The 115,343-nt window shown below is 71.4% G+C and carries 87 protein-coding genes and 2 pseudogenes (2 of these 89 running past the window's edge); 50 read left to right on the top strand and 39 right to left on the bottom strand.

The genetic code is table 11. The annotated features are described in order from the left end of the window. Window positions 1-889: the 5' portion of an AMP-binding protein gene (locus ACZ4TO_RS07715; protein WP_468023695.1), read on the bottom strand. 848 nt of this gene lie to the left of the window's left edge; the window shows 889 of its 1,737 coding nt (coding positions 1-889); the start codon lies at window positions 887-889; its stop codon lies off the left edge, out of view. A gap of 139 nt (window positions 890-1,028) precedes the next feature. Here ACZ4TO_RS07715 and ACZ4TO_RS07710 point away from each other — a divergent pair, with 139 nt between their 5' ends. Continuing rightward, a complete protein-coding gene (locus ACZ4TO_RS07710) occupies window positions 1,029-2,144 on the top strand; it encodes an acyl-CoA dehydrogenase family protein (RefSeq protein WP_382797182.1) in 1,116 nt (371 codons plus the stop codon). After that, window positions 2,141-2,539: a RidA family protein gene (locus tag ACZ4TO_RS07705; RefSeq protein ID WP_382797180.1), complete on the top strand. Its 399-nt coding sequence runs from the start codon at window positions 2,141-2,143 to the stop codon at window positions 2,537-2,539. Before ACZ4TO_RS07710 ends, ACZ4TO_RS07705 begins: the two co-directional genes overlap by 4 nt. Window positions 2,540-2,579: 40 nt before the next feature. Here the strand turns inward: ACZ4TO_RS07705 and ACZ4TO_RS07700 are convergent, their stop codons facing one another. Continuing rightward, window positions 2,580-2,774, bottom strand: coding sequence for a DUF5999 family protein (locus ACZ4TO_RS07700; RefSeq protein ID WP_382797178.1), 195 nt, complete (start codon window positions 2,772-2,774; stop codon window positions 2,580-2,582). Window positions 2,775-3,025: 251 nt separating this feature from the next. On the opposite strand from ACZ4TO_RS07700, the gene ACZ4TO_RS07695 reads away from it, so the two are divergent. The 6 genes from ACZ4TO_RS07695 (at window position 3,026) to ACZ4TO_RS07670 (ending at window position 11,553) form a co-directional block, all read left to right on the top strand. After that, on the top strand, window positions 3,026-3,451 hold the full coding sequence (locus ACZ4TO_RS07695; protein WP_382797176.1) for a DUF6299 family protein: 426 nt from the start codon (window positions 3,026-3,028) through the stop codon (window positions 3,449-3,451). 166 nt (window positions 3,452-3,617) lie between these two features. Next, window positions 3,618-7,295: a nitrate reductase subunit alpha gene (locus ACZ4TO_RS07690; RefSeq protein WP_468023803.1), complete on the top strand. Its 3,678-nt coding sequence runs from the start codon at window positions 3,618-3,620 to the stop codon at window positions 7,293-7,295. Window position 7,296: 1 nt separating this feature from the next. Further along, the gene (gene narH, locus ACZ4TO_RS07685; RefSeq protein WP_468023694.1) at window positions 7,297-9,000 is read left to right on the top strand and encodes a nitrate reductase subunit beta; all 1,704 of its coding nucleotides are present in this window, start codon (window positions 7,297-7,299) and stop codon (window positions 8,998-9,000) included. Further along, entirely contained in the window at window positions 8,997-9,611 is a 615-nt protein-coding gene (gene narJ, locus ACZ4TO_RS07680; RefSeq protein WP_382797172.1) for a nitrate reductase molybdenum cofactor assembly chaperone, read from the top strand. The genes narH and narJ overlap by 4 nt, the downstream gene beginning before the upstream one ends. Next, a complete protein-coding gene (narI, locus tag ACZ4TO_RS07675) occupies window positions 9,608-10,336 on the top strand; it encodes a respiratory nitrate reductase subunit gamma (RefSeq protein ID WP_468023693.1) in 729 nt (242 codons plus the stop codon). Before narJ ends, narI begins: the two co-directional genes overlap by 4 nt. Then, a complete protein-coding gene (locus ACZ4TO_RS07670; RefSeq protein ID WP_468023692.1) occupies window positions 10,318-11,553 on the top strand; it encodes a nitrate/nitrite transporter in 1,236 nt (411 codons plus the stop codon). Before narI ends, ACZ4TO_RS07670 begins: the two co-directional genes overlap by 19 nt. A 95-nt stretch (window positions 11,554-11,648) precedes the next feature. Here the strand turns inward: ACZ4TO_RS07670 and ACZ4TO_RS07665 are convergent, their stop codons facing one another. Continuing rightward, window positions 11,649-13,178, bottom strand: coding sequence for a helix-turn-helix domain-containing protein (locus tag ACZ4TO_RS07665; protein WP_382788733.1), 1,530 nt, complete (start codon window positions 13,176-13,178; stop codon window positions 11,649-11,651). 228 nt (window positions 13,179-13,406) lie between these two features. Then, the gene (locus ACZ4TO_RS07660; RefSeq protein ID WP_385040829.1) at window positions 13,407-13,601 is read right to left on the bottom strand and encodes a DUF4236 domain-containing protein; all 195 of its coding nucleotides are present in this window, start codon (window positions 13,599-13,601) and stop codon (window positions 13,407-13,409) included. Between the two features lie 456 nt (window positions 13,602-14,057). Here ACZ4TO_RS07660 and acnA point away from each other — a divergent pair, with 456 nt between their 5' ends. The 3 genes and pseudogenes from acnA (at window position 14,058) to ACZ4TO_RS07645 (ending at window position 21,798) form a co-directional block, all read left to right on the top strand. Further along, entirely contained in the window at window positions 14,058-16,772 is a 2,715-nt protein-coding gene (gene acnA, locus ACZ4TO_RS07655) for an aconitate hydratase AcnA (RefSeq protein ID WP_382788731.1), read from the top strand. A 282-nt stretch (window positions 16,773-17,054) separates the two neighbouring features. Then, on the top strand, window positions 17,055-18,161 hold the full coding sequence (locus tag ACZ4TO_RS07650; RefSeq protein WP_385040833.1) for a lytic polysaccharide monooxygenase auxiliary activity family 9 protein: 1,107 nt from the start codon (window positions 17,055-17,057) through the stop codon (window positions 18,159-18,161). A 361-nt stretch (window positions 18,162-18,522) separates the two neighbouring features. Further along, window positions 18,523-21,798 (top strand): annotated as a pseudogene (locus ACZ4TO_RS07645) (GH92 family glycosyl hydrolase). An 82-nt stretch (window positions 21,799-21,880) separates the two neighbouring features. Here the strand turns inward: ACZ4TO_RS07645 and ACZ4TO_RS07640 are convergent. Next, the gene (locus ACZ4TO_RS07640) at window positions 21,881-25,705 is read right to left on the bottom strand and encodes a GH92 family glycosyl hydrolase (RefSeq protein ID WP_468023691.1); all 3,825 of its coding nucleotides are present in this window, start codon (window positions 25,703-25,705) and stop codon (window positions 21,881-21,883) included. Window positions 25,706-26,192: 487 nt separating this feature from the next. Here ACZ4TO_RS07640 and ngcE point away from each other — a divergent pair, with 487 nt between their 5' ends. From ngcE to ACZ4TO_RS07595, 9 genes are all read left to right on the top strand, one after another. Further along, a complete protein-coding gene (gene ngcE, locus ACZ4TO_RS07635) occupies window positions 26,193-27,641 on the top strand; it encodes an N-acetylglucosamine/diacetylchitobiose ABC transporter substrate-binding protein (protein ID WP_382788723.1) in 1,449 nt (482 codons plus the stop codon). A 34-nt stretch (window positions 27,642-27,675) separates the two neighbouring features. Then, on the top strand, window positions 27,676-28,608 hold the full coding sequence (locus tag ACZ4TO_RS07630; RefSeq protein WP_382788721.1) for a carbohydrate ABC transporter permease: 933 nt from the start codon (window positions 27,676-27,678) through the stop codon (window positions 28,606-28,608). A 15-nt stretch (window positions 28,609-28,623) separates the two neighbouring features. Then, window positions 28,624-29,562: a carbohydrate ABC transporter permease gene (locus ACZ4TO_RS07625; RefSeq protein WP_382788719.1), complete on the top strand. Its 939-nt coding sequence runs from the start codon at window positions 28,624-28,626 to the stop codon at window positions 29,560-29,562. Between the two features lie 242 nt (window positions 29,563-29,804). Then, window positions 29,805-31,004, top strand: coding sequence for an ROK family transcriptional regulator (locus tag ACZ4TO_RS07620; protein ID WP_382788717.1), 1,200 nt, complete (start codon window positions 29,805-29,807; stop codon window positions 31,002-31,004). Between the two features lie 132 nt (window positions 31,005-31,136). Then, complete coding sequence (locus ACZ4TO_RS07615; RefSeq protein WP_382788775.1) at window positions 31,137-32,237, top strand: substrate-binding domain-containing protein; 1,101 nt, start codon at window positions 31,137-31,139, stop codon at window positions 32,235-32,237. A 179-nt stretch (window positions 32,238-32,416) separates the two neighbouring features. After that, window positions 32,417-33,205 (top strand): ATP-binding cassette domain-containing protein, encoded by a 789-nt coding sequence (locus ACZ4TO_RS07610; RefSeq protein WP_037621840.1) that lies wholly within the window; start codon window positions 32,417-32,419, stop codon window positions 33,203-33,205. Further along, the gene (locus ACZ4TO_RS07605; protein ID WP_387303706.1) at window positions 33,202-34,491 is read left to right on the top strand and encodes a sugar ABC transporter permease; all 1,290 of its coding nucleotides are present in this window, start codon (window positions 33,202-33,204) and stop codon (window positions 34,489-34,491) included. Before ACZ4TO_RS07610 ends, ACZ4TO_RS07605 begins: the two co-directional genes overlap by 4 nt. 229 nt (window positions 34,492-34,720) lie before the next feature. After that, window positions 34,721-36,652, top strand: a complete 1,932-nt coding sequence (gene dxs / locus ACZ4TO_RS07600) for a 1-deoxy-D-xylulose-5-phosphate synthase (protein WP_468023690.1) — start codon at window positions 34,721-34,723, stop codon at window positions 36,650-36,652. 147 nt (window positions 36,653-36,799) lie between these two features. Continuing rightward, the gene (locus tag ACZ4TO_RS07595) at window positions 36,800-38,323 is read left to right on the top strand and encodes an amino acid permease (protein ID WP_382788711.1); all 1,524 of its coding nucleotides are present in this window, start codon (window positions 36,800-36,802) and stop codon (window positions 38,321-38,323) included. 236 nt (window positions 38,324-38,559) lie between these two features. Here ACZ4TO_RS07595 and ACZ4TO_RS07590 read toward each other — a convergent pair whose 3' ends face one another. Beyond that, complete coding sequence (locus ACZ4TO_RS07590; protein WP_468023689.1) at window positions 38,560-38,958, bottom strand: PIN domain-containing protein; 399 nt, start codon at window positions 38,956-38,958, stop codon at window positions 38,560-38,562. 4 nt (window positions 38,959-38,962) lie between these two features. Further along, window positions 38,963-39,892: a hypothetical protein gene (locus tag ACZ4TO_RS07585; RefSeq protein WP_382788707.1), complete on the bottom strand. Its 930-nt coding sequence runs from the start codon at window positions 39,890-39,892 to the stop codon at window positions 38,963-38,965. Window positions 39,893-39,957: 65 nt separating this feature from the next. Here ACZ4TO_RS07585 and ACZ4TO_RS07580 point away from each other — a divergent pair, with 65 nt between their 5' ends. The 6 genes from ACZ4TO_RS07580 (at window position 39,958) to ACZ4TO_RS07555 (ending at window position 48,483) form a co-directional block, all read left to right on the top strand. Next, a complete protein-coding gene (locus tag ACZ4TO_RS07580) occupies window positions 39,958-41,184 on the top strand; it encodes a CapA family protein (RefSeq protein WP_382788705.1) in 1,227 nt (408 codons plus the stop codon). Between the two features lie 375 nt (window positions 41,185-41,559). Further along, window positions 41,560-43,821: a HAMP domain-containing protein gene (locus tag ACZ4TO_RS07575; RefSeq protein WP_385040855.1), complete on the top strand. Its 2,262-nt coding sequence runs from the start codon at window positions 41,560-41,562 to the stop codon at window positions 43,819-43,821. A 6-nt stretch (window positions 43,822-43,827) separates the two neighbouring features. Beyond that, window positions 43,828-45,813: a poly-gamma-glutamate synthase PgsB gene (gene pgsB / locus ACZ4TO_RS07570; protein WP_468023688.1), complete on the top strand. Its 1,986-nt coding sequence runs from the start codon at window positions 43,828-43,830 to the stop codon at window positions 45,811-45,813. After that, window positions 45,810-46,292, top strand: coding sequence for a poly-gamma-glutamate biosynthesis protein PgsC/CapC (locus ACZ4TO_RS07565; RefSeq protein WP_037621835.1), 483 nt, complete (start codon window positions 45,810-45,812; stop codon window positions 46,290-46,292). The genes pgsB and ACZ4TO_RS07565 overlap by 4 nt, the downstream gene beginning before the upstream one ends. A gap of 37 nt (window positions 46,293-46,329) precedes the next feature. After that, on the top strand, window positions 46,330-47,388 hold the full coding sequence (locus tag ACZ4TO_RS07560; protein ID WP_382788698.1) for an NlpC/P60 family protein: 1,059 nt from the start codon (window positions 46,330-46,332) through the stop codon (window positions 47,386-47,388). A 78-nt stretch (window positions 47,389-47,466) separates the two neighbouring features. Further along, window positions 47,467-48,483, top strand: coding sequence for a hypothetical protein (locus tag ACZ4TO_RS07555; RefSeq protein WP_468023687.1), 1,017 nt, complete (start codon window positions 47,467-47,469; stop codon window positions 48,481-48,483). Between the two features lie 78 nt (window positions 48,484-48,561). On the opposite strand, the gene ACZ4TO_RS07550 is transcribed toward ACZ4TO_RS07555, so the two are convergent. Further along, window positions 48,562-49,671: an LCP family protein gene (locus ACZ4TO_RS07550; protein WP_468023686.1), complete on the bottom strand. Its 1,110-nt coding sequence runs from the start codon at window positions 49,669-49,671 to the stop codon at window positions 48,562-48,564. Between the two features lie 180 nt (window positions 49,672-49,851). On the opposite strand from ACZ4TO_RS07550, the gene galE reads away from it, so the two are divergent. From galE to ACZ4TO_RS07525, 5 genes are all read left to right on the top strand, one after another. Further along, window positions 49,852-50,838, top strand: a complete 987-nt coding sequence (gene galE, locus ACZ4TO_RS07545) for a UDP-glucose 4-epimerase GalE (protein WP_468023685.1) — start codon at window positions 49,852-49,854, stop codon at window positions 50,836-50,838. A 230-nt stretch (window positions 50,839-51,068) separates the two neighbouring features. Beyond that, window positions 51,069-52,187 (top strand): PLL family lectin, encoded by a 1,119-nt coding sequence (locus ACZ4TO_RS07540; protein WP_468023684.1) that lies wholly within the window; start codon window positions 51,069-51,071, stop codon window positions 52,185-52,187. A 40-nt stretch (window positions 52,188-52,227) separates the two neighbouring features. After that, a complete protein-coding gene (locus tag ACZ4TO_RS07535) occupies window positions 52,228-53,808 on the top strand; it encodes a DUF8189 domain-containing protein (protein WP_468023683.1) in 1,581 nt (526 codons plus the stop codon). A gap of 347 nt (window positions 53,809-54,155) precedes the next feature. Then, entirely contained in the window at window positions 54,156-55,376 is a 1,221-nt protein-coding gene (locus ACZ4TO_RS07530; RefSeq protein ID WP_468023682.1) for a CDP-alcohol phosphatidyltransferase family protein, read from the top strand. 23 nt (window positions 55,377-55,399) lie between these two features. Continuing rightward, window positions 55,400-59,881: a bifunctional glycosyltransferase/CDP-glycerol:glycerophosphate glycerophosphotransferase gene (locus ACZ4TO_RS07525; RefSeq protein ID WP_468023681.1), complete on the top strand. Its 4,482-nt coding sequence runs from the start codon at window positions 55,400-55,402 to the stop codon at window positions 59,879-59,881. A 124-nt stretch (window positions 59,882-60,005) separates the two neighbouring features. Here ACZ4TO_RS07525 and ACZ4TO_RS07520 read toward each other — a convergent pair whose 3' ends face one another. The 5 genes from ACZ4TO_RS07520 to ACZ4TO_RS07500 form a co-directional block, all read right to left on the bottom strand. Continuing rightward, window positions 60,006-62,132 (bottom strand): 3-hydroxyacyl-CoA dehydrogenase NAD-binding domain-containing protein, encoded by a 2,127-nt coding sequence (locus ACZ4TO_RS07520; RefSeq protein ID WP_385040884.1) that lies wholly within the window; start codon window positions 62,130-62,132, stop codon window positions 60,006-60,008. Next, window positions 62,129-63,355: a thiolase family protein gene (locus ACZ4TO_RS07515; RefSeq protein WP_382788687.1), complete on the bottom strand. Its 1,227-nt coding sequence runs from the start codon at window positions 63,353-63,355 to the stop codon at window positions 62,129-62,131. The genes ACZ4TO_RS07520 and ACZ4TO_RS07515 overlap by 4 nt, the downstream gene beginning before the upstream one ends. A 365-nt stretch (window positions 63,356-63,720) precedes the next feature. After that, complete coding sequence (locus tag ACZ4TO_RS07510; RefSeq protein WP_382788685.1) at window positions 63,721-64,998, bottom strand: ribonuclease D; 1,278 nt, start codon at window positions 64,996-64,998, stop codon at window positions 63,721-63,723. A 190-nt stretch (window positions 64,999-65,188) separates the two neighbouring features. Next, window positions 65,189-65,851, bottom strand: a complete 663-nt coding sequence (locus tag ACZ4TO_RS07505) for a response regulator transcription factor (RefSeq protein ID WP_019073943.1) — start codon at window positions 65,849-65,851, stop codon at window positions 65,189-65,191. Between the two features lie 305 nt (window positions 65,852-66,156). After that, a complete protein-coding gene (locus ACZ4TO_RS07500; protein WP_382788773.1) occupies window positions 66,157-66,792 on the bottom strand; it encodes a DUF3000 domain-containing protein in 636 nt (211 codons plus the stop codon). Between the two features lie 215 nt (window positions 66,793-67,007). Between ACZ4TO_RS07500 and hemE the strand changes: the two genes are divergently transcribed. Further along, window positions 67,008-68,075, top strand: coding sequence for a uroporphyrinogen decarboxylase (gene hemE, locus ACZ4TO_RS07495; protein ID WP_382788683.1), 1,068 nt, complete (start codon window positions 67,008-67,010; stop codon window positions 68,073-68,075). 66 nt (window positions 68,076-68,141) lie between these two features. On the opposite strand, the gene ACZ4TO_RS07490 is transcribed toward hemE, so the two are convergent. Further along, window positions 68,142-68,960 (bottom strand): rhomboid family intramembrane serine protease, encoded by an 819-nt coding sequence (locus ACZ4TO_RS07490; RefSeq protein ID WP_468023680.1) that lies wholly within the window; start codon window positions 68,958-68,960, stop codon window positions 68,142-68,144. A 210-nt stretch (window positions 68,961-69,170) separates the two neighbouring features. Between ACZ4TO_RS07490 and ACZ4TO_RS07485 the strand changes: the two genes are divergently transcribed. After that, window positions 69,171-69,503 (top strand): hypothetical protein, encoded by a 333-nt coding sequence (locus ACZ4TO_RS07485; protein WP_382788679.1) that lies wholly within the window; start codon window positions 69,171-69,173, stop codon window positions 69,501-69,503. 83 nt (window positions 69,504-69,586) lie between these two features. On the opposite strand, the gene ACZ4TO_RS07480 is transcribed toward ACZ4TO_RS07485, so the two are convergent. After that, the gene (locus tag ACZ4TO_RS07480; protein ID WP_385040892.1) at window positions 69,587-71,005 is read right to left on the bottom strand and encodes an FAD-dependent oxidoreductase; all 1,419 of its coding nucleotides are present in this window, start codon (window positions 71,003-71,005) and stop codon (window positions 69,587-69,589) included. Between the two features lie 27 nt (window positions 71,006-71,032). Then, window positions 71,033-72,112 carry a DUF4349 domain-containing protein gene (locus tag ACZ4TO_RS07475; RefSeq protein ID WP_468023679.1) on the bottom strand — a complete coding sequence of 360 codons (1,080 nt, stop codon included), beginning with the start codon at window positions 72,110-72,112 and terminating at the stop codon, window positions 71,033-71,035. Between the two features lie 283 nt (window positions 72,113-72,395). Here ACZ4TO_RS07475 and hemG point away from each other — a divergent pair, with 283 nt between their 5' ends. Both hemG and hemQ read left to right on the top strand, forming a co-directional pair. Beyond that, window positions 72,396-73,880 (top strand): protoporphyrinogen oxidase, encoded by a 1,485-nt coding sequence (hemG, locus tag ACZ4TO_RS07470; RefSeq protein WP_468023678.1) that lies wholly within the window; start codon window positions 72,396-72,398, stop codon window positions 73,878-73,880. 4 nt (window positions 73,881-73,884) lie between these two features. After that, window positions 73,885-74,616, top strand: a complete 732-nt coding sequence (hemQ, locus tag ACZ4TO_RS07465; protein ID WP_382788673.1) for a hydrogen peroxide-dependent heme synthase — start codon at window positions 73,885-73,887, stop codon at window positions 74,614-74,616. A gap of 105 nt (window positions 74,617-74,721) precedes the next feature. On the opposite strand, the gene ACZ4TO_RS07460 is transcribed toward hemQ, so the two are convergent. The 4 genes from ACZ4TO_RS07460 to ACZ4TO_RS07445 all read right to left on the bottom strand — a co-directional run bounded on the left by ACZ4TO_RS07460 (window position 74,722) and on the right by ACZ4TO_RS07445 (window position 79,860). Beyond that, on the bottom strand, window positions 74,722-76,311 hold the full coding sequence (locus tag ACZ4TO_RS07460) for an alpha/beta hydrolase (RefSeq protein ID WP_468023677.1): 1,590 nt from the start codon (window positions 76,309-76,311) through the stop codon (window positions 74,722-74,724). A 158-nt stretch (window positions 76,312-76,469) separates the two neighbouring features. Continuing rightward, the gene (locus tag ACZ4TO_RS07455) at window positions 76,470-77,261 is read right to left on the bottom strand and encodes a TIGR04222 domain-containing membrane protein (protein WP_382788668.1); all 792 of its coding nucleotides are present in this window, start codon (window positions 77,259-77,261) and stop codon (window positions 76,470-76,472) included. A 197-nt stretch (window positions 77,262-77,458) separates the two neighbouring features. Next, window positions 77,459-78,226 carry a DUF4142 domain-containing protein gene (locus ACZ4TO_RS07450; protein WP_382788666.1) on the bottom strand — a complete coding sequence of 256 codons (768 nt, stop codon included), beginning with the start codon at window positions 78,224-78,226 and terminating at the stop codon, window positions 77,459-77,461. A gap of 254 nt (window positions 78,227-78,480) precedes the next feature. Then, a complete protein-coding gene (locus ACZ4TO_RS07445) occupies window positions 78,481-79,860 on the bottom strand; it encodes an MbnB/TglH/ChrH family RiPP precursor modification enzyme (RefSeq protein WP_468023676.1) in 1,380 nt (459 codons plus the stop codon). 358 nt (window positions 79,861-80,218) lie between these two features. Between ACZ4TO_RS07445 and ACZ4TO_RS07440 the strand changes: the two genes are divergently transcribed. Continuing rightward, a complete protein-coding gene (locus ACZ4TO_RS07440) occupies window positions 80,219-81,037 on the top strand; it encodes an SAM-dependent methyltransferase (protein WP_382788662.1) in 819 nt (272 codons plus the stop codon). Between the two features lie 93 nt (window positions 81,038-81,130). Here the strand turns inward: ACZ4TO_RS07440 and ACZ4TO_RS07435 are convergent, their stop codons facing one another. Together ACZ4TO_RS07435 and ACZ4TO_RS07430 are read right to left on the bottom strand one after the other, a co-directional pair. Further along, window positions 81,131-82,051, bottom strand: coding sequence for a helix-turn-helix domain-containing protein (locus ACZ4TO_RS07435; RefSeq protein WP_382788660.1), 921 nt, complete (start codon window positions 82,049-82,051; stop codon window positions 81,131-81,133). A gap of 178 nt (window positions 82,052-82,229) precedes the next feature. Further along, window positions 82,230-82,460, bottom strand: coding sequence for a DUF397 domain-containing protein (locus ACZ4TO_RS07430; protein WP_355767705.1), 231 nt, complete (start codon window positions 82,458-82,460; stop codon window positions 82,230-82,232). Window positions 82,461-82,752: 292 nt separating this feature from the next. On the opposite strand from ACZ4TO_RS07430, the gene ACZ4TO_RS07425 reads away from it, so the two are divergent. Beyond that, the gene (locus ACZ4TO_RS07425) at window positions 82,753-83,226 is read left to right on the top strand and encodes a hypothetical protein (protein ID WP_382788656.1); all 474 of its coding nucleotides are present in this window, start codon (window positions 82,753-82,755) and stop codon (window positions 83,224-83,226) included. A gap of 54 nt (window positions 83,227-83,280) precedes the next feature. Here ACZ4TO_RS07425 and ACZ4TO_RS07420 read toward each other — a convergent pair whose 3' ends face one another. From ACZ4TO_RS07420 to zapE, 5 genes and pseudogenes are all read right to left on the bottom strand, one after another. Further along, window positions 83,281-84,033 (bottom strand): peptidyl-tRNA hydrolase, encoded by a 753-nt coding sequence (locus ACZ4TO_RS07420; protein WP_468023675.1) that lies wholly within the window; start codon window positions 84,031-84,033, stop codon window positions 83,281-83,283. Between the two features lie 105 nt (window positions 84,034-84,138). After that, window positions 84,139-84,345 carry a hypothetical protein gene (locus tag ACZ4TO_RS07415; protein ID WP_468023674.1) on the bottom strand — a complete coding sequence of 69 codons (207 nt, stop codon included), beginning with the start codon at window positions 84,343-84,345 and terminating at the stop codon, window positions 84,139-84,141. Between the two features lie 26 nt (window positions 84,346-84,371). Then, window positions 84,372-85,595, bottom strand: a pseudogene (gene thrS / locus ACZ4TO_RS07410) (threonine--tRNA ligase); the annotation flags it as partial. A gap of 187 nt (window positions 85,596-85,782) precedes the next feature. Beyond that, on the bottom strand, window positions 85,783-86,850 hold the full coding sequence (locus ACZ4TO_RS07405; protein WP_468023673.1) for a slipin family protein: 1,068 nt from the start codon (window positions 86,848-86,850) through the stop codon (window positions 85,783-85,785). Between the two features lie 125 nt (window positions 86,851-86,975). Further along, on the bottom strand, window positions 86,976-88,127 hold the full coding sequence (zapE, locus tag ACZ4TO_RS07400; RefSeq protein ID WP_385040919.1) for a cell division protein ZapE: 1,152 nt from the start codon (window positions 88,125-88,127) through the stop codon (window positions 86,976-86,978). On the opposite strand from zapE, the gene ACZ4TO_RS07395 reads away from it, so the two are divergent. The 4 genes from ACZ4TO_RS07395 to msrB all read left to right on the top strand — a co-directional run bounded on the left by ACZ4TO_RS07395 (window position 88,126) and on the right by msrB (window position 91,511). Continuing rightward, complete coding sequence (locus ACZ4TO_RS07395; RefSeq protein ID WP_382788647.1) at window positions 88,126-88,938, top strand: pyrimidine reductase family protein; 813 nt, start codon at window positions 88,126-88,128, stop codon at window positions 88,936-88,938. The two genes, zapE and ACZ4TO_RS07395, sit on opposite strands and share 2 nt — an antisense overlap. 113 nt (window positions 88,939-89,051) lie before the next feature. Beyond that, a complete protein-coding gene (locus tag ACZ4TO_RS07390; RefSeq protein WP_382788645.1) occupies window positions 89,052-89,525 on the top strand; it encodes an indole-3-glycerol phosphate synthase in 474 nt (157 codons plus the stop codon). 143 nt (window positions 89,526-89,668) lie between these two features. After that, window positions 89,669-91,057: a UDP-N-acetylmuramate--L-alanine ligase gene (gene murC, locus ACZ4TO_RS07385; RefSeq protein ID WP_468023672.1), complete on the top strand. Its 1,389-nt coding sequence runs from the start codon at window positions 89,669-89,671 to the stop codon at window positions 91,055-91,057. Between the two features lie 46 nt (window positions 91,058-91,103). After that, the gene (gene msrB, locus ACZ4TO_RS07380; RefSeq protein WP_468023671.1) at window positions 91,104-91,511 is read left to right on the top strand and encodes a peptide-methionine (R)-S-oxide reductase MsrB; all 408 of its coding nucleotides are present in this window, start codon (window positions 91,104-91,106) and stop codon (window positions 91,509-91,511) included. Window positions 91,512-91,611: 100 nt separating this feature from the next. Here the strand turns inward: msrB and ACZ4TO_RS07375 are convergent, their stop codons facing one another. Next, window positions 91,612-92,739 carry a lysylphosphatidylglycerol synthase transmembrane domain-containing protein gene (locus ACZ4TO_RS07375; protein WP_468023802.1) on the bottom strand — a complete coding sequence of 376 codons (1,128 nt, stop codon included), beginning with the start codon at window positions 92,737-92,739 and terminating at the stop codon, window positions 91,612-91,614. A gap of 463 nt (window positions 92,740-93,202) precedes the next feature. On the opposite strand from ACZ4TO_RS07375, the gene ACZ4TO_RS07370 reads away from it, so the two are divergent. After that, window positions 93,203-94,600: a YhgE/Pip domain-containing protein gene (locus ACZ4TO_RS07370; protein ID WP_468023670.1), complete on the top strand. Its 1,398-nt coding sequence runs from the start codon at window positions 93,203-93,205 to the stop codon at window positions 94,598-94,600. A 138-nt stretch (window positions 94,601-94,738) separates the two neighbouring features. Here the strand turns inward: ACZ4TO_RS07370 and ACZ4TO_RS07365 are convergent, their stop codons facing one another. Together ACZ4TO_RS07365 and ACZ4TO_RS07360 are read right to left on the bottom strand one after the other, a co-directional pair. Then, the gene (locus ACZ4TO_RS07365; protein ID WP_382788637.1) at window positions 94,739-95,608 is read right to left on the bottom strand and encodes a LysR family transcriptional regulator; all 870 of its coding nucleotides are present in this window, start codon (window positions 95,606-95,608) and stop codon (window positions 94,739-94,741) included. Between the two features lie 99 nt (window positions 95,609-95,707). Then, window positions 95,708-96,676 (bottom strand): AraC-like ligand-binding domain-containing protein, encoded by a 969-nt coding sequence (locus ACZ4TO_RS07360; RefSeq protein WP_468023669.1) that lies wholly within the window; start codon window positions 96,674-96,676, stop codon window positions 95,708-95,710. 209 nt (window positions 96,677-96,885) lie between these two features. On the opposite strand from ACZ4TO_RS07360, the gene ACZ4TO_RS07355 reads away from it, so the two are divergent. Genes ACZ4TO_RS07355 through ACZ4TO_RS07335 form a run of 5 tightly spaced genes read left to right on the top strand, consistent with a single transcriptional unit; the run spans window position 96,886 to window position 101,122 of the window. Beyond that, window positions 96,886-98,427: an ATP-binding protein gene (locus ACZ4TO_RS07355; RefSeq protein WP_468023668.1), complete on the top strand. Its 1,542-nt coding sequence runs from the start codon at window positions 96,886-96,888 to the stop codon at window positions 98,425-98,427. Next, entirely contained in the window at window positions 98,424-98,837 is a 414-nt protein-coding gene (locus ACZ4TO_RS07350) for a roadblock/LC7 domain-containing protein (protein ID WP_385040939.1), read from the top strand. Before ACZ4TO_RS07355 ends, ACZ4TO_RS07350 begins: the two co-directional genes overlap by 4 nt. Beyond that, a complete protein-coding gene (locus tag ACZ4TO_RS07345; protein ID WP_468023667.1) occupies window positions 98,834-99,199 on the top strand; it encodes a DUF742 domain-containing protein in 366 nt (121 codons plus the stop codon). Before ACZ4TO_RS07350 ends, ACZ4TO_RS07345 begins: the two co-directional genes overlap by 4 nt. After that, entirely contained in the window at window positions 99,177-99,779 is a 603-nt protein-coding gene (locus tag ACZ4TO_RS07340; protein WP_382788627.1) for a GTP-binding protein, read from the top strand. The genes ACZ4TO_RS07345 and ACZ4TO_RS07340 overlap by 23 nt, the downstream gene beginning before the upstream one ends. Further along, on the top strand, window positions 99,776-101,122 hold the full coding sequence (locus ACZ4TO_RS07335; RefSeq protein ID WP_468023666.1) for a cytochrome P450: 1,347 nt from the start codon (window positions 99,776-99,778) through the stop codon (window positions 101,120-101,122). The genes ACZ4TO_RS07340 and ACZ4TO_RS07335 overlap by 4 nt, the downstream gene beginning before the upstream one ends. Before the next feature lie 90 nt (window positions 101,123-101,212). Here ACZ4TO_RS07335 and ACZ4TO_RS07330 read toward each other — a convergent pair whose 3' ends face one another. The 8 genes from ACZ4TO_RS07330 to ACZ4TO_RS07295 form a co-directional block, all read right to left on the bottom strand. After that, window positions 101,213-102,004, bottom strand: coding sequence for an MBL fold metallo-hydrolase (locus tag ACZ4TO_RS07330; protein WP_468023665.1), 792 nt, complete (start codon window positions 102,002-102,004; stop codon window positions 101,213-101,215). A 190-nt stretch (window positions 102,005-102,194) separates the two neighbouring features. Then, entirely contained in the window at window positions 102,195-102,998 is an 804-nt protein-coding gene (locus ACZ4TO_RS07325; RefSeq protein ID WP_468023664.1) for an alpha/beta hydrolase, read from the bottom strand. A gap of 29 nt (window positions 102,999-103,027) precedes the next feature. After that, window positions 103,028-103,861: an alpha/beta fold hydrolase gene (locus tag ACZ4TO_RS07320; protein ID WP_382788619.1), complete on the bottom strand. Its 834-nt coding sequence runs from the start codon at window positions 103,859-103,861 to the stop codon at window positions 103,028-103,030. Between the two features lie 312 nt (window positions 103,862-104,173). Further along, window positions 104,174-104,998, bottom strand: coding sequence for an alpha/beta fold hydrolase (locus ACZ4TO_RS07315; protein WP_385040955.1), 825 nt, complete (start codon window positions 104,996-104,998; stop codon window positions 104,174-104,176). A 210-nt stretch (window positions 104,999-105,208) separates the two neighbouring features. Next, window positions 105,209-107,983: a helix-turn-helix transcriptional regulator gene (locus ACZ4TO_RS07310; RefSeq protein ID WP_468023663.1), complete on the bottom strand. Its 2,775-nt coding sequence runs from the start codon at window positions 107,981-107,983 to the stop codon at window positions 105,209-105,211. Window positions 107,984-108,208: 225 nt separating this feature from the next. Continuing rightward, window positions 108,209-109,453 (bottom strand): cytochrome P450 family protein, encoded by a 1,245-nt coding sequence (locus tag ACZ4TO_RS07305; RefSeq protein ID WP_468023662.1) that lies wholly within the window; start codon window positions 109,451-109,453, stop codon window positions 108,209-108,211. 191 nt (window positions 109,454-109,644) lie between these two features. Beyond that, a complete protein-coding gene (locus ACZ4TO_RS07300) occupies window positions 109,645-110,058 on the bottom strand; it encodes a DUF6114 domain-containing protein (RefSeq protein ID WP_382788611.1) in 414 nt (137 codons plus the stop codon). Continuing rightward, the gene (locus ACZ4TO_RS07295) at window positions 110,058-110,729 is read right to left on the bottom strand and encodes a DUF6230 family protein (RefSeq protein WP_385040968.1); all 672 of its coding nucleotides are present in this window, start codon (window positions 110,727-110,729) and stop codon (window positions 110,058-110,060) included. The genes ACZ4TO_RS07300 and ACZ4TO_RS07295 overlap by 1 nt, the downstream gene beginning before the upstream one ends. Before the next feature lie 724 nt (window positions 110,730-111,453). Here ACZ4TO_RS07295 and ACZ4TO_RS07290 point away from each other — a divergent pair. After that, on the top strand, window positions 111,454-112,119 hold the full coding sequence (locus ACZ4TO_RS07290; protein ID WP_355768290.1) for a Tat pathway signal sequence domain protein: 666 nt from the start codon (window positions 111,454-111,456) through the stop codon (window positions 112,117-112,119). Window positions 112,120-112,137: 18 nt separating this feature from the next. On the opposite strand, the gene ACZ4TO_RS07285 is transcribed toward ACZ4TO_RS07290, so the two are convergent. After that, the gene (locus tag ACZ4TO_RS07285) at window positions 112,138-113,097 is read right to left on the bottom strand and encodes a lytic polysaccharide monooxygenase auxiliary activity family 9 protein (protein ID WP_468023661.1); all 960 of its coding nucleotides are present in this window, start codon (window positions 113,095-113,097) and stop codon (window positions 112,138-112,140) included. 394 nt (window positions 113,098-113,491) lie between these two features. Here ACZ4TO_RS07285 and ACZ4TO_RS07280 point away from each other — a divergent pair, with 394 nt between their 5' ends. Both ACZ4TO_RS07280 and cyc2 read left to right on the top strand, forming a co-directional pair. Continuing rightward, the gene (locus ACZ4TO_RS07280) at window positions 113,492-114,727 is read left to right on the top strand and encodes a damage-control phosphatase ARMT1 family protein (RefSeq protein ID WP_468023660.1); all 1,236 of its coding nucleotides are present in this window, start codon (window positions 113,492-113,494) and stop codon (window positions 114,725-114,727) included. A gap of 245 nt (window positions 114,728-114,972) precedes the next feature. Then, window positions 114,973-115,343 carry the 5' end (the start) of a germacradienol/geosmin synthase Cyc2 gene (gene cyc2 / locus ACZ4TO_RS07275; protein ID WP_468023659.1) on the top strand. 1,807 nt of this gene lie beyond the right edge of the window, so 371 of the gene's 2,178 nt are visible here — the first part of the coding sequence; it begins with the start codon at window positions 114,973-114,975; the stop codon falls past the right edge of the window.

The following is a 115,343-nucleotide window of genomic DNA, read 5'->3' as shown; positions in this document are numbered from 1 at the left end:
GCACGGAGACGCGGTGTTCGGCGATCGCGGGCAGCAACTGCCGGGGGCCCGCCTGTTCGAGCAGCAGGGAGCAGGCGCCGGCGCGCAGCGGGAAGACCACGAGACCGCCGAGCCCGAAGGTGAAGCCCAGGGGAGGGCTGCCCGCGAACACGTCGTCCTCGCGCGGCCGCAGCACGTGCTTCGAGAACGTGTCCGCGATCGCCAGCACGTCGCGGTGGAAGTGCATACAGCCCTTGGGCCGCCCGGTGGTGCCCGAGGTGAACGCGATCAGCGCCACGTCGTCGGCGGCCGTGTCCACCGCGTCGAAAGGCTCGTCCGGGGCGCCGGTGATCCGCAGCAGCAGATCGTCGGGCGCGTCACCCCCGTACGTCGTGACCCGCAGCCCGGGGACCTCCGCCTTGACCAGGTCGTCGACCGAGCGGACGTCGCACAGGGCGTGCGTCACCCGTGCGATCGAGCAGATCGTGCCCAGTTCGTGCGGCCGCTGCTGCGCGAGCACCGTGACGGCGACCGCGCCCGCCTTCAGCACCGCCAGCCAGCAGGCCGCGAGCCACGGGGTGGTCGGGCCGCGCAGCAGCACCCGGTTGCCCGGCACGACACCCAGTTCGCCGGTCAGCACATGGGCGATCCGGTCGACCCGGGTGCGGAGCTGTCCGTACGTCCACGGCGCGCCGGACGGCGTACGGAACACCGGGCGTCCGGGGTCGGTGTCCGCGAGGAGTTCGGCGGCGCAGTTGAGCCGGACGGGGTAGCGCAGCTCGGGCAGGTCGAAGCGGAGCTCGGGCCACTGCTCGGGGGGCGGGAGATGGTCGCGCGCGAAGGTGTCGACGTGGGCCGAGCGTGCCGGCCCCGGAATGTCTGCGGGATCCAGGGGATCCACAAGGTCCATGGCGTCTCGCCCCCTTGCCTTGGTGGGCTGCCTCGGTGGGCGTCGTGGTGGGCTCGCACAAGGAGCGTATCGTGTTGGTGACGACAGTCAACGGTTCGCGATAACGTGGGTGGCGTCCGATGGGGAGAGAGGACGGGCAATGACCGCATTCTCGCTCGAACCGGGGCAGACCGCCTGGTGTGCCGAGCTGCGCGCGCACGCCGCGGACCGACTGCGCCCCCTCGCCGACAAGGGCGAGCCGGGCCACGTCAACCGGCCGCTCGTCGCCGAACTCGGCCGGCTCGGACTGCTCTCCCGCCTCTTCACCTCCGGCGCCCTCGACCTCTGCCTCATGCGCGAGTCCCTGGCCCAGGTCTGCACCGAGGCCGAGACGGCACTCGCCCTGCAAGGACTCGGCGCCCATCCCGTCCACGCGTACGGCACCGACGCCCAGCGCGGACACTGGCTGCCCCGGGTCGCTGACGGCACCGCCGTGGCGGCCTTCGCGCTCAGCGAGCCAGGCGCAGGTTCGGACGCCGCCGCCCTCGCGCTCCGGGCGGACGAGGACGGCGCCGGCGGCTGGCGCCTCACCGGCGAGAAGTGCTGGATCTCCAACGCCCCCGAGGCCGACCTCTACACCGTCTTCGCGCGCACCGCGCCCGACGCCGGAGCCCGCGGTGTCACCGCCTTCCTCGTCCCCGCCGACCGCCCCGGCCTCACCGGCACCCCGCTCGACATGCTCTCCCCGCACCCCATCGGCGCCCTCGCCTTCGACGCCGTACCCGTCACGGCGGACGACGTGCTCGGCGAACCCGGCCACGGGTTCCGGGTCGCCATGGGCACCCTCAACCTCTTCCGGCCCAGCGTCGGCGCCTTCGCCGTCGGCATGGCCCAGGCCGCGCTGGACGCGACCCTCGCGCACACGGCACGGCGCGAGGCGTTCGGCGGCCCGCTGAAGGACCTGCAGACCGTGGCCCACCAGGTCGCCGAGATGGCGCTGCGCACCGAGGCGGCCCGGCTGATGGTCTACGCGGCGGCGGCGGCGTACGACGCGGGGGCGCCGGACGTGCCCCGGCGGGCGGCGATGGCGAAACTGCTCGCGACCGAGACCGCGCAGTACGTCGTGGACGCGGCCGTCCAGCTCCACGGAGCCCGCGCCCTGCGCCGGGGCCATCTGCTCGAACACCTCTACCGCGAGGTGCGCGCACCGCGCATCTACGAGGGGGCCAGCGAAGTCCAGCGGACCATCATCGCGAAGGAGTTGTACCGCGTATGACCGTCGAGCGCGTCAATCCGTCCGAGCTCTCCCCGCCGGCCGGGTTCTCGCACGCCGTCGTCGCCACCGGCTCCCGCGTCCTCTTCCTGGCCGGACAGACCGCCCTGGACGTGGACGGGAAGGTGGTGGGGGAGACCCTGCCCGCCCAGTTCGAGCGGGCGCTGGCCAATCTGCTGACCGCGCTGCGGGCGGCCGGCGGCACTCCCGCGGACCTCGCCCGGGTGACCGTCTACGCCACCGACGTCGCCGACTACCGTGCCCACGCCGCCGAACTGGGCGGCATCTGGCGCCGGTTGGCGGGACGCGACTACCCCGCGATGGCCGTCGTCGGCGCCGTGCGCCTGTGGGACGAACAGGCGCTGGTCGAACTCGACGGCTTCGCCGTGCTGGCGTAGGACCGCGGGGCGCGGCGGAGAACGCGGATCACGCCGGGCGTCAGGCCGCGACGGCCAGCCGGTCGGCGAACACCCGGTGCGGAGCGACCACGCTGCCGTCGGGGAGCAGTTCACCGCTGTCGTCGAAGACGATCGCGCCGTTGCACAGGAGGTTCCAGCCCTGCTCGGGATGGGCCGAGACGATGTGCGGGGTGGTGGCTTCCGCGGACGGGCACGAAGACCGGTGAGAACACATGGTGCACCTCCACGTGGGATGCGAAGAGTGTCGGCGGCGCTGTCGTCGCCCTCGCATACACAGACCATGCGCGCGCGGCGAACTGATCGGAACACCCGGCCGTGAAGCGTGACAACACGAGGACAACTCTCGGACGTCCCCATGACGGACGGCGCCAACTCGCCACCAAAGGGGTGATGATCACCGGCCCCGGGGCCTTGGACCGGTACCTGTTGAGCACCCTTGCAGGTCCCCGTTCCAGGAGGTACCCCATGTCGTTCCGCCAGGCCGCAGGCGCCGCCGCCGGTGCCGCGCTGCTCCTGTTCCTCGCCCCGTCCGCCGTCGCCCTGTCCGCCTCGTCCGACGAGGTCACCGTCGACCCGACCGGCACGGTCGCCGCCGACGGCACCATCACCCTCTCCGGCACCTACCGCTGCACCGGCGCCTCCGGGCCCGTCTTCGTGTCGTCCTCCGTGTCCCAGGACGACCCCCGGGTCAAGCAGGGCATCGGCGGCACGACGGCCCTCTGCGACGGCGCCGAGCACACCTGGACCAACTCGGAGAAGCCCGTCCCCAGCACCCTCAAGGCGGGCCCGGCCCACGTCCAGGCCACCCTCATGGAACTGAGCACGACCGGCCTCCCGCTCCCGTCGTTCCACGCGGTGCGGGACCAGGACATCACGGTCGTCAAGGGCTGAACGAGCCCGCGGAGGAGCCGCCGGCACCACGACCGGCGGCCCACCTTGCCTCCCTCGCCCGTTCAGCCCCCCACGCATGCGGACCCCGCCCATGAATGGTCCGCTGGGCTGAAGCCGGCCGAGAGGAGCGTCCGTGTCCGCGACCCAGGGCCGAGGTACCGGTGGGATGGACGGCACGGCCAGTGAGCTGCTGTTGCGTACCGGGCGGTTCTTCCGGCGGGGGGAGACCTCCGCCGATCTGCGCACGCTCTCCAAGGAGGGCGGGCGGGGCGGTGACGTCTTCTACCGGGACCGGTGGAGTCACGACAAGGTCGTGCGCTCCACCCACGGGGTCAACTGCACCGGTTCCTGCCGGTGGAAGGTGTACGTCAAGGACGGCATCATCACCTGGGAGACCCAGGAGACGGACTATCCGAGCGTCGGCCCGGACCGTCCCGAGTACGAGCCGCGCGGCTGTCCGCGCGGGGCCGCGTTCTCCTCGTACACGTACTCGCCGACCCGGGTGCGCTACCCGTACGTCCGCGGTGTGCTCCTGGAGATGTACCGGGAGGCGAAGGAGCGAACCGGCGACCCGGTCACCGCGTGGGCCGACCTCCAGGCCGACCCCGAGCGCCGACGCCGCTACCAGCGGGCCCGCGGCAAGGGCGGCCTCGTGCGGGCTAGCTGGGCCGAGGCCCTGGAGATCGCCGCCGCCGCACACGTCCACACCATCAAGGCCCACGGCCCCGACCGCATCGCCGGCTTCTCGCCCATCCCGGCGATGTCCATGGTCTCGCACGCCGCCGGCGCCCGGTTCCACTCGCTGATCGGCGCTCCCATGCTGTCGTTCTACGACTGGTACGCCGATCTGCCGGTCGCCTCCCCGCAGGTCTTCGGCGACCAGACGGACGTCCCCGAGTCGGGGGACTGGTGGGACGCGGCGTACCTGATGATGTGGGGCAGCAACGTCCCGGTCACCCGTACGCCGGACGCCCACTGGATGGCCGAGGCGCGCTACCGCGGCCAGAAGGTCGTCGTCGTCTCCCCGGACTACGCCGACAACACCAAGTTCGCCGACGAGTGGCTGCACCCCCACCCCGGCACCGACGGAGCACTGGCCCTCGCGATGGGGCACGTCGTGCTCAAGGAGTTCTTCGTCGACCGGCAGGTGCCGTTCTTCACCGACTACGTCCGGCGCTTCACCGACCTGCCGTTCCTCGTCACCCTGCGGGAGCACGACGGCGGCCACGTCCCGGACAAGTTCCTGCGCGCCTCCGACCTCGGGGACACCGCCGAGGGCGCCGAGTGGAAGACGGTCGTCCTCGACGACGCCACCGGCCGGCCGGAGGTCCCCGGCGGGTCGCTGGGCTTTCGCTGGACCGCGTCGGGCGAGGGCCGGTGGAATCTGGAACTCGGGGATCTGGAGCCACGGCTCTCGCTGTACGGGCGGGACGGAGCCGTCCCGACCGAGGTGCTGCTGCCCCGCTTCGACACCGACGGCGGGCCGCACGGCCAGGGCAGCGGTGCGGTCCGCGCCGCCGGCGTCCCCGCCGCGCGCGTCGGCGGCCGGCTCGTGACGACCGTCTACGACCTGCTGCTCGCCCAGTACGGCGTCGCCCGCGAAGGGCTCCCCGGGGCCTGGCCCGAGGGCTACGGCGACCCCGCCGTCCCCTGCACGCCCGCCTGGCAGGAGGTCCACACCTCCGTCCCAGCCGCGGCGGTCGTCCGCACCGCGCGGGAGTTCGCGGACACCGCCGAGCGGTCCCGGGGCCGCTGCATGATCCTCATGGGCGCCGGCACGAACCACTGGTTCCACTCCGAGACGATCTACCGCGCCTTCCTCGCCCTGCTCCAGCTCACCGGCTGCCAGGGCCGCAACGGCGGCGGCTGGGCGCACTACGTCGGCCAGGAGAAGTGCCGACCGGCGACCGGCTGGGCCACCCTGGCCGCCGCGTCCGACTGGTCGCGTCCGCCGCGCCAGGCGATCGGCACCGCCTACTGGTTCCTCAACACCGACCAGTGGCGGTACGACCACTACCGCGCCGACACCCTCGCCTCCCCGCTCGGCACCGGAGCGTTCGCCGGGATGACGGCCGCCGACTGCCTCGCCCAGGCGACCCGTTCGGGGTGGATGCCCTCCTACCCCACCTTCGACCGCAATCCGCTCGACCTGTGCGACGAGGCCGGCGACCAGGACCCGGTCGCGTACGCGGTGGACCAACTCCGCTCAGGCAAGCTGGGATTCGCCGGAGAGGACCCCGACGCGCCCGCCAACTGGCCACGCGTCGTGACTCTCTGGCGGGCCAACCTGCTGGGCTCGTCCGCGAAGGGCGCCGAGTACTTCCAGAAGCACCTGCTCGGCACCACCTCCTCGCTCGGCGCCGAGGAGGCCGCGCCCGAGGAACGCCCCCGCGACGTCCGCTGGCACGAGAAGGCCCCCGAGGGAAAGCTCGACCTGCTGCTGTCCCTGGACTTCCGCATGACGTCCTCCACCCTCATGTCGGACATCGTCCTGCCCGCCGCGACCTGGTACGAGAAGCACGACCTCTCCAGCACCGACATGCACCCCTACGTGCACTCCTTCACCCCGGCCGTCGACCCGCCCTGGCAGGCCCGCACCGACTTCGCCGCCTTCCACGCCCTCGCCCGGTCCTTCTCCGCGATGGCGGCGAAACACCTGGGCGTGCGCCGCGACCTCGTCGCCACCGCTCTCCAGCACGACACCCCGGCCGAGACCGCACAGCCCGGGGGCGTCGCCCTGGACTGGCGGCGCGGCGAGTGCGAGCCCGTACCGGGGAGGACGATGCCCCGACTCACCGTCGTGGAGCGGGACTACGGCGCCGTCGGCGAGAAGATGGCCACCCTCGGCCCGCTGGCCGAGAAGCTCGGCCTGCCGGTCAAGGGCATCACCTTCGACGTGGCGGAGGAAGTGCGGCTGCTCGCCGACCGGCACGGCACACGCAGTTCGGGACCGGCCGCGGGCCGGCCGCTCCTCGACACGGCCGTCAAGGCGGCGAACACGATCCTCGCCCTGTCCGGCACCACCAACGGCCACCTCGCCACCCAGGGGTTCCACACCCTCGAGCGCCGCACCGGGCAGCCGATGGCCCACCTCGCCGCAGAGCACGAGGGCAAGCGGATCACGTACGCCGACACCCAGGCGGCACCCGTGCCGGTCATCACCTCGCCGGAGTGGTCCGGCAGCGAGGCGGGCGGGCGCCGCTACACCGCCTTCACCCTCAACACCGAGCACGCCAAGCCCTGGCACACCCTCACCGGCCGCCAGCACTTCTTCCTCGACCACGACTGGATCCACGAACTCGGCGAGGCCCTGCCGGTCTACCGGCCGCCCCTGGACATGCGCCGGCTCTTCGGCGACCGGATCTCCACCGGCGAGGACGGCCAGGCCGAGGTCACCGTCCGCTACCTCACCCCGCACAGCAAGTGGTCCATCCACTCCGAGTACCAGGACAACCTGCTGATGCTGTCGCTCTCCCGCGGCGGCCAGAACATCTGGATGTCCCCGCAGGACGCCGAGGCGATCGGCGTGCGCGACAACGACTGGATCGAGGCGGTCAACCGCAACGGTGTCGTCGCGGCCCGCGCGGTCGTCAGCCACCGCATGCCGCGCGGCACGGTGTACATGCACCACGCGCAGGACCGCGTCATCGCCACACCCAGGACACAGACGACCGGCAGACGCGGCGGGACCCACAACTCCCTCACCCGGCTGCTGCTCAAACCGAGCCATCTCATCGGCGGATACGCCCAGCTGAGCTGGGCGTTCAACTACCTCGGTCCGACCGGCAACCAGCGCGACGAGATCACGGTCGTCCGGCGCCGCACCGAACCGGTGGAGTACTGACATGCGCGTCATGGCACAGATCGCGATGGTCATGAACCTCGACAAGTGCATCGGCTGTCACACCTGCTCCGTCACCTGCAAACAGGCGTGGACGAACCGCGGCGGCGTCGAGTACGTGTGGTTCAACAACGTCGAGACCCGCCCCGGGCAGGGATATCCGCGCCGCTACGAGGACCAGGAGACCTGGAAGGGCGGCTGGGAGCTCAACAGGCGCGGCCGGCTCAAGCTCAAGGGAGGCGGCCGCTTCTCCAAGCTGGCCCACATCTTCTCCAACCCCGAACTGCCCACCATCGACGACTACTACGAGCCGTGGACGTACGAGTACGCCAACCTCGTCGACGCCCCCCTCGGCGACGACATCCCCGTCGCCCGCCCACGCTCGCTCCTCAGCGGCAAGCCCATGAAGATCGAGTGGAGCGCCAACTGGGACGACAACCTCGGCGGGGTGAGCGAACACGGCGGACTCGACCCGATGGTGGCGAAGGTCCGTGAACAGGCCTCGGAGAAGGTGAGGTTCGCGTTCGAGCAGACCTTCATGTTCTATCTGCCGCGGATCTGCGAACACTGTCTGAACCCGTCCTGCGTCGCCTCGTGCCCCTCCGGCGCGATGTACAAGCGGCAGGAGGACGGCATCGTCCTGGTCGACCAGGACCAGTGCCGGGGCTGGCGCATGTGCGTCACCGGCTGCCCGTACAAGAAGGTCTACTTCAACCACCGCACCGGCAAGGCCGAGAAGTGCACGCTGTGCTACCCACGGCTCGAAGTCGGCCTGCCCACCGTCTGTTCCGAGACCTGCGTGGGACGGCTGCGCTACCTCGGCGTCATGCTCTACGACGCCGACAGGGTACTGGAAGCGGCCTCCACGCCCGAGGACACCGACCTGTACGAGGCCCAACTGGGCGTGTTCCTCGACCCCGAGGACCCCGTCGTACAGCGGGAGGCCGAGCGCGCCGGCATCGCCCAGGACTGGATCGACGCGGCCCGGCGCTCGCCCGTCCACGCCCTCATCAGCAAGCACCGGGTGGCGCTGCCGCTCCACCCGGAGTACCGCACGATGCCGATGGTCTGGTACATCCCGCCGCTCTCCCCGGTCGTCGAGGCCCTCACCGAGACCGGCTTCGACGGCGAGGACACCGGCAACCTCTTCGGCGCCATCGACACCCTGCGCATCCCCCTGGAATACCTCGCCGAGCTGTTCACCGCCGGCGACACCGCACCCGTACGGGCCTCCCTGGAGAAGCTCGCCGCCATGCGCGGCGCGATGCGCCCCGGGCTGCTCGCCGGCGGCCCCTCGGGCCGCGCCCCGGTCGACGAGGACATCGCCCGGTCGGTCGGCATGTCGGGGGAGGAGATGTACGCGATGTACCGGCTGCTGGCTCTCGCCAAGTACGAGGAGCGGTACGTGATCCCCACCGCCGCCGTCGGCGACGCACGGCGTCTGGAGGAGTCCGTCCTGCCCGACGAGTGCAGCCTCGACTACACGGGCGGGCCCGGCATGGGCGGCTCCGGCCCCTACGGCGAAGGGTCCGGCGAGACGCCCCCGATGTCCGTGGAGAACTTCCACGTGCTGCGCGACCGCCAGACCGCCGACGCGCCCGCCGACCCCGCGCGCAGCCGCGTCAACCTCCTCAACTGGGACGGCCGGGGCCACCCCGCCGGACTGTTCCCACCCGCCGGTACGCCCGACGACGAGGAGGAGAGATGACCACCCCGCACGCCGTCGTCCACGCCGCGGTCGCCCGCTGCCTGGTCTACCCCGACGACGCGTTCCACGCCGGGCTGGAGGTCCTGCGCGCGGCCCTCGACGAACGACGCGGCCCGGGACGGGGCGAGTTGCGCGCCTTCCTCGACCACGCGGCCGGCACCGCACCCGACGCGCTCCGGCAGGAGTACGTCCGGACGTTCGACTTCTCCGGCCGCCGCTGCCTGTACCTCACCTGGTGGACGGACGGCGACACCCGCCGCCGGGGCCGGTCCCTGGTGCGCTTCAAGGAGATCTACCGGGAGCACGGATGGGAGTACGCGGACACCCGCGAACTCCCCGACTTCCTCCCGGCCGTCTGCGAGTTCTCCGCCCTCACCGGTACCGACACCCTCCTGCGCGACCACCGCCCGGCGCTGGAACTGCTGCGCCTCGCCCTCGTCGAGGCCGCCTCGCCGTGGGCCGGCGTCCTCCAGGCGCTCGTCGCCACCCTCCCCGGCGCCTCGCCCCGCGACCGCGCGGCCGCCCAGGCGATGGCGCGGAGCGGACCGCCGCGCGAGGACGTGGGGCTCGCGCCGTTCGGCACCCCGCTGCTGGAGGTCGTCACCCGATGAGCCTCGCCGACAGCCTCCTGTGGACGGCCATGCCGTACGTCACGATCGTCCTGCTCGTCGGCGGGATCATCTGGCGCTACCGCTACGACAAGTTCGGCTGGACGACCCGCTCCTCGCAGCTCTACGAATCGAGGCTGCTGCGGATCGCGTCCCCGATGTTCCACTACGGGATCCTCTTCGTGCTCGCCGGCCACCTCGTCGGACTGTTCGTCCCGGACTCCTGGACCAGCGCGCTCGGGGTGAGCGAGACCGCGTACCACTACCTCTCCCTCACCACCGGCACGCTCGCTGGTCTCGTCACCGTCGCCGGCATCGCGCTGCTGATCTACCGCCGCCGCACCAACGGACCGGTCTTCCGTGCCACCACCCGCAACGACAAGTTCATGTACGTCGTCCTGCTCGCCGCCATCCTCATGGGCATGATCGCCAAGCTCACCCACGCGGGAGGCCACGGGTACGACTACCGGACCACCATCGCCCCCTGGCTGCGCAGCGTCTTCACCCTGCGTCCGGACTACGCGCGGATGGACGGCGTGCCGGTGACCTATCAGATCCACATCGTCATCGGGTCCGCGCTCATCGCACTCGTCCCCTACACCCGGCTGATCCATATGTTCAGCGCCCCGGTGCCGTACCTCTTCCGCCCCTACATCGTGTACCGCAGCCGTGAACGCGGCCAGCTCGGCACCCGTCCCGAGCGGCCCGGATGGGAGCGAGTGCCGTGACCGCCCAGACCGCCGCCCGGACGGACCCGACCCCCGCGGTGCCCGGCGCCGCCTACCGCAACCTCGTCGTCGCCACCGTCGGCTTCGCCATCTCCTTCTGGGCCTGGAACCTCATCTCGCCGATCGCCACCCCGCTGGGCGAGAAACTCTCACTGAGCTCCTTCCAGCAGTCGCTGATGGTCGCCGTCCCCGTCCTCGTGGGCTCGCTCGGCCGGGTCCCCGTCGGCGCGCTCACCGACCGCTTCGGCGCGAAGATCATGTTCCCGCTCGTCACCGCGCTGACCATCGTGCCCGTCCTGCTGCTCATCGTCGTGAAGGACTCCTACGCCGGCCTCCTCGTCGTCGGGTTCTTCCTCGGCCTGGGCGGCACGACGTTCGCGATCGGCGTCCCCCTCGTCAACTCCTGGTTCCCGCCGGCCCGGCGTGGCTTCGCCGTCGGGGTGTTCGGCGCGGGCATGGGCGGTGTCGCCCTCTCCGGCTACTTCACCCCCCGCATCTACAAGCACGGCGAGAACCTGCCGTTCGTGGTGCTGGCCGTCGCCCTGGCCGCCATGGCCGTCGTGGAGTATTTCCTCCTCGCCGACCGTCCCGACCGAGTGGTCCCCACCACCTCGCTGGCCACCCGGCTGGGCGACGCCGGGCGGCTGCGGGTCACCTGGGAACTCGCGGCCCTGTACGCGATCGGGTTCGGCGGCATCGTCGCGTTCGGCGTCTACCTGCCGACCTACCTCAAGACCTGGTACGAACTGTCGCCCACCGACGCCGGTACCCGCGCGGCCGGTTTCGCGCTCGTCACCGTGGTCTTCCGCCCGATCGGCGGCTGGCTCTCCGACCGCGTCCACCCGGCCGTCGTCACCTCCTGGGCCCTCGGCGTCGTCGGGATCATGGCGGTGTGCCAGGCGTTCGAACCCCACCTCGTCCCGGGCGGAACGGTCTTCCTCCTCGTGATGGCCGCCGGCCTCGGCACCTCCAGCGGCAGCGTCTTCGCGATGGTCGCGCGGGTCACCCCGCCACCGAAGGTCGGCAGCGTCACCGGCATCGTCGGCGCGACCGGCGGACTCGGCGGCTTCGTCCCGCCCCTGGTCATGGGAGCCGTCTACAGCGCCAAGAACTCGTACGCCATCGGATTCATGCTGCTCTCCGACCTCGCCCTGGCCGGCTGCGTCTACTCCTTCGGCCGCATGCGCGAAGTGGGCCGCGACCGTCAGGCGGCCTGAGCCCGCGAGAGCCCCGCGGACACCACCGCGCCCCGCCGGACCGTGTGCGAACGGGTCCGGCGGGGCGGGGGACTGGTCGTGTCCCCGGCGGCGGGTCAGATGTCGCGGAAGATCTCGATCTGGGCGCCGATCGAGTTCAGGCGCTCGGCGAGGTCCTCGTAACCGCGGTTGATGACGTACACGTTCCGCAGCACCGAGGTGCCGTCGGCCGCCATCATCGCGAGCAGCACGACCACGGCGGGCCGCAGCGCGGGCGGGCACATCATCTCGGCGGCGCGCCAGCGGGTCGGGCCCTCGACGAGCACGCGGTGCGGGTCGAGCAGTTGGAGCCGGCCGCCGAGGCGGTTCAGGTCCGTCAGGTAGATCGCCCGGTTGTCGTAGACCCAGTCGTGGATCAGCGTCTGGCCCTGCGCGGTGGCCGCGATGGCCGCGAAGAACGGGACGTTGTCGATGTTCAGGCCCGGGAACGGCATCGGGTGGATCTTGTCGATGGGCGCCTCCAGCTTGGAGGGCCGCACCGTGAGGTCGATCAGCCGCGTACGGCCGTTGTCCGCGAAGTACTCGGGCGTGCGGTCGTGGTCGAGACCCATCTCCTCCAGGACCGCGAGCTCGATCTCCAGGAACTCGATCGGCACCCGGCGGACCGTCAGCTCCGACTCGGTGACCACGGCGGCGGCGAGCAGGCTCATCGCCTCGACCGGGTCCTCGGAGGGCGAGTAGTCCACGTCGACGTCGATGTTCGGCACGCCGTGCACGGTGAGCGTCGTGGTGCCGATGCCCTCCACGCGTACGCCCAGGGCCTCCAGGAAGAAGCACAGGTCCTGGACCATGTAGTTGGAGGAGGCGTTGCGGATGACCGTGACGCCGTCGTGGCGGGCGGCGGCGAGCAGGGCGTTCTCGGTGACCGTGTCCCCGCGCTCGGTCAGCACGATCGGCCGTCCGGGGGTGACGGACCGGTCGACGCGGGCGTGGTAGAGGCCCTCGGTCGCGGCGATGTCGAGGCCGAACCGGCGCAGCGCGATCATGTGCGGCTCGATGGTGCGGGTGCCGAGGTCGCAGCCGCCCGCGTAGGGCAGCTTGAAGGCCTCCAGGCGGTGCAGCAGCGGGCCGAGGAACATGATGATGGACCGCGTGCGGATGGCGGCCTCGTGGTCGATGGACTCCATGTCCAGCGCGCTGGGCGGCACGATCTCGAGGTCGACGCCGTCGTTGATCCAGCGGGTGCGGACGCCGATCGAGTTGAGGACCTCCAGCAGGCGGTAGACCTCTTCGATCCGGGCCACCCGGCGCAGCACCGTGCGCCCCTTGTTCAGGAGCGTCGCGCACAGCAGGGCGACACAGGCGTTCTTGCTGGTCTTGACGTCGATCGAGCCGGACAGACGACGCCCGCCGACGACGCGCAGATGCATCGGACCCGCATATCCGAGCGAGACGATCTCGCTGTCGAGCGCCTCACCGATACGGGCGATCATCTCAAGGCTGATGTTCTGGTTGCCGCGCTCGATGCGATTGACGGCGCTCTGACTGGTGCCGAGCGCCTCGGCGAGCTGCGACTGTGTCCAGCCCCGGTGTTGCCGGGCGTCACGGATGAGCTTGCCGATACGTACGAGGTAGTCGTCTGCCATGGCGCGACCGTATATCGGATGTGAGATAAACAAAAGTGGAGCGCCGCCTTCCGAGTGATGGGGGTCACCAGGCGGTGTTCGAGGGGCAGTTCGGGTGCCGCGCGCCGGCGTGGCGACGGGGCTCGCGGGGTGCCTGCGGCTCCGCGAGCCCGTGTCGCCGTACGTGAATGCCGTGAAGAAGCGCTTACGTGACGGTTCGTCGGGGTCAGACCGTTTGTCCCTCTTGGGTCACTTTGCCTTGCGCGTGGTCTTGCGCCACCCGAACGGCCCCGGCAGGTCCATCGACGTCGTCCTGCGTCCGGTGCTGCTGTGCGTGCGCTTCGGGCCGTTCTTTCCGCCCGAGGTGATGGACCACGACTTGCGGTTGATGTTGAGCCGCAGTCCGGGAAGGATCTGGAAGCTCTTGCGGAAGGTGAGCGGCATGGGTGCCCCCCTGTGTCGTCGCGCCGGGACTTTCCCGGCGGACACCGGGTACCCCGAAACGGCCCGGGTGTGCCTGTCCGTGCTTTCGGTGTGTCAACTTCCGGCGAGGGTCGGCGCCGTGGCCGTCCGGGCGCGGGACCGGTCCGGAGACGGCTCGTCGGCGGCGGGGGTGCGGATGCGTCCCCGCGGCCGGGTGATGCCGGATGATGCGGGCATTCCGCCCGCGCCGGGGCAAGGGGTGCGGCCCGGACATGCGGGCGTGCGGACATGACCTGCCCGCCCCCATGCACTAGAGTTATCTCGACATCGAGATATCTGCCGAGGCGTACCGCAGCAGCACGCCGCCATCGATCCGACGGTAAGGGTTACCTAACTTAGCCTTACCTTAGCGGATCGGCCATGGCGTCGTGGCGGCAGGATGCGGTGGGAACGCGCACATCAATGAAGGAGACTGTCGTGTCGGCGAACAGCTTCGACGCCCGCAGCACGCTGCAGGTGGGCGACGAGTCGTACGAGATCTTCCGGCTGGACAAGGTGGAAGGCTCGGCTCGCCTTCCGTACAGCCTGAAGGTGCTGCTGGAGAACCTGCTCCGCACGGAGGACGGCGCGAACATCACCGCCGATCACATCCGTGCGCTCGGCGGCTGGGACTCGCAGGCCCAGCCCAGCCAGGAGATCCAGTTCACGCCCGCCCGCGTGATCATGCAGGACTTCACGGGCGTGCCCTGTGTCGTCGACCTCGCCACCATGCGTGAGGCCGTCAAGGAGCTCGGCGGCGACCCGGCCAAGGTCAACCCGCTCTCCCCGGCCGAGCTGGTCATCGACCACTCCGTCATCGCCGACAAGTTCGGCACGAAGGACGCCTTCGGCCAGAACGTCGAGCTGGAGTACGGCCGCAACAAGGAGCGCTACCAGTTCCTGCGCTGGGGCCAGACCGCCTTCGACGACTTCAAGGTCGTCCCCCCGGGTACCGGCATCGTCCACCAGGTCAACATCGAGCACCTGGCCCGTACGGTCATGGTCCGTAACGGCCAGGCGTACCCCGACACCCTGGTCGGCACCGACTCGCACACCACGATGGTCAACGGCCTCGGCGTGCTCGGCTGGGGCGTCGGCGGCATCGAGGCCGAGGCCGCGATGCTCGGCCAGCCGGTCTCCATGCTCATCCCGCGCGTCGTCGGCTTCAAGCTGACCGGCGAGCTCACCCCGGGCACGACCGCCACCGACCTCGTGCTGACCATCACCGAGATGCTGCGCAAGCACGGTGTCGTCGGCAAGTTCGTCGAGTTCTACGGCGAGGGTGTGGCCGCCACGTCGCTGGCCAACCGCGCCACCATCGGCAACATGTCGCCGGAGTTCGGCTCCACCGCCGCGATCTTCCCGATCGACGGCGAGACCATCAAGTACCTCAAGCTCACCGGCCGCTCCGAGCAGCAGCTCGCGCTCGTCGAGACGTACGCCAAGGAGCAGGGCCTCTGGCTCGACCCGGCGGCCGAGCCCGACTTCTCCGAGAAGCTGGAGCTCGACCTCTCCACGGTCGTCCCCTCCATCGCCGGCCCGAAGCGCCCGCAGGACCGCATCGTCCTCGCGAACGCCGCCGAGCAGTTCAAGAGCGACGTGCGCAACTACGTCGCCGACGACGACGAGGCGGGCAAGGAGTCCTTCCCGGCCTCCGACTCCCCGGCGGCCGCCAACGGCGTCCCGTCCAACCCGGTCACGGTCACGGCCCCCGACGGCTCGACCTACGAGATCGACCACGGTGCGGTGACGGTCGCGGCCATCACCTCCTGCACCAACACCTCGAACCCGTACGTCATGGTCGCCGCCGCGCTCGTCGCGAAGAAGGCCGTGGAGAAGGGCCTGACCCGCAAGCCGTGGGTCAAGACCACCCTCGCCCCGGGCTCCAAGGTCGTCACCGACTACTTCGACAAGGCGGGGCTCACCCCCTACCTCGACAAGGTCGGCTTCAACCTGGTCGGCTACGGCTGCACCACCTGCATCGGCAACTCCGGCCCGCTGCCGGACGAGGTCTCCAAGGCCGTCAACGACCACGACCTCGCGGTCACCTCGGTCCTCTCCGGCAACCGGAACTTCGAGGGCCGTATCAACCCCGACGTCAAGATGAACTACCTGGCCTCCCCGCCGCTGGTCGTCGCCTACGCCCTCGCGGGCTCCATGAAGGTGGACATCACCCGCGACGCGCTCGGCACCGACACCGAGGGCAAGCCGGTCTACCTGGCCGACATCTGGCCCTCCGAGGCCGAGGTCAACGACGTCGTGGCGAACGCCATCGGCGAGGACATGTTCAGCAAGTCCTACCAGGACGTCTTCGCGGGCGACGCCCAGTGGCAGGCGCTGCCGATCCCCGAGGGCAACACCTTCGAGTGGGACCCGCAGTCGACCTACGTGCGCAAGCCCCCTTACTTCGAGGGCATGACGATGGAGACCACCCCGGTCTCGGACATCGCCGGCGCGCGCGTCCTCGCCAAGCTGGGCGACTCGGTCACCACCGACCACATCTCCCCGGCCGGTGCGATCAAGGCCGACACCCCCGGAGGCAAGTACCTCACGGAGCACGGTGTCGAGCGCCGTGACTTCAACAGCTACGGCTCGCGCCGCGGCAACCACGAGGTCATGATCCGCGGTACGTTCGCCAACATCCGCCTGCGCAACCAGATCGCGCCGGGCACCGAGGGCGGCTACACCCGCGACTTCACGCAGGACGGCGCCCCCGTCTCCTTCATCTACGACGCCTCGCGCAACTACATCGCGCAGGGCATCCCGCTGGTCATCCTGGCCGGCAAGGAGTACGGCTCCGGCTCGTCCCGCGACTGGGCCGCCAAGGGCACCGCGCTCCTCGGCGTCAAGGCCGTCATCGCCGAGTCGTACGAGCGCATCCACCGCTCGAACCTCATCGGCATGGGCGTCCTGCCGCTCCAGTTCCCGGAGGGCGCCACGGCCGAGTCCCTCGGCCTGACCGGCGAGGAGACCTTCTCCTTCACCGGTGTCGAGGAGCTCAACAACGGCACCACCCCGCGCACGGTGAAGGTCTCCACCGACACCGGCGTCGAGTTCGACGCGGTCGTCCGCATCGACACCCCCGGCGAGGCGGACTACTACCGCAACGGCGGCATCATGCAGTACGTGCTCCGCAACCTGATCCGCAACTGACCACTCAGGTGACGCAGTTGTAGGCAGCTCCGCAGGAGTTCGAGGGCCGCATCCCCGGTTGACGGGGGTGCGGCCCTTCGCCGTCGGCCCCGACGCGCCGCAGGGCGTCGGCGCCCGCCGCCCGCCCCCGCCCCGGTGAAGGCGGCGCGCCGGGCGTTTACAGGGCATCCCGGGTGCGTTACGTTCCGCATGAGGTGGGAGCGCTCCCACAAGCGGACCGGAACCCGCCCGGGATTCGCTCCCGCCTCGCCCCGATCCCGCACACCCCACGAAGGGATTGTCATGCACCTATCAGATCTGAGGCGAGCGGCGGGGGTTGCGCGACCGCCGCTGCCCCGATTACGGCTCCCCGGCCGCCGCCCGTCCCCCTTCCTCGTCCTTCTCGCCCTGCTGGCCGTGCTTCCCGCCCTCGCCCTGATCGTCACGACCGGCACCCGGGCCGAGGCGCACGGCACCCCCATGAAGCCCGGCAGCCGCACCTTCCTGTGCTGGCAGGACGGCCTGACCGACACCGGCGAGATCAAACCGGTGAACCCGGCCTGCAAGGCGGCCCAACAGGTCGGCGGGACCACGCCGTTCTACAACTGGTTCTCGGTCCTGCGCTCGGACGGCGCGGGGCGCACCCGCGGCTTCGTCCCCGACGGCTCGCTGTGCAGCGGCGGCAACGCCAACTTCTCGGGCTTCGACCTGCCCCGCTCCGACTGGCCGTTGACCCATCTCACCGCGGGCGCGACCGTCGACTTCGCGTACAACGCCTGGGCGGCGCACCCCGGTTGGTTCTACGTGTACATCACCAAGGACGGCTTCGATCCGACCAGGGCGCTCACCTGGGACGCGATGGAGGACCAGCCGTTCCTCAGCGTCGACCACCCCCCGCTCAACGGCACCCCGGGCACGGTCGAGGCCAACTACTCCTGGAGCGGCAGGCTGCCGGCGGGCAAGAGCGGCCGCCACCTCATCTACATGGTCTGGCAGCGCTCGGACAGCGCCGAGACCTTCTACTCCTGCTCCGACGTCGTCTTCGACGGCGGCAACGGCGAGGTCACCGGCATCCACGACCCGGGCAACCCGACCGAGCCCCCGCCCGGCACCTGCTCGGCGACGCGGCGCACGACCAACTCCTGGCCGGGCGGCTACCAGTCCGAGGTGACGGTGACCAACACCGGTACGGTCCCGATGCTCGGCTGGATGGTCGACTGGACGCTCCCGGGCGGGCAGTCGGTCGCCAGTCTGTGGAACGGCAACGCGACCTACGGCGGGCAGGACGTGATGGTGCACAACGCCGACTGGAACGGCTCGCTGAGTCCGGGCGGCAGTGCCACGTTCGGGTACGTCGTCACAGGCGCGGGTGCTGATCCGTCGACGGCCCTTCCCTGCCGGGTCGGCTGAACGAGCGACACTCGGGGCGGACCGGGTGGGTGGGTTCGGACCCACCCGGTCCGCGAGCCCGGACGCGGCGGGGGAGGCCCTGCCCGGGATGGTGCGGCTTGTGGCGACCGATGTGCGCGACAACGTTGTCGAACGGTCTGCTCCCGACTCTATCGCCTCAACGGACAACGATGTCAAGAACGTTGACGGACAGCCTCGGCCCATCGGCGCCGATCGAGGGGTGCGGCTCCATCGGAGTGTGCGGCGGGCGCGGCTCCGACGGCGCGGGCGGTCTTCCGTGGTACCCGTGGCGCACGTTACTGTCCCTGCGGCTTGTGCGACCTGTGGTGCGCGACCCGTCCGAAGGAGGAGGGGCCGCGTCATGCGTTTCCGTCCGTCATCGTTAGTGCTGGCCGTCGCCCTGACGGTCGCCGGCGCCACCCCGGCGCTCGCCGCGCCGTCGTCGGCGCCGCCAGAACTCGTCCAGGACCCCACGGCGTACGTCGACCCGTTGATCGGCACCAGGAACGGCGGCAACGTCTTCCCCGGCGCCGTCACGCCCTTCGGCATGCTCTCCTGGAGCCCGGAGAACACCCGCGGGGACGCCACCCGCACGGCCGCGCCCGGCGGCTACCAGTACGACGCCACGCGCGTCCGGGGCTTCAGCCTCACCCACATGTCCGGAACGGGATGCGCGGGCGGCAGCGGCGACATCCCGTTCTTCCCGTACGCGGGCGAGGTCACCTCGTCCCCGGCGACCGACACCAAGGACGCCGTCTACGCGGCGGGGTTCGCGCACTCCGACGAACGGGCCGAACCCGGCCACTACAAGGTGGGGCTCGCCTCCGGGGTGACCGCCGACCTCACGGCGACCGCGCGCACCGGCTCGGGCCAGTTCACCTACCCCGCCGACAAGCCCGCCTCGATGCTGATCCGCACCGCCAACTCCGAGGTCGGGTCGACGGATTCGACCGTGCGGATCGACCCGGCGACCAGGACCGTCTCGGGCTCCGTCACCTCCGGCAACTTCTGCGGCTACCTCGACCCCGAGGGCCGGCGCTCGTACTACACCCTGTACTTCACCGCCCGCTTCGACCGCGCCTTCAAGACCACCGGCACCTGGCAGGACGACCGGCTGAGTCCGGGGGCCACCGAGGCGAGCGGCGGCACCGGGGGCTTCGCGCAGGGCGGCCGGCCCGTCGCGGGCAAGGGGGCAGGCGGCTACGTGGAGTTCGAGCCGGGCGCCGACCCGGTGAACGTCAAGGTCGGCATCTCCTACGTCAGTCAGGACGGCGCCACCGCCAACCTGGACGACGAGAACCCGCCGTCCCGCTCCTTCGCCTCCGTCCGGCGGGCCGCCCACCGCGCCTGGCGCGAGCGGCTCGGCGCGATCGGCGTCGGCGGCGGCACCGACGGCGACCGCACCACCTTCTACACCGCGCTCTACCACGCGCTGCTGCACCCGAACGTCATCAGTGACGCCGACCGCAGATACCGGGGCCCCGACGACAAGGTGCACAAGGTCGGCAGGGGCCACGAGGCGCAGTACGGCACCTTCTCCGGCTGGGACGTCTACCGCTCCCAGGTCCAGCTCCTGACCCTGCTCGACCCGGACACCGGCTCCGACATCGCGCAGTCGCTCCTCGAACTCGCCCGGCAGAACGGGGGAGTCTGGGACCGCTGGCTGCACGGCGCGAGCGGCACGCACGTCATGAACGGCGACCCGTCGGCGCCCGCCCTCGCGGGCATCCGTGCCTTCGGCGGCACGGACTTCGACCTGCGCGGGGCGCTGGGCTCCCTGGTGAAGGCGGCGACGGTGCCGACCGAGCAGGACCGCTCGCCGGCGGGCAAACCGGTGCTCTCGGTGGGCCAGCGCCCCTCGCTGGACCAGTACCTCGAACACCACTACATGCCGTCCGTGTCCAACGCCTGGGGCGGCGCGGCCGAGACGCTGGAGATGTCCGGCGCGGACTTCGCGATCTCCCAACTGGCCAAGGCGGCGGGGGAGAAGCAGACCGCCGCCGAGTTCGCCGAGCGTGCGCAGTGGTGGCAGAACAACTTCAACATCGCGGCCGACCCCGGCGGCGGCTACGTGGCCAACCGGAAGGCCGACGGGAGCTGGGTCACCGGCTTCACCCCGGCGACCGGCAACGGTTTCGTCGAGGGGACCGCGGCCCAGTACACCTGGATGGTGCAGCACGACCCGGCGGGCCTCTTCGCCGCCATGGGAGGGCGCGACAAGGCCCTCGACCGCCTCGACACGTTCTTCCACGACGAGGACGGGAGCTGGGCGTTCAGCGGCAGCGGCGGTGACAAGTCCGAGCTGGACAACGAGCCGTCGGTCAACGTGCCCTACCTGTACGACTACGCGGGCGCGCCCTACAAGACGCAGGAGACCGTCCGCGCGGCGATGGCCCGGCTGTAGTCGACGAAGCCCGAGGGCATCCCCGGCAACGACGACCTCGGCGAGATGTCGTCCTGGTACGTCTTCTCCGCGCTCGGCATGTACCCGCAGGTGCCCTCCCGCGCCGAACTGACGCTGGCCTCACCGCTGTTCCCGAGGATCGAGATCGAGCGTCCGGGCGGCGCCGACATCGAGATCCGGGCCCGGGGCGCGGCCGCGGACAGCCCCTACGTCCAGTCGCTGCGGGTCGACGGCCGCGGCAGCGAACGGCCCTGGCTGCCGGCCTCCTTCGTCCGTGAGGGCGGGACCTTGGACTACACGCTGTCGGCGACACCGGACAAGAGCTGGGGGAGCGCCGAGTCGGCCGCGCCGCCCTCCTTCCGCACGGGTGAGCAGCCGTACCAGATCGGTGTGGGCCCGACGGCGGCGACGCTCGCGCCCGGCGGCAGCACCGCGCTCGACATCCGCGCCCTCGCGCTCGGCGGCGGCGCCGGTCCCGAGGTCCGCTTCCGGGTCGAGGTGCCCGCGGGGGTGACGGCGAACCCCGCCGAGGGCACGGTGACCGACGGCGCCCGGCGGATCGCCCTCACCGCGGCGGACGACGCCGAACAGGGCTTCTACGACGTCAAGGTGACGGTGACCTCGGGCGACACGTCGTACGCGCAGCCGGTGGCGCTGACGGTCGCGGCCCCCGGGACCCTCCTCGCGGCCTACGACAACACCGGTGTCTCGGACGACACCGGGGACCACTCCGAGGCCGACTACGACGGCGGCGGCTGGAGTTACTCCCGTCAGGCCCTCGCCGACGCGGGCCTGACCCCCGGCGGCGGGGGAACGGTGGACGGGCTCGCCTTCACCTGGCCGAAGTCTCCCTCCGGCCGCCCCGACAACGCCTCGGGCACCTCGCAGACCGTCGAACTGAGCGAGCCGGCCGGCCGGTTGTCCTTCATCGGCAGTGCCGTGAACGGCAACCAGAAGGCCACGGCGACGGTCACCTACACCGACGGCGGCACCGACTCCGTGGACCTGTCCTTCACCGACTGGACCGTCGGCGGCGGGGGCGGCACCGTCCAGTACGGCAACCTGACCGTCGCGAGGGCGGCGTACCGCAATGTCGCCGGTGCCGACAAGGATCCGGTGGCCACCTACGTCTTCGCCACCAAGCCGTTCGCGGCGCCGGAGGGAAGGACGATCAAGAGCGTCAGGCTCACGGACAACGCCGATCTGCACGTCTTCACCCTCGCGGTGGGCTGACGCGCACACGGACGCCCGTGCACGAACGCGGGGCGGGCCCGGAGTCTCCTCCGGGCCCGCCCCCTTTTCCGTCGGCTGTGGCTCAGGCCAGCAGTTCCACCTCCGCGAGGGTCGACTCGCCGTCGAGGACGAGACGGTAGTGGGCGTAGGAGCCGGGCGTGGCGACCGTGAACGCCCGGGTCTGCCTGTCCCAGGGGAAGGATTCACCGGAACGCTTGTCGAGGTCCGTCCACGTGGTCCCGTCCGAGGAACCCTGGAGGGTCCACCCGGTCGGCGCCTTGGTGTGGTCCGCGGAGGTCAGCGTGTACTGGACTCCCTTGGTCTCGGCGCCGGTCGGCAGATCCACGGAGGTGACACGGGCGTCCGTGGCCGAGGTGTTGTCGAAGAGGGCGCCGTCCCCCTTCAGGGCGTCCGCGCGCGGGGAGGGCACCTTGTCGTCCTCGGTGACCGACACCGGTGCCGCGTTCTTTCCGGTGCCCCACGAGGACGGCTCGGAGCCCATCTCGAAGTCCAGCACGCCGCCCTTGGCGATCAGCGACTGGGGCAGCGAGGTCGAGTTCCACGCCTTGCCGTTGAACCGGACGCCCTGCACGTACACGTTCTTCGTGCTGTTGCGCGGGGCCCTGACGACCAGGTCGTGGCCGTTCTCCAGGTGGACGGTCGCCTTGGTGAACAGCGGTGAGCCGATGGCGTATTCGCCGCTGCCCATCACCAGCGGGTAGAAGCCGAGCGAGGAGAAGAGGTACCAGGCCGACTGCTCGCCGTTGTCCTCGTCCCCGTGGTAGCCCTGGCCGATCTCGCTGCCGGTGTAGAGGCGGGAGAGGACCTCGCGGATGTTCTTCTGGGCCTTCCAGGGCTGCCCGGCCGCGTCGTACATGTAGTTGACGTGATGGGCCACCTGGTTGGAGTGGCCGTACTGGCCCATCCGTACGTCCCGGGCCTCGGTCATCTCGTGGATGACACCGCCGTAGGAGCCCACGGTCTCCGGCGAGGCCGTCTCCGGGGTCGAGAAGTACGTGTCGAGCTTCTCCGCGAGCGCGCCGCGGCCTCCGTAGAGGTTGGCGAGACCGCGCGAGTCCTGCGGCGCGGTGAACGCGTAACCCCAGCCGTCGGTCTCCGTGTAGTCGTAACCCCACACGCGCGGGTCGTACTTCGCGGAGTCGACCCGCCAGTCGCCCTTGGCGTCGCGGCCCTGGAAGAAGCCGGCCTTGGAGTCGAAGAGGTTCACGTAGTCCTGGGAGCGGTTGAGGAAGTAGTCCGACTCCTCCTTGTAGCGCTTCTCGCCGGTCTTCTTGTAGAGCGCCTTGCCCATCTGGGCGATGCCGTAGTCGTTGACGTAGCCCTCCATGGCCCAGGAGAGGCCCTCGCCCGTGGAGGTGCTCGTGTAGCCGAGGAAGGGTGAGGTGGTCATGCCCTTGCGGCCCACGCCGGAGGTCGGCGGGACGACCGTCGCGTTCTTCAGGGCCGCCTCGTACGCCGACTTGGCGTCGAAGTCGACTCCCTTGACGTACGCGTCCGCGAACGCCACGTCCGAGGAGGTGCCGGTCATCAGGTCCGCGTACCCGGGCGAGGACCAGCGCGAGGTCCAGCCGCCGTCCTTGTACTGCTGCACGAACCCGTCGACCATCTCACCGGCCTGACCGGGCGTCAGGAACGAATAGGCGGGCCAGGTCGTCCGGTAGGTGTCCCAGAAGCCGTTGTTGACGTACACCTTGCCGTCGACGATCTTCGCCCCGGTGTGGGTCGGGGTGTCCGGACCCGGCATCGCGGAGAACGGCGAGGCGTACTGGTACGTCGAACCCACCTTCTCGAAGCCGGAGTTCGGGTACAGGTACAGCCGGTACATGCTGGAGTACAGCGTCGTGAGCTGGTCCGGGGTGGCGCCCTGCACCTCGACCTTGCCCAGGATCCTGTCCCACTGCTTGCGTGCCCCCTTCTTGACCGCGTCGAAGGACGTGCCGTCCGGGATCTCCTGGCTCAGGTTGTCCTTGGCCTGATCGATGCTGATGAGCGAGGTGGCCAGGCGCAGGGTGACGGTGTGGTCGGAGCCGGGCCGGAACTTGAGATAGCCCTTGACGCCGCTGGAGGAGCCCTCGGTCACGGGCGCGTCGAAGGTCCCGTAGACGAAGAGCCGGGTGGCGCCGGTCGACAGCCCGGACTTGACGTCCGAGTAGCCGGTGACGACGCCCGCCGAGGTGTCCAGCGTCAGGCCCGCCTGCTCGGTGACGTTGTCGAAGATCACGCTCGCGTCGTCGCCCGGATAGGTGAAGCGCAGGGCCGCGGCGTGATCGGTCGGGGCCATCTCCGCCTTGAGACCGTTCTCGAACGTGACGCCGTAGTAGTACGGCCGCGCGGTCTCGTTCTCGTGCCTGAAGGCCAGTTCGCGTGCCGTGCGGCCGGTGTCCGGGGTGCCGGAGGCGGCCGACGGCATCACCTGGAAGGTCTGCCGGTCGCCCATCCACGGGCTCGGCTCGTGGCTCGCGCTGAACGCCTGGATGGTGGGCAGGTTGTCCGCGTTGTTTGCACGAGCGTAGTCGTACAGCCAGCTCAGCGAGCCCGCGTTGGTCACCGGCGTCCAGAAGTTGAAGCCGTGTGGCACGGCCGTCGCCGGGAAGTTGTTGCCGCGCGAGAAACCGCCGCTGGAGTTGGTGCCGCGGGTGGTGAGGGCGTAGTCGGCCAGGTGCGCGGCCGGCTTCTGCGGAGCGGCCGTCCTGAGCGAGACGTCGTCCAGCCAGCCGCGGAACTTCGCGGGACCCTTGGGCGAGTCGTACGCGAGCAGGATCCGGTCGACCGTCTTCCCGGCCGCGACGGAACCGATCCGCGAGGTGACGTTGTTCCACTGGTTGACGTAGAGCACCTTGGCGGCACCCTGGCCCTGCGGTGTCAGCGCGAATCCGTGCTGGTCCACGGCGTCGAGACCGCTCAGCGAGGTGCCGTCGGTGAACACCAGGTCCACGGCCACGTTCGTGGCGTCGTAGTCCCGGTCGCCGTCCGCCATCGAGGGGAAGATCCGGTACGAAAGCCGGGTGTCGCGCCCGACGGCGACGTTCACGTCGAACACCTTGTTGTACGAGTACGCCCGGCCGTCACCCTTGTGCGTGCCGGCGTAGCGCAGGGCCCGTTTGCCGGTGAAGCCCGCGCCCGACTTCGCGGTCGGCGAGCCGCTCGGCCCCCGGTCCACGAGCGAGAGCATGTCCTTGGGCGTCGGGTCGTCGCCGCCGCCCGTCGAGAACTGGACGTCGGCGATCTGCAGGATGTCGCCGCCGTTGTTCTTCGTCACGTCGAGCCGGAAGTGCTGGTACTCGACGGGACTTGAGACGTCGTACGACTTCGTCTGGAACCGCTCGCCGAAGGATTCGCCGGAGCGGGTGTCGAGCGTCTTCCAGTCCTTGCCGTCGGTGGAGCCCTGGAGGGTCCAGTCGCGCGGGTCGCGTTCGTCGTGGTCGTTCGCGGACGTGAGCGCGTATGTGACCGCCTTGACCGGCGCGTCGAGGTCGAACTCCGCCCAGCCGGTGGGCTCGAAGGTCAGCCACTTGCTGCTCGGTTCGCCGTCGACGAGGTTCTCCTTGACCTCGCCCGCGCCGGTGTTCTCGCCACTGGCCCGCACGTCGGTGACGTGGTCGGTGACATTGCCGGGGATGCCGGTGCTGTAGCCGCCGTCGACACCGGAGGACCGCTTCGTCCCGTCGGGGGCGGTGTCCACCGTGTTGAGCCAGTCCGGGGCCGGATCGTCCGATTCGAACGACGAGCTGAACTCCCGGTCGGGCTTGGCCGCTTGGGCGGGCAGGGCGACCGCGACGCCCTGGGAGGCCGCTAACAGGGAGAGAGCCGCCACCCCCAGTGCCGCCGGGGATCGCCGGCCGGTCCGCCGCGTGGAACCCTGTCTGTACCGAGCTCTGTGCTGCATGGGCGAGCACCCTCCCTGCACGTGGACAACGTTGTCAATTTCGATGCGCAAGGACCATTTGGGCGTCAAGTTGACAGTGATGTCAAGGGTGTTGGGTGTGGCATCCGGGGTGAATACCGTGTGACGAACCGTGCATTGAGTTCATTGCGGGACGCCGGCGTGGTGTGGATCTTCGCCGGGGTGGTCCGGGGCTGCCCCATATTTCCGTGAGGTCTCAACTCGGAAAAGACCGACGGCCAAACCTGCATTCGATCTTGCTCCCCTGGCGGGAAGTGGACTATACCTGTCGCGTCCGGCCAGTCGATCGACTGGCGCTGGACAGGCAGGACCCAGGGGGGAATTTCGCGGGACAGTGGAGCGTGGTCCATACACGTAAAGCCTGTTCGTCCCGGTCGATCCCCTACGCACGACCCCAGCTTGAACTGACCGCGGTGCCGGGGAGGATCCGGTTCACCGCCTGAGTCCTGGAGAAGGCGAGGACTTGAGCATGGGATCCACTTCCGCCGAGAACAGCAGCCCCGAGGGTGTCGGCCGCCGTGACCTCATCAAGAGGTCGGCCGCACTCGGTCTGATCACCGTCCCGACGATGAGCTTCCTGTCCGCGTGTGCGAGCGGCGGGGGCGACGACAAGCCGGCCGACAAGGGCACCGGCAAGACCAGCAAGGACAACCCCTTCGGTGTGAAGAAGGGCAACGGCAAGCTCGACGTCGTCGTCTTCAAGGGCGGCTACGGCGACGACTACGCCAAGGCGTGGGAAGCCGCGTTCGACAAGAAGTGGGGCAGCAAGAGCGCCCACACCGGTACGCAGGAGATCACCGGCAAGCTCCAGCCGCGCTTCAACGGCGGCAACCCGCCGGACATCGTCGACGACTCGGGCGCCCAGCAGATCAAGCTGGACGTGCTCTACAAGAACGGTCAGCTCCTCGACCTGGCCGCCGTCCTCGACGCCCCCTCCATCGACGACCCGTCGAAGAAGGTCCGCGACACGCTGATCCCCGGCACGCTCGACCCGGGCCTGCAGGGCGGCAAGGTCGTGGCCCTCAACTACATCTACACGGTGTGGGGGCTGTGGTACTCCGGCAAGCTCTTCAAGGAGAAGGGCTGGGAGGTGCCCAAGACCTGGGACGACTTCCTCGCCATCTGCAAGGACGCCAAGTCGCAGGGCATCGGCGGCCTCGCCCACCAGGGCAAGTACCCGTACTACATCAACGTCGCCATCATGGACCTGATCGCCAAGCAGGGCGGTCTGGACGCCATGAAGGCGATCGACAACCTCGACCCCAAGGCGTTCGTCGGGTCCGACGCCGCGAAGGCGGCCATCGAGGCCATCTACGAGGTCGTGGAAAAGGGCTACTTGATGGCCGGCACCAACGGCCTGACCCACACCGAGTCGCAGACGCGGTGGAACCAGTACAAGGCCGCGTTCATCACCTGTGGCTCCTGGCTGGAGAACGAGCAGCTCAAGCAGACCCCGGCCGACTTCGACATGAAGTTCATGCCGATGCCCAGCCTGCCGGGCGACAAGCTGCCGTTCGAGGCGATCCGGGCCGGCTCGGGCGAGCCGTTCATCATCCCCGCGAAGGCCGCGAACCTGCCCGAGGCACAGGAGTTCATGCGCTCCATGCTCTCCAAGGAGTGGTCGACGCTCTTCGCCCAGAAGGCCAACTCGCTCACCATCCTCAAGGACGGTGTGTCGGACGGCGTGCAGCTCAGGCCCGGTACGCAGTCCACGGTCGAGGCCTCCAAGGCGGCCGGCGACAACTCCTTCAACTACCTGTACCCCAACTGGTACAGCGAGATGGACGTGGCGATCCAGAACGCGTCCAACGAGCTGATGTCCAAGCGCATCCAGCCGAAGGAATGGCTGAAGAAGGCCCAGGCCGCGGTCGACAAGGCGGCCAAGGACCCGGCGTCCAAGAAGAACCACCGCGACTGATCACGTAAACCCGGAACACCAGGGGCAGGATGCCATGCGAAAAGGGCAGAACCGGTTCGTCGCGGGGTTTCTCCTCGCACCTTTGGCGCTGTATCTGATCTTCGTGATCTGGCCTTACCTACAGACCATCGGTTACTCCTTCACCGACTGGAAGGGTCAGTCGCAGACGTTCAGTTTCGTCGGCCTGGACAATTACAAGGCGTTGTTCCAGGACGACGTATTCCTCCAAGCGATCTGGCACAACATCCTGTTCCTGGTGTTCATCCCGGTGATCACCATCCTGCTCGCCCTCTTCTTCGCCTTCATGGTGAACGCGGGCGGGCGGGGTGGCGCCGGCGGCGTCCAGGGCGTCGCGGGCTCGCGCTTCTACAAGATCGTGTACTTCTTCCCGCAGGTCCTGTCGCTCGCGATCGTGGCGGTGCTCTTCGGAGCCCTCTACCGAAGTGACAGCGGCGGTCTGCTCAACGGCCTGCTGATCAAGCTCGGCCTGCTCGACGCCGACAGCCCCATCGAGTGGATGAACGAGCCCAACCTGGTGCTCTGGTGCCTGATGGCGGTCGTCGTCTGGCACGGCGTCGGCTTCTACCTGGTGCTGTTCTCGGCCGCCATGCAGTCCATCCCGAGGGACATCTACGAGGCGGCGCTGCTGGACGGCGCCAGCCGCAGCCACACCTTCTTCCGGGTCACCCTGCCCCTCCTGTGGGACACGGTGCAGACCGCCTGGGTCTATCTGGGCATCATCGCGATGGACATGTTCGTCCTGGTCTCGACCATGACCCAGGGCACCGGCTACGGCGGCGGGCCCGACCACCACAGCGAGGTCATGGCGAACGTCATGATGCGCAACTTCCTCTACTTCGGGAAGAGCGGCTACGCCTGCGCCATGGGTGTCGTCATGCTCCTTCTCACCCTGATCCTGTCCGTGGTCACGCTGCGCGCCACCCGCCGCGAGCGCATCGAGTTCTGAGCGGGAGACACGACTATGAGCGCACCCATCACGGAGCCGGCGAAGGTCGACGGCGCCGCAGTACCCCCGCAGCGAGGCGCCAGGAAGGCGCCGCCGCGGCCGGGCGACAAGCGCACCGAGGGCGTGGCCCTCAACGTCTTCTCGCACGGGTTCCTCGCCCTGTGGGCGATCCTGATCATCCTGCCGCTGCTGTGGCTGGTCCTGAGCTCCTTCAAGACCGACGCGCAGATCGGCGGTTCGGCCCTCGGCTGGCCCACGAACTGGCAGTTCGACGTCTTCAGCCGGGCCTGGAACAAGGGCATCGGCGACTACTTCGCCAACACCCTGATCGTCCTGGTGTTCTCGGTCCCGCTGACCATGCTGCTCGGCGCGATGGCGGCCTACGTCCTGGCCCGCTACGAGTTCCCCGGCAACCGGATCGTCTACTTCTTCTTCGTCGGCGGGGCCATGTTCCCCGTCTTCCTGGCCCTGGTGCCGCTGTTCTTCATGGTCAAGCGACTCGACATGCTGAACACCTACCAAGGCCTGGTCCTGGTGTACGTGGCCTACTCGCTGCCGTTCACCGTGTTCTTCATGCACGCCTTCTTCAGGACGCTGCCCACGGCGGTCTTCGAGGCGGCGGTGCTCGACGGCGCCTCGCACACCCGGGCGTTCTTCCAGGTCATGCTGCCCATGGCCAAGCCCGGACTGCTCAGCGTCGGCATCTTCAACGTGCTGGGCCAGTGGAACCAGTACATCCTGCCCTCGGTCCTGATGCAGCCGCAGAGCAGTTCCGATCCGGAACGCTACGTCCTGACCCAGGGCCTGATCCAGCTCCAGCAGCAGCAGGGCTACGCCACCGATCTGCCCGTCCTGTTCGCCGGCGTCACCATCGCCATGATCCCGATGCTGATCGTCTACCTCTCGTTCCAGCGTCAGGTCCAGGCAGGTCTCACTTCGGCGACGCTCAAGTAACGAATCACCCCTTCCGTCACCCGCGCCACCTCCGTCCCGGGGGTGGCGCAGGTGTGTCCGGGTGGGGCCGGGACACGAACGTGACTGGGCGACCCCGATTTCCGTCAAGGACTTGACTGCGGTAACCCGTTCAGCGGAGCTTGGAGTTCACAACTTGTAAGTGACCGGGGTCCCGTTGACGTGACCCAGATCACACGGGCGGCATCGGGGCCGCCCGGCTGAGGGCAGGAGTGGATGAGTCGATGGAGACTCCGGGGTCGCAGTCGTCGCTGCACCGAGCCAATCTGGAGCGCGTCGTGCGGGCCGTGCGGCTCGCCGGTTCGCTCACGCAGGCGGAGATCGCGAGGACGACGGGCCTTTCGGCCGCGACCGTTTCCAATATCGTCCGTGAACTCAAGGACGGCGGGACGGTCGAGGTCACACCCACTTCGGCGGGAGGGCGCCGGGCGCGCAGCGTGTCCCTGAGCGGGGACGCCGGGATCGTCATCGGCGTGGACTTCGGGCACACCCATTTGCGCGTCGCTGTCGGAAATCTGGCCCATCAGGTGCTGGCCGAGGAGTCCGAGCCGCTGGACGTGGACGCCTCCGCCGCCCAGGGCTTCGACCGGGCCGAGGAGCTGGTCAGCCGCCTGATTGCAGCAACGGGTGTGGACCGTTCCAAAATCGCGGGCGTGGGCCTCGGTGTACCGGGCCCCATCGACGTGGAGTCGGGCACCCTGGGGTCCACCTCGATCCTGCCCGGCTGGACCGGTGCGAGGCCCGCCGAGGAGCTGCGGGGGCGGCTCGGCGTGCCTGTCCACGTGGACAACGACGCCAATCTGGGCGCACTCGGCGAGATGGTCTGGGGCAGCGGTCGCGGGGTCCGGGACCTCGCGTACATCAAGGTCGCCAGTGGTGTCGGCGCGGGCCTGGTCATCGAGGGCAAGATCTACCGCGGTCCGGGTGGCACAGCGGGAGAAATCGGGCATATTACACTTGATGAATCCGGCCCCGTCTGCCGTTGCGGCAACCGCGGCTGTCTGGAGACCTTCGCGGCGGCGCGTTATGTGCTGCCGCTCCTCCAGTCCAGTCATGGTACCGATCTGACCATGGAGGGCGTGGTCAGGCTGGCGCGGGACGGAGATCCGGGCTGCCGTCGGGTGATCGCCGACGTCGGCCGCCACATCGGCAGTGGAGTCGCGAATCTCTGCAATTTGCTGAACCCGAGCCGGGTGGTCCTCGGCGGCGATCTCGCCGAGGCCGGCGAGCTCGTTCTCGGGCCCATAAGGGAGTCTGTCGGCCGCTACGCGATCCCCAGCGCCGCACGTCAACTCTCGGTGTTGCCAGGGGCACTTGGGGGCCGTGCGGAGGTGCTCGGAGCGCTCGCTCTCGCGCTCAGCGAGATGGGCGATTCGACCCTTTTGGATGGCTCTCTGTCGGCCGGTACCCCTGCCTTCACTTAGAGAACGCATGGCACCGTTGCCATCTCGTTAAGTATTTACTTCTTGACGTCGCACGTGTGGCCGAGTTGACTCCAGTCCACCTCGGCCGCAACGACGCGGCCTCGTCAGGGAGGTTTAGGAATGAACACGCAGATGCGTCGTGCCGCCGTTGCCGTTGCCGCTGGTGCAATGGCTGTCTCTCTCGCCGCCTGTGGCAGCGCGAAGGAGTCCGGTGGCGGGAGCGACAGCTCCGCCAGCTCCGCCAAGAAGGGCGACGCGATCAAGGTCGGTCTGCTCCTTCCGGAGAACCAGACGGCCCGCTACGAGAAGTTCGACAAGCCGCTGATCGAGAAGAAGGTCGCGGAGCTCACGAACAACAAGGGCACGGTCGTCTACGCGAACGCCAAGCAGGACGCGAGCACCCAGAACCAGCAGGTCGACACGATGATCACCAACAAGGTGGACGTGCTGATCGTTGACGCTGTGGACGCCGCCGCGATCAAGAGCTCGGTCCAGAAGGCCAAGGACGCCGGCATCCCGGTCGTGGCCTACGACCGCCTCGCGCAGGGCCCCATCTCGGCCTACACCTCGTTCGACAACAAGACGGTCGGCAAGACGCAGGGTGAGGCGCTCCTCACCGCGCTCGGCTCCAAGGCCAAGTCCGGCAAGATCGTCATGATGAACGGTTCGGTCACCGACCCGAACGCCGCTCAGTTCAAGGCCGGCGCCCACGAGGTGCTCGACGGCAAGGTGAACGTCGGCAAGGAGTACGACACCAAGGAGTGGAAGCCGGAGAACGCCAACGCCAACATGGAGGCGGCGATCTCGGCCCTCGGCAAGAAGAACATCATCGGTGTCTACTCCGCGAACGACGGCATGGCCGGCGGTATCATCACCGCGCTGAAGGCCGCCGGCATCAAGGTTCCGGTCACGGGCCAGGACGCCGAGCTCGCGGGTGTGCAGCGCATCCTCGCCGGTGAGCAGTTCATGAGCGTCTACAAGCCGTACGCCCCGGAGGCCGACGCGGCCGCCGAGCTGGCCGTCGCCCTCGCCCAGGGCAAGTCGCTCGACACCGTCGCCAAGGACAAGGTCGACAGCCCGACCGACAAGCAGATCCCGTCCCTGCTCGTCCCGGTCACCTCGCTGACCAAGGACAACATCAAGGACACCGTCGTCAAGGACGGCCTGTACACGGTCAACGACATCTGCACCCCGGCCTACGCCGCGGCCTGCAAGAAGGCCGGCCTGCAGTAAACAGCCGCGAGTCGTCCACGCGTACGGGAATTCGCCGCTGAATTCCCGTACGTGACTCGTTGATCCAAAGCTCCTCCGGTGCCCCGCATCCAACAGCCCCGCAAGCTAAGCGGGGCACCGGACGGAACCCCCACCGCAAACTTCTGCACAACCTCCCGCCGGGTCAGGCGGCGAAGGAGATGGTTCACGTGTCCGCTACGCCTGTTCTGGCGTTGCGCGGGGTCTCCAAGCGATTCGGTGCCGTCCAGGCGCTCACCGATGTAGAGCTTGAAGTCCACGCCGGTGAAGTGGTCGCCCTGGTGGGCGACAACGGCGCCGGAAAGTCCACGCTGGTCAAGACGATCGCCGGCGTGCACCCCATCGATGAGGGCTCCATCGAATGGGACGGCAAGGCCGTTCAGATCAACCGCCCGCACGACGCCCAGAACCTGGGCATCGCGACGGTCTACCAGGACCTCGCGCTCTGCGACAACATCGACGTCGTGGGGAACCTCTACCTGGGACGCGAGCTCAAGAAGCGCGGTGTCCTGGACGAGGTCGAGATGGAGCGCCGCTCCCGCGAGCTGCTGGACACGCTGTCCATCCGCATCCCCAGCGTCCGCATCCCGATCGCCTCGCTCTCCGGCGGTCAGCGCCAGACGGTGGCGATCGCCCGTTCGATGCTCGGTGAGCCCAAGCTCGTCATCCTCGACGAGCCCACCGCGGCCCTCGGCGTCGAGCAGACCGCCCAGGTCCTCGACCTGGTCGAGCGGCTGCGCGAGCGGGGTCACGCGGTGATCCTCATCAGCCACAACATGGCTGACGTGAAGGCCGTGGCCGACAAGGTCGCCGTTCTGCGTCTCGGACGCAACAACGGCATCTTCGAGGTCAAGTCGACCTCCCAGGAAGAGATCATTTCCGCCATCACGGGCGCCACGGAGAACGCCGTGACCCGTCGTGCGGCGCGCAGCGGGGAGGCTCAGAAGTGAGCATCGACAAGACTTCTGAGACCGGTTCCCACGAGGTGGCGAACCCCGAGGCGGCCGCCAAGGCGGTCACCGCGGTCGACCCCCGCCTGCTCGTGCGCGAGCAGGGCTTCGCCGGTTACGTCGGCGAGTTCAAGCGCAAGATGAAGTCCGGTGACCTGGGTTCCATCCCGGTCGTCATCGGCCTGATCGTCATCTGGGCGATCTTCGCGAGCCTGAACGAGAACTTCCTCACCGCGGGCAACCTCTCCGACATCTCCGTCGCCATGGTCGGCACGGGCATGATCGCGGTCGGCATCGTCTTCGTGCTGCTGCTCGGTGAGATCGACCTGTCGGTCGGTTCGCTCTCCGGTCTGGCCGGCGCCACGTTCGCCGTCCTCAGCGTCACGCACGGCATGAACGAGTGGCTGGCGTTCGTCCTGGCCATCCTCACCGGCACGGTCGCCGGCGCGGTCCAGGGCTTCGTCTTCGCGCGCATCGGTGTGCCGGCCTTCGCCGTCACGCTGGCGGGTCTGCTGTTCTGGAACGGCCTCATGCTCCAGATCCTCGGCAGCAACGGCACCATCAACCTGGACAGCGAGGGCGTCGTCGCCAAGCTGACCAGCTACTACTTCACCGATGTCGCCGCCGCCTACGTGCTCGCCGTCGTCGTGACCGCCGGGTTCTTCCTCAGCTCCTTCCTCGGCAACAAGCGCCGCGAGGCGGCCGGTGTGCCGTCCCGCCCGGTGAGCGAGACCATCGCCCGCACGGTGCTGCTGGGCATCCTCAGCTTCGGCGTGGCGATCATGTACAACCAGTACAAGGGCCTGCCGCTCGCCGTGGTGATCTTCCTCGCGGTCCTGCTGGTCACGGACTTCGTGCTGCGCCGTACCACCTTCGGCCGGAAGATCTTCGCGCTCGGTGGCAGCGTCGAGGCCTCCCGTCGTGCCGGTATCAACGTCGAGCTGATCCGCATCTCGGTCTTCTCGATCTCCGGCACCTTCGCCGCCGTCGGCGGTCTGTTCATCGCCTCGAAGATCGCCTCCGCCAACCAGGGCGCCGGTGCCGGTGACCTCCTGATGAACGCCATCGCGGCGGCCGTCATCGGTGGCACCAGCCTCTTCGGTGGCCGTGGCCGCACCTGGAACGCCCTGCTGGGTGTTCTGGTGATCGTCTCCATCCAGTACGGTCTGGCCCTGCAGGGCATCGCCTCGCCGGTCCAGTACATGATCACCGGTGGCGTTCTGCTCGCCACGGTCGTCATCGACGCCGTCACCCGCAAGACCCAGAAGACCGCGGGTCGCGCGTAGGGTTCTCACCCACTCAGGCCTGTGCCCGGCGCCAATGGCGGCGCCGGGCACAGTCACGTCCGGTGCCCGTCGAGGCGCCGGACGCAGCCACGTCCGGACGCGAACGTGTGTTCCCGTCCGGTTGGGCCGTTCGTGTGGCGTGGATCGCCAGGCCCGGCCCGCGCCCGAAAAGGCGGAACATTAGACTCGACGAACCCGGCAACAGCTCGATCACTGCAAGGAGGCACGGGTGGCGCTGCTGACCCGCATCACGGGACCGCGCGATCTGGACCGGCTGACCCTGGAGCAGCTCGACCAGCTGGCCGAGGAGATCCGGACCTTCCTCGTCGACGCGGTCTCCAAGACCGGTGGCCACCTCGGCCCCAACCTCGGTGTCGTGGAGCTGACCATCGCCCTGCACCGCGTCTTCGAGTCACCGAAGGACAGAGTGCTGTGGGACACGGGCCACCAGTCCTACGTCCACAAGCTGCTCACCGGCCGGCAGGACTTCTCCCGGCTGAAGATGAAGGGCGGCCTGTCCGGCTACCCGGCGCAGGCCGAGTCCGAGCACGACGTCATCGAGAACTCGCACGCCTCCACGGTCCTCGGCTGGGCCGACGGACTCGCGAAGGCCAACGAGGTCCTCGGCAGGAACGACCACGTGGTCGCCGTCATCGGTGACGGCGCGCTCACCGGCGGCATGGCCTGGGAGGCGCTGAACAACATCGCCGACGCCAAGGACCGCCCGCTGATCATCGTCGTCAACGACAACGAGCGTTCGTACGCGCCGACCATCGGCGGCCTCGCGAACCACCTGGCGACCCTGCGCACCACCGACGGCTACGAGCGCTTCCTGGCCCGCGGCAAGGACCTCCTGGAGCGCACCCCGGTCGTCGGCAAGCCCCTCTACGAGACCCTGCACGGCGCGAAGAAGGGCCTCAAGGACTTCATCGCCCCGCAGGGCATGTTCGAGGACCTCGGCCTGAAGTACGTCGGCCCGATCGACGGCCACGACATCGAGGCCCTGGAATCGGCCCTGGCCCGCGCGAAGCGCTTCGGCGGCCCGGTCATCGTCCACTGCCTCACCGAGAAGGGCCGCGGCTACCAGCCCGCCCTCCAGGACGAGGCGGACCGCTTCCACGCCGTCGGCAAGATCCACCCGGACACGGGCCTGCCGATCGCCTCCTCCGGCGCCGACTGGACCTCCGTCTTCGGCGACGAGATGGTCGCGCTCGGCAAGGAGCGCGAGGACATCGTGGCCATCACCGCCGCGATGCTCCAGCCGGTCGGCCTCGACCGGTTCGCCAAGGCGTTCCCCAAGCGGGTCTACGACGTCGGCATCGCCGAGCAGCACGCCGCCGTCTCCGCGGCCGGCCTCGCCACCGGCGGACTGCACCCCGTCTTCGCCGTCTACGCGACCTTCCTGAACCGCGCCTTCGACCAGGTCCTGATGGACGTGGCCCTGCACAAGTGCGGTGTCACCTTCGTCCTGGACCGCGCCGGTGTCACCGGCACGGACGGCGCCTCGCACAACGGCATGTGGGACATGTCCATCCTCCAGGTCGTCCCGGGCCTCAGGCTCGCCGCGCCGCGCGACGCCGACCAGGTCCGCGCCCAGCTCCGCGAGGCCGTCGAGGTGAAGGACGCGCCCACCGTGGTGCGCTTCTCCAAGGGCGCGGTCGGCCCGGCCGTCCCGGCCCTGGGCCGGATCGGCGGCATGGACGTCCTGCGGGAGCCCGGCACCGACGCGCCCGACGTGCTGCTGGTCTCGGTCGGCGCGCTCGCCCCGATGTGCCTGGAGATCGCCGCTCTGCTGGACCGTCAGGGCATCTCCACCACCGTCGTGGACCCGCGCTGGGTCAAGCCGGTGGACGAGGCCATGGCGCCGCTCGCCGAGCAGCACCGCGTGGTCGTCACCGTCGAGGACAACTCCCGGGTCGGCGGTGTCGGCTCGGCCGTCGCCCAGGCCCTGCGCGACGCGGGCGTCGACGTCCCGCTGCGCGACTTCGGCATCCCGCCGCGCTTCCTCGACCACGCCTCCCGTGCCGAGGTCATGGCCGAGATCGGGCTGACCGCGCCGGACATCGCCCGGCAGGTCACCGGTCTCGTCGCCAAGCTCGACGGCCGCTTCGAGAGCCGCGCCGCGCAGGCCGTGGACGCCGTACAGCCCGCGCGCGACTGACGCATCCCGGCACGGCCGATGGGCCGGTTTCAGCACCCTGTACGGGTGGTGAAACCGGCCCATCTGCGTGATACGCGCCGCGTCGGGGCATACGTGCTACCTGCCCTCTCGATCATGTCGAGGACGACAAGCGTGGGAGGTACGTCCGTGAGCAACACCCTCTTCAGGACGAAAAGGGTCGAACAATCGATCTTGGACACCGAGGAGCCGGAGCACGCGCTCAAGAAGTCGCTGTCCGCTCTGGACCTCACCGTGTTCGGCGTCGGCGTCATCATCGGCACCGGCATCTTCGTCCTCACCGGCAAGGTGGCCAAGGAGAACGCGGGACCCGGTGTCTCGCTGGCCTTCGTCGCCGCGGGTGTCGCCTGCGGACTGGCGGCGCTGTGCTACGCGGAGTTCGCCTCGACGGTCCCGGTCGCGGGATCCGCGTACACCTTCTCGTACGCCTCCCTGGGCGAGCTGCCCGCCTGGATCATCGGCTGGGACCTGGTCCTGGAGTTCGCGCTCGGCACGGCGGTGGTGGCCGTCGGCTGGTCCGGCTACGTGCGCTCGCTGATGGACAACGCGGGCTGGCACCTTCCCGACTCGCTCGGCGGACGTGACGGGGCCTCCGGCTTCGGGTTCGACATCCTCGCGGCGGCGCTGGTCCTGGTGCTCACCGCCATCCTCGTCATCGGCGTGAAGCTCTCCGCGCGGATCACCACGCTGGTCGTCGCGATCAAGGTCACGGTCGTCCTGATCGTGATCATCGCGGGCGCCTTCTTCATCGAGGGCAAGAACTACAAGCCGTTCATCCCCCCGGCGCAGAACGTGGAGGCGGGCAGCGGCATCAAGTCGCCGCTCATCCAGATCATGTTCGGCTGGGCGCCGACCAACTTCGGCGTGATGGGCATCTTCACCGCCGCCTCCGTCGTGTTCTTCGCCTTCATCGGCTTCGACGTCGTCGCCACGGCCGCCGAGGAGACCAAGAACCCGCAGCGGGACATGCCGCGCGGCATCCTCGGCTCGCTCTTCATCTGCACCGCGCTCTACGTCCTGGTGTCGATCGTGGTCACCGGCATGCAGAAGTACACCGAACTCTCCATCGACGCACCGCTCGCGGACGCGTTCAAGGCGACCGGGCATCCCTGGTTCGCCGGCGTCATCAGCTTCGGCGCCGCCGTCGGACTCACGACCGTCTGCATGATCCTGCTGCTCGGGCAGACCCGCGTCTTCTTCGCGATGAGCCGCGACGGGCTGCTGCCGCGGTTCTTCTCCCGCGTCCACCCGAAGTTCCGCACCCCGCACCGGCCGACCATCCTGCTCGGTGTCATCATCGCGATCCTCGCGGGCTTCACCACCCTCAGCGAGCTCGCCGAGCTGGTGAACATCGGCACGCTCTTCGCCTTCGTCGTGGTCGCGGTCGGCGTCGTCGTCCTCCGCCACACGCGCCCCGACCTGCCCCGCTCCTTCCGCACCCCGCTGGTGCCGTGGGTGCCGATCCTTTCGGTGCTCGCGACGCTGTGGCTGATGCTGAACCTGCCGGCGGAGACCTGGCTGCGGTTCGCGATCTGGATGGTGATCGGCGTCGTCGTGTACTTCCTGTACGGACGCAAGCACAGCCTCCTGGGGCGCCGCGCGGAGGCGGGCCCGGAGGGCACCCGCAACCCGCCCGGCACGACCTCCGGCTGACCCCCGGCCAGCCACCTCCCACCCCTCGGCCCCGCGCCCGGCGCCTCACCGCCGGCCCCGGGGCCGACGCATGCCCGCACCCGCCCGTCCCGCGCGGCCCGTCCCGGGCCTGTCGGTCGCGCGTGGTCCGTCCCGCCCCGACCGTCCCGGGCCCGCCGGGGCGTCCCGCTCCCGTCCGCCGGCTTCCCGGGTTCTCTGATGGCCGGTGGCCGGTGGCCGGTGCCAGGTGCCAGGTGTCAGGGGCTGGGGCTGGGGCGTACGGTGCGCGGGCCCGCGACCTCGGCGCCCAGGGCGGTGACGCGACGGCGCAGTTCGCGGTCGGCCGTGATCACCAGCCGCGGGCGGTCCCGCGCCTCGGCGACCAGCTCCACCATGCGGTCGTCGCCACTGCCCGGCGCCTCGACGACCCGGACCCCGGGGACGGACTCCACCCCGCGCGCCGCGCCCTCCACCACCAGGACGATCTCCAGCGGCCCCGGGTGGCCGGGCAGACCCCGCAGGGCCACCTCCACCAGGCCGTCCCTGAGCCGCTCGGCGGCACCGCGGCGGTCCCGCCACCAGCCGTCCGGCACGGACCCCACCACGTTGGCGCCGTCCACGACGACCAGCGTCGCGATCTCCTCCGGGGAACTCATGCCCTCACTCTGCCGCAGAGCCGTCGGCCCAGCGCCGGGTGACGACCGAGACGGCCTCGGCGACCCGGGCCGCCCGCCCGGCGTCCGACCGCGGCCCCGGCGCGAACTCCACGTGGAGGAACGGCACCCCGGCGTCGGCGGCCTCCCGCCCCTGCACGTTCTCGTGCCCGGCGAGCGGACAGGAGCGGACCCAGGCGCGGCACACGGCGAAGTGCCGCTCGCGGAGCGCGTCGGCGAGCCGGCGGCCCGCCGGGCGGCCGGCCGTTCCGGCGCCGGCCGAGGCGATCACGTCGTAACGCGGGGCGGAGTCCTGGGCGAAACCGTGGAGCTGGATCCCCGGGAGCCGTCGCCCGGAGAGTTCGGCGCAGATCGCGCTGAAGACCGTGTCCCGGCGGTGCGCCACATCCGCCGCGTTGCCCTCGCCGGATTCGCGATGTGCTCCAGCAATGATCAGGATGCCGCCGGGGGCGCCCCTCAGGACCCGTACGCCCAAGAGCTCCGTGTGCTCGTCCGACACCGGATGCGGCACCTGTGCGGACCATCGGACGGGGTGGTCCAGATCGATGAAGACGCGGCCCCAGCCGCGCGGCGAGGGTCCCTGGTCGACCCGGTCGTACACCTCTGCGAACCGGCGGCGCGTGACGCTGTCGACGAGGGTGCGCACACCGAAGTCGACCTCCGCGAGCCGCCGTTCCGCCTGCTCGCGGTGGTGGTCGAGGAGCAGCCCCACCCCGTCGGTGACGGTCTGCCGCTCGGTACGGGAGGGTGGCCGGAAGGCCCCGCCCGGCGAGAAGCGGTCGGTGTAGGCCGCCACGGAGCGGGTCAGGTCCACGGTCGGCGGACCCCCGGAGGGGCGGCCGGAGGTGTCCCCGCCGCTGTCGTGGGAGCCGCGCACGGCGACCGCCGCCCACCCGGCGAGGGCGGCGAGAATCAAGAGAATTGTTGCGATCGTTATCGTTCTGGAGCCGTTTGCTCTCATGGTTGTATCAAGATATCTCGGTGACCAGACGCCGTTACCGCCGCACCTTGCCCGCCTTCCTGGCCCCCCTCGTCCTCGTCGCCGCACTGGCGGGATGCGGTCTCGTCGGGGGCGGTGACGACTCGGGATCGGCGTCGAAGGGCGGCGGACGCTCGTTCACCGTGGCCGCGGCGGGTGACATTCTGATCCATCCTCAGCTCATCGACCAGGCGACGGCCGACGCCAAGGAGACCGGCCGCGGTGTCGCCGGTCTCGACTTCGGTCCGCTCATGGCCGGGATCAAGCCGGTGATCAGCAAGGCCGACCTGGCGATCTGCCACATGGAGCCGGTGATCGGCACGCCGAAGGGCCCCTTCGAGAGCTACCCGAACTTCCTCATCCCGCCGCAGATAGCCGGGACGATCAAGGACGTCGGCTACGACACCTGCTCTACCGCCTCCAACCACTCGATCGACCACGGGTACGAGGGTGTGAAGCACACCCTGGACACGCTGGACGCCGCGGGCCTCAAGCACACGGGCTCCTTCCGCACCAAGAAGGACTCGCTCACGCCGCTGATCATGGACGTCAAGGGCGTCAAGGTCGCGCAGATCTCCTTCGCCTTCGGCTTCAACGCGCACGAGCTGCCCAAGGACAAGCCGTGGCTGGTCAACCAGAACGACCTGGGCAGGATCCAGGCGGCCGAGAAGCGGGCCCGCGCGGCCGGCGCCGAGGTCGTCATCCTCTCGATCCACTGGGGCCGTGAGCACCACCCGAACCCCTCGACCCCGCAGCTCAAGTTCGCCCGCGAGCTCGCCCGCAAGACCGGTATCGACCTGATCATCGGGCACCACGCGCACGTCGTGCAGCCGATGGAGAAGGTCGACGGCACCTGGATCGCGTACGGCCTCGGCAACCAGGTGGCCCGCCACGACGTGCCCACCGGACTCACCGAGGAGGGGGTGATCGGCTGGTTCACCTTCACCGAGCGCGGGGGCACGTGGGACGTCGAGCCCCGCTACGAGCCCACCCTCGTGGAGATCCCGCCGGACCCCGAGGTCGGCGCGGACGGCACCCCGGCCGAACCCGCGAAGGGCCAGGTCGAGGACTACCGGCTGGTGGACGTGGCGGCCGAGCTCAAGCGGGACGACCTGAGCGACCAGGAGCGGTCCCGGCTCCGGCTGGCCTTCGAGCGGACCGAGGGGACCATGCTGAACCGCGGCGCGGCGAAGGACGGACTGAAGCCCCTGACGGAGCTGCCCGGCTGAGATCACCCGGCGTCCCGTCCGGCGCCCGGCCCGACCCGGGCCGGGCGCCGGACGGCGTCCGGGCCGCTGTCGCCGCAGGGGTGAAGCGTCCGCCCGGATCCGAAACCCGCTGAAAGCGAACGAAGGTGTTCATCCCGATTCGGCTGTTGCCCAGATCACTTTGGATCCGCACAACTTCTTGACAGTTCCGCGTGTCTGACACGCCGCAGAGACACAGGTTTCCCGTCCGTGTCCCCGCGTCGCACCCGCAACCCGCGTCCCGTCCACGAGCGGATCGACCCCACGCTCGTCTCGCCCGTACAACCGCTTGAGAGGACCAGTCCGTTGGCGTCATCGCCCCCGGCCCGGCAGCACCGTGCTCGCCGCAGAGCTGATATGTCGCTGCTTGGCGGCATACGACCGCCGATAGCGGTCCTGTCGGCGCTGCTCCTCTCCCTCGCGGCCGTCACGGCACTCGTGCTCGGCCCGGCCGGCGGCAGCGGGGTGCCCAAGGCCGTCCAGACCTCGCAGCAGCACTTCGCGGAGGACGGCGCGATCGCCCTGCGGGCCTCCATCGACGAGTCGGTGACCGACCTCGACCGCTCGGCCGCCCTGTTCAGCGCCGGCGCCCCCGTCTCCGCCGACACCGTGCTCGACAAACTGGGCAACACGTACCAGAAGTGGATGGGTACGGCGATCATCGAGATCAAGTCGGGCAAGCTCGTCGCGACCCGCGGCGAGACCGTCCCGCTGACCTCCCTCGACCGGTCCACGCTCGGCGACGAGGGAGGCCTCGCGCCCCGCATGGTGCGCCTGGAGAACGGCGAGGTCCGGCTGCTGTCCTTCGCGCTGCTGTCCTGGCCGGGCAAGCCCCAGCTCCTCCTCGTGGCCTCCAACAGCCTCAAGTTCCCCGGCATCAGCCTCGGCCAGTTCCGTTCGATCGCGGTCGTGGACCGCTCCGGAACGATCCTCAGCAGCGACGGCATCCCCGAGCCCGAGCAGGTCCTCACCGACCTCCAGCGCGAGGAGGTGGCCGCCTCCACCAAGCAGCTCAAGTCGTTCGCGAAGACCGCGGCGGCCAGGGCCGCGCAGCACCCGCTCAGCAGCAAGGAGCCCGGCTCCGGCGGCTACCTGGGCGTGAGCGGCAGCCTGATCGGCGGCACCTTCCTCAGCGACCGGTCCGTCGGCGGATACGCCGATCTCGCCCCGACCGAGCCCGGCGAGACCACCACCGCGACCGCCCTCGGCCTCACCGTGGTCGCCGTGGTGAAGGTCGCCGAGGACCCCACCCGTTCCACCTCGCCCGTCTTCGGACTGATCGCCGCCGGCGCCCTCCTGCTCATCGGCGGCCTCGCCGTCGCCGTGCTGCTCGGCACCGTCCAGCGGCCCCTCATCCGGCTCTTCCTGGAGTCGCGCCGCCTCACCCGCGGCGACCTGACCCGCCCGGTCGGCGTCCCCGGCTACGGCGAGGCGCGCAGGATCGGCACGGCCCTGGAGCGACTGCGCGGCCAGCTCCTCGGCGAACCCGCCGAGCCGGGCGACGCCCCCGCGGCACCGCGCGGCCTGCGCCGCATCGGCACCCGCGGACTCCTCGCCCTGTGCGCCGTCCTGCTGCTCGCCTGGTCGGCCCCGCTGCTGCTCCTCCTCAACCGGGCCGACGGCACCGTCGTCGTACCGCAGCAGCTCGTGAACGACCAGCGCGAACGCACCGACACGCTCACCGACCGGGTACGCCGTGCGCTCAACGAGGGCGAGGCCGACCTCCAGTCCGTGGCCACACTGATCGGCGACCGCACCAGCCCCGAGGACATGACGACGGTGCTGGACCGCACGCTCAACCAGCACCTGCGCTACCAGTCGCTCTACGTCGTCGACGCCTCCGGCGACGTGGTCGCCCGGGTCGGCGACAAGCCCCGCGTGGCCCGGCCCAAGCCGGCCACCGCCGACCCCATCCAGCTCCTCGGCCAGGGCGGCAAGAAACCGCTGGTGGTCGGCACCGCCGAGATCCCCGGCCGCGACGGATCGGCGCTGGTGGGCGAGTTCCGGCTCGACTTCCTCAACTCGGTGCTCAAGCGGCCCGGACTCGGCGTCGTACGCCTCGTCGACGACCACGGCAAGGTCATCGCGGGCAACACCGGCTACCTCGCCTTCCAGTCGCTGCCCAGCGAGCGCCTGCAGGACCTGGTCTCCGCGTCCGGCCAGAAGGTCGGCAAGTCCGCCCACGCCGCCGGCGTCCTCTACCGCGAGGACGGCGTACAGATCGCCGCCGCGGCTCCCTTCGTGGGAGGCGGCGCGGCCAAGCAGCTCGGCTGGACCGTCGTGAGCTGGCAGCCCGCGGACCGCCTCGCCATCCCCGAGTACGACGTGCAGCACCGCACGGTGCTCGCCGGACTGCTGGGCGCCGCGGCGGCCGCCGCCTGCCTCGGCTGGATGCACATCGTCGTGGCCCGGCCGCTGCGCGCCCTGGCCGGACAGGCCGAGGCACTGGCCGACGGGGACCGCAAGACCGTCCTGTTCCCGCGCAACCACGACGAGGTCGGCGCGGTCACCCGCTCCCTGGAGCTCGTCCGCCAGCAGCTCCAGGGACAGCGCAGACAGCAGCCGTCCCCGCGCCGCGGCGCACCGGACACCGCTCACCAGCAGCACGTAAGGAACTGATCGGCCGTGCTCTTCCTCTACACCGTCCTGATGGTGTGCTGCGCGATCCTGCTGGTGGCGGGCATCGTCGAACAGCGGCGGCACTTCACCAACCTGGACAACATCCCGACCCGCGTGCTGGTCAACGGCATCCGCGGCAAGTCGTCGATCACCCGGCTCTGCGCGGGCGCGCTGCGCGGCGGCGGGCTGACCACGGTCGCCAAGACCACCGGTACGGCGGCCCGGTTCATCCACCCCGACGCGACCGAGGAGCCGGTCTACCGCAAGTTCGGCATCGCCAACGTCGTCGAGCAGATCGGCATCGTCCGGCGCGCGGCCGCGTACAACCCGCACGCCCTGGTCATCGAGTGCATGGCCGTCATGCCGGCCCTCCAGGAGATCAACCAGTCCAAGCTGATCCGCTCCACGATCGGCGTCCTGTGCAACGTCCGTGAGGACCACCTCGCCGAGATGGGCCCGACCCTCGACGACGTGGCGCGCTCGCTCTCCCGCTCCATGCCGGAGGGCGGCATCTGCGTCACCGCGGAGAAGGACCGGTTCGACATCCTCCAGGAGGAGGCCGACTCGCGTGACTGCCAGCTGATCTACGCCGACCCCGAGACCGTCTCGGACGAGGAGCTGCGCGGGTTCAGCTGGTTCACCTTCAAGGAGAACGTGGCGATCGCGCTCAAGGTCGCCGAACTCCTCGGCGTGGAGCGGCAGACGGCCCTCCAGGGCATGTACGACGCGCCGCCGGACCCCGGTGTCCTCTCCGTCGAGCGGTATGTCACCGAGGACGGCAAGAAGCTCCGCTTCGCCAACGTCTTCGCGGCCAACGACCCCGAGTCGACGCTGATGAACATCAACCAGCTCCTCGACCTCGGCGCGATCCACCGCCCGCTCAACGTGGTCATCAACTGCCGTCCCGACCGGGTCGAGCGCAACGGCCAGATGGGCGAGATCATCCCCGAGCTGGACCCCGACAAGGTCTTCGTGATCGGCCACCCGGCCAAGAGCGCCATCGACGCGATCCCCGCCGAGTACCGCTCCCGCGCGGTCGACCTCGGCGGCGACCGCCGCGAGGCCGAGGAGTTCATGGCCCTGCTGCTCGGAGAGCTCGGCGCGGACACCTCGCTCGTGGCCATCGGCAACATCCACGGCCAGGGCGAGCACCTGCTCGAGCACCTCGCCGAACTCCCCGCGGACGAGAGCGCGGACGACAGCGCGGACGACAGCGCCGGCGCCGGTGCGGACGACCGCGCGGCCGGGAGCCGGGACGCGTACGCGCCGACCGGCGGCCCCCGCGCCGCCGCCGGCCCGGCGGCCGACGCGCCGCGGCCCGCGCCGGCCGTGCGCGAGCACGTCGAGACCGTTCAGCTCTACGCCCCGCGGATCGACCCCTACCAGCGGTACTCCGAGGCGTACGAGACCCGGTACGCGCCCCGGCCCGAGGTCCCGGTCCAGCGCGGCGCGGACGACCCGTACCCGCAGCAGGCCGGACGACGGGCACGTCCCGAACATCCCCAGCAGCCCGGTCAGCAGACAGGTCAGCCGGCAGGTCACCAGGTCGCCCGGCAGCAGTCGCACCAGCCGGAGCAGGCGCACCCGGGCGGTCGGCCCGAACAGCCGTACCAGGGCGGCCGGACCGAGCGTCCGCAGCCGAACGGCGGGCCGGAGGAGCCGTACCGGAGCGGCCGGGCCGAGCTGCCGCGGCGGAGCGGCGGTCCCGAGCAGCCGTACCAGGGCGCCCAGGCCGAGCGTCCGCACCCGAGCGGCCGGCCGGAGCAGCCGTACCGGCAGCCCGAGCGGGCGTACCGGCCCGAGCCGGTGCACCCGCCCGAGCAGGCCCGCGAGCCCTGGCCCGAGCCGGCGCGGGAACCCGCCGCCACGCCTCCGACGCCGCCCGGCCCGGGTGAACAGCCCCGGTCCCGGGGCCTCTTCGAACCCCGCGTCCCCCTCGCACAGCCCACCGACGACACCCAGCAGTGGCACAGCCCAGGAGAGCCCCGTTGATCCCCTCCGTCCTCACCCCCGAGATCGCCGCGATCGGCATCGGCCTGGGCCTGATGTTCTCGCTGATCTGCTACCTCACGACCAACCTCTCGCCCGGCGGCATGATCACCCCGGGCTGGCTGGCGCTCACCCTCATCGAGGACCTTCAGCGCGCCGCGCTGGTCGTCGGCGTCACCGTTCTGACGTACGTCACCACGCTGCTGCTCCAGCGTTTCGTGATCCTCTACGGCAAGCGGCTGTTCGCGGCCGTCGTGCTGAGCGGCGTCCTGATCCAGGCCACCGTGATCATCGTGCTCCAGATGGAGTTCCCGCTGCTCTACGCCAACCAGACCCTCGGATTCATCGTCCCCGGTCTCGTCGGCTACCAGCTCGTGCGTCAGCCCAAGGGAGCCACGCTGCTGTCGACCGGCACGGTCACGCTCGCCACGTACGTCGTGCTGACCGCCGGGATCCTTCTCGGCGCCATGCCCTCCGCCTGAGCCGCCCGCCCTTCCCGCAATCCCTGGAGCCGTCACCATGCCGAAGCGCAAAGGCCGCCCCGTCCTCCACGCTGCCACGGTCATCGCGCTGCTCGCGGGCAGCGCGTTCTTCACCTTCGAACTCCGCAAGGACGAGGAGGCGAAGGTCCCGGCCGTGCAGGCCGTCACCGACAAGCCCGACCTCGAGAACTCGGGCAAGGCCACCGGGAAGCAGACCTGGGAGCGTCTGAACAACCCGACGCGTTCCGTGCTGCGCGGCGAGAACGGCGACATCCTCGCCACCTTCACCGACGGCGCCCGCACCGCGACCCTCCGGGGCCCGTCCCGCACCTTCACCGAACCGGCCAACACCCAGTCCCGTGTGGTCACCCAGGACTGGGTGCGCCTGATGCCCGAGGCCTGGCGCAAGGGCGCCGAGAAGGAGAAGTGGTTCAAGGACTGGTTCAAGGAGTACTACGGCAGCGAGGCCGACGACATCTTCGCGATCGCCTTCCAGTACGTCGACGGCGCACCCGTGAAGAAGGACGACGAGGGTGTCCCGTACGCGGGCGACGCCGTCTTCGGCCCCTTCAAGGAGGACGGCGTCGACCGCCTCGAACAGAACGACTTCTACGACTACCTGGGCATCAACTACACCTTCCGCGACGGCACCTCGATGGTGGCGCGCAAGGAGCGCTACCGCGCCCTCGACTGCTCCGGGTTCATGCGCATGGTCTGGGGCTACCGGGCCCGCTACCCGCTGATGGCGACGAACTCCTCCGGCGACGGACTGCCGCGCAGCGCCGACGGCATGGCCCGCTCGGACATCGGCGTCGACATCCTGAAGCTCTCCGGACCGTCCCCCTGGTACACGCGCCCCAAGAACATCGACGTCGTCCAGCCCGGTGACCTCCTCTTCTTCAAGATGGACCACCGCACCGGCAACCACCTGGACCACGTCGCCCTGTACCTGGGCGTCGACACCGACGGTCACCGCGTCTTCATCTCCAGCCGCAAGGAGGTCAACGGGCCGACCATGGGCGACAAGGGCGGTGCCTCGCGCATCGACGGCAACGGCTTCTACGCCGGGCTGCTGCGCAGCGCCAAGCGCCTGTGAACCGCTGACGGGGGAAGGGGCCGGTCCGGTGGGCCGCCCCGGATCACCGGGCGGTCCGCCCCCGATTAAGGTGAAGCGGTGAACGTCGACTGGCTCATACGCGGTCGCGACGGCAGGCTCAGTGCGTACCTGCTGTCGGAGGCCACCGTCCGCTGCCGGGCGGAGCGCGGACCCGGCGGCCTCTGGGACCCGCCCCGCACCGTGGGGGGCGAACAGCGCCTGCACTCCGTACTGGCCCTCGGTCAGGGCCCCGACCGCTACACCCATCTGGTCTCCTGGCGTCCGACGGTCAGGGACGAGTCGGGTCTCGTCCACTCCACCCACTTCCGGCCCGATCTCGCCGCCCTGGACTGGAACCCGATCGGTCACCCGGACCGCACCGGGGGCCGGACGGGCAACCCCGCCGTCGCGGTCGACGCGCAGGGGCGCGCCCATGTCTTCGTGCGCAACAAGAGCGGCGGAGTCAGCATGATCGCCCAGAAGGAGAAGGGCGGCTGGGGGCCCTGGCGCGACCTCAAGGGGCACGACGTCCGGGGCGACCTGGCGGCCGTGACCGGGATGTCCGGCCGTGTCGAGCTGTACGCGGCCGTCCCCGGCGGCGTGCTGCACTGGAGCCAGGCGGAGGCGGGCGCGGAACCCGCCCTGGACGAGGCGCTGGAGGCACCGGTCCGCCCGGACACCCTGCAGGCGCTCGCCACCTCCGCCGATGCGACGACGCTGTTCTTCACCGACGAATCGGGCGACGTGTGCGCCTGGCGTCCCGGCACCCGGCCCGTGACCCTGCTGACGTCGGCCGGCCCGGGTCCCGTCCGGGTGATCCGCTGTCAACTCGACGGCCACGACTGCACGTTGCTCGCCCAGCGCGCGGCGAGCGGCCGAGTGGCCTTCGCCGCGTACCCGACCGAGGACGAGTCGGCGGGCGCGTGGTGGACGGAGTCGGGTCCCGAACTCCCCGCCGACGCGCTGCTGGCGCTCACCGAGGACGAGGAGGGGCGGGTGGTCGCCGCGACGCTCTCCCCGGGGACCGGTGAACTCCGCGTCACCCGGCGCAAGGACGAGCCGGGCATAGCCCTGGAGGCCTGGCGCGCGGTCTGACACGACTCGGCGCTGACACGAACAAGGGCCCGGCCACCACCTGTTCAGGTGATGGCCGGGCCCATTCGTCGCCGTGGGTCAGGAACTCCCGCCGGTGGCGGGCGACTTCTTCGCCGACTCGGGGATGACGGAGTCGGTGCGGAGCGCCTTCCAGAGGGCCGACGCCTGCGGCTCGGCCGCCACCACGCGGTTCGGGTCGACCTTGTCGTACGCCACCGGGAGCATGATCGTCTCCATGGTGGACGGGTCGACGCCGTTCATGCTCCGGCCGAAGTCGGCGAGCGCCGTGAGCGAGGCGAGGTCGGAGTCGGTGGTGAGCGCCTGGGTCAGACTGTCGGCGATCTTGTACGTCTTCGTGGGACTGCCCAGCAGGTCCTGCTTCTTGATCTCGGAGAGCAGCGCGGTCATGAACTGCTGCTGCAGACCGATGCGTCCGAGGTCGCTGCCGTCGCCGATCCCGTGCCGGGTCCGTACGAACTCCAGGGACTGCGTGCCGTTCAGCCGGTGCGTGCCCGCGGTGAGGTCGAGGCCGCTGGAGCTGTCGTGGATGTCCTTGGCGACGGTGACGTTCACGCCGCCTATCGCATCGACCAGGCCCTTGAAGCCGGCGAAGTCGATCTCCATGTAGTGGTCCATGCGGATCCCGGAGATCTTCTCCACGGTCTTCACCACGCAGGCCGAACCGACCTGCGAGTAGATGGAGTTGAACATGACGCGCCGGGCGGAGGGCACCTTCGAGCCGTCGGCCCTGGTGCATTCGGGGCGGGTCACCAGGGTGTCGCGCGGAATGCTGACCGCGACGGCCTCCCGGCGGCCCTCGGGTATGTGCATCACCAGCGCGGTGTCGGAACGCGCCCCGGAGACATGGCCCGTCTTGAGGGCGGCGTTGGCCCCGGCCCGCGAGTCGGATCCGAGGACGAGGATGTTCTGCCCGGAGGTGGGCAGCTTCGCCGGCCGGTCGTCCCCGATGGCCTTGTCGAGGTCGACGGCCTTGATGTTGCCGTCGAGGTCGCTGTAGAGCCAGTAGCCGGTGCCGCCGGCCGCGATGACGAGGACGGCCAGACCGAGCAGGATCTTCCGGCCGGTCCTGCGACCGCCTTTGCGCTCGCGCTTGCCTCCCCTCCGTCCGCCGCCGTCCTTTGACGGAGCGTCGGTCGCGATGGGCGGGGGCGTCGGGGCATGACTCATCCTGGTCCGGGTCCTAGCTGCTTGTGCCCTGGTACGGGCGATGTCGATGGCTCGAGGACTCGGGTGGGGGAGGGGCCGGTCCGTGGCGCGCGGTCGGTCCCGCACTGTAAGCCGATGGTCACGTTATGAACAAGAGGTGATGGATTTGTAAACAAACACCAAATGAATAGTATGCAGTCTATGACTTGGCTGATCAGCGGCGGTGCGGGGTTCATCGGGGCCCATGTCGTGCGCGCCATGCTCGCGGCCGGCGAGCGTGTCGCCGTGTACGACGACCTCTCCACGGGCGACCCCGCACGCGTCCCCGACGGGGTGCCCTTCGTCAAGGGCTCCGTGCTGGACGCGGATCTCCTCCGTCGAACTCTGCCCGAACTGGGCATTTCCGGCATCGTTCATCTCGCGGCGAAGAAGCAGGTCGCGGAGTCGGTCGAGCGGCCGCTGTACTACTACCGCGAGAACGTCCAGGGCCTGACCACCCTCCTGGAGGCCGCCGCGGAAGCCGGCGTCGAGCGCTTCCTGTTCTCCTCCTCGGCGGCCGTGTACGGCATGCCCGACGTGGACCTGGTCACGGAAGACACGCCCTGCGCGCCCGTCAACCCGTACGGCGAGACGAAGCTCGCGGGGGAGTGGCTGGTCCGGGCGGCCGGTGGCGCGCACGGTATGGCCACCGCGTGCCTGCGCTACTTCAACGTCGCCGGCACGGCACGCGAAGACCTCGCGGACACCGGGGTGTTCAACCTCGTGCCGATGGTGTTCGAGAAGCTCACCCAGGGAGCCGCGCCGGTCGTCTTCGGCGACGACTACGACACGGCGGACGGCACCTGCGTACGTGACTTCATCCACGTCGACGACATCGCCTCCGCGCATCTGGCCGCGGCGCGCGCCCTGTCCACCAGGGAGCCCGGCAGTGATCTGACGGTCAACATCGGCCGCGGCGAGGGTGTCTCCGTGCGCGAGATGATCGCGCTGATCGGCGAGGTGACCGGCTACGGAGCCGACGCCGCGCCCGTCTCCGCCCCGCGCAGGCCCGGCGACCCGGCGCGTGTCGTCGCGTCGGCCGACCGCATTCGCGCCGAACTCGGCTGGAGCGCGCGGTACGACGCCCGGGCGATGGTGACCTCGGCGTGGGACGGCTGGTGCCGCCGCCACCCGGAGGCCCGTCGCTGAGGCCATGACGGACACCACGGCCCCGCCGTTGCCCGGCGGGGCCGGGACCGGGCCTGCTCGGGTTCGGACGCGTGATCGCCGGCCCGAGGCCGGCGGCCGTCGCACGCCCCGCTCATGGCGGGGATCGGTGAGCCCGCCGCACTTGCAGCCGCGCGGCGGCAGTGCACGTATGACGTAGTGATGGACCGGTGCGGTCGCGGGCCGCACCGATGGGAAGGACGACGACGGACATGAGGGCCGACACCGCGCGGGAAGGCGCGCGACGGCAGCGGTCGGCCGAAGGCGGGGAACCGGGCGGTGCCGGCAGGCTCCCCGCCGTGCTGTCGGGGCCGTGGCTCGTGCCGGGGCACGACGGTCGGCTCATCGCGTACGCGCATGTGGACCAGGCCGTGCTGCGCTGGACGGAACGAAGCCCCGGCGGCCCCGACTGGAACGGCCCGGACGTCCTGCCCGCCGAGGGGGTCACCGAACTCACGGTCGTGCAGGGCCGCAACCGCTACGCCCAGCTCCTGGGCCGGCGGGTGCGTGACGGCGGCGACGGTCCCCCCGCGGTGGACCTCGTCTACGCGATCCAGTACCAGGCGGGCCGCCCGCTGAGCGAGTGGCGGTCGGTCGGAAACCCGCACGGCAAGCGCGAGCGCACCCCGCAGATGGGTGCGCCGACCGCCGCGGTGGACACGGCCGGCGCGCTCCATGTCTTCGTGGCCACCGCCGAGGGCCATGTGGCGATGCGGCGCGAGGACGCGCAGGGCCGCTGGGAGCCGTGGCTCGACCTCAGGGTGACCGCCGCCCTGGACGTCCCGGCCGCCGTCGCCACCTCCGCGGGGCACGTCGAGCTCCTCGCCCCCACCTCCACCGGTGCCCTGACGTGGTACCAGGGGAGCCCGGGTGCGGCGCTGGAACGCGGTCACGACCTCGACGTGGTGCCGCTGCCCGGCTCGGTGGCGGCGGTGGAGACCTCTCCCGGACGGGTGACCTACTACCTGACCGATCTGCCCGGGGGTGGCATCGTCGCCGTACGTCCTGGGGAATGGCCGGTGCCCATCGGCGGGAACCCCGGCGACGGACGGCACGCGGCACTCGCCACCACCGTCGACGGATACCCCTGCACCGTGCTCGCGCACCGGGACGCCTGGGGCCGGATCGTGCTGGGCGTCTGCGTCGCGGAGGACGAGCGCAACGGGGTGTGGTGGACCGACACGGGCACCGTCTGCCAGGGCGACCCCGTGCTCGCCCGCGACGGGCGGGGGCGGGTCGTCGTCCTCGCCGTGGGCGCGGACGGCACACTGACCCTGGCCCGTCAGGAGGACGGTCCGGGATTGACGCTGGGCGACTGGATCCGCATATGACCGCGCCGGGATCCGCTTCCGTGCCGAGGGACGTGAGGACATGAGGCGAAAGTCCGACCGCGGGCCGGGAGCCGCAACCCTCCCGGGTGACACACCGGGCGGCCGCGGCCATGTGGTCGCCGTGGTCGTCCCGGAACCCTCCGCCGCCGTGCCCCTCGTGGACCGGGAAGAACCGGGCGCCGAGATCGCCGTGGTCTGTCTGCGGGCGGGTACGAAGGAGCAACGGACGGCGCTCGACCGTGCCCTGTCGGCGGCCGTCTCACGCGGCTGCACGACGGCGGGCGGTCCGCGCGTGGTGGACGCCGACGGCGCGGACGCCGTGGCGTCGCTGACCGAGGAGTTGGCCGCGATCGGCCCGGAGCGGCTGCACACGCTGGACCCCGACCCGATTCACCGCTCCATCGACGACACGAGCGGGGTGCCGTCGTACGACGTGCCGCCCGCGCACGCAGAGACCGCCGCGCTCGCGCTCGCGGCGGCCCGCGCCCTGCAGAGCCGGACGGGACGGCCGCTGTTCGTCGACTGCCGTCGCGGGGAGGCGGACCCGCTGCTCGGGATCGCCGCCGCCCGGCGCCACCCGGTGCCCGTGAACTGGCTGTCCGCCGGCCTCGACGGGCGGCTGACCGCCTTCCTGCCCACGGCCGCGGGTGTGGCGCGCTGGTACGAGGAGGTGCCCGGCGGGGCGTGGCACGGACCGGAGGTGGTGGAGGGCCACGGTCTGCTGCCGGGACTCGCCGTGGTGCGGGATCCGCACGGGATGCCGCACCTGTTCGCGCTGCGCCGGACCACCCGGGGCGCCGGCGAGGTGCACATCGAGGTCGTGCACGCGGCCCAGTACCGCACCGGACGGCCGTTGACACCCTGGCACTCGCTCGGCGGCCCGAACGTCGGCGCGTGGCGCAAGGGACGTGAGGTCGGGTTCCCCACGGCCGCGTTCGACGCCACCGGCCGGCTCTTCGTGTTCGTGCGCAACTTCGGGCACAGCATCAGCTATCGCTGCCGTTCGACGGACGGAAGCTGGACGGGGTGGCAGCATCTCGGGGGCACCCGGGTCTCCGACGAACTGCTCGCGGTGACGGCCGGTCACGGCGGGGTCGAGGTCTTCGCCCGGGCGCGCGACACGGCCGCCGTGGTGCGCTGGTACACGGGACCGGGTGGCGCCTGGACCGAGGACCGGACCGTCCCGTTCGACGTGCGCCCCGGCACCCTGGCCCCGGCCCCGGAACCGGGCGCGGTGCTCTTCCGGGATCCGCGTACCGGCGACGCCTCGTCCTGGAGTCCCGGCGCCCCGGCCCCCTGCACACTCGGTGACGCCGAGGGGGAGGGGCCGCCGGCCGTCGCGGGGGGTGTCGAGCTGGACGGCTGGGCCCACTCGGTGCTGGTCCGCCGGGACGCGCACGGCGCGTGCGTGACGGGCGTGTACCCGCAGGGGCGGGCCGACGTGGGCGTGTGGTGGCAGGACCTCGGCGCGCCCTCCATCGGCGCGCCCGCCGTGGCCGTGAGCCGGGCGGGACAGTTGACCGTCGCGACCCGGGCCCCCGGCGGCCGGCTGCTGCTGACCCGTCGTCAGGAGACCGGGACCGGCCTTTCCTTCGACGGCTGGCGGCCCGCGAGCGGCTGACCCGGCCGCGCCGACGGCGGGTCGGATGGCTTGTTCTCGACTGTGCGCCTTTTGGGATGCTGTACGCCGTTTTGGCGTGGTCTGGCGCGGAAGTGCGGGGCGCTGTTCTCGACCGGCGTCGGCGGCTGCGGAGCGTGAAGATCGAAAATGGTTGTATGGGGAACCTGTGATCAACGTCGCGGTTAACCAGGGGTAAATGTGCGTCGATAAGCAGGTGAAGGGTTGTTAAAGTTCAGGTCGCTCTTGTGGTGATCCTGTGAATCCGCGGACTTGCCTGTGAGCCCCCCTGGGATGCATGCAAGCAGCTACGGGGTACTTCGTCCTGTCTCGTGGATGACTGAGGGGTTATGGCCAGGCTATCGTTGCGGGCTGTCCAAAAACTGACCTGCAAGAAGCGCGATGCCTGGTGGACGGTCCTTCTTGTCGACCCCGTCGCCACGCGACTGCTGCTCGTCTTCGCCCGTTTCCGGTTCATCACCCCGAACGGGGTCACCTGGGCCGCGCTGGTCATCGGGATGGGGTCGGCCGCCCTCTTCCTGAAGGGCGACCGCGACTCGCTGCTGCTCGGCGCCCTCCTGTACCACGTGAGCTTCATCCTCGACTGCATCGACGGCAAGCTGGCCCGCCTCAAGGGCAACGGAAGCGTCTTCGGCGGCTGGCTCGACTACGTCTTCGACCGCATCCGCGTGCTGTTCTGCGCCCTCGCCCTGATGGGCGGTCAGTTCCTGCGCACGGACGACGAGCGCTACCTCGTGGCCGCCCTCGGCGTCGTCTTCCTCGACATGCTGCGCTACGTGGACGCGCTGCAGATCTTCAAGATGCGCCAGTCGATGCGTACGAAGATCGAGAAGGTCACGCGGGAGCGCGCGGCGGCCGAGCAGGCGGAGCGGGACGCCCGCGCCGAGGTGCAGGGTCCGCAGGTCGTCTTCATGGAAGACCTGCTCCGGGACAACCCCCACGCCTCCGCCGAGACCCTGCGCGAGGAGGCCGCCGCCCCGAACGTGGTCGACCTGCACGAACAGTTCCGTGACCAGTTCCCCTGGTACACACGCCTCCGCCGGGCCATGCTGCGTACGCGGATCCGTCCCCACCTGATCAGCGGCATCGAGTTCCAGATGTTCATCTTCATCGTGGGCCCGCTGATCGGGCAGATCCTGTGGACCACCGTGGTCTCGGCCGCTCTGCTGATGCTCTTCGAGCTCGTCATCATGTACAAGTTCCTGCTCTCCACCCGCGACTTCACCCGCGTCATGGAGGAGCTCAGCCTCGCCCCGGCCACCGGCGGGACCATCGCCCCGCAGATGCACCGGGGCCGCCACCGCCGAGCCACGCAGGAAGGCCCGCAGGCGGACGAGCACCACCCCGCGCCGCGGCCGGAGGACGACCCCGAGTTCTGGGCCTACCCGCAGCCGGACTCCTACGCGCAGAACCACGATCCCTTCCACCCGACCGACGCACTCCCGCACATCCCCAGCCCGCACGGCGACACCATGCCGCTCGACCGGTTCGGGGCGGCGTTCCCCGACGAGCGGCACGGAGCACCGGGGGCCTGGAAGAACTCCCGATGAGAACCAGCGCAGGGCAAACCCAGATGCAACAGGTGCAGGACGGCGACAACTCCTGGGTCACCGTGGTCATCCCCGCGTACAACGCGGCCACGACCATCGGCAAGGCACTCCAGTCCGCCGTGAACCAGACGTACGAACTGGTCGAGGTCATCGTCGTCGACGACGCCTCGACCGACGGCACCATCGAGGTGGTCGCCAACTTCGCCGGCCACAACTCGCGCGTGCGGGTGCTGCGCCGCAAGGAGAACAGCGGCGGTGTCGGCGCCCCCCGCAACTGGGGCATCGCCCAGGCCGCCGGACGCTGGGTGATGTTCCTCGACGCCGACGACGAACTGCCGCCCCGTGCCTGCGAACGCCTCGTCGCCGCGGCCCTGGAGAGCGGCAGTGACATCACCGCGGGCAAGGCCCTGCGCGTCAACCGGGACACCGGCGACTCCGCCCCCTGGGCGCCGGAGGTCTACGCGATGGGCCGTACCGTCCCAGGACTGGAGGAGTTCCCGCTCCTGCTCTCCGACCCCATCGCCGCCGCCAAGCTCTACAGCGTGGAGTTCCTGCGCTCGGCGGGGGTGTGGTTCCCCGAGGGCGTCTTCTACGAGGACACGTACTTCTCCACGGTCGCGGGCTGCCTCGCCCGCGGCATCACCGTCATCACCGACCCCGTCTACCGCTGGATGTGGGAGACGGACGGCGCCTCCATCACCGGCCGCACCGGCGAACTGCGCAGCATCACGGACCGCATCGCGGTGCACCGGGCCACGGACCAGTTCCTGCTGGAGCGGGGCCTGTGGTCGCTCAAGGTCCGCAAGGACGCCAAGTTCCTCACCCATGACCTGCGCCTGTACATGCGGGCCCTCGCCGAGGGGGACGCCGAGTTCCAGCAGCGCTTCGCCGACCTGGTCAGTTCCTACCTGTTCTCCCTGAGCGGTGAGGCCTTCGAGCTGTGCGGCCCCGTGGACCGGGTGCGCGGCTACTTCCTCATGTACGAGGAGATCGAGGCCGCCCTGACCACGCTGGACTACACCCAGCGCAAGAGCGTCTTCTCCTCCCACATGGTCGAGGAGGACGGCCGGGTCTACTGGTCGGCCGACCATCTCCATCTGCCGGGCGCCCGCCGCATGCTGGATGTGACCGAACTGGACCTGGCCGCCGCCACGGTGTCGCAGATCCCGCTCTTCGCCCAGCTCAACGGCTGGCGAGTCGAGGGCACGGAGCTGACGTACGACGGAGAGCTCGTCAACCGCTTCGGGCGGATCGGCGCCGGCGACTCCCTCTCGCTGTCCCTGGCCGTCCGCAACCGGCACACCAAGCAGGACGTCGTGGTCCCGGTCCCCGAGGTCTCCGTCGACGAGCGCCTGGTGGCCTTTTCGGGCCGGGCCGACCTCTCCCGGCTGCTCGGTGACGATGCCTCCGACAGCACGGTGTGGAACGTCTCGGTCATCGTCGAGTGGAACCGCAGCCGCTCCCGTTCCGCCCTGAACGTGCGTGACGTCGTCCTGGAGGGCCTGTCCTTCACCCACGAGGGCGAGGAGCGCGAGGGCTACCGCACGGTCAGCGGCAACCTGGCCTTCCGGTCCGCGACGGCCGGCCGACGCAGCTTCGAGTCCGAACAGAGCGACCCGAACGCCCCGTGGATGTGGTGGCGCGACCGTGTCCACCCGCCGATCCGTCAGCTTCCCCGCGGCTTCGAGCTCGCGGTCGTCGTGCCCTGCTACAACGTCGAGAAGTACCTCGACGACTGCCTCGGCTCCCTCGCCGCCCAGCGGGGCTTCGCCGAGACCCAGGTCATCCTGGTCGACGACGGGGCCACCGACGAGACGCCGCAGATGCTGGAACGTTTCGCCAGTCACTACGCCAACGTCACCGTCATCCACCAGATCAACGGCGGCCTGGGCAACGCCCGCAACACGGGACTCGACCAGGTCGTCGCCCCGTACGTCACCTTCCTCGACTCGGACGACATCCTCGGCGAGGACGCCCTGGCCGCCATGACCGAGGCCGCCCGCAGGGACGGCTCCGAGGTCGTCATGGGCGACCTCGTCAACTTCCCCGACCGGCCCTACGGTCCGTGGAAGGAGTACTTCGGCCACGGCGACCGCCGGTTCGAAGACTTCGCCGAGATACCCGACATGATCTTCAGCGGCTCGGCCTGCAACAAGCTGTTCAGCACCGGGCTGCTGCGCGGTCTGGGGCTGCGCTTCGGCGAGGGCGTGCATTTCGAGGACGCCTGGCTGACCCTGCCGGCGATGCTGCGCGCGCGGTCCATCAGCCTCGTCGACCGGCCCGTCTACTGGTACCGAGGCCGCCCCGACGGTTCGTCCATCATGGACTCGCTGTGGAGCAAGCCCGCCAACTACCGCGACCACCTGCGGCTCAACCACTTCCTGCTGGATCTCAGCGCCGGGGAGCGCCCCGAGATCCGCCGCATGTTCCAGCGCTACGCCACCCGCACGTACAAGGGCTTCCTGTGCAACGCCCGCAACGTCATGGGGCGTACGCAGCTCGCCGAGATGTTCCCCGACATCCACCGCCACTACGCGCAGATCCCCGACGACGTGATCGTCGAGTTCGTCGCCAGTCCGGCCCAGCAGCTCGACCACTACGCGGCCAGGACCGGCAACTTCGAGCTGTTCTGCGATCCCGAACCGGCCCTGGCCGCGGCTCCGCCGCTGGTGGAGGTGGACGACGAGGGCTTCTACCGCACCTTCCCCGGCGGCACCCTCCCCAGTTGCTCGGCCCGGGTGAAGGACCCCAACGTCGTGGTGGAGAGCGTCCGGACCCGGGGCGACGTCCTGGTCCTCGAAGGGTGCATGGCCTTCCCCGGCATGGACCTGAGCGGACCGATGGACAACCGGCTCGAGCTCGTCTACCAGACGAAGGACGACAAGACCGTCGTCCCCCTCACCCAGGTCTACCGGCGCGACCTGTCGAACGCCCGCAACGGCCGCGACCTCTACGCCGGCTGGTACGCCGAGATCCCCGCCACGGCACTGTCCCGCGACGGCCTCGGCGTCGGAGACTTCCGGCTGCGCGTGCACCGCACCGACGGAACCCGGCACCGCAACGTCGTGATGAAGGCGCGCCTCGCCCTGCACCGCTTCAAGGGGCCGGGCCGACTGGGCCCCTACCGCTACATGCTGACCATCGGAGCCCAGGACGCCCTGCATCTGCGCATGGTCGACTCCGGTCCCCTCGCCCGGATCCGGCACGCCTCGTGGCGGGCCGCTCGTGAGCTGCGCATCCTCAGGACGCGCAACCCCGGGTGGCGGATGCGCCTCGCCTACTGGCTGACCTACCCGCTCCTGAACTCCAAGGAGATCTGGCTGATCGGCGAGCGCTCCGACACCGCGCAGGACAACTCGTACCATTTCTTCAAGTGGATCAGGCAGAACCGCAAGCGGCGCAAGGCGTACTACGTCATCGACGCCAAGTCCGCCGACTACGCGAAGGTCGCCCCGTACGGCAACGTCCTCAAGCTGGGTTCCTTCAAGCACCGGATGTACCTGCTGCACGCGACGAAGCTCATCGGCTCCTACGACTCGGAGTCCTACCTGGTTCCCGAGGGCTACAAGAAGGCGCTGTTCCTGCACCGGTTCGGCGAACTCATCAAGTACCAGCGGGTGTTCCTCCAGCACGGCGTCACCTACAACGACGTGACCTCCGGCGCCGACCAGCGCATCGCCAGTTACGACGTGCTCGTCACCGCGGGTCGCCAGGAACGCGAGTTCATGGCCCAGGAGGCCGGTTACGGCGACCGGGCCCAGCCCGTGGGCTTCCCGCGTTTCGACGCCCTCCGGCGCGAACCGCGGGACAAGCCCCGCATCCTGCTGATGCCGACCTGGCGTCAGTGGATCGTCACGGCCTCCTACAAGAAGTCCTCCGGAGCCACGCAGAGCAACTTCACCCAGTCCGAGTACTACCGGTTCTACCGGACGCTGCTGTCCGACCCCCGGCTGGGCCGGGCCCTCGAACACTTCGGCGTGGACCTGGAGTTCTTCCCGCACTACGAGATCCGGCCCTACCTGCACACCTTCCAGTTCTCCTCGCCCTCCATCCACGTCGCCGACCCGCGCGCCCGCAACGTCCAGCAGGCGATGAAGGAGTGCTCGCTCCTGGTCACCGACTACTCGTCGGTCTTCTTCGACGTGGCCTACATGGGCATCCCGCTCGTCCACGTGCCCTTCGACGAAGAGGACTTCTACGGGCGGCACTACAAGCGCGGCTACTTCAACCTCTCCGAGGACGGCTTCGGTCCGGTGTGCCGGACCGTGGACCAGGCCGTGGACGAGATCATCGCGACCATGCGCCGGGGCTTCACCGTCGAGCCCGTCCACGAGGCCCGGGTGGAGGACTTCTTCGTGCACCGCGGCGGGGGCAACTGCGAGCGCGTGTTCGAGGCCGTCGACGCCCTCGGCCGGGTGTCCGCGGCCGCGCTCGGACCCGCGGGCCCGGTCGGCGCGCTGACGTCGCCGGGCACGGCGATGACGGAGTGGGTCGACGCGGCCTGACGGCCCGTATGCCGAGCGGCGGACACCGGCCGCCGCTCGTGCCGCGCCGCCGACGCGGCACGCGAGAACGAGAAGAGGGCCCCCGCCCAGTGGCGGGGGCCCTCTTCTTCGAGCCGTCAGGCCGTTACGCCGGAACCGACGCCACGCCCGCTTCCAGGAACCGCTTCCCGGTCACCCGCTCCGAGACGCCCTCGCGGTCCAGGTACGGCGTGATGCCGCCCAGGTGGAAGGGCCAGCCCGCGCCGGTGATCAGGCAGAGGTCGATGTCCTGGGCCTCGGCGACGACGCCCTCGTCGAGCATGAGGCCGATCTCCTGGGCCACCGCGTCGAGGACGCGGTCCCGCACCTGCTCCTCGGTCAGGACGACGTCGCCCTGCTTGAGGAGAGCGGCGACCTCGGGGTCCAGCTCCGGCTTGCCGGAGTCGTAGACGTAGAAGCCGCGCTTGCCCGCCTTGACGACGGCCGCGAGGTTCGGGGAGACCGTGAAGCGGTCCGGGAAGGCCCGGTTGAGGGTCTCCGAGACGTGCAGACCGATCGCGGGACCGACCAGCTCGAGCAGGACCAGCGGCGACATCGGCAGGCCGAGCGGCTCGATGGCCTTCTCGGCGACCTCGACCGGCGTGCCCTCGTCGATGACGTTCTGGATCTCGCCCATGAAGCGGGTCAGGATGCGGTTCACGACGAACGCCGGGGCGTCCTTGGTGAGGACCGCGGTCTTCTTCAGCTTCTTGGCGACGGCGAACGCCGTGGCCAGCGAGGCGTCGTCCGTCTGCTCGCCGCGCACGATCTCCAGGAGCGGGAGGATCGCGACCGGGTTGAAGAAGTGGAAGCCGACGACCCGCTCGGGGTTCTTCAGCTTCGACGCCATCTCGGTGACCGACAGCGAGGAGGTGTTGGTGGCGAAGATCGCGTGCGCCGGGGCGACCGCCTCGACCTCGGCGAACACCTGCTGCTTGACGCCGATCTCCTCGAAGACGGCCTCGATGACGAAGTCCGCGTCGGAGAAGCCCTCGGCCTTGTCGAGCACACCGGAGACCAGCGCCTTGAGGCGGTTGGCCTTGTCCTTGTTGACGCGGCCCTTGAGCAGCAGCTTGTCGATCTCGGCGTGGACGTAGCCCACACCCTTGTCGACACGCTCCTGGTCGATGTCGGTCAGGACGACCGGCACCTCCAGACGGCGCAGGAAGAGCAGGGCGAGCTGGCTGGCCATCAGGCCCGCGCCGACGACGCCGACCTTGGTGACCGGACGCGCGAGCGACTTGTCCGGCGCGCCGGCCGGACGCTTGCCACGCTTCTGGACCAGGTTGAACGCGTAGATGCCGGAGCGCAGTTCGCCACCCATGATCAGGTCGGCGAGCGCCACGTCCTCGGCGTCGTAGCCCTTCTGGAGGTCGCCGTCCTTGGCCGCGGCGATGATGTCCAGCGCGCGGTAGGCGGCCGGGGCGGCCCCGTGCACCTTGCTGTCGGCGATGAAACGGCCACGCGCGACGGCCTGGTCCCAGGCCTCGCCGCGGTCGATCTCCGGGCGCTCGACGGCGATCTCGCCCTTGAGGACGGCGGCCGTCCACAGCAGCGACTGCTCCAGGAAGTCCGCACCCTCGAAGAGCGCGTCGGCGATGCCGAGGTCGTAGACCTGACCGCCCTTGAGCTGCTTGTTCTGGTTGAGCGAGTTCTCGATGATCACCGAGACGGCCTTGTCCGCGCCGATCAGGTTCGGCAGGATCGTGCAGCCGCCCCAGCCGGGGACCAGACCGAGGAAGACCTCGGGCAGCGAGAAGGCCGGCAGGGCCGCGGAGACGGTGCGGTACGAGCAGTGCAGACCGACCTCGACGCCACCGCCCATCGCCGCGCCGTTGTAGTACGCGAAGGTCGGGACCGCGAGGCCCGACAGACGCTTGAAGACCTCGTGACCGCCCTTGCCGATGGCGAGCGCGTCCTCGTGGCGCTTCAGCAGCTCGACACCCTTGAGGTCGGCGCCGACCGCGAAGATGAACGGCTTGCCGGTGACACCGATACCGACGATCTCGCCGGCCGCGGCCTCCCGCTCGACCTGGTCGATGGCGATGTCCAGGTTCGCCAGCGACGCCGGGCCGAAGGTGGTCGGCTTGGTGTGGTCGAAGCCGTTGTCGAGGGTGATGAGCGCGAAGCGCCCGGCACCGAACGGCAGGTCGAGGTGGCGTACGTTCGCCGAGGTCACGACCTCGTCGGGGAACAGCTCGGCCGCTCCCTTGAGGAGTTCAGCGGTGCTCACTTGTCGCCTCCGGCGTCCTTGTGGTGCGGGTTCTCCCAGATCACCGTGGCGCCCATGCCGAAGCCGACGCACATGGTGGTGAGGCCGTAACGGACCTCCGGCTGCTCCTCGAACTGACGGGCGAGCTGCGTCATCAGACGCACGCCCGAGGAGGCGAGGGGGTGGCCGTAGGCGATGGCGCCGCCGTACTGGTTGACGCGCGCGTCGTCGTCGGCGATGCCGTAGTGCTCCAGGAAGGCGAGCACCTGGACGGCGAAGGCCTCGTTGATCTCGAAGAGGTTGATGTCCTCGATCGACAGACCGGCCTGGGCGAGGGCCTTCTCGGTGGCCGGGATCGGGCCGTAGCCCATGACCTCCGGCTCGACGCCCGCGAAGGCGTACGAGACCAGGCGCATCTTGACCGGCAGGCCGTTCTCGCGGGCGAAGTCCTCGGACGCGATGATCGAGGCGGTCGCACCGTCGTTCAGACCGGCCGCGTTGCCGGCGGTGACCCGGCCGTGCACGCGGAACGGGGTCTTCAGACCGGCCAGGTTCTCCAGTGTGGTGCCCGGGCGCATCGGCTCGTCGGCGGTGACCAGGCCCCAGCCCGTCTCACCGGCGTCCGGGTTGGTGTTGCGCACCGAGATCGGCACCAGGTCCTGCTGGATCTTGCCGTTGGCGTACGCCTTGGCGGCCTTCTCCTGCGAGCGCACGGCGTACTCGTCGGCGCGCTGCTTGGTGATGGTCGGGTAGCGGTCGTGCAGGTTCTCGGCGGTCATGCCCATGAACAGGGCGGACTCGTCGACCAGCTTCTCGCTGACGAAGCGCGGGTTCGGGTCCACGCCCTCGCCCATGGGGTGACGGCCCATGTGCTCGACACCGCCGGCGATGACGACGTCGTACGCGCCGAAGCCGATGGAGCCCGCGACGCTCGTGACGGCGGTCAGCGCGCCCGCGCACATACGGTCGATGGAGTAGCCCGGGACCGACTGCGGCAGACCCGCGAGGAGGCCGGCCGTGCGGCCCAGGGTCAGACCCTGGTCGCCGATCTGCGTGGTCGCGGCGATGGCGACCTCGTCGATCTTCTTGGGGTCAAGACCGGGGTTGCGGCGCAGCAGCTCCCGGATGGCCTTCACGACGAGGTCGTCGGCGCGGGTCTCGTGGTAGATGCCCTTCGGGCCCGCCTTGCCGAACGGGGTGCGGACGCCGTCGACGAAGACGACGTCCCTGACGGTACGAGGCACGATGGCTCTCCTCCAGATGCGGGATGGCACTGCTGCGCGGACACACGCCTGAGCGCGCGCTCAGCACCCATGCTACTTACGAGTAACCAACCTGCCCAGTCCCGCGGGCGGGAGCGGCGAAGGTCACATCCGGAAGGGCGAACGCCGAGGAGAACCGGCCATGATCCGAGGCCCAGGATCTTGGCGTGATCTCGTCGCCCGTTCGACGGGTCGGCTCCGCCGGACGGGCCCACGAAAAGGCCTCCCGAGCCGAGGTCGATCGGATCGGGAGGCTTTCGAGGGTTGAGTCGTGCCCGGGCGGACCCCAAGGGCGCGGTCGCGGCCGGGCCGCCCTTCAGGCGCCGACAAGCATCGTCGGCCGGTGCCTAGACCGTCTTCACCGACAGCGCGGTCACCAGCTCCGGGGTCACCAGCTCGACCTGCCAGGGCCGCGCCCCGCAGGCGGTGAGCGCCGCGCCGACGGACTGCGCGTCCGGCGTCGTGGGCGGCTCCCAGCACACGCGCCGCACGGTGTCGGGCGTGATCAGGTTCTCCTGCGGCATGTTCAGGCGCTCGGCCAGCGCCGACACGGCGGCCCGCGCGGCGGAGAGCCGGGCGGCGGCGGCCGGGTCCTTGTCGGCCCAGGCCCGCGGCGGGGGAGGCCCGGTCACCGGCTGTCCGGGCTGCGGCAGCTCGGCGTCCGGCAGCGCCTTCGCGCGGTCGACGGCGGCCTGCCACTGTTCGAGCTGACGCCGGCCCATGCGGTGCCCGAAGCCGTTCAGGGCGGCCAGGGCGTGCACGTTGGCGGGCACGGCCAGCGCGGCCTCGACGATCGCGGCGTCCCCGAGCACCTTGCCCGGCGAGATGTCCCGGCGCTGCGCGACGCTGTCCCGCGTCTCCCACAGCTCCCGTACGACGGCCATCTGCCGGCGGCGGCGCACCTTGTGCATCCCGGACGTACGGCGCCAGGGGTCCTTGCGCGGCGGCGCGGGCTCGGCCTGGGCGATCGCGTCGAACTCCTGCCGGGCCCAGTCCAGCTTGCCCTGCCGGTCGAGCTCCTTCTCCAGGGCGTCGCGGAGGTCGACCAGCAGCTCGACGTCGAGCGCGGCGTAGCGCAGCCAGGGCTCGGGCAGCGGCCGGGTCGACCAGTCGACGGCGGAGTGGCCCTTCTCCAGGACGAAGCCGAGGACGCTCTCGACCATGGCGCCGAGGCCCACCCGGGGGAACCCGGCGAGGCGTCCGGCCAGCTCGGTGTCGAAGAGGGTGGTGGGGATCATGCCTATCCCGCGCAGGCAGGGCAGGTCCTGGGTGGCGGCGTGCAGGACCCACTCGGCCCCGGAGACCGCCTCGCCGAGAGCGGACAGGTCGGGACAGGCGACGGGGTCGATGAGCGCGCTGCCGGCGCCCTCGCGGCGAAGCTGCACCAGATAGGCCCGCTGGCCGTACCGGTAGCCGGACGCGCGCTCGGCGTCGACGGCCACCGGGCCGGTGCCGGCGGCGAACGCGGCGATCACCTCGGCGAGCGAGGCCTCGTCGGCGATCACCGGCGGGATGCCCTCTCGGGGCTCCAGCAATGGGGTCGGCGCCGATTCGACGTCGTCCGGAGGGCCGCCTCCGGTGGTTCGCAGTGAGCTGTCTGCTGCGGTCTCTTGGGCGTCGGTCACCTGTCAAGAGTATCCGTGGATGGACGACGCCCGTCGACGGAACGTTCCGTCGACGGGCGTCGGATGGTCGTAAACCAGTCAGGTCAGCGCAAGACGCGGTTCACGAGCCGGGGGCCGGCCGGGCGGTGGGGAGACCGCTCGGTGTCGGTGCGAGGCATCGGAAGGAGGGGGAGGAGGGGGCGGCGGAGGGTCAGTGGATGATTCCGGTCCGCAGGGCCACGGCGACCATTCCGGCGCGGTCGCCCGTGCCGAGCTTGCGCGCGATGCGGGCGAGGTGGCTCTTGACGGTGAGTGCGGACAGGCCCATGGAGACGCCGATGGCCTTGTTCGACTGGCCCTCCGCGACCAGTCGCAGGACCTCGACCTCTCGTCCGGACAGTTCGCGGTAGCCGCCCGGGTGGCTCGGGGCACCCGGGGGGCGGCGGTGCATACGGGCGGCGGCCGAGCCGATCGGCGCGGCGCCGGGCCGGGTGGGGAGCCCGACGTTCGTACGGGTGCCGGTGACGACGTAGCCCTTGACGCCGCCCGCGAGGGCGTTGCGCACGGCGCCGATGTCGTCGGCGGCGGAGAGGGCGAGGCCGTTGGGCCAGCCGGCGGCTCGGGTTTCGGAAAGGAGGGTGAGGCCGGAACCGTCCGGCAGGTGGACGTCGGCGACGCAGATGTCGCGCGGGTTGCCGATTCGGGGACGGGCCTCCGCGACGGACGACGCCTCGATGACGTCGCGCACTCCGAGCGCCCACAGATGGCGGGTGACGGTGGAACGGACCCGGGGGTCTGCCACGACCACCATGGCGGTCGGCTTGTTCGGGCGGTAGGCGACCAGGCTTGCGGGCTGCTCGAGGAGAACGGACACCAGGCCTCCTGGGGTGCGGGAGCGGGACGGGACCGGCTCTGGGGGGCGAGCCAGGACGAACCGTGCTTTCAAGGTCACAGACGTCTTCGGCATCAAACCCGTCGACCTTTAGGGAATGATCACGATGGGGTGAGTAACAATCCGTGCAATTCGGACGCGCGATCGATCATCCGAAGATCGAACCGAGTCGTTCCCAGTCGTTCCCCGTCGTTCCTCGTCGATACGCGGCCGAAAGTGGTCGTATCGCCACGCGGCCGGTAAGGAAACGGAAAGGGCGCGCGCGTCGGCGCGCGCCCTCGGCGGGGTCAGCGGGACTGTGGTCCCCGGCGCTGCGGCAGGGTGACCACCGAGGCGTCACCCGGAGTCACCGGCGGCAGTCCGGCGATCTGGCACAGCAGGTCGCACCAGCCGGCGAGGTGCGCGGCGGTGTCCGGTACGCCGCCGAGGCCCTCCCGGGGTGTCCAGGACGCGCGGATCTCGATCTGAGAGGCGGCCGGGCGCTCCGCGAGCCCGCCGAAGTAGTGCGAGCTCGCGCGCGTCACGGTGCCGCTCGCCTCGCCGTACGAGAGCCCGCGGGCCTGGAGCGAGCCGGTCAGCCACGACCAGCAGACCTCGGGGAGCAGCGGGTCGGCGGCCATCTCCGGCTCCAGCTCCGCGCGGACCAGGGTCACCAGACGGAAGGAGCCCTGCCAGGCGTCGTGTCCGGCCGGGTCGTGCAGCAGGACGAGACGGCCGTCGGCCAGATCCTCGTCGTCGGCCACGACCGCTGCCTCCAGCGCGTACGCGTACGGAGCCAGGCGCTGCGGTGGTCGCGTCGGGTCGATCTCGATGTCCGGCCGCAGCCGGGCGCCCCGCAGTGCGTCGACGGCCGCCCGGAAGGGCAACGGGGCCGTCTCCGCCGCATTCCTGTCCCCCTCCTTCTCCTCCCTCGCGTCGTCCATTCCGCCAGCGCCGTCCGACAGTCGTCCCTGAGCCGCAGCCATGCCGGGAAGATTAAGGGGAACGGAGCCCGCGCGCAGGGAGAGACACCCGTGCGTGGGACCCCTGTCCGGATCACGCCGGGCGCACGCCGTCGCGCGAATGCGCCCTCCGGAGGGGTGCGGGCGCACCGGAGCCCGGGACGGGGGTGCCCGCGAGGCGTGGGAGACTTTCCGTCGTGAGCGCCAACCACAGCCCCGCCGGGCAGCAGCCGACAGCCACGTACGAGTCCGCCTTCCTCAAGGCGTGCAGGCGCGAGCCCGTGCCGCACACGCCCGTGTGGTTCATGCGGCAGGCCGGCCGTTCGCTGCCCGAGTACCTCAAGGTGCGCGAGGGCATCCCCATGCTGGAGTCCTGCACGCGGCCCGAGCTGGTCGCCGAGATCACGCTCCAGCCGGTCCGCCGGCACCGCGTGGACGCCGCCATCTACTACAGCGACATCGTGGTCCCGCTGAAGGCCATCGGCGTCGACCTGGACATCAAGCCGGGCGTCGGCCCGGTCGTCCAGAACCCGATCCGCACCCGTGCCGACCTGGCCCAGCTCCGCGACCTGACCCCCGAGGACGTCTGGTACGTCACCGAGGCGATCGGACTCCTGACGGCCGAACTCGGGGAGACCCCGCTCATCGGTTTCGCGGGCGCGCCTTTCACCCTCGCGAGTTACCTCGTGGAGGGCGGTCCGTCCAAGAACCACGAGCACACCAAGGCGCTGATGTACAGCGACCCGCAGCTCTGGGCCGACCTGCTCGACCGTCTCGCCGAGATCACCTCCGCCTTCCTGAAGGTGCAGATCGAGGCCGGCGCGAGCGCCGTCCAGCTCTTCGACTCCTGGGTCGGCGCCCTGGCCCCGGCCGACTACCGCCGTTCCGTGATGCCCGCCTCCGCCAAGGTCTTCGACTCCGTCGCCTCCTACGGTGTGCCGCGCATCCACTTCGGCGTCGGCACCGGCGAGCTGCTCGGCCTCATGGGTGAGGCCGGCGCGGACGTCGTCGGCGTCGACTGGCGGGTCCCGCTCGACGAGGCCGCCCGCCGCGTCGGTCCCGGCAAGGCGTTCCAGGGCAACCTCGACCCCGCGGTCCTGTTCGCGAGCACCGAGGCCGTCGAGGCGAAGACCCGCGAGGTGCTCGCCGCCGCCGCCGGTCTGGAGGGCCACGTCTTCAACCTCGGACACGGCGTCATGCCGAGCATGGACCCCGACGTGCTGAGCCGCCTGGTGGAGTACGTCCACACGCAGACGGCCCGCTAGGACGCCGGTCGGCCCGCGGGACCCCGCGGTCGGCCCGCCGAACCCCGGGGCCGGTCCGTTCGTCATCTACCAGCCGTGCCGCGCCTGTCTGCCCCACAGCAGGCGGCGCGGCTCCGGCGGTGGCGGGGTGCCCGGACGCAGCGGCCAGGCCAGGAGCATGCCGGCCAGGAAACCGACGACGTGCGCCGCGTACGCCACGGTGCCCGCGGCGGGCACGGCGGCGCCGGACGAGTACGCGGCCTGGAGCACGAACCAGAAGCCCAGCACGAGCCACGCGGGCAGCCGGAGCGGCAGGAACACCAGGAACGGCACCAGGACCCAGACCCTGGCCCTCGGATACAGCACCAGATACGCGCCGAGGACCCCGGCGATCGCCCCCGAGGCCCCGATCAGCGGGTCGCCCGAGTCCTCGTTGACCAGGGCGAAGCCGTACGCCGCCGCGAAGCCGCACGCCGCGTAGAACAGCGTGAAGCGCACATGTCCGAGCCGGTCCTCGATGTTGTTGCCGAAGATCAGCAGGAAGAGCATGTTGCCCAGCAGATGCAGCCAGCTCCCGTGCAGGAACATCGCCGTGAGCACCGACAGCGGCGGGGACTTGTCGTAGCCCGGCGGTCCCAGCACACAGCCCGGCCCGTGCAGACCGCCGCCGACCTCGCCGGTGGGGACCAGGCGCGGCATCCGATGGTGGATCAGTTCCTGCGGCACGGCGGCGTAGTGGTCCATGAACGCGTGCAGATGACAGAGCTGCGACAGGGCGCTGTCGCCCGCCACCGATCCGGCGAGACCGGGGGTGTAGAGGAACACGAGCACATTGGCGGCGATCAGCGCGTACGTCACATAGGGCGTGCGCCGCACCGGGTTCACGTCATGGACGGGAATGACCACGAGGAACTACTGCCCGCGAGACGCGGGGCGAATCCGTGCTCGACGGGGCCGGGTGGGCCCCGGCCGGAGCGGCCCCCGGCGCCGTTTCCCGTCGAACACACTGAACACATGTGCCCCCGCGGCCGTATGTCTCCTCAGCCCCCCGCTTCGCTCCGGCGCCGCGGGACGGGTACGACGACGCGACGACGTGAAGACGTGAGGACCCAGGCCATGAGCGACCGAGTTACTCCTCCGATGCACGCCCTGCCCGACGGCGAGGCGGAGATCGCGCTGGTGCTGCACCTCCCCTGGGAGGATGTCGCCGCGCTCGGCCAGGAGGCCGGACGGCTCGCGGCCCGGCTGCAGCGGCCCGTGACCCTGGACGAGGCGGTCAGCCACCGTCTGCGGTCCTCCCGCTCGGCCGCGCACGCGAAGCCGGCCCAGGCCCCGCCCGCGGTCACCGCGGCCGGTTCGGTCTCCTCGCTGCCGGCCCGGCCGCCGGCCGAGCAGGCCCGGCAGGCGATCGACCGGATCAACGGGTCGGCCGGGAACGAGTCCGCCTAGCGGCTGTCCGCCACCGGGGCCCGCGCGCGCGGGCCCCGGGAGGTGTCGCCGGGCGGGACCTCGCGGACATGTCCCCGTGCCCGTCACGGGGTTGCCCGGCGCACCTTCGCCACCGCCTTGCGGGCCGCGACCAGGACCGGGTCCCAGACCGGCGAGAACGGCGGGGCGTAGCCGAGGTCCAGCATCGTCATCTGTTCCACCGTCATGCCCGCGGTCAGGGCCACCGCGGCGATGTCCACCCGCTTCGCCGCGCCCTCCCGGCCGACGATCTGCACGCCGAGCAGCCGTCCCGTCCGGTGCTCCGCGAGCATCTTCACCGTCATGAGGGCCGCGTTCGGGTAGTAGCCCGCGCGGCTCGTCGACTCGATGGTGACGGTCTCGAACCGCAGCCCGGCCCGGCGCGCGTCCTTCTCGCGCAGCCCGGTCCGGGCGATCTCCAGGTCGCAGACCTTGCTCACCGCCGTGCCGACGACGCCGGGGAACGTGGCGTATCCGCCGGCCACGTTGGAGCCGATGACCTGCCCGTGCTTGTTCGCGTGGGTGCCCAGCGCGATGTGCCGCTCGCGCCCCGACACCAGGTCGAGCACCTCGACGCAGTCGCCGCCCGCCCAGATGTCCTCGTGCCCGCGCACCCGCATCGACAGATCGGTGAGCAGCCCGCCGTGGTCGCCGAGCGGCAGTCCGGCGGCGCGGGCCAGGGACGTCTCGGGGCGCACGCCGATGCCGAGCACCACGACGTCCGCCGGGTAGGTGGCGTCGGCCGTGACGACCGCGCGGACCCGTCCGTCGTCCGCGGTGAGGAACCCGGTGACCTCGGTGTCGCCGACCATGGTGATGCCGAGCCCCTCCATCGCGGTGTGCACCAGGCGGCCCATGTCCGGGTCGAGGGTGGCCATGGGCTCCTTGCCCCGGTTGACGACGGTCACCTCGTACCCGCGGTTGATGAGCGCCTCGGCCATCTCCACGCCGATGTAGCCCGCGCCGACGACCACGGCCCGGCGGCCCTCGGTCCGCGCGAGCGTGTCGAGCAGCGCCTGCCCGTCGTCCAGCGTCTGCACGCCGTGCACGCCCGGCGCGTCGGCGCCCGGCAGCTCGGGGCGGACCGGCCGCGCGCCGGTCGCGATGACGAGGCGGTCGTACGAGGTCCACGCCTCGGCCCCGGTGCCGAGGTCCCGTGAGCGCACCCGGGCGCCCGCGACGTCGATCTCGGTGACCTCCGTACGCATCCGCAGGTCGATGGCGCGCTCCCGGTGTTCCTCGGGGGTCCGCGCGATCAGCCGGTCGCGGTCGGGGACGTCGCCGCCCACCCAGTACGGGATGCCGCACGCCGAGTACGAGGTGAAGTGGCCCCGCTCGAACGCCACGATCTCCAGCTCGTCGGGACCGCGCAGCCGGCGTGCCTGTGACGCGGCGGACATGCCCGCCGCGTCACCCCCGATCACGACCAGCCGTTCCCGGTCGCCGTGCCCGCCGCTCGTACCGTTCGTATCGCTCATGCCCATACGAACACGCTACGGGGGCCCGGCACTTCAGTCCTCCCCGCCGCCCTCCCGGCCCGCGCCGGGCGCGGTGCCGCCCGCCGTGCCGGAGGCCGGGTCCGCGGCCGGTTCCGGAGCGGTGCGCGAGGCCGGCACCGGGGCCGGACCCTCGGGCGCCGCCGGAGAAGGAACCGGGGCCGGGCCCGGAGTCACCGCGGACGGGCCCGCGGCCATGGCCGGAGCCGGGCCCGAGGCCGGCGCCGGGGTCCGGCGGTGCAGCCGCGGGCTCACGCCACGCGTCCACGCCAGGACGATCAGGCCGAGCACCACCGCGAAGGGAAGGACGGCCCCGACGGCCAGCGCCAGCCAGCGCACCACGGTGACCAGCACGTGCCAGCCACCCGAGAGCGCGTCGAGGAAGCCCGGGTCGGACTCCTTCTTCTCGGCCTTCTTCACCGGCGTCTCGGACAGCGTGAGCGTGATCGTGGCCAGGCTCGTGCGGTCCTTCAGCGACGCCTGCTGGGCGAGCAGCGCCTCCAGATCGGCCTCCCGGGTGCTCAACTCCCCTTCCAGAGCGACCACGTCACTGAGCCTGGTGGCCTTGTCCATCAGTTCGCGGACCCGGGCCACGCTGGCGCGCTGCGACTTGACGCGGCTCTCCACGTCCACGACCTGATCGGTGACGTCCTCCGCCTTGGCCGTGCGCGTGACGACCTTGCCGGCGCCCTCCAGCGCGGCGAGCACCTCGTCGTAGCGCTCGGTGGGCACCCGCAGGACGACCCGGGTGCGCTCGTGGTCCCGGCCGTCACGGGTGGTGGTCTCGTCGCCGACGTAGCCCCCGGCGTTCTCGGCCGCCGCGCGGGCGTCGTCCAGAGCCCCGGGAACGTCCTTGACCACGACGGTCAGCGAGGCGGTACGGATGATGCTGTTCAGGGTCACCTTGGGCGGAGCGGCTGTCTTGCGGCCGTTCGCGGCCCCGCTCCCCGCGGCCCCCGCGGCCCCCGAGTCCGCCTGCTCCGCGGGGGCGGCGTTCGCGTCGCTCCGGGCGACCGACTTGTCGTTGGTGCTCCCCGTCTCGCTCGCGCCGCATCCCGTCAGCGCGACCGCGGCGACGAGCAACATCCCGGCCATGACCCGGGTGGGGCGGACCGCGCGCGCGGGCGACGCGGACGGGACCGGCGGGGCGGACGAGGCGAAAGATCCGGGCTCGCCGGGTGCCGTGGGCCGGAGCGGATGTACGGAGCCTGTGTGCATGCGGGACTACCCCCCAGGGTGGTGACGACGGACAGTTCTTCGACGCCGGAGGGGCGCGGGACGTTGGCGTGCTCCGGTCCCGATGCGGTCACGGTCCGGACTCGCGCGGGACACCGGGCTCCCCGCCGGGGGCGCCGGGGACGTCTGAGAAGGTGGAGACATGCGCGAAGAGGACACCCCTGCGGGTTCGGGACACGTCGTGGTCGTCGGCGGAGGGATCGCGGGGCTGGCCGCGGCTCACCGCCTGCTCGGGCGGGGCGCGCGCGTCACCGTCCTGGAGGCGTCGGACCGCGTCGGAGGCAAGCTGCTGACCGGCGAGATCGCGGGCGCGCGCGTCGACCTCGGCGCCGAGTCGATGCTGGCGCGCCGCCCCGAGGCCGTGGACCTCGCCCGCGAGGCCGGGCTGGGCGACCGCCTCCAGCCGCCCGCCACCGCGACGGCCTCCCTGTGGACCCGCGGAACCCTGCGCCCCATGCCCAAGGGCCACGTCATGGGCGTCCCCGGCGACGCGTCCGCCGTCGCCGGCGTCCTCTCCGAGGAGGGCCTGCGCCGCATCGAGCGCGACGCCGACCTGCCGCGGACCGAGGTGGGCGAGGACATCGCCGTCGGCGAGTACGTGGCGGCGCGCCTCGGCCGCGAGGTCGTCGACCGCCTCGTGGAACCCCTCCTCGGCGGGGTGTACGCGGGAGACGCCTACCGCATCTCGATGCGGCTGGCCGTCCCCCAGCTCTACGCTGCCGCCCGCACCCACACCTCCCTGACCGAGGCGGTCCGCGAGATCCAGGGGAAGGCGGCCGCGGCCGGGCCGGGCGGCCCGGTGTTCATGGGCATCGACGGGGGAGTGGGCCGGCTGCCGCTCGCCGTCGCCGCGTCGGTGACGGCACGCGGGGGCGAGATCCTCACCGGGACGCAGGTGACCGAGCTGCGCCGGACCACGGCGGCCGGGACCGGCGAGCAGGCCCGCGCCGCCTGGCGCGTCGTCGCCGGGGACCGCGTCCTGCACGCCGACGCGGTCGTCCTCGCGCTGCCCGCCCCGGCGGCCGCCTCCCTGCTGCGGGCCGAGGCGCCGGCCGCGGCGGCCGAACTGGCCGCCGTGGAGTACGCGTCGATGGCCCTGGTGACCCTCGCCTACCGCGGCGAGGGCGTCACCCTCCCCGAGGGGAGCGGCTTCCTGGTGCCTCCGGTCGACGGGCACACCATCAAGGCGTCCACCTTCGCCTCCCGCAAGTGGGGCTGGATCGCCGACCAGGACCCCGGCCTGCTGGTGCTGCGCACCTCCGTCGGACGGTACGGCGAGACGGAGGTGCTCGGCAGGTCCGACGCCGATCTCGTCGAGGTGTCCCGGCACGACCTGCGGGAGGCGACCGGGCTCGACGCCGAGCCGGTCGAGACCCGGGTGACCCGCTGGGACGACGGTCTGCCCCAGTACCCGGTCGGCCACCACGCGCGCGTGGCCCGCGTCCGCGAGCACGTCGGGAAGCTGCCCGGCCTCGCCGTGTGCGGCGCGGCGTACGACGGGGTCGGCATCCCGGCCTGCATCGCGTCCGCGTACGCCGCCGTCGACCGGCTCGGCGGCGACGGCGCCGGTCTTGAGGCACTGCGGGCCCACCCGGTGCAGAGCCTGCACGGCGGCGCGGGAGAATAGCCTCATGAGTGACGACGCCCCCACCACCGAGCCGGCCAGGATCCCGAACAAGGGCAAGCTGGCCAAGGACCTGAACGAGGTCATCCGCTACACCCTGTGGTCGGTCTTCAAGCTGAAGGACGTGCTCCCCGAGGACCGCGCCGGTTACGCCGACGAGGTCCAGGAGCTGTTCGACCAGCTCGCCGCGAAGGACGTCACCGTCCGCGGCACGTACGACGTCTCGGGGCTGCGCGCGGACGCCGACGTCATGATCTGGTGGCACGCCGAGACCAGCGACCAGCTCCAGGAGGCGTACAACCTCTTCCGCCGTACGAAGCTGGGCCGCGCGCTGGAGCCGGTCTGGTCGAACATGGCGCTGCACCGCCCGGCCGAGTTCAACCGCTCGCACATCCCGGCGTTCCTCGCCGACGAGACGCCCCGCGACTACGTGAGCGTCTACCCCTTCGTGCGCTCCTACGACTGGTACCTGCTGCCCGACGAGGACCGCCGCCGGATGCTCGCCGACCACGGCAAGATGGCGCGCGGCTACCCGGACGTGCGCGCGAACACGGTCGCCTCGTTCTCGCTCGGCGACTACGAGTGGCTGCTCGCCTTCGAGGCGGACGAGCTCTACCGCATCGTCGACCTCATGCGTCACCTGCGCGCCTCCGAGGCCCGGATGCACGTCCGCGAGGAGGTCCCGTTCTACACGGGCCGCCGCAAGGACGTCGCCGAACTGGTCGCGGGCCTCGCCTGACCGTCCCGGCATCCCGTCCGGCCGTGCCGGCGGATCACCGGCCGTCCGCGTGAGAAGGCGGGCGCCCCTCCCGGGGGCGTCCGCCTTCCCGGTTTCCGGACCCGGTCAGTGCGCCCGCGCCACCGGCTCGCGGTGCGGCGCGCATCCCGCGTCGCCGCCGGGGAGCCGGCCCTCCAGGAGGTAGGCGTCCAGGTGGCCGTTGACGCACTTGTTGGGGCCGCCCGCGATCCCGTGGGTGCCGGCGCCGTTCTCCGTCACCAGCACCGAGCCCCACAGCCGTCGGTGGAGTTCCTTCGCGCCCTCGTACGGCGTCGCCGCGTCCCGCTCGGCGGCCAGGATCAGCGTCGGCGGCAGCTCACCGGGCAGGGTCCGTACGTCGAGCGGCTTCTGCCGGGGCGCGGGCCAGTACGCGCACGGCAGGTTCATCCACACGTTGTCCCAGGTCTCGAACGGGGCGACCCGCGCGAGCCGGGTGTTGTCGCGGTCCCAGGTACGCCAGTCGGTCGGCCAGGGCGCGTCGTTGCACTCCACGGCCGTGTAGACCGCGCTGCTGTTCTCCTGTTCGGCGGCCGCCTCCGGATGCGGTCCGGCCACCTGGATCAGCGGCTTCGGGTCGCCCTTCAGATAGGCGGACAGCGCCAGCGCGCGCTGCGGCCAGTAGTCGTCGAAGTACCCGGCCTGCAGGAACGCGCCCTGGAGCTGGGCGGGTCCCACCGCGCCTCCGGCGGGCGAGGCGGCGAGCCGGGCCCGCGCCTTCTCGTAGGAGCGCCGCACCTCCTCCGCGGTGCGGCCCAGTCCGTACACCGTGTGGTGGCGGGCGATCCACGCGCGCAGGTCCGCCCAGCGGGTCTCGAACGCGGCCGACTGGTCGAGGTTGTTGCCGTACCAGACCTTCTCGGGGTCGGGGTTCACCGCCGAGTCGAAGACCATGCGGCGTACGTGCGAGGGGAACAGCGTCGCGTACAGGGAGCCGAAGTACGTCCCGTACGAGGCGCCCATGAACGTCAGCTTCCGCTCGCCCAGCGCGGCCCTCAGCACGTCCAGGTCGCGGGCGTTGTCGAGCGAGGTGTAGTGGCGCAGGGCGGAGCCCGCACGCCGGGCGCAGCCGCGGGCGTACGCCTTGGCCTCCGCGATCCGTGCCTTCTTGAACGACTCCGAGGGGACGGTCGGGGCCTGGAGGAGCGGCTTCGGACGGTGCCGGGGGTCCCGGCAGGTCAGCGGCGCCGACCGGCCGACGCCGCGCGGTGCGTAGCCGACGAGGTCGTACGCGGCTCCGATGCGCTTCCACTCGGGCAGCATGCCGATCAGCGGGAAGAACATGCCGGAGCCGCCGGGACCGCCGGGGTTGTAGACGAGGGAGCCCTGACGCGGCACTTTGTGCCTGGCGTTGTGCGGGTCCTTGCCGGTGGCCTTCACGCGGCTGACGGTCAGTCTGATCCGCTTGCCGTCGGGGAGCGTGTAGTCGAGGGGCACCGTGACCGTGCCGCACTGGAGGCTCGCCGGCAGGTGCTCCTCCTTGGGGCACTTGCCGAAGTGGATGCCCGTGGCGGCGGCGCGTCCGGCGGCGACGGCGGTGCCGCGGGTCGCGGCGGATCCGATGGGGTCGGGCCAGGCCTGCGCGCCGTCCGCGGGAGCGGCGACGAGGCCGGCCAGGAGCAAGGACCCTGCGGTTCCGTGGAGGACGGCAGCTCTCATCGCGAATCCCTTCAGCGCGCGGCAGCGACAGAAGGATGCTTCGTTCGGCGGACGGCGAAGTAAAGCACCGCCCGCCGGTGTCGGCGCCAATGACCCCGATGCGCCCCCGCGGGCTCCTTCCAGCCCCCTGGAGCCCGGGGTGTCTTCGGGCGCTGGTCCTAGTGGGCCCCCTCCCGCCAGGGGGTGTCGCGGTCGCGGTGCGCCAGGGCCGCCCGCAGGTCGGGCTCGCCGATCGCGCGGATGCCGCGTACGGCGACGGAGGTGAGGTACGTACGGTCGTCGCCGGAGGCGTCGGAGTGCCGGGCCAGGGTGCCGAGCAGCCGCTGCCCGGCCGGGGAGGCCCAGCGGGTGCAGGGGTGCACCTCGATCCGGGCTATGGCCAGACAGCTCACCGTCAGGATGAGCGGAAGCAGGAACCAGACGGCCACCGGGACGTCGCTGCCCGGGGCCTGGCCCGGCAGCAGCAGGGCCGCGACGCCCAGCGCGAGGACCCCGGCCGCGGCGGCCTGGACCTGGCGGACCGCCCCCGCGACCGTGGTGCGGGTCCCGTCGGGGACGGCGAGGCCGGCCGCGACCAGCCGGTCCGCGAGACGGCGTACGGAGTCGGTTGCGGCGGTGGCCGCCCGCAGCGGCGCTATCCGGGACTGGCCCTCGGGTCCGATCGCCCCGATGACCGAGCGCTCCATGTCGTCGCGCCCGCGCGGGTCGACGACGGTGGCCCAGCCGGTGTGCGCGAGCAGCAGGCGGCGCTGGCGGGCCATCGACACCAGGGTCAGATCGGCCACCCGGGCCGGTCCGCCGGACAGGAACGCGGCCTCGTACAGCGTGAGGTCGTGCCCGTGCGCGGCATCGGTGTCGAGCGACGCGGTACGGACCGCGGCCAGACACAGCCGGGTGCAGGAGACACCGGCCGCTACCCAGGCGAGGATCAGGAGAAGGACCCAGAACATGGCGTTTTTCTATGCGATGGGACCGGGTGGGCGCCATGCTCCACCCACTATGTGGGACGCAGCCGTTGCCGGTGTGTGATGTTCCGCTTTCCGCGCGCCCCGGTGCTCGATCTCCGCACCACGCGCAACTCGTGTGGATCGGGGCGGTCTTGAGGACTCGGCACGGTCCACGGGCGGACGGACCTCGCCGCGGTCGCTCAGGAGCCCGCCGACGGGTTGGGGCGCGCGGCGGCCGGGGGGAGCGGGTAGCCCGAGGACGGGGTCACCGGGACCGGCGACGACGGGGACGGCACCGGGCCGGGCGGCGCGGGGGAGTTGGTGAGCGGCGGCGGGCTCGCGGTGGCCGCGTCCGAGGCGAGCGCGTCGAAGTCCACGTATCCGGTCGCCTCCAGGACCTTGATGTGGTCGAGCACGGTGGTGTTCGCGTCGTCGGCGAGATCGCGCACGAGTGAATTGCGCGTGTTCGCGCGGACCTGGGCGACCATCGCGAACACCTTGCCGTGCGCGGCGCGCAGGATGTTCGCGAAGTCCCGGTCGTACTGCGTGCCGTGCGCGGCGCTGAGCGTGGACAGCCACTGACGCTGCTGTGCGTTGGGCTGGTTGGGCAGTTCCAGGCTGAGCCGCGCCGCGACGCTGCGGACGCGCGCGTCGAGGAACGTGTGCCCCTCGATCAGGTGCGCTCCCGCCGTCCGTACGGCCTGGGTGGTGCCGCGCTCCTGGGCCTGCTGGCCCGCGGGCAGCTCCCACAGACCGGCCAGCCGGACCCTGGTGACGAACTCCCGGTCCAGGCCCGACAGCGGACCGTACGGACTCGGGACGGTCCCGGAGTTCAGGGTGTCGAGGCCGGTGCCGGCGCGGTCCGCGTACGACCAGATCGGAAAGGCCAGCGCGACCAGGGTCGCCAGCAGGGCGGCGATGATGAGCCCTGTTCCACTGACCGGTCCGGTGCGGTTGTCGGATCGCATGGTGCCTCCTGTTGCGGCACCGCACGCTAATGCGCTTCGCGTGCGGGCTGGCATGCTACTGCGGGCTCTACGCCGACTGCCGTACGCGAAGGAGGGGTCGGGACGAGGGTGGAAGGCGCCGGATGCGGTGGTTCGTGCTGACGCCGAACCGTCCTGAAGCATCATCAAACGGACGCGCACAGCGCCTTCACATCGTGCGGTGTTACTCCGGGCACACTCCGCGGACGAGGCGTGTCGGATGCCGGGGAGACGGCTCAGCGGCGGAGCAGCGCCCTGCGGGTGGCCCTGGCGAGCCGGGCCACGGGGCGTCCGGACAGCGGGGCGGGACCCGACCGTTCCAGCCACCACGCGCGCAGCCGCCGGGTCCTGGCGCTCTCCGGGAGCCCGGCGAGCAGCAGGTGCTCGGCGAAGTCCAGGGCGTCGCGGCGGTAGCCGCCGGTCATCGGACGCCGCTGCGCGTACGCGAGGAAGGCCGGCCGGTAGCCGTCGGCCAGGATCTCCGGCAGCTCCGGGGCCACCTTCGCGACGACGTCCGCCCGTTTGGCGGCGAGGGCGCGCGCCTGCACCCCGAGGCGGACGCGGTCGAAGCCCTCGGGCGCGGGGGTCCCGGCGACCAGCGCCGACAGCAGCGCGGCCTGCGCCAGCGCCACCCGCTGACGGGGCGCGTCTCCCGCCGCGGGCACCTCGTCCGGCGCGGTCGCCTGGTCCGGTACGGCCATCTCGCCCGGGGCGGCCGCCGAGGGAGTGGGGCCGGTCCCCGCCGGGGCCGTCCGGTCGGGCCCGGTCGCCCGAGCTCCGGCCTCCGCCTGCTTCAGGGTGTCCCGGATCGCGGTGAGTTCCCGCTCCAGGGCGGCCGGTTTCGGGAAGTTCTCGTCGCGTTCGAGGAGGACACCCGGCGGGGTCACCCGGGACGCGAGGTCGGCGAGGATGTCGAGCACGGGCCGCGGGACGGGGTGGGCGTGGCTGTCGTGCCAGACGCCGTCCCGCTCGAAGCCCCCGGCGACGTGGACGTAGGCGATCGCCTCGACGGGCAGTTCGTCCAGGGCCTTGGCGGGGTCCTCGCCGCGGTTGACGTGGTTGGTGTGGAGGTTGGCCACGTCGATGAGCAGCCGGACGCCCGTGCGGTCGACCAGGTCGTAGAGGAACTGCCCCTCGGTCATCTCCTCGCCCGGCCAGGAGATCAGCGCGGCGATGTTCTCCACGGCGAGGGGGACGGGGAGCGCCGCCTGGGCCGCGCGGACGTTCTCGCACAGGACGCGCAGCGCGTCCCGGGTGCGCGGAACGGGCAGCAGGTGCCCGGCCTCCAGGAGCGGTGACGCGGTGAGCGGGCCGCCGGCCCGGACGAACGCGATGTGTTCCGTGACGAGCGGCGAGCCCAGCGCCTCGGCGCGTTCCGCGAGCGCGGTGAGCCGCGCCTCGTCGGGCCGGTCGGCGCCGCCGAGGCCCAGGGAGACGCCGTGCGGCACCACCGTGACCCCCCGCTCCCGCAGCCGCAGCAGCGACTCGGGGAGATGACCGGGGCACAGGTTCTCCGCCACGGCCTCGACCCAGTCGATGCCGGGCATCCGCTCCACGGCCTCGGCGATCTCCGGCCGCCACCCGATTCCCGTACCCAGCCGCTCCGGCTTCGTCATGTCCCCTCCTCCGTCACGGCCTCGGCCGCGCCTGCCCGTACGTCGCTCCCCACGACGGCCGGTGCACCGGCGTGACCAGGTCATGGCCCCCGGGGCCGGGACCGAACCCACAGGGGCGGACGTTCAGAGCAAGATTTGAGGTTCCGCGCCGCCGCTCCCGTGCCGGACTGCGGCGAGCGGACCGGCTCCGGCGAGGGCGAGTGGCCCTTTCGCGCCACCACGGTGAGCGAGGGGCGAGACTTGGCCTGAAAGGCCTCCCGCGTCCTTCGTTCGGGGGGTGGCAACGCCAACTTCCGTTTCCCTAAGATGGATTGCCGGTCGGGCCGGTCAGGCAGACCGACACTGATCTGGGGGAACGATGCAGCCTGGCGAGCAGTTGTCCACGTCGATCGATGCCACGGTGCCCACGGCCGCGCGCATGTACGACCACTACCTCGGCGGCAAGGACAACTACGCCGCCGACCGGGCGGCCTGCGAGGAACTGGACAAGGTCGTCCCCAGCACGCGCGCGCTCGCCCTGAACAACCGGCGCTTCCTCCAGCGGGTGGTCCGCACCCTGGCGGACGGATACGGGATCAGGCAGTTCCTCGACCACGGATCCGGCCTGCCCACCCAGAACAACGTGCACCAGGTCGCCCAGGCGATCGACGAGACCTCCCGCGTGGTCTACGTCGACGTCGACCCGATGGTGCTGGTCCACGGCCGGGCCCTGCTCGACCAGAACGACCGGACGGCCGTCATCCACGCCGACCTGCGGCAGACGGAGGAGATCTTCTCCCACCCCGACACCCGGCGGCTGATCGACCTCGAACAGCCGGTGGCCGTGCTGTTCAACTCGGTGTTCCACTGCATCCCGGACAGCGAGACCGACGGGCCCCTCCCGGTGATCCGCCGCGTCGCCGAGCGGCTGGCGCCCGGCAGCTTCATGGTGATGTGCCAACTGGTCAGCGAGGACGCCGAGGTCCGCGACTTCGTCACCGGCTTCATGGACCAGGCGACGCAGGGGCACTGGGGCCGGGTCCGCCAGGAGAAGGACGTGGAGGAGTTCTTCGACGGCATGGACGTCCTCGAACCCGGACTGGTCGAGGTGTCCACCTGGCGGCCGGACACCGATGTCGTGCCGCGCCAGCTCACGCAGGAGTGGATCGAGTTCGGCGGGGTCGGCCGGATCCGCTAGGAGAGCCTCCGGCTCATACCGTCGGGCCGCTGCCGTCCGGCGTCCGCCGGGCCGGCTCCCGCCCTTCGCGTACGCGTCCGGCCGCGACGCCTCCTAGTCCTTGGCGTACCGCTGTTCCACCGTGGTGCGCAGCAGCGCCAGGGACGCGCGGGGGCTGAGGGCCTCGTCGGCGAGCCGGTCCAGTACCACCCGGTACTCCTCCGTCTCGTCGCGGTCCTCCAGGAAGTTGGCGCTCCTGATGTGCTCCAGGTAGACGATGTCGGGCAGTTCGACGCCGCCGAAGCGCAGATAGGTGACCGGGATGGCCGGCGCGGAGGCGTTGGTGACGTCCAACGGCACGATCTGCACGACCACATGGGGGCGCTGGGCCATCTCGATGAGGTGTTCGAGCTGGGCGCGCATCACCGCACGGCTGCCCAGGACGCGCAGCAGGACGGACTCGTCGACGACGGCCCACAGTTGAGGCGCGTCCACCCGGTCCAGCAGTTCCCGTCTGCGCATGCGCAGCTCCACCCGGCGCTGCACCTCGGCGGCGGGCGCCGTCGGCAGCCCGCGTTCCACCACGGCCCGCGTGTAGTCGGGAGTCTGCAACAGGCCCGGAACGTACTGGATCTCGAAGGTACGGATGGTGGTGGCTGCCTCCTGGAGGCCGACCAGCCGGTCGAACCACTCGGGCATCAGCCGCTTGTCGTAGCGCTGCCACCACCCCGGCTCGCCCGCGCGCTTGAGCAGTCTGAGCAGGACCGAGATCTCGTAGTCCTCGGTCCCGTACAGCCCGAGCAGTGCGCGGACGTCGTCCTCCGTCGGTGGCCGACGGCCCTTGCCCGCCTCTATGCGCGACAGTTTCGCCGCGCTGAACCCGAGGGAGCGCGCGGCCTGTTCCTGGGAGAGCCCGGCGTCCTCGCGGGCGCCGGCGAGCTGCACGCCGACCAGCATCTTCAGCAGAGTGGGGGCGGGCTCCTCCCGGCTCAGATACGGTTCGAGGCGGGAGACGCGGGGTGACTCGACGGACATCCTGACTCCCAGTCGACCGGCAGAAGACAGCCAAAATTATCGCACTGCGCCGGACTCTGCCGCATGGAGAGACAGAAGTGGACAACCAGCCTTCCGTTTCAACGGAGTTCGGCGCCTCCGGGACCAGGGCTCAGAGCGCCTCCGGGACCGGGGCTCAGAGCGCCTCCGGGACCGGGGCTCAGAGCAGGTGGTCGAACTCCCCGTCCTTCGCGCCGGCCAGGAACGCGGCCACTTCCGCCGGGGTGTAGACGAGGGCCGGGCCGTCGGGGTCACGGGAGTTGCGGACCGCTATCCGTCCGTCTCCCAGCGCGGCCACTTCGACGCAGTTGCCTTCGGCATTGCTGTGCCTGCTCTTGATCCAGGAGGCACCCAGCGAGCTGGCCCGCACTCCGTTCGGCACTGATGGCACCAACGCACTCTCCTTGCTGACGTTCCACCAGGTGCGCGCCCGGGCCGGCCGCCCGGTCGCGGGCCCCGGCCGGGCCTCACGTGGCCCATGCGCCTCTCCGTCTTCATGCAATTTCTCGTGCAATTGCACGAAGACGCTGTCAGCGTGGATAATAGCCGTGGCGTCAACCTCGTTGCCAGAGGCCTTTGCTGACGTCGGCTCAGCCGCTCCCCGGGGAGCGTGATCGTCCGGGACGGGCCCTCGGCCCGCCCGCGCACCTGGCACTGTCCGACGCCTTCGGAGGGGAGCGGAAATGGCCACACCACTCAGGAACCTGGAACGCGTGTCGTGGGACGAGATCAAGGACTCCAAGGGGTCCGCGGAAGCCATCCCCTTCCTGCTCAACACCGTCGCCTGGGGTGACGCGGCGACCGCCAGAGCGGCACTCCAGGACCTGAGGGAACGAATCTGCCAGTTCGGATTCGTCGTGGAGCAGGCGACCGCCGCCACCGTCCCCTTCCTGTGGGAGCTCGCCGAACTCCCCCAGGTCACCTGCCGCGTCCAGATAATCCAGCTCCTGAAGGACATCGCGGACGCCCGGCAGTGGGAACGCACCGCCGCCGCGTACCCCAAGCTCCTCAACCGCCGGGAGAACTGGGTGGGCTGGGAGCGCGAGGCACGCCAGGCCGTCCGCGCCCACCGCGGCACCCTTCAGCACCTGCTCGCCGAGCCGGACACCGAGATCGTCCGCGTCACCGCGGAACTCGCCACCACCCTGGCCGATTAGGGTCCCGCGTCAGCCGCGTCAGCCGCGTCAGCCGCGTCAGCCGCGTCAGCCGCGTCAGCCCGCGGGATCCGCGGCGCGTCCCGGCAGGGCGCCCACGCGGTCGTGTCCCTCGACGGCGACCGTCAGCCCGGGGGCGATCTCCGTGAACCCCGCGTCACGGACCAACGGCACCTCGGAGACACTGAGTTCACGCCAGTGGGCCGGATCGGCGGTACGGACCGAGAGGGCGAAGCCCGACGCGCGCCAGGCGGTCCGCTCCTGCTCCGACAGCTCCCACCAGGCCAGTTGGGCGCCATGGCCCGTCTGCGCCATGGTCTTGCCCGCCGACATGTCGAGTTCCGGGTTCAGCCACAGCACGGGCGCCGCCGGATCGGCCGGTGCCGGCGGCTCCGGATCCTCCAGATCCGTACCGGACACCTGGAGCCGCGCCAGGTCCTTGGGCCAGCCGTCCAGCGGCACCGGCGGGAAGACCCGCACCTCCGCGGTCCGCCCCGTCACGGTGATGCCGGGCAGCGCCTCGGCCCGCCGCCACTCGGCGCCGCGCGCCCGCCGTACGACCTTGCGGATCCGGGCGTCCTGCCAGTCCCGCATCGCCTGCGCCCAGATGCCGTCCCCGAGCGAACGCTCGTCGCTCAGCATGGTCAGCACGGCCCGGGCCGAGGTCTCCAGCGCGTCGGTGCGCGCCGGGGGCGCGTCCTTCTCGATGTGCACCACCAGCGGCAGGACGAACTGCCGTGCGGTGTCACGCGCCGTGGGCTCGTCGCGGAACGGGCTGTCGTCGGCGGGAGTCGGGTCGTCGCTGCTCACGCCCCCAGTCTGCCAGGCGGAAGATCCGTTCCGGACGGACGGTCCGGTGCCGGAGCCGCCCGTCCCACGGGCCACCCGTCCCACGGACCGTCCGCCCCGCGCCGGTCAGCCCGAGCACGCGGTGCGCTGCGCCTCCTGCCAGTCGCAGACGGGGCACAGCGTGATGCCCTTGTGCGACTCCGGATACTCGGTCGGTTCACGGCACAGCACGCACTCCGCGTACGGCGGCCCGTCCTGCCCCGCCGGGTCGAGGGTGCCGTGGGACTCCCCGGCAGGCCCGTCCGCGCCGGTCGCGCGGTGGTCGTCGCTCATGCCTCCAGCTTAGGAGGAGCACACCGTCACCCGGTGCCGCGCGACCCGGTCCTCCGGCCGATCTCGCGGCCGATCTCGTGCAGGACCTCGTCGGCCGGCCGGGGATCGAGACGGCGTCCGTCGCGCAGACGCAGGGCGATCAGGCCGTCGGCCGCCTCCCGGGGACCGATCACCGCCTGGTACGGGACCAGCCGGGCGGCACGCACCCGGGCGCCCAGGCTGCCCTCGTCCGGGGCGGCGAGCCCGGCCCGCAGACCCTGGTCGCGGCAGCGGCGTACGAGCCGGAGCGCCTCCTCGGTCTCGGCCTCGGACACGGGCAGGACCACCACCTGGGTGGGGGCGAGCCAGGCGGGGAAGGCGCCGCCGTGCACCTCGATGAGGTGGGCGACGGCCCGTTCCAGACTGCCGATCACGCTGCGGTGCACCATGACCGGCCGGTGTTTCGCGCCGTCGGCGCCGATGTAGCGCAGATCGAAGCGCTCGGGCTGGTGGAAATCGACCTGGACGGTGGAGAGGGTGGACTCGCGGCCCGCCGGGTCGGCGATCTGGACGTCGATCTTGGGCCCGTAGAACGCGGCCTCGCCCTCGACCGCCTCGTACGCGACGCCGGACCCGTCGAGGACCTCGCGCAGCAGCGCGGCCGATCTGCGCCACAGCTCCGGATCGGCGACGTACTTGCCTCCCGGGCCCGGCAGCGACAGCCGGTAGCGGGACGCCTCGATGCCCATGGCCTCGTACGCGGCACGGATCAGTCCGAGGGCGGCGGCGGCCTCCTCGGCGACCTGGTCGGGGGTGCAGAAGATGTGCGCGTCGTTGAGCTGGATGGCCCGCACACGGGTCAGGCCGCCCAGCACGCCCGACAGCTCGGAGCGGTACATCCCGCCCAACTCGGCCATGCGAAAGGGTAGTTCGCGGTAGCTGTGCGGGCGGGACCGGTAGATCAGCGCATGGTGGGGGCACAGGCTCGGCCGCAACAGCATCTGTTCTCCACCGAGTTCCATCGGCGGGAACATGTCGTCGCCGTAGTGCGACCAGTGCCCGGAGATCTCGTACAGCTCCCTCTTGCCCAGCACCGGCGAATACACGTGCCGGTAGCCGGCCCGCCGCTCGGCGTCGCGGACGTACTCCTCCAGGGCGTACCGCACGGCGGCGCCGTCGGGCAGCCAGTAGGGAAGTCCGGCGCCCATGAGGGGGTCGGTGTCGAACAGGCCGAGTTCGCGGCCGAGTCGGCGGTGGTCGTTCACGGTGGTCTCCTCGCTTGCGGAGGGCGAGCGACCACACGGCGAAGCCCCGGGGCACTCGCCCCGGGGCTTCGACTCATGTCAGAGGTCAGCGCGCCGGGACACTCTCCGGCGTCGTCGTGTTCATCGCGGCACGCTTCTTCATGGCTCACACGCTAGCAGCGGCCTCCCGGCCGGGCCACGGGATTTCGAACGGCTACCCGGACTCCTCCGTGAAGCCGGAGTCCTTCGTGAACCCGGACCCCTCCGGGCGTCCGGAGGGTTCCGGATCGTCTCCCGGCTCCCTCGGCGCCCCGACGTCCCCCAGCAGGCCGAACGCGTCCGGGATGCCGAGCCCGTCGGTGTCCGCGAACGCCTCCGGCAGGCCGAGCGCCTCCCGCACTCCGTTGATCCGGTCCGGCACGACGGGCGGCTCGACGGGATCGACCCCCGGCTGCCCCTTGAGCGAGGGCGGTACCTCGGGGGCCGACGGCTGCCGGGAGTCCGCCACGACGGGCGGCTGTCCGGACTGGGCCCGCTCCAGGAAGCGCAGCAGTTCGACCGGGAAGGGCAGGACGAGGGTGGAGTTCTTCTCGGCGGCGACGGCCACCACCGTCTGCAGCAGCCGCAGTTGGAGCGCGGCCGGCTGTTCCGACATCACCTCGGCGGCCTGCGCCAGCTTCTTGGACGCCTGGAGTTCCGCGTCCGCGTTGATGATCCGGGCCCTGCGCTCGCGGTCCGCCTCGGCCTGACGGGCCATGGACCGCTTCATCGTCTCGGGCAGGGAGACGTCCTTGATCTCGACGCGGTCGATCTGCACGCCCCAGCCGATCGCCGGGCTGTCGATCATCAACTCCAGCCCCTGGTTGAGCTTTTCGCGGTTGGAGAGCAGGTCGTCCAGATCGCTCTTGCCGATGATCGACCGGAGCGAGGTCTGTGCCATCTGGGAGACCGCGAAGCGGTAGTCCTCGACCTGGATGATGGCGTTCGCCGCGTCCACCACCCGGAAGTAGACGACCGCGTCGACGCGGACCGTCACGTTGTCGCGGGTGATGCCCTCCTGCGCCGGGATGGGCAGGGTCACGATCTGCATGTTGACCTTGCGCAGCCGGTCCACGAAGGGAACGATCATGGTGAAGCCGGGGGAGCGGACCTCGCCGGCCAGCCGCCCGAGACGGAAGACGACCCCGCGTTCGTACTGTTTGACGACGCGGGCGCCGGCGGCGACGTAGATGACCGAGGCGGAACAGGCCGCCGTGATCGCCACGATGAGTTCCTGGACCATGACGACCCCCTTCCGAGCCGCCTGACAAGTCTGGCCATTCCACTCTACGTCGCGGGGGCGCGGTTGTTACCGGCCGGTGCGGAAGGGTTCCCGAGGCCGGTGGCGGTGCGCGGTGTCAGGCGTGCCTACCGGGCTTCCCGGCCCTCCACGAGCCCCTTCGCGTCGCGGGCCAGCGCCGTGAGCCGGGAGATCGCGCGGAAGTACTTCTTGCGGTAGCCGCCGTTCAGCATCTCCTCGCTGAACAGCCGGTCGAAGGGCATGCCGGAGGCGAGGACCGGCACCTCGCGGTCGTACAGCCGGTCGGCGAGCACGACGAGCCGCAGCGCCGTCGACTGGTCCGGGACGGGCTGGACGTCGGTGAGGCAGACCGCCTTGACCCCGTCCGTCAGGGCGCCGTACCGGCTGGGGTGGACCCGGGCGAGGTGGTCGAGCAGGTGCGGGAAGTCGTCCAGGGACGCGCCGTCGGTGGCGTACGCGGCCTTGGTGACCTGCTCGTCGGAGAACGGGGCGGGCGCCTCGGGCAGCCCGCGGTGGCGGTAGTCCTCGCCGTCGATGCGCAGCGGGCGGAAGCGCGCGGACAGGCCCTGGATCTCCCGCAGGAAGTCGGCGGCCGCGAACCGGCCCTCACCGAGCTTGCCCGGAAGTGTGTTCGAGGTGGCGGCGAGCGCCACGCCGGCGTCGACCAGCTTGCCGAGCAGGGTGGAGACGAGGACGGTGTCGCCCGGGTCGTCGAGCTCGAACTCGTCGATGCACAGGAGGCGGTGCCCGGAGAGGGTCTGCACGGTCTTCTGGAAGCCGAGCGCGCCGACCAGGTTCGTCAGCTCCACGAAGGTGCCGAACGCCTTGAGGGAGGGCTCCGCCGGGGTCGCGTGCCACAGGGAGGCGAGGAGGTGGGTCTTGCCGACGCCGTACCCGCCGTCCAGGTAGACGCCCCGGGGACCGGTCGGCGTCTTCGGGGCACCCTTGCCGAAGCCGAAGAGCCGCCGCTTGGGCGCGCCCACGGCGTGCGCCCCGCCGAGACCCGCGGCGAACGCCTCGAGGATGCCCACGGCCTCGGTCTGGCTGGGCTGGTTCGGGTCCGGGATGTACGTGGCGAAGCGGACCGAGTCGAAGCGCGGCGGCGGCACCATCTCGGCGACGAGCCGGTCGGCGGGGACGTGCGGCTCGCGGGCGCACAGGGACAGCGGGGCCGCTTCGGCTATCGGGTCGATCGCGGAGGCGGTGGAGGTGGACGACACGGTTACCCACTCTATGCGCCGTGCCACACTGCAACCCATGCGACGCCTGTTCCCTGTGACCTACGAAACAGCAGCCCAGGCCTCCGCCGAGGCCCCCGGGACGCAAGTGACGGACCGTGAGTGGGAGCTCGGCGAGCTGGCCGAGGCGTACGCCTACCCCGACGTCCGGCTGCCCTGGCTCCGGGCCAACATGGTGTCCACGCTCGACGGTGCCGCCCAGCACGAGGGGCGCTCGCAGCCCATCTCGAACGCCACCGACATGAGGATCTTCGGTGTCCTCAGGGGGCTCGCGGACGTCGTGGTCGTCGGCGCCGAGACCGTGCGGCAGGAGGGCTACCGGCCGGCCCGCGCGCGTGAGGCCTTCGCGGCCCGGCGGGAGGCCGCCGGGCAGGGTCCCGCGCCCGCGATCGCGGTGGTCACGGCGAGCCTCGGCCTGGACTTCTCACTGCCGCTGTTCACCTCGCCCCTGGTGCCCACGCTGGTGCTGACCGGCTCCGCGGCGGCACCGGAACGGATCGCCGAGGCCGAGCGGGCGGGCGCGCGGGTGGTGATCGCCGGGGACGGCATGGGGGTCGATCCCGCCCGTGCCGTACGGGCCCTGGGCGACCTCGGGCACACCAGGCTGCTGACCGAGGGCGGGCCCAGGCTGCTGGGTCAGTTCGTCGCGGCCGGTGTCCTGGACGAGATGTGCCTGACGCTCTCCCCGATGCTCGCGGCGGGCGACGCCCAGCGGATCGCGGGTGGGCCCTCGGTGCCGGTTCCCCAGCACTTCGAACTGGCGTCCCTGCTGGAGGAAGCCGGGTTCCTGTACAGCCGGTACCGTCGATCCGGCCGACAGTCGGAACAGTAGATTCCGTTTCTCTTCGGACGGGCACACTAATTCGCGCAGTACCCGTGCTGTCACGGGGCAGGATGGTTTCCGCAGGGGGCCGGGACGGCCCACGGACGAGAAGGGCGCCTGTCGTGTTCACGAGCGTATTGATGATCGAGAAGGCCCTGACGTCCGCCGACGTGGAGTTCGTCACCACCTTGCACGGTGACGAGGCGGTCGCCTTCCACGTGCTCCTCCAGCCCCGGGGCGACCAGGCGGACCGGCTGCTGCGGGCCATCGACGACGTCGCGATGGGCGAGATCGACGAGGCGACCCACGAGGGCAGGACGCCGGAGGGCGAGGAGGCCGTCGGCCAGGGCGAGCGGGCGCTGGAGGTGTCCCTCATGGCGCTGCGCGGGTCCGGCAGCACGGCCGAGGGCCGGCTCATCGAGGACCATCCCCTCGACGCGCTGAAGGGCCTGGTCGACGAGGTGAAGGCCGACGAGGTCATCGTGCTGACCGACCCCCACTACGTGGAGGAGTTCTTCCACCGGGACTGGGCCTCCCGGGCCCGCCACAAGGTGGGCGTGCCGGTCCTGAAGCTGTTCTCGCACAGCAAGGCGTGAACCGGGGGCCTCGGCGGACACCCGGGGCGCGCGTCCGCCGGCGTCCCTTGTGAGGCGCCGTCCGCCGCACCCAATAGGCTGGGCCCGCGTTCCCCTCAGGAGAGCGCGCCCACCTTCGTACCGGATCTTGGGGAGAAACACGCATGGCACCCGGCCTTCCTACCGCGATGGACCGACCGCACTTCATCGGCATCGGCGGCGCCGGGATGTCGGGCATCGCGAAGATCCTCGCGCAGCGCGGAGCCGTGGTGGCGGGCAGCGACGCCAAGGAGTCCGCCACCGCCGAGGCGCTGCGCGCGCTGGGCGCCACGGTCCACATCGGGCACGCGGCCGGTCACCTCGCCCCGGACGCCACCTGTGTCGTGGTCTCCTCCGCGATCCGCGCCGACAACCCGGAGCTCGCCCGCGCCGCCGAGCTCGGCATCCCGGTCGTCCACCGCTCGGACGCCCTGGCCCGCCTGATGGACGGCCTGCGCCCGATCGCGGTCGCCGGCACCCACGGCAAGACGACCACCACCTCGATGCTGGCCGTGTCCCTGTCGACGCTCGGCCTCGCCCCCTCGTACGCCATCGGCGGCGACCTCGACGCCCCCGGCTCGAACGCCCTGCACGGCGACGGCGACATCTTCGTCGCCGAGGCGGACGAATCGGACCGCAGCTTCCACAAGTACGCGCCCGAGGTCGCGATCATCCTCAACGTCGAACTCGACCACCACGCCAACTACGCGTCCATGGACGAGATCTACGAGTCCTTCGAGACGTTCGTGGACCGCGTCACCGAGGGCGGCACCCTGGTGATCTCCGCGGACCACGAGGGCGCCCGCGAGCTGACCCGCCGCGTCACGGGCCGCGACGTGCGCGTGGTGACCTACGGCGACGCCGCGGACGCGGACGTCCGCGTGCTCTCCGTCGTCCCGCACGGCCTGAAGAGCGAGGTGACGGTCCTGCTGGACGGCGCCGAGCTGACCTTCACGGTCTCCGTCCCCGGCCGCCACTACGCCCACAACGCGGTGGCCGCGCTGGCCGCCGGCGTCGCCCTGGGGATCCCGGCCGCCGAGCTGGCCCCCGCGCTCGCCTCGTACACCGGTGTGAAGCGCCGCCTCCAGCTCAAGGGCGAGGCGGTCGGCGTGCAGGTCGTCGACTCCTACGCGCACCACCCGACCGAGATGACCGCCGACCTGGAGGCCATGCGGTCCGGCGCCTCGGGCCGCATCCTCGTGGTCTTCCAGCCGCACCTGTTCTCCCGCACCCAGGAACTGGGCAGGGAGATGGGCGAGGCCCTGTCGCTGGCGGATGCCTCGGTCGTCCTGGACATCTACCCGGCCCGCGAGGACCCGATCCCCGGTGTCACCAGCGAGCTGATCATCCAGGCCGCGCGCACCGCGGGCGCCGAGGTGACGCCGGTCCACGACAAGACCGAGGTCCCGTCCGTCGTCGCGGGAATGACGAAGCCCGGTGATCTCGTTCTCACCATGGGCGCGGGCGACGTGACGGATCTCGGACCGGAGATCCTCGCCCGCCTGGCCGAGTGAACCGTGGCCCCCAGCGGGCCTCCTTGAGCGTGAGGGGTTGAGCTTCATGTCGTACGACATCGAAAAGCCGGACGAGCAGTGGCGCGCGGAGCTGACCCCGTCCGAGTACACCGTGCTGCGCAAGGCGGGCACCGAGCCCGCCTTCACCGGTGAGTACACCGACACCAAGACGAAGGGCGTCTACTCCTGTCGCGCCTGCGGCGCCGAACTCTTCACCTCCACGGAGAAGTTCGAGTCGCACTGCGGCTGGCCGTCCTTCTACGACCCGAAGGACTCGGACGCCGTCGAGCTGATCCAGGACCGGTCGCACGGAATGGTGCGGACGGAGGTGCGGTGCGCCCGCTGCGGGTCGCACCTCGGCCATGTCTTCGAGGGCGAGGGCTATCCCACGCCGACGGACCAGCGGTACTGCATCAACAGCATCTCGCTGCGGCTGACGCCGGACGAGGGCTGAGCGAGGCCGGCCGGGACCCGACGAGGGCGCGGCCGGCCGACGCCGTACGGGGACCGGGCGCGGTCGGCCGGGCTGTGCCCGGCCCCGCGCCCGCCTTCGTTCACAGCACCTTGCGGTGCACCAGGGCCGAGAGGATGAGCGTGCCCGGGAGCAGCGGGATCCAGACCGTCAGGACCCGGTAGCCGATCACGGTGGCCGTCGACAGGCCCGCCGGGGCGCCCAGCGAGACCATCGTGAAGACCATGGCCGCGTCCACCGGGCCGATTCCGCCCGGCGCGGGCACGGCGCCGGCGGCGGTACTGGCGACCAGCAGCGCGAACACCACCTGAGCCCAGGACAACGGCAGTCCGAGCGAGAAGCCGACCGCCGCGATCGTGCTGCCCTGGAGCACCGGGGCGGCCGCCGAACCACCCCAGAGGGCGAGGACACGGCCGGGCCGGGTGTGCAGGATCCGTACGTCGGTCAGGGCCGTACGGACGAAGTCGACCGCGGGGCGGCGCAGCGGACGGACCTTCGTGACCAGCAGAGCGACGGTCGTCAGACCGAGCGCGGCGCTTCCCGCCGCCAGCAGCAGCGTCGAGCGGTCCGGGGCGAGCGCGCCGAACCGGAGGGTGTCGCCGACGGCCACCAGGAAGAGGACCAGCACCGGGATCCTCGCCACCGGCTTGACCAGCGAATACAGCGCGAGCGAGGCCGTCGCCCGCGCCAGGGGCACGCCTTGGCCGCGCAGGAAGCGCAGGGTGACGGCGTGGGCGCCGATGCTCGCCGGCAGGACGTGGTTGGCGGCGCCCGCGGCCAACTGCGACGCCAGCAGCAGTCCGGGCGGCAGCCGCTCGGGCAGGGCGCCCTGCCGGACGCACGCGGCGACGACCCAGCCCAGCAGGGTGAAGAGGAGCCCGGCCACGAGCCACCACGGATCGGCGTCACCCAGCCGGGCGACGCCGTCGAGCACGGCGCTCCGGTCCAGCGCCGCCCAGGTCCCGATCAGCACCACGGGGAGCAGCGTCACCACCAGACGGGTGAGACGCGAGAGGGACGCGAGCCGGGTGGCGGTGGGAGAGCAGGTGGGGGGAGGCGCCGACGAGGGCGCGGTGGAGCCGCCCGCGTCACCCTTCGCCGGGGCGGGTGACGGCGCCGCCGTGGCCGTGGCCGTGGTCGCGGTGGCGGGTGTCTGTGCCGCCTGTGCCGCGGTGGTCGCGGTGGCGGGGAGGCTGTCGAGCGGGGGCAGGGACACGGCGCACGTCGTCCTTCCGCGTCACGCCCGGGTACGGACGGACGGATCCGAGGCGATGCAACGGGGACGGGGCAAAACGTTCCCGTCCGGTGTGACGCCACGGTGTCCGGAGAGAAAAGGAGGACCGGCAACTGAGCGACACGGCCAGGCACTCACCGTGCTGACGAAGGTACGACCGGCGGGGCGGACGCGCGACCCAGGAATCCGGCCCGGGGGTGAGGCAATGGCCCGGGGGACGGGTCGCGGGCCTAGGGGGCGGTAAGTGGGGACGGGATCCGGGTGTCGCGCGTGGGCCCCTGCGGGTGCGTGGGCGGGGCCGTCGTCGGGGGTTCGGCGAGTCGCCGTCCGTGGCGCGTCCGTACCCCCGATCCTGGCCTGACGTGCGGTCCTGGACTCCCCGGCCGAGGGCCGCGCGCCCGACGCCGTTCCCATGCCGCCCCGGAACCTGTGGAGAACCATGGACGCCGACAGCAATCACCCCGAGGAGCCCCCGGGCACGGCGGGCGCGGGCGGCGCCGTCCGGCACCCCGGGGGACCCGGTGACGACGCCGCCGGCCCGGACACTCCCGTACAGGCCCGTGCCACCGCGCTCCTGCGTCGCCCGAAGCTGTGGCTGGTGCCCACCGTCCTGACGGGGCTGCTCGCGCTGCTGCTGTCGCTGCTGTACATGGGCGGGATCGTCAACCCGAACGGGCACCTGCGCCACCTGCCGATCGGCCTGGTCGACGAGGACACCGGCAAGCCCCCTCCCGGGCAGCGGCAGAACGCGGGCGCCCAGGTCACCGCGGCCATCGCCGCGAGCGACACCTCCGGCACGGCGGGCTGGCGCAGACTCACCCGCGCGCAGGCCCAGGACGAACTCTCCTCCGGCAAGATCTACGGAGCCCTCGTCGTCCCCCGGAACTTCACCGACTCCCTGACCGCCCTGACCACGGCGAACGCCACCGTCCGGCCCACCATCACGGTCCTGACCAACCCCGGAATGGGCAGCCTCGGTTCGTCCCTGGCCTCCAGGATCAACACCACGGCGGCCCAGCAGGCCTCCACGACCATCGGCAAGCAACTGACGGCGTCCCCCGTGACCGCGAAGGCGGACGCCACGACGCGGCTGCTGCTCGCCGACCCCGTCCAGGTCGTCACCCGGATCGGACACCCCATCGGCACGCACAGCGGTCTCGGGCTGAGCGCGTTCTACTACACCCTGCTCCTGGTCCTGGCCGGGTTCCTCGGCGGCAACCTCATCAGCACCGGCGTCGACACCGCCCTCGGCTACGCCGACACCGAGATCGGCCCCTGGCACACCCGCCGCCCCACCGTGCCGATCAGCCGCACCCAGACGCTGCTCCTGAAGATGGTCATGACCGCCGGGATCTCCGTGCTCACGGTGTCCCTCGTCATGCTGGCCACCGTCGCGATCCTCGGCATGGACGCCACCCACCTGCCGTTGCTGTGGATCTACTCCTACTGCGCGAGCCTGGCCGTCGGACTGGGCGTCCAGGCGATCAACGCGGCGTTCGGCGGGATCGGCCAGCTCGTGTCCATGTTCGTGTTCATCGTGCTGGGCCTGCCCTCCTCGGGCGCCACCGTCCCGCTCCAGGCGGTCCCCGGCTTCTACCGGTTCCTGTCCATCTTCGAGCCCATGCGCCAGCTCAGCGACGGGGTGCGGGCCATCCTGTTCTTCGACGCCCGGGCCGACGCCGGGCTCGGCCGCGCCTGGCTCATGATCGCCGTCGGCAGCGTGCTCGCCCTCGTGTTCGGCTTCGCGATGACCCGCTACTACGACCGCAAGGGCCTGGACCGGCTGACCCCGCAGCCGGCCACGCACCCGGCCTCCCGCCCCGCGGCCTCCACCTGACGGCCGGGAACGCGGTCCGGACGGCCGGGACGCGGTCCGAGTGGTGCGGGCCGGCGGCCCGGACGATCGGGCACGCGGTCCGGCGCACCTGATCCCGTCTCTGCCCCCCCGGGGGGGGCGTCCTCGGACCGTCCGCCCTCAGGTCATGTGCCGCAGGAGCGCGGTGACCGCGGGAGGGGTGTCGCCACGAGGGTGGACCAGCATGAGTTTCCAGTGCGGCGCGTGCCGGGCGAACGGGTGGGTGCTGAGGCCCGGGAACCGTCCCGCGATCGAGGCGGGCATGACACAGACGCCCAGGTCGTTGCCGACGAGTTCCGCCGCGGCCGCGATGTCGTCGACCTCGAAGGCCGGCTCCCGTTCCACACCGGCGGCCCGGAAGGCCCGGTCCACGCTGAGCCGGATCGCCCAGCCCGGTGTGAAGTCCACCAGCGGAAGCCGGGCCGCCCCGGCGAGGGTGACGGTGCCGTCGGGGCCGTTCGCGGTGAGCTCGCGCGTCGGGGCGGACACCAGCACCATCTCCTCGTACGACAGCAGCCGCGTCACGAGACCGCGCTGCCGCTGCCGGTCGAGTGCCACCACGGCGAGGTCGACGCTGCCCTCCCGCAGCCCGTCCCGGATGTCGGGGAGGGACGCCTGCCGCAGGCGCACCACCACGCCCGGATGCTCGGCGCGCAGAGCGGCCAGCGGCCGGTGCAGGTCGGCCCAGACACCCCGTGCCGTGCCGATGGTGACCCGGCCCCTGAGCTCTCCCCGGACCAGGTCGACGGTCGCCCGTGCCTGTTCGGCCGCCCGCAGCGCGGCGCGTGCCGCCGGGACGAAGACCTCGCCCGCCGGGGTCAGCGACACCCGGTGCGTGGTGCGGTCGAACAGTGGGGTGCCCAGTTCCCGTTCCAACGCGAGGACGGCGCTCGACACGGCGGACTGCACCACGCGCAGCCGCTGGGCCGCCGCCGTGAAACCGCCCTCCTCGGCGACCGCGACCACGACCTCCATCTGCCGCAGATCCATCTCCACTCCCGGGACAGCAGCCGTCCTGGACCGGATCCCCGCCCAGGACCGGAATCCCGTCCTGTACCGATTGTCCCAGGACGTGATCGGCCGCGGGTGTCACGTGGCGCGGACTCCGTTGCGCATCTCGCGCGGGCTCACCCCGAAGCGCTGCCGGAAGGCGGTGCTCAGCGCGCTCGCCGACGAGAAACCCGAGGCGTGGGCGAGATCGGTGATCGTCAGGTGTTCGCAGTCGCCGCACCGGAGCCGTTCGCGGACCAGCCGCAGCCGCTCCTCGCGGATCAGGTCGCGGGGGGTGGTGCCCGCGTGCTGGAGGGCGAGCTGGATCTGGCGCAGCGACCAGCCGAGGGCGCGGGCCATGGACGTCCCCGTGAGGCCGGGGTCGGCGGCGTTCTCGCGGACGTGGCGGCGCACCACCGTCTCCACGTCGGACAGGTGACGGGTGCCCTCGGGGCGGTCGTCGCCGGTGGTCAGCATGCACAGCAGCTCGACCACCCGGTCGGACACGGCGTTGAACTGGGCGTCCGTGAGGTCGTCGCGCTCGGCGTACAGACCGTCGAGCATCGAGCGGACGACACGGCCGAGCCCCCTGCTCAGGTCGAGGCCGGTGGCCAGCGGCGACTTGCGGTTCAGCGGGCCGTCCAGCTCGCGGGCCGGGATGGTGAGGACGAACGCCTGGGTGGAGGCGTCCTGGAGACACTGGAAGGGCGACCCGAACGAGACCAGCGTGCCCGTCCCCGGCGTCAGCCGTGCCTCGTGGCCGTCCTGGCGCAGGACGATCTCCCCGGTCAGCGGCAGCAGCAACCGGTAGTCCCCGTCGGGGTCCTCGCGGATCTGGCGCGCCGTCCTGCTGTACTCGATCGCGTCCGAACGGAACCTGACGAGCTGATACACCTCGGAGCGCTGGCGGACCGTCTCGCCGCTGAAGTCGTCGGTACGGCCGTACCGATAGCCCATCCGCGGCTGGTACGACCCGATGTGCTCGCTCCAGAAGTCGGCCCGCTCCGACGGTCCCACCGAGCCCGTCGACCGGGCTTCCACCAGGTAGTTCCCCGTGGGCAAGGCCACCATCGACTCCCGTGCGAGTGAGGGCAGTTACGCGGTGTCAGCCTAGTGCACACAGCCGGTGCGCATGGCGGCAACTTCCTTGCGCGTCGCGGAAAGCGTGGGAGCCGACGCGCGGCTACCGTCGTCCGCCCCGTCAACTCGCGCATCCTCCTTCACTTTTCCCGCTCCCGCCCCGGCAATGCGTCTCCGTACAAGAGGACTTGAGGACCATGACCGAACGGATACCGGAGGCCGCGTCCTGGTGCCTGGCCGTCGGCCTGCTCGCCGTCACCGTGCTGCTGCTGCGCCAGCGCGGGATCAGCGCGCGGCTGCGCCGGCGGACCGACGATCTCGTCGGGGACCTGCGGGCCCGCGACGAGGAACTGCGCAACCTGGCCGAGGTCCGCCTGCCCGTCCTGGAGGACACCCCGCACCGGACCGCCGCCCCGGGTGTCCCGGCCGCCCCTCATCCGGCCGCCCCTCCGCTCGACGCCCGGCTGGCCGGCACGGACTTCGCGAAGCACCTCGGCGCCGTCCTGGAGCGCTTCTCGGAGGCGGTGGGACACGCGCAGGCGCGCGCCGACCGGTCCGCGAAGTCCGCGCTCAAGGCGTCCATGCGCTCGATCCAGGCCCTCGCGAGCGAGCAGCAGGTGTCCATCGCCGAGATGCAGGACCGGCACGACCACCCCGACGTCCTGCGCGACCTTCTCGAGATCGACCACACCAACGCCCAGTTCGGGCGGCGCGCCCAGGCGATCGCCGTCCTGTGCGGCTCCTGGCCCGGACGCCAGCGCGGCACCTCCGCGCTGACCGAGGTGGTGCGGGGCGCGACCTCCCGCGTCCGTGACTACCGGCGCGTCCGCGTCAACGGAGAGGTCGGCCTGGCCGTCGAGGGGCGTGCCGTCGAACCGGTGGTCCTCGCCGTCGCCGAACTGCTGGACAACGCGGCACGCCACTCGCAGCCCGGCACCACCGTCGAGGTCACCGTCCAGCCGGCGCACAACGGTGCCTGCGTGGTCGTGGACGACGCCGGTGTCGGCATGGACGCCGGAACGATCGAGCGGGCCGCCGGGCTCCTGACCGGCCGGGATCTGGTGGACGTGACCCGGCTCGAGGACCCTCCGCGGTTCGGCTTCGCCGTCGTCGGCGTCCTCGCCGCGCGGTACGGATTCAGTGTCTCGGTGGACACCCGGTCCCCGTACGGCGGTGTCCGGGCGGTGGTGTTCCTGCCCGCGAAACTGCTCACGCACCCGGTCCCGGACGCGGAGCCGCCGAGAGTCGAACCCTCACTCACGGCCGCGAGGCCCGGGGGCGTGCGGACCGCGCCCGTGCCGCACACCCGGCGCGAGGCCGAGCCCGTCGGGACGACCACGGCCGGCGGCCTGCCGAAGCGGCGGCGCCGGGTCCCGCGGCAGCCGGACGGCGCGGGCCCTGGCACCGCCGCCGCGCCCGCCGAATCCGGCGCGTCTGCGGAGCCCGCTGTACCTCCGCAGCCCGCTGTGCCTGCCGAGTCCGCCGTGCCTGCGAAGTCTGCGGGGCCTGCCGAGCCAGCCGAGCGCGCCGAGGGCGCTGTGGCCGCCGAGGACGTCGGCGCCCGGTCGGCCGAGGAGAACGCCCGGCGCATGGGGGCGTTCGCCCGCGGCACCCGATCCGGCCGAGCGGAGCAGGACACCACCGCGACCCCGGCGAACCCGGCGGCCCCTCGACCGCCGGACGCCCCCGTGCCGTCGTACGGAACACCTCACCCGATCGAAGGGAGCACACAGGGATGACCGCGCCCATGAGCAACGAGCTGGGGTGGATGCTCGACGAGGTCCTGAAGGTGCCGGAGGCCCGGCACGCGATCCTGCTGTCCGCCGACGGCATGCTCCGCGCGCACTCCGCGGACATCGGCCGGGACGACGCCGAGCGGCTGGCCGCCGGTCTGTCCGGCGTGCAGTCGATCAGCCGCAGCACGGCCGAGTTCTGCGGCCGTCCGGACACACCCTGGCGGCAGACCCTGATCGAGTTCGCGCACGGGTACGTCTTCCTCGTCGCCGCGGGGGAGGGCACCCACCTCGCGGTGTCCACGACCGAGGACGTCGACATGGAGGCGGTCACCTACCGCATGCACAAAATGGTCGACCGGCTCGGCAGGGAACTGACCAGCCCCGCCCGGCGGGACACCGGCAGCCCGGCATGAGACCGCCCGGACATCGTCCCGGGGAGCGGCTGGTGCGGTCCTACGTCGTCACCGACGGCCGCTCGCAGCCCTCGCGCAACACCCTCGACCTCGTCACGCTGCTGATCGCCGCCGTCGGCCCCCCGCTCACCGGGCTCAGCCCCGAGAAGCGGCGGCTCATAGAGCTGTGCCGGCCCGGTGCCCTGTCGCTGGCCGAGGTGGCCGGCCATCTGGAGCTGCCCGTCAGCGTCACCAAAGTGCTGGTCGCCGACCTGATGGACAGCGGTCACCTCGTCACCCGAGCGCCGATCCCCTCCGCCGGACCTCCGTCCGACACCCGCGTCCTGAGAGAGGTCCTCGATGGACTGCGCTCCCGGCTCTGACACCTCGTATCTGCCCGAGGGCGTGCGGACCGCCGTGAAGGTGCTGATCGTGGGCCACTTCGCGGTCGGCAAGACCACGTTCGTCGGCGCGCTGTCCGAGATACGACCGCTGCGCACCGAGGAGGTCATGACCCGGGCCGGCGCGTCCGTCGACGACCTGACCGGTACGCGGGACAAGGAGACCACCACCGTCGCCCTCGACTTCGGCCGCGTCACGCTCAACGACACCCTGGTCCTCTATCTGTTCGGCGCCCCGGGACAGCGTCGCTTCACCGGCCTCTGGCGGGACCTGACGCGCGGCGCGCTCGGCGCCCTCGTCCTCGCCGACACCCGACGCCTGGACCGGTCCTTCGAAGTCATGGGCCTGCTGGAGGAACTGGACGTGCCGTACGCGGTCGCCCTCAACGACTTCGACGGCCGGCCCGAGCACGGGCTCGACGAGGTGCGCGAGGCGCTCGACCTGCTGCCCGGCACCCCGCTGCTGCGCTGCGACGCCCGCGACCGGGTCTCCGCCACCGAGACACTGATCGCCCTCGTCACTCATCTGCTGGCCCGCACCGGCGAACTGGAGACCGCGTGAACGCCGTACCGCCCCCCGGCTGCCCGGCCCATCAGCCCCTGTACGGGCCGGAGTTCGCGGCCGATCCGACGGCGGTCTACCGGCTGCTGCGGGAATCCGGACCGACCGCCCGCGTCGAACTCGCCCCCGGCGTCCGGGCCACCCTGGTCACCGGGTACGACGCCGCGCTGCACGTCCTGCGCAGCCCGGAGACCTTCTCCAAGGACCCCCGCCGCTGGAAGGACCTCGCCGACGGCGCCGTCCCGGCGGACAGCCCGGTCCTGCCGATGATGACCTACCGGCCCAGCGCCCTGTTCACCGACGGCGAGGAGCACAGCCGGCTGCGGGGCGCCATCGCCGACACGCTCGCCCGCGTCGAGCCCGGCGCGCTGCGCGACTGCGCCGAACGCGGCGCCGACACCCTCATCGACCGGTTCGCGCCGCTCGGCACGGCGGATCTGCTCGGCGAATACGCCCAGGTCCTGCCCCTGCTCGTGTTCAACCACCTCTTCGGCTGCCCCGCCGGGCACGGCGTCCGGCTGGTCGAGGGCATGTCCGGGATGTTCGACGGAGTGGACGCGGAGAAGGCGTACGAACTGCTCATCGCCACCCTGGCCGACCTCGTCGAGCTGAAGCGGCGCCGGCCCGCCCCCGACATGACGTCCTGGCTCATGGAACACCCGGCCGGGCTGACCGACGAGGAGCTGATCCACACCCTCGCCGTGCTGATGGGGGCCGGCACCGAACCCCAGCAGAACCTGATCGCGAACGGACTGCGCCTGCTGCTCTCCGACGACCGCTTCGCGGGCGACCTCTCCGGCGGAACCCTGCCGGTGCAGGACGCCCTCGACGAGGTGCTGTGGACCGACCCGCCGATCGCGAACTACGCCGTGCACTACCCGCGCCACGACGTCGTGTACGAGGGCACGCTGCTGCGCGCCGGCGATCCGCTGGTGGTGAGCCTCGCCGCCGCCAACACCGATCCGGCCCTGACGGGACATCGGCACCTGGGCAACCGGGCCCATCTGGCGTGGAGCGCGGGCCCGCACACGTGTCCCGCGCAGGGCCCGGCGCGGCTGATCGCGTCCGTCGCGATCGAGAAGCTCCTGGACCGGATACCCGGCATCGAACTGTCGCTCCCCGTGGGGGAGTTGCGGTGGCGGCCCGGCCCGTTCCACCGGGCGCTCGCCGCCCTGCCGGTGAGCTTCCCGCCCGCCCCGGCCGTCGGAGACACCGACCGTCCGGAGCGGCCGGCGCCTCCGACACCGTCTCCGCCGCCGCCTTTCGACCCCCGGAGCCCCGAGACCGACCACCCGCGGACCGTACGGTCGCGGGCGGCGGCCTGGTGGCGAGGGGAGTACTAGCCAGAGCTTTCCGCGTGGCGGAGTACCAGCGGGTCCGACCGTCGGGGAACCTGGCGTCTCCGCCGTCGTTCACCGGCGCGGGCGTGACCGTCACAGGGTGATGTCCACACCCGTCCCGGCGGGCAGCAGGCGGAAGCGGTCCCGGATGTCCTCGGGGGCGGCGGCCAGGTGCCGTTCCATGGTCGCGCGGCTCTCGTGGAAGTGGTGCCAGCCCTCGTAGTGGACCGGGATGACGGTGTGCGGGGCGAGCAGACGGCAGAGTTCCACGGCCTCGGCCGCCGTCATCGTGTAGCGGACCGGGCCGGTCAACGGGAAACGGACACCGCCCAGGTGCATCAGGGCCGTCCCCACGTCCAGACGCCGGGCCACCTGCCGTACACCGTCGTACAGGACGGTGTCGCCCGACATCCACAGGGCCCCGTGTCGCTGCCCCTCCCAGTGGAGGGCGAAGCCGGTCACCTCGCCCGTGAAAGGGCGGGACAGCGGTGGGCCGTGGCGCGCGGGGGTCGCCGTGACGGTGATGGCCGGTCGGCCCGGAGCCTCCAGTCGGTGGGTCGTCCAGGGAGCGAGGGCGCGCGCGTTGCCGCCGAGGCGGCGGGCGCCGGACGGCGTGGTGAGGACGGTGTCCGCGGAGGCGAGCAGGGTCCGTCCCGCGAGATCCAGGTTGTCGCCGTGGTGGTCGTGGCTGAGCAGGACGGCGTCGATCGGAGGGAGCTCGGCCGGGGTGAGCGCGGGGCCGGCCGTCTTGTACGAGGACGTTCCCCAGCCGAAGCGGTAGCGGTGGCCGGGCGGGTCGAACGTGGGGTCGGTGAGCAGCCGCCAGCCACCGGCCTCGATCAGGGTGGTCGGACCGCCGATGTGGGTGATGCGTGCTTCGCTCATGCCGGGTCCCCGTTCACAGTGTCGTCGTCCGCCGTCTTGTCGTCCGGAGTCCCGTCGTCAGCGGTGTCGCCCGCGCGATCCGGCCGTTCGCGGTGTCACCGTATGCGGTGTCGGCCGCACCCGGTTCCCGGGCCGGGACGGATCGCGTACGTCCGCCCCGGCCGGGCTGTGCCGTGCCGTTCGGTTCCGTCTAGCGGACGGCGTGCTCCAGTGCCCACGACAGGGCGTGGTCCGCGACCTCTTCCCAGCCGGGCGAGGCCGGCATGAGGTGCGGTCGGCCGGGATACACCTTCACCTCGGTGACGGTGTCCGACTTGTAGTGCCGGGCGTTGGACTGCTGGACCTTGGGCGGCATCAGATGGTCGAGTTCGCCGGAGAGGAACAGCAGCGGCGCGCGGTCGTCGTTGTGGTAGTTCACCCAGATGTCCTGGTGGCCGGGCTGGAGGTTGGCCAGCACGCTGTTCCACAGGATGCGGCCCGAGGCGGGGACCGCGTAGCGCTCGTACAGGGCGCGCGACTCCTCCTCCGTGAACGTGTTGGTGAAGGCGTAGTGCCACTCGTCATGGGTGAGGCCGACGGCCTTGTGATGGTTCGCCGGGTTCTTCAGCACCGGGAAGGTGGCCTTCACCTGCGTCAGGGGCACCACCGATACGCCCTCGGTGGGGGCGGAGTTGATGGCGACGCCGGCCGCGCCGTAGCCGTGATCGAGCAGGACCTGTGTGAAGGCGCCGCCGGCGGAGTGGCCGATCAGGACGGGCGGCCTGTCGAGCCCGCGGACCACGTTCGCCAGGCTCTCGATGATCTGCGGGGCGGTGATCTTCTCGATCGGCGCGGGGTCGGCGTTCAGGGACTCGACCTCCACCTCGAAGCCGGGGTACGCGGGAGCGATCACGCGGTAGCCCTGCTTCTCGTAGCGGTCGATCCAGTGTTCCCAACTGCGGGGTGTGACCCAGAAACCGTGGATCAGGACGATGGTGTCGGGGGCGGTGCTCATCGGAACTCCTCGGGAGGTGGTGACAGGTGTCAGCGGGTGGCGTGGTGCGCGGCCAGGATCTGGCGGACCACGACGTCCGGGTGGGACATCATCACGACGTGCGAGGCACCCTTGACCTCGACGGTCGCGCTGCCCGCCCGCTCGGCCATGAAGCGCTGCGCCGCGGGCGGGATGACGCGGTCGGCGGTCGGGATCACGTACCAGGACGGCAGGCTCTTCCAGGCCGGGACACCGCTACCGGCACCCAACCCGCCCACGGATCCGGGGCGTTGGGTCACCGCCATCAGCCGGGTCACGGAGTGCGGGAGATCCTGCGCGAACACGTCGTGGAACCTGGCCGGGTCGATGTATCCGTCGATGCCGCCGGGAGTGCCGTCCGGCAGGGGGAACGGCCGGGTCAGCAGCGCGTCCGGCAGCATGCTGCCCGGGAACATCGAGGCGAGTTGCAGCGCGCTCTCGCCCTCGTCGGGCGCGAACGCACCGACGTAGACCAGTGCCTTGACGTTGGTGTGCCCGCGTCCCGCGTTGGTGATGACCTCGCCGCCGTAGGAGTGCCCGACGAGGATGACCGGACCCGGAACGGTGTCGACGACGCTGGAGACGTACGCGGAGTCGCCCGCGAGGTCCCGCAGCGGGTTGGCGGGGGCGATGACCGGGAAGCCGGCCCTCTGGAGCCGGGCGATGGTGTCGTTCCACCCGGACGCGTCGGCGAACACGCCGTGGACGAGGACGACGGTCGGTCTGCCCGTGTCGCCGGTACGGGCGGTCGCGGAGGCGGACGCGGTGCCACCGGCGAGCGTGAACGCGCCGGTCGCGAGCAGGCCGCCGAGGACGCGGCGGCGGGGGTGGGCGGAGGAGGTCACGGTAGGGCTCCTTCGGCTCGGGCGGGCGGGAGGCCCGCCGGACAGCGGGCGAGGAATCGCCCGGCACGATGCAGGAAGAGGGAAGAGACGCCCGACGGGGTCAGAGCGGGGCGAAGAGGCGTCCGACGGGGTGCGGGCAGGGCGAAGAGGCGCCCGGCAGCGGTGGGCGGTGACCGCGTCCGCCTCCGCGACGGCCACGGACCGAGGGCCGGGGCAGACCCGTTCGCCCGCTCGCACCGGACGCCTGCGGTGAGCGCGAGGTGCGTCCCGGCCGTCACGCCCTCCCGGCGCGGCCGACTCGCGCGCTCCCGCTCAGGAGTTGAGGAACTCCAGCAGATCGGCGCCCAGTTGGTCCTTGTGCGTGTCCGTGATGCCGTGCGGTGCGCCCGGATAGACCTTGAGGGTCGCGTTCTTGATCCGGGCGGCCGACGCCTTGCCTCCGACCTCGAAGGGCACGACCTGGTCGTCGTCGCCGTGGACGACCAGCGTGGGGACGTCGAAGGCGTCCAGGTCGGACCGGAAGTCGGTGCCGGAGAAGGCCGCGACACACTCGTAGGCGTTGCGGTGTCCCGCCTCCAGACCCTGCCGCCAGAACGCGTCCCGGATGCCCTGCGAGACCTCGGCGCCGGGCCGGTTGTTGCCGAAGAACGGTCCGTCGGCGAGGTCGTGGTAGAGCTGCGAGCGGTCGGCGAGGGAGCCGGCGCGCAACGCGTCGAACTCCTCGAGGGGCACACCGCCGGGGTTGTCGTCGGTCTTGAGCATGAAGGGCGGTACGGCCGAGACCAGGACGAGCTGGGCGAGGCGTGCGGTGCCGTGCCGACCGACGTAGCGGGCGACCTCGCCGCCGCCGGTGGAGAAGCCGACGAGGGTCGCGTCGCGCAGGTCGAGGGTGTCGATGAGGGTGGCGAGGTCGTCGGCGTAGGTGTTCATCTCGTTGCCGTTCCAGGTCTGGTCGGAACGGCCGTGCCCGCGCCGGTCGTGGGCGATGGCGCGGAAGCCGTTCGCGGCGAGGAACAGCTGCTGCGCCTCCCAGCTGTCGGCGTTCAGCGGCCAGCCGTGGCTGAGCACGACCGGCCTGCCCTGTCCCCAGTCCTTGTAGTGGATCCGCGCTCCGTCGGCCGCGGTGACGTACGGCATGGGTACTCCCGTCTTCGGACGATTTCCGACCGGTCGATCGTCCGCCGGGACCGGGCGCCCCCGAATCCCGTACGGCACGTAGTCGTGACCGCCGCGCGCCGGACGCGTCACCGGGTGTCCCGCCCCGCGAACGGTCCGCCCGGCCGCCTGGACCGGCGGACCGGCCCCTGCGCCGCGGGGCCGGGGAAGCACCCGGGCCCGGCTCCGGGCTCAGAGCCCCGGCACCTCGCCGAGCCGACGTCGGGAGGTGACGTCGAGCTTCCGGAAGACCTTTCTCAGGTGGTAGTCGACCGTGCCGGCGCTGATGAAGAGCTGGGCGGCGATCTCGGCGTTGGTCGCGCCGTCCTTCGCGAGCCGGGCGATCGTGAGTTCCTGCGGGGTCAACTCGGGCTGCGGTCCCGCGGATCCGCGACGCGGGTGTTCCCCGGTAGCGGCCAGCTCCTGGGCGCTGCGCGCCGCGTAGCCCATGGCCCGCATGCCGTCGAACATCGCCAGCGCCGTACGCAGTTGCTCACGGGCGTCCTTCCGGCGCTTGCGGCGGCGCAGCCACTCGCCGTACAGCAGATGGGCGACGGCGCGATCGGAGCGGGCCCTGGTGCCGGAGAGCAGGGTGATCGCCTCGCGATAGAGCGGTTCGGCTTCGTCGGCGGGAGCGAGCAGCGCCTCCGAACGAGCCAGTACGCCCAGTGCCCACGGTGTGTCCGCCGCTCTGGCGCGGGAGGTGAGCGTACGCAGCGTGGCCGAGGCCAGCACGCGGTCGCCGCAGCGCACCGACGCCTCGACGAGGTGGGGCAGCAGCCGGGAGTGCACCCCGAGGACGTCGTGCTCGATCAGTTCGTGGGCGGTGGCGCGTGCCCGCGTGTAGTCGCCGCGGCTCAGCGCCAGGACGACGGCGCCGATGCGGGCGATGGACGCGACGGCGCCCGCGCCGAGCCAGGTTCCGGCCTCCATCGAGCCGCGCAGGACGGTGTCGAGATCATCGGCCTCACCGTGCCAGGCGAGCAGTTCCGGGTGCCGGTAGATGGCCCACACCTCGTCGTTGGCACCGATCGCGGACCGGACCTGGTGGCCCTCGGTCAGCAGGTCGTCGGCGGCGGCCAGTTCGCCGAGATTGGTCTCGGACATGGAGGCGCAGTACAGGGCGGAGTCCAACTGCCACAGGGCGCCCGCCCGCCGGCTGATGTCGGCACCGCGCCGGATGACGGCGGTGTGCGCCTCCTCGTCCCACAGGACCATGGACATGGTGATGACGGGCAGTTGGCCCCGTAGCACGTCCTCGTCGCCGGTCCGCGGGTCGAGCAGCATCGCGGCGGCCCTCCGCAGATGGGGTACGGCGCTCTCGTACCCGTCGGTGGCCAGGACGGCGAACGCGCGCAGCACGAGGTCGACGCCGCTGGCGGGCGTATCGCGCGGCACCAGTTCCTCGATGGCACGGGCGATCTCGGCCGGTGTCGTTCCCTCCGTGAGGTGTTCGGCGGTGATGACACGGTCGATGGCCCTGAGCAGCGCCTCACGGGCGAGGTCGGGTGCTCCGCCGGTCAGGGAACGGGCCGCGTTCAGGCACAGCGCCGGCGCCTTGGCGAAGGAACCGGCGTCGCCGAGCGCGATGACGGTGTGCGCGCGGACGAGCAGCGCCCTGCCCCGGCCGACGTCGTCGAGCAGTCCGACGTCGAGGGTGTCGAGGAGCGATTCCGCCTGCACCGGCGCTCCGGCGCGCAGCGCGGCCTCGGCCGCGGCCAGCAGCCGCTCGGCGCGCGTCCCGGCCCGCGAGGTGAGCTCGGCGGCCCTGGTCAGGAAGGTGGCGCGGGCCGCGTAGCCGCCGCGCGCGCCCGCCCGGTCGGCCGCACGCTCCACCTCGGCGGCGACGGCCTCGTCCGGGCCGAGCGCCGCCGCGGCGAGGTGCCACGCGCGCCGGTCGGAGTCGGCCGGGCGGTCGGTGACCTCGGCCAGCGCACGGTGGACGCGTCGGCGCTCGTTGCCGTTCGCGCCGCCGTAGACCGCGGACCGCACCAGGGGGTGCCGGAACCGCGCGGTGGTCCGCAGCACCACGAGCCGCTCCGTCTCGGCGGGGCCGGAGGCCTCGGGGTCGACGCCGAGGAGCCGCGCCGCGCCGGTGACGTATCCGAGATCGCCGCCCGGTTCGGCGGTGGCCAGCAGCAGCCAGGTCCGGGCCGGTTCCGGCAGCGCCCGCACCTGCCGGAGGTAGTGGGCCTCCAACCGGCCGCCGAGAGGCAGCGGTTCGGGCAGGGCGAGTCCGCCGGAAAGCTGCTCGGCGGAGAGCTCCTCTCCGAGGTCGGCCAGCGCCAGGGGGTTCCCGGAGGTCGCGGTGACGATCCGTGCGGCGACCCGGGCGTCGAGCTGGCCGGGGACGGCCTCGCGCAGCAGTTCCAGGGCGAACTCGTCCGCCAGGCCTCCTACTTCGATGACCGGCAGCCCCGCGGGCACCTCGAAGCCGGTGCGAGCCGCGAACAGCAGACCGACGCCCTCGGCGTGGAGCCGTCGGCTCACGAAGGACAGGACGCCCAGGGATTCGTCGTCGAGCCACTGCAGGTCGTCGACGCAGCACAGCACCGGGCGTTTCCTGGCCGCTTCGGCGAGCAGCGTCAGCACCGCGAGCCCGACGAGGAACCGGTCGGCCGGCGGCCCGTCGGCCAGTCCGCAGGCCACGCGCAGCGCGTCGTGCTGGGTGGGCGGCAGCGCGCCGGAGTGCTTGAGCGCGTCCAGGCCGTCCCGTCCGTCCACCAGCGGGATGAGCATCCGGTGCAGCGCGGCGAAGGGGAACCCCGCGCTCTCGGACTCGATCCCCGCCACCGAGACCACACGCAGGTCGGCGGCCTCCGCCACCGCGTACTCCAGCAGTGCGGTCTTGCCGATCCCGGGGTCCCCGCGCAGCACCGTCACCTTGCTGAGCCCGTCACGAAGTCCGGCCACGAACCCTTCGAGGACACGGAGTTCCGCGGCCCTCCCCTTGAGAATCAACGCCACGCCCTTCGGATGCCCGGGTGGCGAGTCGACGACGGGACGCCTCCTCGCGCCCCGCCGTGATCTCACGCTCCGCCTGTCCTGCCCATCCTGGAGGGACCTGACCAGGAAAGGGGGCTGCCGCCGGAAGTTCGAGATCACGTTCCGCTTCGCCGCTCTACGAGCAGGGGACCCCCACGCCGCCGCCGGGCCGCCCTCCGGCGACGACGGGAAGTGTCCGGACAGGCCCTAGGCGAGCCGGACCGGCAGGGAGAGGTGGCCGTTGGAGATGAAGGAGTCCACCGGGCGCAGGTCCTCCTCCGGGACGGCGAGCCGCAGGGCGGGGAAGCGGTCGAACAGGGCCGGAAGCGCGACCCGGGCCTCCAGGCGGCCCAGCGGGGCTCCCAGGCAGCGGTGCACGCCGTGGCCGAACGCGAGGTGCTCCTTGTCGGCGCGGGTGACGTCGAACTGGTCGGCGTCCTTGCCGTGGCGCTCGGGATCGCGCCCGGCGGCGGCGTAGGCCGCGAGGATCGCCTCACCCTCGGCGATCACGGTCCCCTCGGGACCGCCGAGTTCGGAGAGGACGATGTCCTCGACGGCGTACCGCAGCGGCAGGCTCGCGACCGGGGCGTCCGCCCGCAGCGTCTCCTCGATCACGTCGTCCCAGTCCGCGCGGCCCGCCCGGACGTGCGCGAGCTGGTCGGGCCGGGTGAGCAGGGCGTGCACGGCGTTGTCGATGAGGTTGACAGTCGTCTCGTGACCGGCGCTGATCATGAGGATCAGCGTGTCCAGCAGCTCCTGCTCGCTGAGCGCGGTGCCCCGCTCGTCGTCGCGGGCCGCGATGAGCCCGGAGGTCAGGTCGTCGCCGGGCGACTCCCGCTTGGTGGCGACGAGTTCGGCCAGGATGACCAGCAACCGGCCGTAGGCGGCCGTCATCTCGCCCGGATCGGCGGAGGTGGCGAACATGCGGTCCACCAGCGCGCGCAGCTCGGGGCCCCGTTCCTCGGGCAGTCCGAACAGTTCGCTGATCACCTGGATGGGCAGCGGATAGCAGAACTCCTCGCGCAGATCGAGGACCTGGGAGCCGCGACCCGCTTCCGCCACGCGGTCCAGGAGCTGCCCGGTGATCTCCTCGATACGCGGCTGGAGCGCGGCCGTCCGGCGGGCGGTGAACGCCTTGGAGACCAGCGTGCGCAGGCGACGGTGCTCACCGCCGTACGCGGTGAACATGTTCTCCACGGCCACCCACGCGAACAGCGGCCACTCGGGCGTGATCACACCGTTCGCCAGCAGGGGCCAGTGCTGTTGCGCGTCCTTGGACACCCGCGGATCGGTGAGCAGCCGCTTCAGCAGCTCGGGGCCGCTCACCGCCCAGGCCTCGACGCCCCCGGGAAGCTCCACCCGGGCCACCGGTCCTCTCTCGCGGATCCGGGCGGCCTCCCCGTGGATGTCGCCTCCGGTCGCGTCGATCACCAAAGGACGTGGACTTCCCATCAGGAACCTCCCGGCAGTCGAACTCCTATTCGGCGTACGCCGCGTCACGCTACGCGACGACGCGGCTTCGCCGGGATACCTGCCGGGTCGGTGCGTGCAGTGCCAACTTCCGTGCGCGCGGAGACAATTACGTCCCACGGGTCCGCACGGAGCAAGCCAGTGGGGGTTCGGATCCCGCCGCGGGGTCCGCCTCAGGCGTGTCCGCGGCGCAGCAGCCTTCTGCGCGGCTCCTGGTCGGGGAGCCAGCCGAAGGCGAGGCAGCTTCCGGCGACCCCGAGGAGCAGGCCGATGAAGAAGCCGCCGAGGTTGGAGGTGACCCAGGTGCCCAGCGAGAGCAGGACGCCCAGCAGCGAGTAGAACAGCCGCTGGGCCGGGTTGAAGAGGATCAGCAGGCCGCACAGCAGCATCACGGTGGGCAGCAGATAGCCCGCGAGGCCCTGCATGCCGATGTGCAGGACGACCTTCAGCGACGCCTTCTCGGTGAGCAGGATCTCCGCTCCCCCCAGGGTGAGCAGCAGCCCGCCCCAGAAGGGGCGGTGCGCGCGCCACCGGCGGAAGGTCTCCCTGAGGTCCCGGGAGTCGTCCGTCCGTGCTTCGGTGCTCATCAGCAGCCTTGGTCGCTGAAGCGGAGCTTGAGGCCCGGCAGCTTGAACACCCCGGCCGTCGTCGCGTAGTTGGTCTGGCGCAGGTTGGCGATGCGCACGGTGTCGGCCTGCTGGCTGAACACGCCCTTGGGGCCCTGGACCCCGGCCTTGGTGAGCGTGCTGGCGTCGTTGCCGATCTCGATGTTGTTGAAGGAGGCGTTGCCGGACAGCTCCGTGGAGTCGGTGGTCAGGTCGGTCGCCTGGACCTTGTCCGAACCGCTGCCGGCCGTGATGAGCAGGTTGGTGCCCCCGAGGTCGACGCTCTGGCACAGGTGGTCGAGGGTCGCGTTCTTGATCGCCGAGGTGACGATGAGGACCTGGCCGCCCGTGTCGCCGGCGTTCGGGCTGTCCTCCGCCATGTTGTCGAGGCCGCCGAACTGCTCGAAGCCGGTGCCGTTCAGCTCGGTCGCGGTGACCGTGAACGGCATGCCGGAGATGGCGAACTGGACACCGAGGGCACCCTCCGCCGTGGCGATCATCAGCCCCGCGGCGACCGCGGTGGCCGGTATCGCCATCACGGCGGCGCGGCGCAGCCGGACCCGCCCGCGGCGGCCCTGTCCGGCGGCTGAACCGCTTTCCGGGGTCTCGGGCGTGGAACCGTTGGACGCCGTGGCGTCCGGGGACGAGGCCATGTCTGCTCCCTGGGCACGTTCGATGCGGGTGTCGATGCGGGTGGGGCTCCAGTGGCGCGTTGTCCTGGCGCGGACAGCAGCCGCCGCGTACGCCTCCTCGCGCCTCCCGGCGGTTGCAAGGGCTTTCTCGTTACGCGGCGGTAGCCGTCGAGGAAGTTACCGGGGGTTACATCCATGGGTCAAGGCGCGTGTGGGAAAACCGTGCCCGTTGTGCCGCACCTGTGAACGCCCGCCGTCCGGAGAGCCGCTCTGACCTCCAACTTCCGTACGCAGCCTTGACGTTGACCCTCCATCAGGTCTACAACTTCCCCTGTTTCCCCGGATCCGTGGCGCCGGATCCGTCGGCCGACGCGCCCGTCACCTCCCGGACCCCGCTCTGCGGGGCGGTCATGGCGTGTTCCGGAGCAGCCCTGGCGTGTACGCCGACACGGCGTGCCCCCCGGCCGCTCCCCGTCCCGTGGCACCGGCGCGGTCACCTTCCCCCCGAGGGCCGTACCGGCCGCCCGGCTGTCGCCGTCGGCCCGTGGCGTACGGAGAAGGCGTCACGGACCGGCGGCGGTCTCTCCTCGCACCACTCCCGCGGGCGGGCCCGGTGTCCCGGCCCGCCGTCGCGCGCGGCCCGTACCACCCGCACCTTCGCGCCGGCTTCTCGACCCGCACCCCGCACCCCCGCGCCCCGGCGCGGTCAGGCACCCACACCCCCATCGGAGAAGAGGCACCCCCCATGCGTACTCGATCCCTGCTCGCCCTCGCCGGCGCCGTCGCGGCCCTCTCGGCGTCCGCGGTCGTCCCCGCCTCCGCGGACGACATCGCGGTGCTCACCACCGGCAGCGCCGGCGGAACCCCCGTCGCCGTCGGTGACGTCCTCACCGCCTCGCTGGCGAGCGGCACCAACGCCACGCTCTACTCCAGCGCGACCGGTACGAGCGGCGTCTCCTGTTCCGCGTCGACCTTCACCGCCACCGCCGCCGACAACCCGGCGTCCCCCGGCACGGCCACCGAGACCCTCACCGGCCACACCTTCGGCGCCAGTTCGTGCAGCAGCAACGTCGTCGGCGTCCTCGGCGTCACCAGCATCACGGTCGACAACCTGCCCTACAGCACCGCGGTGGGCTCCGACGGAAGCGTCACGGTCACCCCGGCCGCCGGCTCCACCATCCAGACCACGGTCAAGCTGCGCTCGCTGCTGGGCACGCTGACCTGCGTCTACCGGGCGGCGAGCCTCACCGGCACGACGGACAACTCCGACAACAGTCTCAGCTTCACCGGACAGCAGTTCACCAAGTTCTCCGGCTCGTCGCTCTGCTTCGCCAACGGCTACTTCACCGCGAAGTACGCCCCCGTGACCGACACCAGCCAGGCGGGAAGCCCGGCGGTGTACGTCAACTGATCCCCACGGGAGCCGGGTTCACTGCCGGCGTCGCAGCACCACCGCGACGCCGGCAGTGAGCAGCAGTGCCGCCCCGGCGCCCCCGGCGACCAGGGGGAGCGCGGGTCCGCCGCCCGAGGTGCGCTCGGCGGCGGGTGTCAGATCGGCGGTGCCCGTCTGCACGGCCGCCGAACTGGCCACGGGGGAGGGCGAGTCGGCGGCGGGTGACGAGGCCTTCGGGCTGGGCGCCGTAGTCGCCGAACGGGTCGCCGAGGGGGACTTCTTGGCGCTCGTGCCGGTCGAACCGCTGCCGGTGGTCCCCGAAGTCCCGGTGCTCCCGGCCGGCTTCGACGCCTCGCTCCCGCCGGAGAACACCACGTCCGAGCACGAGTAGTAGGTGTCCGTCGTGCTGGAGTTCTGCCAGATCGTGAACAGCATCTGCCGGCCGGTGCGGTCCGACGGCAGCGTCGCCCTGATCCGGTAGGCGCCGCCGACCAGCGCGGGATCGGTGACCGTGGCGAACGGCTTCTCCGGCAGGTCCGACCACGTCAGCGGCCTCGTCGGGCTGTAGCCCTGCTTGGTCAGGTAGAGCTTGAAGGTCCCCGTGTGCGCGATCGTCGAGCTGTACTTCATGTTCAGGGACGCGCCGGGCGTCAGACGCGTCGCCGGGAAGTCGGCGCGGGCCAGGTCGAGACCCTTGTAGGCGGGCAGGCCGCCGCTGCACAGCTTTCCGTCCGGGATCACCGAGCGGTCCCGGCCGTTCACACCGCCCACCCGCAGGTTGTCCCACGCCGTGAACGGCGCGCCGCCGTTCGCCGCGATCGCCGCCCGGCAGGCCGCCGTGCCCTGGCTGCCGCCCTCGGGCGAGCACGCGTACACCCGGCTGACCGGGGACGTCGGCGCGCCGTGCGCCGACGCGGTCCCGGCCGCCCACGTCGTGAGCAGCAGCGGAGCCGCCAGGGCGACAGCGGCCGCGGTGGCGGTGCGGTAGGCGGTCATCCGGCGGGTCTCCTCGATGCGTGGGCGAAGCGGTGTGCCGCCGTGCGTGGCCGGGACGCACTCCTCGCACGGGGCACAGGGGGATACGGCCGTGAGGCGCCGTCCGTTCAGATCCGCAATCCGCGCGTATCGGGACCACCGCGCCGCGGCGGGCACGGACGAGGGCCGGGCACCGCCTGGATCGAGGGTTTTCCCGCTATCCCTCCGCTCCGCGCCCTGCCTATGGTTCAGCGCGACCGCCGAGGGCCGCCGCACCTCGGACCAAGGACACGACCGCGCGGCACCCGCAACGGTCAACAGCTCGAAGTCGACCGCTGGGCTCTACGGGGGGAGGGGTCGCCCGGCGCGCATCGCGTCGGACGGCCCCTTCTGCGCAGCCGCTACGGTGAGCCGCATGCACGATCCCGCCGCCCCCGGTCCTGCCCCCGCCCCCGGTCCTTCCCCTGCCCCTTCCCCCTTCGCCCCCGGTCCCGACGACGCCCCGGTGGTGGTGAGTTCGGTGCGCGGCTCGTTCCCCTGGAGCGTGCTGGCCGAGCGGCATCCGGCGCTCATCCGCAAGGTGACGGACGCCTTCCCGTACGGCCCCGAGCAGCGCCACGCGCTCGACGCGCTGCTCGAGAACTGCGCCGACGGCGTCGTCGAACCGCTCCCGGAGACGGCGGCCGACCGTGGCCGCTGGGATGCCTGGGGCGGCCGCGAGTACTACGGCCGGTCCTGGTTCGACCTGCCTTTCCTGTGGTCCGAGAGCTACTTCTACCGGCAGCTCCTCGAAGCCGTCGGCTACTTCGTACCGGGCCCCTGGCAGGGCATCGACCCGTTCCGACCCTTCAAGCTCGCCGAACTGGACACCCCCGAGGCCGACGAGGAACTCGCCGCGCTGGACGAGCTCGCGCGGCGACCGTCCGGGGAACAGGAGGAGGCGCTGCTGCACGGCTCCCTGTGGGGCAACCGCGCCGACCTCGGATTCAGCCTCGCCGGCACCGCGGGCGGACCGGCGGCCACGTCCCAGCTCGTGGCGAACGACGCGGACGTGCTGCGGTCCCTGTTCGACGGCGGTGCCCTCTGTCTCGTCGCGGACAACGCGGGCCGGGAACTCATTCCCGACCTCCTCCTCGTCGACCACCTCCTGCGGCACGGCCGGATCGCACGGGCCGCCCTGCACGTGAAGCCGTACCCGTACTACGTGTCCGACGCCACGACGGCCGACGTGCTGGACGCCCTGCGCCGGCTGACCGCCGCGAAGGGAGCGGCCGGCGAGGCCGGGAACCGTCTCTGGGCGGCCCTGTCCGAGGGCCGGCTCACCGTCCGGACCCACCCCTTCGCCTGCGGCCCGCTGCCCTACGCCGATCTGCCCGACGACCTGCGGCGGGAGTTCGCCGCCGCCGACGTGACCCTGCTGAAGGGCGACCTGAACTACCGTCGGCTCATTGGCGACCGGCTGTACCCCGCCACCACCCCGTTCGCCGCCGCCACGGCTTGCTTCCCCGGTGCGGTGGCCGCGTTGCGGACCCTCAAGTCCGATGTCGTCGTCGGGCTCACCCCCGCCGTCGAGGCGGCCCTCGACGCCGCCGAGGACCACCGCTGGCGCACCGGCGGAACCCACGCCCTGATCCAGGCCAGACGCCGCTGACCATCCGGGGGCCGGGATCGCGGGGACGCCGGGTCACGAGGGAGGGACGCCGGGCCGCGTCGGCGGGACGCCCGGCCGCGGAGGGCGGATGCCGGGCGGGCCGTACAGAAGAGGCGCTCGGCCGCGCCGGCGGCGTCGAGTGGGCGCAAGGCCCGTCACGGGCGGCTTTCGGCTCGGTTCACGCGATGGTGTGATCATGTCCTGGCCTGCGGATGTGCCCGCGGAGGCCTGGGTAGGGCCCGGCCATGACGCAGCCGTTCCAACTCCCGCACTTCTACATGCCGTACACCGCCCGGCTGAACCCGCACCTGGACGAGGCGCGGGCGCACTCGACCGCGTGGGCCCGCGACATGGGCATGCTCGAAGGCTCCGGAATCTGGGAGCAGTCCGACCTCGACGCCCACGACTACGGCCTGCTGTGCGCCTACACCCACCCCGACTGCGACGGACCGGCCCTCTCGCTCATCACCGACTGGTACGTGTGGGTGTTCTTCTTCGACGACCACTTCCTGGAGACCTTCAAACGCACCCAGGACCGCGCCGGCGGCCGGGCCTACCTGGACCGCCTGCCCCTCTTCATGCCCCTCGACCTGTCCACCCCCGTGCCCGAACCGGA

The organism is Streptomyces sp. NPDC028298, assembly GCF_055565895.1.
This window is presented reverse-complemented; position numbering and strand designations above follow the sequence as displayed.

Bases quoted from the DNA above. Each gene is read 5' to 3' on its own strand.
- ACZ4TO_RS07710 (WP_382797182.1), top strand. From the start codon at position 1,029: ATGACCGCATTCTCGCTCGAACCGGGGCAGACCGCCTGGTGTGCCGAG.
- ACZ4TO_RS07705 (WP_382797180.1), top strand. From the start codon at position 2,141: ATGACCGTCGAGCGCGTCAATCCGTCCGAGCTCTCCCCGCCGGCCGGG.
- ACZ4TO_RS07700 (WP_382797178.1), bottom strand. From the start codon at position 2,774: ATGTGTTCTCACCGGTCTTCGTGCCCGTCCGCGGAAGCCACCACCCCG.
- ACZ4TO_RS07695 (WP_382797176.1), top strand. From the start codon at position 3,026: ATGTCGTTCCGCCAGGCCGCAGGCGCCGCCGCCGGTGCCGCGCTGCTC.
- ACZ4TO_RS07690 (WP_468023803.1), top strand. From the start codon at position 3,618: ATGGACGGCACGGCCAGTGAGCTGCTGTTGCGTACCGGGCGGTTCTTC.
- narH (WP_468023694.1), top strand. From the start codon at position 7,297: ATGCGCGTCATGGCACAGATCGCGATGGTCATGAACCTCGACAAGTGC.
- narJ (WP_382797172.1), top strand. From the start codon at position 8,997: ATGACCACCCCGCACGCCGTCGTCCACGCCGCGGTCGCCCGCTGCCTG.
- narI (WP_468023693.1), top strand. From the start codon at position 9,608: ATGAGCCTCGCCGACAGCCTCCTGTGGACGGCCATGCCGTACGTCACG.
- ACZ4TO_RS07670 (WP_468023692.1), top strand. From the start codon at position 10,318: ATGGGAGCGAGTGCCGTGACCGCCCAGACCGCCGCCCGGACGGACCCG.
- ACZ4TO_RS07665 (WP_382788733.1), bottom strand. From the start codon at position 13,178: ATGGCAGACGACTACCTCGTACGTATCGGCAAGCTCATCCGTGACGCC.
- ACZ4TO_RS07660 (WP_385040829.1), bottom strand. From the start codon at position 13,601: ATGCCGCTCACCTTCCGCAAGAGCTTCCAGATCCTTCCCGGACTGCGG.
- ACZ4TO_RS07650 (WP_385040833.1), top strand. From the start codon at position 17,055: ATGCACCTATCAGATCTGAGGCGAGCGGCGGGGGTTGCGCGACCGCCG.
- ACZ4TO_RS07640 (WP_468023691.1), bottom strand. From the start codon at position 25,705: ATGCAGCACAGAGCTCGGTACAGACAGGGTTCCACGCGGCGGACCGGC.
- ngcE (WP_382788723.1), top strand. From the start codon at position 26,193: ATGGGATCCACTTCCGCCGAGAACAGCAGCCCCGAGGGTGTCGGCCGC.
- ACZ4TO_RS07630 (WP_382788721.1), top strand. From the start codon at position 27,676: ATGCGAAAAGGGCAGAACCGGTTCGTCGCGGGGTTTCTCCTCGCACCT.
- ACZ4TO_RS07625 (WP_382788719.1), top strand. From the start codon at position 28,624: ATGAGCGCACCCATCACGGAGCCGGCGAAGGTCGACGGCGCCGCAGTA.
- ACZ4TO_RS07620 (WP_382788717.1), top strand. From the start codon at position 29,805: ATGGAGACTCCGGGGTCGCAGTCGTCGCTGCACCGAGCCAATCTGGAG.
- ACZ4TO_RS07615 (WP_382788775.1), top strand. From the start codon at position 31,137: ATGCGTCGTGCCGCCGTTGCCGTTGCCGCTGGTGCAATGGCTGTCTCT.
- ACZ4TO_RS07610 (WP_037621840.1), top strand. From the start codon at position 32,417: ATGGTTCACGTGTCCGCTACGCCTGTTCTGGCGTTGCGCGGGGTCTCC.
- ACZ4TO_RS07590 (WP_468023689.1), bottom strand. From the start codon at position 38,958: ATGAGTTCCCCGGAGGAGATCGCGACGCTGGTCGTCGTGGACGGCGCC.
- ACZ4TO_RS07575 (WP_385040855.1), top strand. From the start codon at position 41,560: ATGTCGCTGCTTGGCGGCATACGACCGCCGATAGCGGTCCTGTCGGCG.
- ACZ4TO_RS07560 (WP_382788698.1), top strand. From the start codon at position 46,330: ATGCCGAAGCGCAAAGGCCGCCCCGTCCTCCACGCTGCCACGGTCATC.
- ACZ4TO_RS07550 (WP_468023686.1), bottom strand. From the start codon at position 49,671: ATGAGTCATGCCCCGACGCCCCCGCCCATCGCGACCGACGCTCCGTCA.
- galE (WP_468023685.1), top strand. From the start codon at position 49,852: ATGACTTGGCTGATCAGCGGCGGTGCGGGGTTCATCGGGGCCCATGTC.
- ACZ4TO_RS07540 (WP_468023684.1), top strand. From the start codon at position 51,069: ATGAGGGCCGACACCGCGCGGGAAGGCGCGCGACGGCAGCGGTCGGCC.
- ACZ4TO_RS07535 (WP_468023683.1), top strand. From the start codon at position 52,228: ATGAGGCGAAAGTCCGACCGCGGGCCGGGAGCCGCAACCCTCCCGGGT.
- ACZ4TO_RS07530 (WP_468023682.1), top strand. From the start codon at position 54,156: ATGGCCAGGCTATCGTTGCGGGCTGTCCAAAAACTGACCTGCAAGAAG.
- ACZ4TO_RS07525 (WP_468023681.1), top strand. From the start codon at position 55,400: ATGCAACAGGTGCAGGACGGCGACAACTCCTGGGTCACCGTGGTCATC.
- ACZ4TO_RS07500 (WP_382788773.1), bottom strand. From the start codon at position 66,792: ATGGACGACGCGAGGGAGGAGAAGGAGGGGGACAGGAATGCGGCGGAG.
- ACZ4TO_RS07485 (WP_382788679.1), top strand. From the start codon at position 69,171: ATGAGCGACCGAGTTACTCCTCCGATGCACGCCCTGCCCGACGGCGAG.
- ACZ4TO_RS07480 (WP_385040892.1), bottom strand. From the start codon at position 71,005: ATGGGCATGAGCGATACGAACGGTACGAGCGGCGGGCACGGCGACCGG.
- ACZ4TO_RS07475 (WP_468023679.1), bottom strand. From the start codon at position 72,112: ATGGCCGGGATGTTGCTCGTCGCCGCGGTCGCGCTGACGGGATGCGGC.
- hemG (WP_468023678.1), top strand. From the start codon at position 72,396: ATGCGCGAAGAGGACACCCCTGCGGGTTCGGGACACGTCGTGGTCGTC.
- hemQ (WP_382788673.1), top strand. From the start codon at position 73,885: ATGAGTGACGACGCCCCCACCACCGAGCCGGCCAGGATCCCGAACAAG.
- ACZ4TO_RS07460 (WP_468023677.1), bottom strand. From the start codon at position 76,311: ATGAGAGCTGCCGTCCTCCACGGAACCGCAGGGTCCTTGCTCCTGGCC.
- ACZ4TO_RS07455 (WP_382788668.1), bottom strand. From the start codon at position 77,261: ATGTTCTGGGTCCTTCTCCTGATCCTCGCCTGGGTAGCGGCCGGTGTC.
- ACZ4TO_RS07450 (WP_382788666.1), bottom strand. From the start codon at position 78,226: ATGCGATCCGACAACCGCACCGGACCGGTCAGTGGAACAGGGCTCATC.
- ACZ4TO_RS07445 (WP_468023676.1), bottom strand. From the start codon at position 79,860: ATGACGAAGCCGGAGCGGCTGGGTACGGGAATCGGGTGGCGGCCGGAG.
- ACZ4TO_RS07440 (WP_382788662.1), top strand. From the start codon at position 80,219: ATGCAGCCTGGCGAGCAGTTGTCCACGTCGATCGATGCCACGGTGCCC.
- ACZ4TO_RS07435 (WP_382788660.1), bottom strand. From the start codon at position 82,051: ATGTCCGTCGAGTCACCCCGCGTCTCCCGCCTCGAACCGTATCTGAGC.
- ACZ4TO_RS07425 (WP_382788656.1), top strand. From the start codon at position 82,753: ATGGCCACACCACTCAGGAACCTGGAACGCGTGTCGTGGGACGAGATC.
- ACZ4TO_RS07415 (WP_468023674.1), bottom strand. From the start codon at position 84,345: ATGAGCGACGACCACCGCGCGACCGGCGCGGACGGGCCTGCCGGGGAG.
- ACZ4TO_RS07405 (WP_468023673.1), bottom strand. From the start codon at position 86,850: ATGGTCCAGGAACTCATCGTGGCGATCACGGCGGCCTGTTCCGCCTCG.
- ACZ4TO_RS07395 (WP_382788647.1), top strand. From the start codon at position 88,126: ATGCGACGCCTGTTCCCTGTGACCTACGAAACAGCAGCCCAGGCCTCC.
- zapE (WP_385040919.1), bottom strand. From the start codon at position 88,127: ATGGGTTGCAGTGTGGCACGGCGCATAGAGTGGGTAACCGTGTCGTCC.
- murC (WP_468023672.1), top strand. From the start codon at position 89,669: ATGGCACCCGGCCTTCCTACCGCGATGGACCGACCGCACTTCATCGGC.
- msrB (WP_468023671.1), top strand. From the start codon at position 91,104: ATGTCGTACGACATCGAAAAGCCGGACGAGCAGTGGCGCGCGGAGCTG.
- ACZ4TO_RS07370 (WP_468023670.1), top strand. From the start codon at position 93,203: ATGGACGCCGACAGCAATCACCCCGAGGAGCCCCCGGGCACGGCGGGC.
- ACZ4TO_RS07365 (WP_382788637.1), bottom strand. From the start codon at position 95,608: ATGGATCTGCGGCAGATGGAGGTCGTGGTCGCGGTCGCCGAGGAGGGC.
- ACZ4TO_RS07355 (WP_468023668.1), top strand. From the start codon at position 96,886: ATGACCGAACGGATACCGGAGGCCGCGTCCTGGTGCCTGGCCGTCGGC.
- ACZ4TO_RS07350 (WP_385040939.1), top strand. From the start codon at position 98,424: ATGACCGCGCCCATGAGCAACGAGCTGGGGTGGATGCTCGACGAGGTC.
- ACZ4TO_RS07345 (WP_468023667.1), top strand. From the start codon at position 98,834: ATGAGACCGCCCGGACATCGTCCCGGGGAGCGGCTGGTGCGGTCCTAC.
- ACZ4TO_RS07340 (WP_382788627.1), top strand. From the start codon at position 99,177: ATGGACTGCGCTCCCGGCTCTGACACCTCGTATCTGCCCGAGGGCGTG.
- ACZ4TO_RS07330 (WP_468023665.1), bottom strand. From the start codon at position 102,004: ATGAGCGAAGCACGCATCACCCACATCGGCGGTCCGACCACCCTGATC.
- ACZ4TO_RS07325 (WP_468023664.1), bottom strand. From the start codon at position 102,998: ATGAGCACCGCCCCCGACACCATCGTCCTGATCCACGGTTTCTGGGTC.
- ACZ4TO_RS07315 (WP_385040955.1), bottom strand. From the start codon at position 104,998: ATGCCGTACGTCACCGCGGCCGACGGAGCGCGGATCCACTACAAGGAC.
- ACZ4TO_RS07305 (WP_468023662.1), bottom strand. From the start codon at position 109,453: ATGGGAAGTCCACGTCCTTTGGTGATCGACGCGACCGGAGGCGACATC.
- ACZ4TO_RS07300 (WP_382788611.1), bottom strand. From the start codon at position 110,058: ATGAGCACCGAAGCACGGACGGACGACTCCCGGGACCTCAGGGAGACC.
- ACZ4TO_RS07295 (WP_385040968.1), bottom strand. From the start codon at position 110,729: ATGGCCTCGTCCCCGGACGCCACGGCGTCCAACGGTTCCACGCCCGAG.
- ACZ4TO_RS07290 (WP_355768290.1), top strand. From the start codon at position 111,454: ATGCGTACTCGATCCCTGCTCGCCCTCGCCGGCGCCGTCGCGGCCCTC.
- ACZ4TO_RS07285 (WP_468023661.1), bottom strand. From the start codon at position 113,097: ATGACCGCCTACCGCACCGCCACCGCGGCCGCTGTCGCCCTGGCGGCT.
- ACZ4TO_RS07280 (WP_468023660.1), top strand. From the start codon at position 113,492: ATGCACGATCCCGCCGCCCCCGGTCCTGCCCCCGCCCCCGGTCCTTCC.